The organism is Caulobacter sp. GW821-FHT05F04, assembly GCF_059419665.1.
Genome location: NZ_JBWKSF010000001.1, coordinates 686175 through 798167, shown reverse-complemented (window position 1 = coordinate 798167; position 111993 = coordinate 686175). Strand labels below are relative to the sequence as shown.

Annotated in this window: 104 protein-coding genes, 2 tRNA genes and 2 pseudogenes (2 of these 108 running past the window's edge); 60 read left to right on the top strand and 48 right to left on the bottom strand. The window is 67.9% G+C overall.

The window, feature by feature from the left end; translation table 11 throughout:
* From AC07R7_RS03730 to AC07R7_RS03705, 6 genes are all read left to right on the top strand, one after another.
* A protein-coding gene (locus AC07R7_RS03730; protein WP_492882756.1) for a sensor histidine kinase crosses the window boundary here: on the top strand, positions 1–1046 show its 3' portion. It extends 4 nt beyond the left edge of the window; only the last 1046 of its 1050 coding nucleotides appear in the window; its start codon lies beyond the left edge, outside the window; the stop codon is at positions 1044–1046.
* Between the two features lie 13 nt (positions 1047–1059).
* Entirely contained in the window at positions 1060–1398 is a 339-nt protein-coding gene (locus tag AC07R7_RS03725; RefSeq protein ID WP_492882758.1) for a response regulator, read from the top strand.
* A 75-nt stretch (positions 1399–1473) separates the two neighbouring features.
* Positions 1474–2046, top strand: coding sequence for a hypothetical protein (locus AC07R7_RS03720; RefSeq protein ID WP_494634174.1), 573 nt, complete (start codon positions 1474–1476; stop codon positions 2044–2046).
* A 72-nt stretch (positions 2047–2118) separates the two neighbouring features.
* Positions 2119–2883: a M48 family metallopeptidase gene (locus tag AC07R7_RS03715; RefSeq protein ID WP_494634276.1), complete on the top strand. Its 765-nt coding sequence runs from the start codon at positions 2119–2121 to the stop codon at positions 2881–2883.
* Positions 2884–2980: 97 nt separating this feature from the next.
* The gene (clpB, locus tag AC07R7_RS03710) at positions 2981–5560 is read left to right on the top strand and encodes an ATP-dependent chaperone ClpB (RefSeq protein WP_492882762.1); all 2580 of its coding nucleotides are present in this window, start codon (positions 2981–2983) and stop codon (positions 5558–5560) included.
* 65 nt (positions 5561–5625) lie between these two features.
* The gene (locus AC07R7_RS03705; protein WP_492835682.1) at positions 5626–5958 is read left to right on the top strand and encodes a hypothetical protein; all 333 of its coding nucleotides are present in this window, start codon (positions 5626–5628) and stop codon (positions 5956–5958) included.
* Between the two features lie 127 nt (positions 5959–6085).
* On the opposite strand, the gene AC07R7_RS03700 is transcribed toward AC07R7_RS03705, so the two are convergent.
* Together AC07R7_RS03700 and AC07R7_RS03695 are read right to left on the bottom strand one after the other, a co-directional pair.
* Positions 6086–6604, bottom strand: coding sequence for a type II toxin-antitoxin system PemK/MazF family toxin (locus AC07R7_RS03700; protein WP_125156026.1), 519 nt, complete (start codon positions 6602–6604; stop codon positions 6086–6088).
* 81 nt (positions 6605–6685) lie between these two features.
* Positions 6686–7276 (bottom strand): TetR/AcrR family transcriptional regulator, encoded by a 591-nt coding sequence (locus AC07R7_RS03695; protein ID WP_492882765.1) that lies wholly within the window; start codon positions 7274–7276, stop codon positions 6686–6688.
* 106 nt (positions 7277–7382) lie between these two features.
* Between AC07R7_RS03695 and AC07R7_RS03690 the strand changes: the two genes are divergently transcribed.
* Positions 7383–8351, top strand: a complete 969-nt coding sequence (locus tag AC07R7_RS03690) for an SDR family NAD(P)-dependent oxidoreductase (RefSeq protein ID WP_494634173.1) — start codon at positions 7383–7385, stop codon at positions 8349–8351.
* 47 nt (positions 8352–8398) lie between these two features.
* On the opposite strand, the gene AC07R7_RS03685 is transcribed toward AC07R7_RS03690, so the two are convergent.
* Together AC07R7_RS03685 and bla are read right to left on the bottom strand one after the other, a co-directional pair.
* Positions 8399–8764 (bottom strand): hypothetical protein, encoded by a 366-nt coding sequence (locus tag AC07R7_RS03685; protein WP_492882769.1) that lies wholly within the window; start codon positions 8762–8764, stop codon positions 8399–8401.
* A gap of 291 nt (positions 8765–9055) precedes the next feature.
* The gene (gene bla, locus AC07R7_RS03680) at positions 9056–9946 is read right to left on the bottom strand and encodes a class A beta-lactamase (protein ID WP_494634172.1); all 891 of its coding nucleotides are present in this window, start codon (positions 9944–9946) and stop codon (positions 9056–9058) included.
* Between the two features lie 109 nt (positions 9947–10055).
* Here bla and AC07R7_RS03675 point away from each other — a divergent pair, with 109 nt between their 5' ends.
* Positions 10056–10925: a LysR family transcriptional regulator gene (locus AC07R7_RS03675; protein ID WP_494634171.1), complete on the top strand. Its 870-nt coding sequence runs from the start codon at positions 10056–10058 to the stop codon at positions 10923–10925.
* A gap of 199 nt (positions 10926–11124) precedes the next feature.
* Positions 11125–11694, top strand: a complete 570-nt coding sequence (locus AC07R7_RS03670) for an OmpA family protein (RefSeq protein WP_492835670.1) — start codon at positions 11125–11127, stop codon at positions 11692–11694.
* 108 nt (positions 11695–11802) lie between these two features.
* Here AC07R7_RS03670 and AC07R7_RS03665 read toward each other — a convergent pair whose 3' ends face one another.
* Positions 11803–12603, bottom strand: coding sequence for an SDR family NAD(P)-dependent oxidoreductase (locus AC07R7_RS03665; protein ID WP_494634170.1), 801 nt, complete (start codon positions 12601–12603; stop codon positions 11803–11805).
* 102 nt (positions 12604–12705) lie between these two features.
* Here AC07R7_RS03665 and AC07R7_RS03660 point away from each other — a divergent pair, with 102 nt between their 5' ends.
* Together AC07R7_RS03660 and AC07R7_RS03655 are read left to right on the top strand one after the other, a co-directional pair.
* Positions 12706–13206, top strand: a complete 501-nt coding sequence (locus AC07R7_RS03660) for a winged helix-turn-helix transcriptional regulator (RefSeq protein ID WP_494634169.1) — start codon at positions 12706–12708, stop codon at positions 13204–13206.
* Positions 13207–13277: 71 nt separating this feature from the next.
* The gene (locus tag AC07R7_RS03655) at positions 13278–14657 is read left to right on the top strand and encodes a M20/M25/M40 family metallo-hydrolase (RefSeq protein ID WP_494634168.1); all 1380 of its coding nucleotides are present in this window, start codon (positions 13278–13280) and stop codon (positions 14655–14657) included.
* Here AC07R7_RS03655 and AC07R7_RS03650 read toward each other — a convergent pair.
* On the bottom strand, positions 14654–14923 hold the full coding sequence (locus AC07R7_RS03650) for a GNAT family N-acetyltransferase (RefSeq protein ID WP_295113621.1): 270 nt from the start codon (positions 14921–14923) through the stop codon (positions 14654–14656). The two genes, AC07R7_RS03655 and AC07R7_RS03650, sit on opposite strands and share 4 nt — an antisense overlap.
* A 164-nt stretch (positions 14924–15087) precedes the next feature.
* Positions 15088–16275, bottom strand: a complete 1188-nt coding sequence (locus tag AC07R7_RS03645; protein ID WP_494634167.1) for an acetyl-CoA C-acyltransferase — start codon at positions 16273–16275, stop codon at positions 15088–15090.
* Positions 16276–16509: 234 nt separating this feature from the next.
* Between AC07R7_RS03645 and AC07R7_RS03640 the strand changes: the two genes are divergently transcribed.
* The 3 genes from AC07R7_RS03640 to AC07R7_RS03630 all read left to right on the top strand — a co-directional run bounded on the left by AC07R7_RS03640 (position 16510) and on the right by AC07R7_RS03630 (position 17689).
* Positions 16510–17010, top strand: coding sequence for a winged helix-turn-helix transcriptional regulator (locus AC07R7_RS03640; protein WP_492835658.1), 501 nt, complete (start codon positions 16510–16512; stop codon positions 17008–17010).
* Positions 17007–17222 (top strand): hypothetical protein, encoded by a 216-nt coding sequence (locus tag AC07R7_RS03635; protein ID WP_494634166.1) that lies wholly within the window; start codon positions 17007–17009, stop codon positions 17220–17222. The genes AC07R7_RS03640 and AC07R7_RS03635 overlap by 4 nt, the downstream gene beginning before the upstream one ends.
* Before the next feature lie 155 nt (positions 17223–17377).
* Entirely contained in the window at positions 17378–17689 is a 312-nt protein-coding gene (locus AC07R7_RS03630; RefSeq protein WP_099580748.1) for a hypothetical protein, read from the top strand.
* Positions 17690–17833: 144 nt separating this feature from the next.
* Here AC07R7_RS03630 and mnmA read toward each other — a convergent pair whose 3' ends face one another.
* From mnmA to flgK, 3 genes are all read right to left on the bottom strand, one after another.
* Complete coding sequence (mnmA, locus tag AC07R7_RS03625) at positions 17834–19054, bottom strand: tRNA 2-thiouridine(34) synthase MnmA (RefSeq protein ID WP_494634165.1); 1221 nt, start codon at positions 19052–19054, stop codon at positions 17834–17836.
* 65 nt (positions 19055–19119) lie between these two features.
* Positions 19120–20043, bottom strand: coding sequence for a flagellin (locus tag AC07R7_RS03620; protein WP_492882784.1), 924 nt, complete (start codon positions 20041–20043; stop codon positions 19120–19122).
* 3 nt (positions 20044–20046) lie between these two features.
* A complete protein-coding gene (flgK, locus tag AC07R7_RS03615; protein WP_492882787.1) occupies positions 20047–22167 on the bottom strand; it encodes a flagellar hook-associated protein FlgK in 2121 nt (706 codons plus the stop codon).
* Between the two features lie 509 nt (positions 22168–22676).
* Between flgK and AC07R7_RS03610 the strand changes: the two genes are divergently transcribed.
* The 11 genes from AC07R7_RS03610 (at position 22677) to AC07R7_RS03560 (ending at position 35755) form a co-directional block, all read left to right on the top strand.
* Positions 22677–24482 carry a flagellar hook-length control protein FliK gene (locus tag AC07R7_RS03610; RefSeq protein WP_494634164.1) on the top strand — a complete coding sequence of 602 codons (1806 nt, stop codon included), beginning with the start codon at positions 22677–22679 and terminating at the stop codon, positions 24480–24482.
* Positions 24483–24496: 14 nt separating this feature from the next.
* Complete coding sequence (locus tag AC07R7_RS03605; protein WP_494634163.1) at positions 24497–25249, top strand: flagellar hook assembly protein FlgD; 753 nt, start codon at positions 24497–24499, stop codon at positions 25247–25249.
* A 130-nt stretch (positions 25250–25379) separates the two neighbouring features.
* A complete protein-coding gene (gene flgE, locus AC07R7_RS03600; RefSeq protein WP_492882793.1) occupies positions 25380–27146 on the top strand; it encodes a flagellar hook protein FlgE in 1767 nt (588 codons plus the stop codon).
* 168 nt (positions 27147–27314) lie between these two features.
* The gene (gene sciP, locus AC07R7_RS03595) at positions 27315–27596 is read left to right on the top strand and encodes a CtrA inhibitor SciP (protein WP_047410412.1); all 282 of its coding nucleotides are present in this window, start codon (positions 27315–27317) and stop codon (positions 27594–27596) included.
* Positions 27597–27872: 276 nt separating this feature from the next.
* Positions 27873–29528 carry a flagellar basal-body MS-ring/collar protein FliF gene (gene fliF, locus AC07R7_RS03590; RefSeq protein WP_494634162.1) on the top strand — a complete coding sequence of 552 codons (1656 nt, stop codon included), beginning with the start codon at positions 27873–27875 and terminating at the stop codon, positions 29526–29528.
* Complete coding sequence (gene fliG / locus AC07R7_RS03585) at positions 29528–30550, top strand: flagellar motor switch protein FliG (protein ID WP_492882798.1); 1023 nt, start codon at positions 29528–29530, stop codon at positions 30548–30550. The genes fliF and fliG overlap by 1 nt, the downstream gene beginning before the upstream one ends.
* Positions 30551–30560: 10 nt before the next feature.
* The gene (locus tag AC07R7_RS03580) at positions 30561–31199 is read left to right on the top strand and encodes a FliH/SctL family protein (protein ID WP_492882800.1); all 639 of its coding nucleotides are present in this window, start codon (positions 30561–30563) and stop codon (positions 31197–31199) included.
* 15 nt (positions 31200–31214) lie between these two features.
* The gene (gene fliN / locus AC07R7_RS03575) at positions 31215–31547 is read left to right on the top strand and encodes a flagellar motor switch protein FliN (protein ID WP_492835638.1); all 333 of its coding nucleotides are present in this window, start codon (positions 31215–31217) and stop codon (positions 31545–31547) included.
* Positions 31548–31577: 30 nt separating this feature from the next.
* Positions 31578–32945 (top strand): sigma-54-dependent transcriptional regulator FlbD, encoded by a 1368-nt coding sequence (gene flbD / locus AC07R7_RS03570; RefSeq protein WP_492835636.1) that lies wholly within the window; start codon positions 31578–31580, stop codon positions 32943–32945.
* 277 nt (positions 32946–33222) lie between these two features.
* The gene (gene flhA / locus AC07R7_RS03565) at positions 33223–35328 is read left to right on the top strand and encodes a flagellar biosynthesis protein FlhA (RefSeq protein WP_492882802.1); all 2106 of its coding nucleotides are present in this window, start codon (positions 33223–33225) and stop codon (positions 35326–35328) included.
* A 79-nt stretch (positions 35329–35407) separates the two neighbouring features.
* Entirely contained in the window at positions 35408–35755 is a 348-nt protein-coding gene (locus tag AC07R7_RS03560) for a hypothetical protein (protein WP_492882804.1), read from the top strand.
* Between the two features lie 56 nt (positions 35756–35811).
* Here AC07R7_RS03560 and AC07R7_RS03555 read toward each other — a convergent pair whose 3' ends face one another.
* Complete coding sequence (locus AC07R7_RS03555) at positions 35812–37131, bottom strand: oxygenase MpaB family protein (protein WP_494634161.1); 1320 nt, start codon at positions 37129–37131, stop codon at positions 35812–35814.
* Positions 37132–37243: 112 nt separating this feature from the next.
* Between AC07R7_RS03555 and AC07R7_RS03550 the strand changes: the two genes are divergently transcribed.
* The 3 genes from AC07R7_RS03550 to AC07R7_RS03540 all read left to right on the top strand — a co-directional run bounded on the left by AC07R7_RS03550 (position 37244) and on the right by AC07R7_RS03540 (position 38966).
* On the top strand, positions 37244–37864 hold the full coding sequence (locus AC07R7_RS03550) for a TetR/AcrR family transcriptional regulator (protein WP_492882808.1): 621 nt from the start codon (positions 37244–37246) through the stop codon (positions 37862–37864).
* Between the two features lie 88 nt (positions 37865–37952).
* Positions 37953–38459 (top strand): hypothetical protein, encoded by a 507-nt coding sequence (locus AC07R7_RS03545; protein ID WP_494634160.1) that lies wholly within the window; start codon positions 37953–37955, stop codon positions 38457–38459.
* 102 nt (positions 38460–38561) lie between these two features.
* A complete protein-coding gene (locus AC07R7_RS03540; RefSeq protein ID WP_492835627.1) occupies positions 38562–38966 on the top strand; it encodes a DUF4282 domain-containing protein in 405 nt (134 codons plus the stop codon).
* A gap of 5 nt (positions 38967–38971) precedes the next feature.
* Here the strand turns inward: AC07R7_RS03540 and AC07R7_RS03535 are convergent, their stop codons facing one another.
* From AC07R7_RS03535 to AC07R7_RS03525, 3 genes are all read right to left on the bottom strand, one after another.
* Complete coding sequence (locus AC07R7_RS03535) at positions 38972–39421, bottom strand: MarR family winged helix-turn-helix transcriptional regulator (RefSeq protein WP_492835625.1); 450 nt, start codon at positions 39419–39421, stop codon at positions 38972–38974.
* An 11-nt stretch (positions 39422–39432) separates the two neighbouring features.
* Positions 39433–39849, bottom strand: a complete 417-nt coding sequence (locus tag AC07R7_RS03530; RefSeq protein WP_047410442.1) for an organic hydroperoxide resistance protein — start codon at positions 39847–39849, stop codon at positions 39433–39435.
* 215 nt (positions 39850–40064) lie between these two features.
* Positions 40065–40763 (bottom strand): DnaJ domain-containing protein, encoded by a 699-nt coding sequence (locus AC07R7_RS03525; protein WP_492835622.1) that lies wholly within the window; start codon positions 40761–40763, stop codon positions 40065–40067.
* 118 nt (positions 40764–40881) lie between these two features.
* Between AC07R7_RS03525 and pdxH the strand changes: the two genes are divergently transcribed.
* Complete coding sequence (gene pdxH / locus AC07R7_RS03520; RefSeq protein WP_492835620.1) at positions 40882–41550, top strand: pyridoxamine 5'-phosphate oxidase; 669 nt, start codon at positions 40882–40884, stop codon at positions 41548–41550.
* Between the two features lie 12 nt (positions 41551–41562).
* On the opposite strand, the gene AC07R7_RS03515 is transcribed toward pdxH, so the two are convergent.
* Positions 41563–42183, bottom strand: coding sequence for a TetR/AcrR family transcriptional regulator (locus AC07R7_RS03515; RefSeq protein WP_492882818.1), 621 nt, complete (start codon positions 42181–42183; stop codon positions 41563–41565).
* Between the two features lie 144 nt (positions 42184–42327).
* On the opposite strand from AC07R7_RS03515, the gene AC07R7_RS03510 reads away from it, so the two are divergent.
* Entirely contained in the window at positions 42328–43827 is a 1500-nt protein-coding gene (locus tag AC07R7_RS03510; RefSeq protein ID WP_494634159.1) for a bifunctional aminoglycoside phosphotransferase/ATP-binding protein, read from the top strand.
* Positions 43828–43830: 3 nt separating this feature from the next.
* Here the strand turns inward: AC07R7_RS03510 and AC07R7_RS03505 are convergent, their stop codons facing one another.
* On the bottom strand, positions 43831–45588 hold the full coding sequence (locus AC07R7_RS03505) for an ATP-binding protein (protein ID WP_494634158.1): 1758 nt from the start codon (positions 45586–45588) through the stop codon (positions 43831–43833).
* A gap of 206 nt (positions 45589–45794) precedes the next feature.
* Between AC07R7_RS03505 and AC07R7_RS03500 the strand changes: the two genes are divergently transcribed.
* A complete protein-coding gene (locus AC07R7_RS03500; protein WP_494634157.1) occupies positions 45795–48767 on the top strand; it encodes a long-chain-fatty-acid--CoA ligase in 2973 nt (990 codons plus the stop codon).
* Positions 48768–48778: 11 nt separating this feature from the next.
* On the opposite strand, the gene AC07R7_RS03495 is transcribed toward AC07R7_RS03500, so the two are convergent.
* Positions 48779–49672, bottom strand: a complete 894-nt coding sequence (locus tag AC07R7_RS03495; protein WP_494634156.1) for an MBL fold metallo-hydrolase — start codon at positions 49670–49672, stop codon at positions 48779–48781.
* A 74-nt stretch (positions 49673–49746) separates the two neighbouring features.
* On the opposite strand from AC07R7_RS03495, the gene AC07R7_RS03490 reads away from it, so the two are divergent.
* Positions 49747–49893, top strand: a complete 147-nt coding sequence (locus AC07R7_RS03490) for a hypothetical protein (protein ID WP_492835608.1) — start codon at positions 49747–49749, stop codon at positions 49891–49893.
* Between the two features lie 6 nt (positions 49894–49899).
* Here the strand turns inward: AC07R7_RS03490 and AC07R7_RS03485 are convergent, their stop codons facing one another.
* A complete protein-coding gene (locus AC07R7_RS03485; RefSeq protein WP_494634275.1) occupies positions 49900–50307 on the bottom strand; it encodes a TIGR01244 family sulfur transferase in 408 nt (135 codons plus the stop codon).
* Between the two features lie 651 nt (positions 50308–50958).
* On the opposite strand from AC07R7_RS03485, the gene AC07R7_RS03480 reads away from it, so the two are divergent.
* Positions 50959–53940 carry an outer membrane beta-barrel protein gene (locus AC07R7_RS03480; RefSeq protein WP_494634155.1) on the top strand — a complete coding sequence of 994 codons (2982 nt, stop codon included), beginning with the start codon at positions 50959–50961 and terminating at the stop codon, positions 53938–53940.
* A gap of 358 nt (positions 53941–54298) precedes the next feature.
* Here the strand turns inward: AC07R7_RS03480 and sppA are convergent, their stop codons facing one another.
* Positions 54299–56083, bottom strand: coding sequence for a signal peptide peptidase SppA (sppA, locus tag AC07R7_RS03475; RefSeq protein WP_494634154.1), 1785 nt, complete (start codon positions 56081–56083; stop codon positions 54299–54301).
* Between the two features lie 174 nt (positions 56084–56257).
* Positions 56258–56334 (bottom strand) — tRNA-Pro (locus tag AC07R7_RS03470).
* 165 nt (positions 56335–56499) lie between these two features.
* Here AC07R7_RS03470 and AC07R7_RS03465 point away from each other — a divergent pair.
* A tRNA-Gln gene (locus AC07R7_RS03465) sits at positions 56500–56573 on the top strand.
* Positions 56574–56659: 86 nt separating this feature from the next.
* The gene (locus AC07R7_RS03460) at positions 56660–57166 is read left to right on the top strand and encodes a DUF6538 domain-containing protein (protein ID WP_494634153.1); all 507 of its coding nucleotides are present in this window, start codon (positions 56660–56662) and stop codon (positions 57164–57166) included.
* Here AC07R7_RS03460 and AC07R7_RS03455 read toward each other — a convergent pair.
* The gene (locus AC07R7_RS03455) at positions 57064–57381 is read right to left on the bottom strand and encodes a hypothetical protein (protein WP_494634284.1); all 318 of its coding nucleotides are present in this window, start codon (positions 57379–57381) and stop codon (positions 57064–57066) included. The genes AC07R7_RS03460 and AC07R7_RS03455 overlap by 103 nt on opposite strands.
* Positions 57382–59369: 1988 nt before the next feature.
* On the opposite strand from AC07R7_RS03455, the gene AC07R7_RS03450 reads away from it, so the two are divergent.
* Positions 59370–59798: a Ros/MucR family transcriptional regulator gene (locus AC07R7_RS03450; RefSeq protein WP_125156069.1), complete on the top strand. Its 429-nt coding sequence runs from the start codon at positions 59370–59372 to the stop codon at positions 59796–59798.
* A 75-nt stretch (positions 59799–59873) separates the two neighbouring features.
* On the opposite strand, the gene AC07R7_RS03445 is transcribed toward AC07R7_RS03450, so the two are convergent.
* The 3 genes from AC07R7_RS03445 to AC07R7_RS03435 form a co-directional block, all read right to left on the bottom strand.
* The gene (locus AC07R7_RS03445; RefSeq protein WP_494634152.1) at positions 59874–61661 is read right to left on the bottom strand and encodes an ATP-binding protein; all 1788 of its coding nucleotides are present in this window, start codon (positions 61659–61661) and stop codon (positions 59874–59876) included.
* A gap of 86 nt (positions 61662–61747) precedes the next feature.
* Positions 61748–62302, bottom strand: coding sequence for a GNAT family N-acetyltransferase (locus AC07R7_RS03440; RefSeq protein ID WP_494634151.1), 555 nt, complete (start codon positions 62300–62302; stop codon positions 61748–61750).
* Positions 62299–64485 carry a S9 family peptidase gene (locus tag AC07R7_RS03435; RefSeq protein ID WP_494634150.1) on the bottom strand — a complete coding sequence of 729 codons (2187 nt, stop codon included), beginning with the start codon at positions 64483–64485 and terminating at the stop codon, positions 62299–62301. The genes AC07R7_RS03440 and AC07R7_RS03435 overlap by 4 nt, the downstream gene beginning before the upstream one ends.
* A gap of 132 nt (positions 64486–64617) precedes the next feature.
* Between AC07R7_RS03435 and AC07R7_RS03430 the strand changes: the two genes are divergently transcribed.
* Positions 64618–65466, top strand: a complete 849-nt coding sequence (locus AC07R7_RS03430; protein ID WP_494634149.1) for a trypsin-like serine peptidase — start codon at positions 64618–64620, stop codon at positions 65464–65466.
* A 125-nt stretch (positions 65467–65591) separates the two neighbouring features.
* Positions 65592–65788, top strand: a pseudogene (locus AC07R7_RS03425) (CsbD family protein).
* Between the two features lie 59 nt (positions 65789–65847).
* Here the strand turns inward: AC07R7_RS03425 and AC07R7_RS03420 are convergent.
* The 6 genes from AC07R7_RS03420 to AC07R7_RS03395 form a co-directional block, all read right to left on the bottom strand.
* On the bottom strand, positions 65848–66324 hold the full coding sequence (locus tag AC07R7_RS03420) for an OsmC family protein (RefSeq protein ID WP_494634148.1): 477 nt from the start codon (positions 66322–66324) through the stop codon (positions 65848–65850).
* Positions 66325–66386: 62 nt separating this feature from the next.
* Positions 66387–66836: a MaoC family dehydratase gene (locus tag AC07R7_RS03415; protein WP_125156076.1), complete on the bottom strand. Its 450-nt coding sequence runs from the start codon at positions 66834–66836 to the stop codon at positions 66387–66389.
* A 115-nt stretch (positions 66837–66951) separates the two neighbouring features.
* A complete protein-coding gene (locus AC07R7_RS03410; protein WP_494634274.1) occupies positions 66952–68283 on the bottom strand; it encodes an Nramp family divalent metal transporter in 1332 nt (443 codons plus the stop codon).
* Between the two features lie 50 nt (positions 68284–68333).
* Positions 68334–69350, bottom strand: coding sequence for a nucleotidyltransferase family protein (locus AC07R7_RS03405; protein ID WP_494634147.1), 1017 nt, complete (start codon positions 69348–69350; stop codon positions 68334–68336).
* 50 nt (positions 69351–69400) lie between these two features.
* Positions 69401–70939 (bottom strand): acyl-CoA synthetase, encoded by a 1539-nt coding sequence (locus AC07R7_RS03400; RefSeq protein WP_494634146.1) that lies wholly within the window; start codon positions 70937–70939, stop codon positions 69401–69403.
* Between the two features lie 18 nt (positions 70940–70957).
* Entirely contained in the window at positions 70958–72625 is a 1668-nt protein-coding gene (locus tag AC07R7_RS03395) for a GMC family oxidoreductase (RefSeq protein WP_494634145.1), read from the bottom strand.
* 178 nt (positions 72626–72803) lie between these two features.
* Here AC07R7_RS03395 and AC07R7_RS03390 point away from each other — a divergent pair, with 178 nt between their 5' ends.
* From AC07R7_RS03390 to mopJ, 5 genes are all read left to right on the top strand, one after another.
* Positions 72804–74138: a cytochrome P450 gene (locus AC07R7_RS03390; RefSeq protein WP_494634144.1), complete on the top strand. Its 1335-nt coding sequence runs from the start codon at positions 72804–72806 to the stop codon at positions 74136–74138.
* A gap of 211 nt (positions 74139–74349) precedes the next feature.
* The gene (locus tag AC07R7_RS03385) at positions 74350–75234 is read left to right on the top strand and encodes a crotonase/enoyl-CoA hydratase family protein (RefSeq protein WP_494634143.1); all 885 of its coding nucleotides are present in this window, start codon (positions 74350–74352) and stop codon (positions 75232–75234) included.
* A gap of 70 nt (positions 75235–75304) precedes the next feature.
* A complete protein-coding gene (locus AC07R7_RS03380; protein ID WP_492882847.1) occupies positions 75305–76525 on the top strand; it encodes a DUF2336 domain-containing protein in 1221 nt (406 codons plus the stop codon).
* A 230-nt stretch (positions 76526–76755) separates the two neighbouring features.
* Positions 76756–77175, top strand: coding sequence for a Ros/MucR family transcriptional regulator (locus AC07R7_RS03375; protein ID WP_492882849.1), 420 nt, complete (start codon positions 76756–76758; stop codon positions 77173–77175).
* Positions 77176–77372: 197 nt separating this feature from the next.
* The gene (gene mopJ / locus AC07R7_RS03370) at positions 77373–77867 is read left to right on the top strand and encodes a motility/cell cycle regulatory protein MopJ (protein WP_492836089.1); all 495 of its coding nucleotides are present in this window, start codon (positions 77373–77375) and stop codon (positions 77865–77867) included.
* A gap of 28 nt (positions 77868–77895) precedes the next feature.
* Here mopJ and AC07R7_RS03365 read toward each other — a convergent pair whose 3' ends face one another.
* Genes AC07R7_RS03365 through AC07R7_RS03350 form a run of 4 tightly spaced genes read right to left on the bottom strand, consistent with a single transcriptional unit; the run spans position 77896 to position 80614 of the window.
* A complete protein-coding gene (locus AC07R7_RS03365; RefSeq protein WP_494634142.1) occupies positions 77896–78531 on the bottom strand; it encodes a glutathione S-transferase family protein in 636 nt (211 codons plus the stop codon).
* A gap of 36 nt (positions 78532–78567) precedes the next feature.
* On the bottom strand, positions 78568–79479 hold the full coding sequence (locus tag AC07R7_RS03360; RefSeq protein WP_492882853.1) for a ribokinase: 912 nt from the start codon (positions 79477–79479) through the stop codon (positions 78568–78570).
* Between the two features lie 26 nt (positions 79480–79505).
* A complete protein-coding gene (gene fliP / locus AC07R7_RS03355; protein ID WP_492882855.1) occupies positions 79506–80306 on the bottom strand; it encodes a flagellar type III secretion system pore protein FliP in 801 nt (266 codons plus the stop codon).
* On the bottom strand, positions 80306–80614 hold the full coding sequence (locus tag AC07R7_RS03350) for a FliO/MopB family protein (protein WP_494634273.1): 309 nt from the start codon (positions 80612–80614) through the stop codon (positions 80306–80308). The genes fliP and AC07R7_RS03350 overlap by 1 nt, the downstream gene beginning before the upstream one ends.
* A 111-nt stretch (positions 80615–80725) precedes the next feature.
* Between AC07R7_RS03350 and flgB the strand changes: the two genes are divergently transcribed.
* From flgB to fliE, 3 genes are read left to right on the top strand one after another with little or no spacing between them, the layout of a single operon-like run.
* Positions 80726–81169 (top strand): flagellar basal body rod protein FlgB, encoded by a 444-nt coding sequence (gene flgB / locus AC07R7_RS03345; protein ID WP_492836085.1) that lies wholly within the window; start codon positions 80726–80728, stop codon positions 81167–81169.
* An 11-nt stretch (positions 81170–81180) separates the two neighbouring features.
* Entirely contained in the window at positions 81181–81600 is a 420-nt protein-coding gene (gene flgC, locus AC07R7_RS03340) for a flagellar basal body rod protein FlgC (RefSeq protein WP_099580657.1), read from the top strand.
* Between the two features lie 11 nt (positions 81601–81611).
* Entirely contained in the window at positions 81612–81923 is a 312-nt protein-coding gene (fliE, locus tag AC07R7_RS03335; protein ID WP_492835564.1) for a flagellar hook-basal body complex protein FliE, read from the top strand.
* 138 nt (positions 81924–82061) lie between these two features.
* Here fliE and AC07R7_RS03330 read toward each other — a convergent pair whose 3' ends face one another.
* On the bottom strand, positions 82062–82232 hold the full coding sequence (locus tag AC07R7_RS03330) for a hypothetical protein (protein WP_492835560.1): 171 nt from the start codon (positions 82230–82232) through the stop codon (positions 82062–82064).
* A 153-nt stretch (positions 82233–82385) separates the two neighbouring features.
* Here AC07R7_RS03330 and AC07R7_RS03325 point away from each other — a divergent pair, with 153 nt between their 5' ends.
* Both AC07R7_RS03325 and AC07R7_RS03320 read left to right on the top strand, forming a co-directional pair.
* Entirely contained in the window at positions 82386–83147 is a 762-nt protein-coding gene (locus tag AC07R7_RS03325; RefSeq protein WP_494634141.1) for an ATP-binding cassette domain-containing protein, read from the top strand.
* Positions 83140–84693, top strand: a complete 1554-nt coding sequence (locus tag AC07R7_RS03320) for a glycine betaine ABC transporter substrate-binding protein (RefSeq protein ID WP_494634140.1) — start codon at positions 83140–83142, stop codon at positions 84691–84693. Before AC07R7_RS03325 ends, AC07R7_RS03320 begins: the two co-directional genes overlap by 8 nt.
* Before the next feature lie 31 nt (positions 84694–84724).
* Here the strand turns inward: AC07R7_RS03320 and hutU are convergent, their stop codons facing one another.
* Entirely contained in the window at positions 84725–86389 is a 1665-nt protein-coding gene (gene hutU / locus AC07R7_RS03315; protein ID WP_494634139.1) for a urocanate hydratase, read from the bottom strand.
* Positions 86390–86512: 123 nt separating this feature from the next.
* Complete coding sequence (gene hutG, locus AC07R7_RS03310) at positions 86513–87328, bottom strand: N-formylglutamate deformylase (RefSeq protein ID WP_494634138.1); 816 nt, start codon at positions 87326–87328, stop codon at positions 86513–86515.
* Between hutG and AC07R7_RS03305 the strand changes: the two are divergent.
* Positions 87325–87432, top strand: a pseudogene (locus AC07R7_RS03305) (hypothetical protein); the annotation flags it as partial. The gene hutG and the pseudogene AC07R7_RS03305 sit on opposite strands and share 4 nt — an antisense overlap.
* A gap of 14 nt (positions 87433–87446) precedes the next feature.
* Here the strand turns inward: AC07R7_RS03305 and hutH are convergent.
* Together hutH and hutI are read right to left on the bottom strand one after the other, a co-directional pair.
* Positions 87447–88985, bottom strand: coding sequence for a histidine ammonia-lyase (gene hutH, locus AC07R7_RS03300; RefSeq protein ID WP_494634137.1), 1539 nt, complete (start codon positions 88983–88985; stop codon positions 87447–87449).
* Positions 88970–90175, bottom strand: coding sequence for an imidazolonepropionase (gene hutI, locus AC07R7_RS03295; RefSeq protein WP_494634136.1), 1206 nt, complete (start codon positions 90173–90175; stop codon positions 88970–88972). The genes hutH and hutI overlap by 16 nt, the downstream gene beginning before the upstream one ends.
* Before the next feature lie 84 nt (positions 90176–90259).
* Between hutI and AC07R7_RS03290 the strand changes: the two genes are divergently transcribed.
* From AC07R7_RS03290 to AC07R7_RS03275, 4 genes are all read left to right on the top strand, one after another.
* On the top strand, positions 90260–91636 hold the full coding sequence (locus AC07R7_RS03290) for a formimidoylglutamate deiminase (protein WP_494634135.1): 1377 nt from the start codon (positions 90260–90262) through the stop codon (positions 91634–91636).
* Positions 91633–92340: a histidine utilization transcriptional repressor HutC gene (gene hutC, locus AC07R7_RS03285; RefSeq protein WP_494634134.1), complete on the top strand. Its 708-nt coding sequence runs from the start codon at positions 91633–91635 to the stop codon at positions 92338–92340. The genes AC07R7_RS03290 and hutC overlap by 4 nt, the downstream gene beginning before the upstream one ends.
* Before the next feature lie 42 nt (positions 92341–92382).
* Positions 92383–92922 (top strand): DUF1993 domain-containing protein, encoded by a 540-nt coding sequence (locus AC07R7_RS03280; RefSeq protein WP_494634133.1) that lies wholly within the window; start codon positions 92383–92385, stop codon positions 92920–92922.
* A gap of 117 nt (positions 92923–93039) precedes the next feature.
* Positions 93040–94161, top strand: a complete 1122-nt coding sequence (locus AC07R7_RS03275; RefSeq protein ID WP_494634132.1) for a hypothetical protein — start codon at positions 93040–93042, stop codon at positions 94159–94161.
* 25 nt (positions 94162–94186) lie between these two features.
* Here the strand turns inward: AC07R7_RS03275 and AC07R7_RS03270 are convergent, their stop codons facing one another.
* The 4 genes from AC07R7_RS03270 to AC07R7_RS03255 all read right to left on the bottom strand — a co-directional run bounded on the left by AC07R7_RS03270 (position 94187) and on the right by AC07R7_RS03255 (position 99714).
* Positions 94187–94597, bottom strand: coding sequence for a GFA family protein (locus AC07R7_RS03270; RefSeq protein ID WP_492882879.1), 411 nt, complete (start codon positions 94595–94597; stop codon positions 94187–94189).
* Positions 94594–94881, bottom strand: coding sequence for a hypothetical protein (locus AC07R7_RS03265; RefSeq protein ID WP_494634131.1), 288 nt, complete (start codon positions 94879–94881; stop codon positions 94594–94596). The genes AC07R7_RS03270 and AC07R7_RS03265 overlap by 4 nt, the downstream gene beginning before the upstream one ends.
* A gap of 64 nt (positions 94882–94945) precedes the next feature.
* Positions 94946–96865, bottom strand: coding sequence for a M61 family metallopeptidase (locus AC07R7_RS03260; protein ID WP_494634130.1), 1920 nt, complete (start codon positions 96863–96865; stop codon positions 94946–94948).
* Positions 96866–96924: 59 nt separating this feature from the next.
* Positions 96925–99714 (bottom strand): TonB-dependent receptor plug domain-containing protein, encoded by a 2790-nt coding sequence (locus AC07R7_RS03255; RefSeq protein WP_494634129.1) that lies wholly within the window; start codon positions 99712–99714, stop codon positions 96925–96927.
* 305 nt (positions 99715–100019) lie between these two features.
* On the opposite strand from AC07R7_RS03255, the gene AC07R7_RS03250 reads away from it, so the two are divergent.
* The 6 genes from AC07R7_RS03250 (at position 100020) to AC07R7_RS03225 (ending at position 105055) form a co-directional block, all read left to right on the top strand.
* Complete coding sequence (locus AC07R7_RS03250) at positions 100020–101003, top strand: cyanophycinase (protein ID WP_494634128.1); 984 nt, start codon at positions 100020–100022, stop codon at positions 101001–101003.
* A 30-nt stretch (positions 101004–101033) separates the two neighbouring features.
* Complete coding sequence (locus AC07R7_RS03245; RefSeq protein WP_494634127.1) at positions 101034–102068, top strand: isoaspartyl peptidase/L-asparaginase family protein; 1035 nt, start codon at positions 101034–101036, stop codon at positions 102066–102068.
* A gap of 25 nt (positions 102069–102093) precedes the next feature.
* Positions 102094–102543, top strand: coding sequence for an Lrp/AsnC family transcriptional regulator (locus AC07R7_RS03240; protein ID WP_492882891.1), 450 nt, complete (start codon positions 102094–102096; stop codon positions 102541–102543).
* Between the two features lie 102 nt (positions 102544–102645).
* Positions 102646–102978 (top strand): Lrp/AsnC ligand binding domain-containing protein, encoded by a 333-nt coding sequence (locus AC07R7_RS03235; RefSeq protein WP_494634126.1) that lies wholly within the window; start codon positions 102646–102648, stop codon positions 102976–102978.
* A gap of 65 nt (positions 102979–103043) precedes the next feature.
* On the top strand, positions 103044–104069 hold the full coding sequence (locus AC07R7_RS03230; RefSeq protein ID WP_492882895.1) for an N-acetyltransferase DgcN family protein: 1026 nt from the start codon (positions 103044–103046) through the stop codon (positions 104067–104069).
* Positions 104069–105055, top strand: coding sequence for a dipeptide epimerase (locus AC07R7_RS03225; RefSeq protein WP_494634125.1), 987 nt, complete (start codon positions 104069–104071; stop codon positions 105053–105055). Before AC07R7_RS03230 ends, AC07R7_RS03225 begins: the two co-directional genes overlap by 1 nt.
* On the opposite strand, the gene AC07R7_RS03220 is transcribed toward AC07R7_RS03225, so the two are convergent.
* On the bottom strand, positions 105052–105561 hold the full coding sequence (locus AC07R7_RS03220; protein ID WP_494634124.1) for an Lrp/AsnC family transcriptional regulator: 510 nt from the start codon (positions 105559–105561) through the stop codon (positions 105052–105054). The two genes, AC07R7_RS03225 and AC07R7_RS03220, sit on opposite strands and share 4 nt — an antisense overlap.
* 164 nt (positions 105562–105725) lie before the next feature.
* Here AC07R7_RS03220 and AC07R7_RS03215 point away from each other — a divergent pair, with 164 nt between their 5' ends.
* Positions 105726–107264: an N-acyl-D-amino-acid deacylase family protein gene (locus AC07R7_RS03215; RefSeq protein ID WP_494634123.1), complete on the top strand. Its 1539-nt coding sequence runs from the start codon at positions 105726–105728 to the stop codon at positions 107262–107264.
* On the opposite strand, the gene AC07R7_RS03210 is transcribed toward AC07R7_RS03215, so the two are convergent.
* The 4 genes in view from AC07R7_RS03210 to AC07R7_RS03195 are tightly spaced (at most 12 nt apart) and all read right to left on the bottom strand, a layout consistent with a single transcriptional unit that may run on beyond the window.
* Entirely contained in the window at positions 107261–108277 is a 1017-nt protein-coding gene (locus AC07R7_RS03210; RefSeq protein ID WP_494634122.1) for a 2-oxoadipate dioxygenase/decarboxylase family protein, read from the bottom strand. The genes AC07R7_RS03215 and AC07R7_RS03210 overlap by 4 nt on opposite strands.
* 12 nt (positions 108278–108289) lie before the next feature.
* Positions 108290–109813: an L-piperidine-6-carboxylate dehydrogenase gene (amaB, locus tag AC07R7_RS03205; RefSeq protein WP_494634121.1), complete on the bottom strand. Its 1524-nt coding sequence runs from the start codon at positions 109811–109813 to the stop codon at positions 108290–108292.
* On the bottom strand, positions 109810–111237 hold the full coding sequence (locus AC07R7_RS03200) for an FAD-binding oxidoreductase (RefSeq protein WP_494634120.1): 1428 nt from the start codon (positions 111235–111237) through the stop codon (positions 109810–109812). The genes amaB and AC07R7_RS03200 overlap by 4 nt, the downstream gene beginning before the upstream one ends.
* Position 111238: 1 nt before the next feature.
* Positions 111239–111993 carry the 3' portion of a saccharopine dehydrogenase family protein gene (locus AC07R7_RS03195; RefSeq protein ID WP_494634119.1) on the bottom strand. It continues 346 nt past the right edge of the window, so only the last 755 of its 1101 coding nucleotides appear in the window; the start codon falls outside the window, past its right edge; the stop codon is at positions 111239–111241.

Below are 111993 nucleotides of genomic sequence, written 5' to 3'. Positions count from 1 at the left end.
CGAGTGCGCGTAAGCCTACCTCCGGGGGACAGAAGGCGGCCAAGGCGGCCGCCGTCGACGCGCGCTACAGGGCTATCGTGGACACGGCCGTCGACGCGATCGTCGTCATCGACGAACGCGGAAGGATCGAGGCCTTCAACCCCGCCGCCGAGCGTCTGTTCGGCTATAAGGCCGCCGAGATGGTCGGCCGCAACGTCCACATCCTCATGCCGGAACCCTATCACGGCGAGCATGACGGCTATCTGGCGCGGTATCGTGAAACGGGCGAGCGGCGGATCATCGGCATCGGTCGGGAGGTCAGCGGCCTGCGCAGCGATGGGACGACCTTTCCGCTGGAGCTCTCGATCGCCGAGTGGAACGACGGCGACAAGCGCTTCTTCACGGGCGTCATGCGCGACGTCACCGACCGTCGGCGCGCCGAGGAACTGCAGCGCCTGATGATCAACGAGCTGAACCACCGGGTGAAGAACACCCTGGCCACGGTGCAGTCAGTGGCCGGCCAGACCCTGCGCAACGCCGCGGACCTGGGCGACGCCCGGGACGCCCTGACGACCCGGCTGCTGGCGCTGGCGCGCGGCCACGACATCCTCACCCGGGAGAGCTGGGACGGGGCCGAGCTGGCCGATATCGTCGCCTCGGTGGTCGCCGCTCATGGCGAGACGGAACGTTTTTCCGTGGAGGGGCCTCCCGTCCGGCTGGCGCCCAAGGCGACCCTGGCGTTGTCGATGGCCCTGCACGAACTGATGACCAACGCGGCCAAGTACGGCTCGCTCTCCAACGAAAATGGCCAGGTGCGGTTGGTCTGGCGACGAAGCAAGGCGGACGCGGGCGAGCGGCTGCGCATGACGTGGGAAGAAATTCATGGGCCACCTGTTTCGCCTCCGACGCGCCAGGGCTTCGGCACCCGTCTCATCACCGGCGGCTTGGCCCGCGAGCTCGGGGGCGAGGTCCGCCTCGACTATCCGCCGAACGGCGTCATCTGCGAGATCGACGCCGAGCTCGGCCAGACCGGCCAGTCAAACCGTTTCATCCGCGGGGCGGCCTGATCCTCTAAGGGTCCTGATCGTCGAGGATGAGCTGTTCGTGGCCATGCTGGTCGAGGATCTGCTGACCGACCTGGGCCATAGCATCGTGGGTCCGGTGTCCTCGGCGCGCGAGGCGCTCCTGGCGGCCGAGCGCGAGACGTTCGATTTCGCGCTGCTGGACGTGAACCTGGGCGACGGCGAGACCTCGTTCGAGACCGCCGAGATCCTTCGCGCGCGCGGCGTGCCCTTCGCGTTCGTGACCGGCTACGGCGAGCAGGGCGTGCGCGCGGATCTGCGCGACGCGCCGGTGCTCGCCAAGCCTATCGACCCTCGCCATCTGGCCCGGGTGATCGAGCGGTTGAGCAACAGCTAAAGGCCACGCCAACGCCCGACTTCCGCCACCGACCTCCGCGCTAGTGCCGCGACCGGGGGTTTAGAGGGGGCGGCCGTGCGGCGACGACGGTGGGGCGTTGTGCTGGGCTCGGTGGCGTTCCACGCGCTGCTGCTCGCGCTGTTCGTGCGCGATCTGGCGCGGGCGCCTGTCGCCGCGCCGCCGCCGGCCGTGACCATCTTTCTGGAGCGCGCTCCGACACCGCCCAGGCCCAGGCGCTCGTTGCGAGGCGGACCCAGGACCCCGAGCACGGCGACGAAGACCGACGCGGCGCCAGCCGCGCCGATCGCCGTTCTCGCCACGCCCGCTTCGCCGTCCTCCTCCGAAGGCGCCGTTGCCGCCGAGACCCCGGCGCCCGATCTGCGCGGTCTGGGAGGCTGCCGACTGGCGGCGCTGGATCGCCTTCCCGCCGACGAGAGGGCCCGCTGCCAGGAGCGGCTGGCCCAGGCGATGGACAAGGGGCGGGCGACGCGCCCGAATCTCGACCCGACCGGCCGCTTCGCCCGAGACGCCAGGCCCTATCTGACCCGACCGCCCGAGAACGGCTGCAAGCCGGTCGGGAGCATCAAGCCGGGCCTGATGGGTGCAACCGACGCCACCCTTGGCCTTGGCTGCGCGAAGTCATTCTAAGCTTGAGCGGTTGCGTCCGACGCGACCGCCGGAGATAAGCTTATGTCGAGTTCGAAACGCTTCGCCGGACCCATGATCCTTCGCCGCCTGATCCTGCCGCTCCTGATGGCCGCCGCCTGCGCGGTGTCGGGCTGCGCCTATAACGCCGATCTCGGGCGCGACCAGCTGTTGATCGTCAATGACGACAATCTGGCCGCCGACGGCGAGAAGGCCTGGGCCGACACGCTGCGCACGACCTACATCTCCAAGGAGCCGCGCAAGAACGCGCGCGTCCAGGCCGTGGGTCAGCGGGTGATCGCCGCCGCGGGCCTGGCGGGCCGGCCCTGGGACTACGCGGTGTTCCTGGACGAGGCCCCGAACGCCTTCGTGCTGCCGGGCGGCCATGTCGGGGTGACGGTCGGCCTGCTGTCCATGGCCCAGAACGACGACCAACTGGCCGCCGTGATCGGCCACGAGGCCGGCCACGTCGTCGCCCACCACGCCGCCGAGCGGGTCTCGCAGGAGCGGACCTCCAAGATCCTGCTGGGCATCGCCGGCGCGGCGGCCGGCGGCACCGACTTCGGCAAGCTGCTCAAGGATCACGGCGGCGACGCGGCCAAGTACGGCGTGCTGCTGCCGTTCTCGCGCAAGCAGGAGCTGGAGGCCGATCGCCTGGGCGTCGATTTCATGCAGCGCGCCGGCTATCGGCCGCGCGAGGCGGTGGTCCTGTGGCGCAACATGCAGGCCCAGGACGCGGCTTCGGGCCAGGCCTCGGGCGGCGAATTGAGCTCGACCCACCCCTCTGACGCCGTACGAATTTCGGAACTGGAACGTTATCTCGCCAGCAAGGGGTGGTAGGTCTTGTGTGGCGGATCCGCCACACTTAAATGCCCCATCGGAGCGTGTTGTGCTTAGTCAAGGCGGCGCGCCCCGATCCGCCTAGGAAGGGGACATCATGAATATCGATCTCTACTCGGACCGCGCCAAACAGGCCGTCCAATCCGCCCAGAGCCTGGCCCTCGCGCGAGGCCACCAGCAGTTCGCGCCCGAACACATCCTCAAGGTCCTGCTCGAGGAGAAGGACGGCCTCAGCCGCGCCTTGATCCAGAGCGCCGGCGGCCGCCCCGACCAGCTGGACGGCGGCGTCGAGACCCTGCTGACCAAGATCCCGCGCGTCGACGGCGCCGGCGGCCAGCTCTACATGAAACCCGACACGGCCCGCGTCTTCGCCGAGGCCGAAAAGGGCGCCAAGGCGGCGGGCGACGCGTTCGTCACCACCGAGCGCCTGCTGATCGCCATCGCCAAGGAAGGCGCGGACGCGGCCAAGCTCTTCAAGGAGGCCGGCGTTTCGGCCCAGGCCCTGGAGACCGCCGCCAACGCCATCCGCAAGGGCCGCACCGCCGACAGCGCCAATGCCGAGGAAGGCTATGAGGCGCTCAAGCGCTACGCCCGCGACCTGACCGCCGCCGCCCGCGACGGCAAGCTGGACCCCGTGATCGGCCGCGACGAGGAAATCCGCCGCACCATCCAGGTCCTGTCGCGCCGCACCAAGAACAATCCCGTGCTGATCGGCGAGCCCGGCGTCGGCAAGACCGCCATCGTCGAGGGCTTGGCCCTGCGCATCGTCAATGGCGACGTGCCCGAAAGCCTGAAGGACAAGAAGCTGCTGTCGCTGGACATGGGCAGCCTGATCGCCGGCGCGAAGTATCGCGGCGAGTTCGAGGAGCGCCTGAAGGCCGTGCTGGCCGAGACCACGGCGGCTGAAGGCTCGATCATCCTGTTCATCGACGAGATGCACACGCTTGTCGGCGCGGGCAAGGGCGACGGGGCGATGGACGCCTCCAACCTGCTCAAGCCGGCCCTGGCGCGTGGCGAGCTGCACTGCGTCGGGGCGACCACGCTGGACGAGTACCGCAAGCACGTCGAGAAGGACGCGGCTCTCGCCCGTCGCTTCCAGCCGGTGTTCGTCGGCGAGCCCACGGTCGAGGACACCATCTCGATCCTGCGCGGCCTGAAGGAGAAGTACGAGGTCCACCACGGGGTGCGCATCAGCGACAGCGCCATCGTGGCCGCGGCCATGCTCAGCAACCGCTACATCGCCGACCGCTTCCTGCCGGACAAGGCGATCGACCTGATGGACGAGGCGTCCAGCCGCGTGCGCATGGCGATCGACAGCAAGCCGGAAGAGCTGGACGAGATCGACCGCCGCCTGGTGCAGCTGAAGATCGAGCGCGAGGCGCTGTCAAAGGAAACCGACGCCGCGTCCAAGCACCGCCTGGATAACCTGGAGGTCGAGATCGACGACCTGCAGTTCCGGTCGGACGAGATGACCGCCAAGTGGAAGGCCGAGAAGGACAAGGCCGGGGGCGCCGCGCAAGCGCGTGAAGCCCTCGATCGCCTGCGCGCCGATCTGGCCAACGCCCAGCGCGCCGGCGACTTCGCCCGCGCCGGCCAGATCCAGTACGGCGAGATCCCGGCCCTGGAGCGCCGCCTGGCCGAGGCCGAGCAGGGCGATACGCAAGCCCTGACGCCGGAAGTCGTCGACGCCGAGCAGATCGCCGCCGTCGTCAGCCGCTGGACCGGGGTGCCGGTCGAGAAGATGCTGGAAGGCGAGCGCGAGAAGCTGCTGAAGATGGAGGACGAACTGCGCGGACGCGTGGTCGGTCAGGACGAGGCCCTGGCGGCCGTGTCCGACGCCGTCCGCCGCGCGCGGGCCGGCCTGCACGACCCGACCAAGCCGATCGGTTCGTTCCTGTTCCTGGGCCCGACGGGCGTGGGCAAGACCGAGCTGACCAAGAGCCTGGCCGAGTTCCTGTTCGCCGACGAGCACGCCATCACCCGGATGGACATGTCCGAGTACATGGAAAAGCATTCGGTCAGCCGTCTGATCGGCGCGCCTCCCGGCTATGTCGGCTACGATGAGGGCGGCGCCCTGACCGAGGCCGTCCGCCGGCGTCCGTACCAGGTGGTGCTGTTCGACGAGATCGAGAAGGCCCACCCGGACGTCTTCAACGTGCTGCTGCAGGTGCTGGACGACGGTCGTCTGACCGACGGCCAGGGCCGCACGGTCGACTTCCGCAACACGCTGATCATCATGACCAGCAACCTCGGCGCCGAATTCTTGGCCAACCAGGAAGAAGGCGAAGACGTCGAGGCGGTGCGGCCGATGGTGATGAACATGGTGCGCGGCCACTTCCGCCCCGAGTTCCTCAACCGGATCGACGAGATCATCCTGTTCAAGCGCCTGTCGCGCCACAACATGGGCGACATCGTCACGATCCAGCTGAAGCGGGTCGAGAAGCTGCTGGCCGACCGTCGCATGAGCCTGGCGATCGACGCCGAGGCCCTGAACTGGATCGCCGACAAGGGCTACGACCCGGTCTATGGCGCGCGCCCCTTGAAGCGCGTGATCCAGAAGGAACTGATCGACCCGATCGCCCGCAAGCTGCTGGCCGGCGAGATCGAGGACGGCGGCGTCATCGCCGTCGGGGTCCAGGATGGCCAGCTGTCGTTCGGCAAGGCGACGCTGCAGTAAAAGAGAAGGGCCGCTCCGGAAGGGGCGGCCCTTTTTCTTGAGGCCACATCGGGGTATTCCCCCGCATGGCCAAAACCACCAAGCTCACCGTCGAGTTCGATATCGAGGTCGACGCGGACCCCTATGTCTGGCGTCTGCACCGCCTGCCGCAATGGAACTACGACCCGTCGGAGCGGCACGGCAAGGTGCTGGCCGTCCGTCACAAGGAAGGCCAGCGCGAGGCGCTGATCGAGTTCCCGCCCGGCCCCAAGCCCAAGTTCAGCGCCCCGCCGCTGAAGCCCTCGCAGATTCCCGAGCGCATCGTGGCCAAGGCGATCGCCTCGGCCATCGAGGCCGGCTGGGAACCGCTGTCGCGCGGCAAGCCGGTGGTGATCTATGTGGACGAGGAGGGGGCCTAGGGGAGGTCTTCAAAGCAAAAAGGCCAGTCCGAAGACTGGCCTTTGATTTGGCCCCGTCGCCGGGGCGTGGATCTCTCGATCCGGCGGCCGAAGCCGTGAGAACAACATAGCGACGGACCTTGAATTTTCAAGCGCCATCCACCGCCCGCGGTGGATAGCCATGGTCGAAGAAAGGCTTCAGCGCTTTGAAAACACGACGCGCGATTTCCGCGAGGTCAACAGGACTCAGGCGGTCGGGATCCTTGGTCACGCCCTTGGCGTCTCGCAGCAATTTCAGCCGTTCGGGCGCGACCGTGTAGACGTGATTGCAGACCGCCCAAGCTTCCGGCGCGGAGCTCGGATTAGGGTTGGAGGTCAGCCTATATCCGTGAGGGTTCTCTGGCTGGGGCTGTTTCGTCAGCGGCACGACGACGTGAGCATCATGCTCTTTCTTCCCACCCCGGATCACGACCACGAGATGCTGGTCGTCGAACTCCGGTAGCCAATTGTGCGGACTGAAGGCGCACCAGTAGACTTCACCAACGCGCGTCGAGCGCCGAATTTCTAAGTTTGGCTTCTTCCTTATCGCCGAGACTTGCACGGCTTTGGCCACGGCCTTGGTCATGGCCGGGGTGGCGGCAAGCGGCGGGCGCTTCGGTTTGTCCATCCGGCAACTGTGTGGCCGTAAGCTCTACCGTTCAAGATCAATCTAAGGAAGATTTCCAAGAAAATTTCTCGCTAAAAGAGATTAACGCGCCCGCAGCCCCGCCATCATCACGCTGAGCAGCCGCCGCGCGCCGGCGTCCCAGCCCGGTTGCTCGTAGCCGAGGCTCAGGCCGCTCATCATGCGCAGGATGTCCTCGAAGCCGATGTCCGCGCGGATGTCGCCGGCGGCGAGGGCGGTTTCGGTCAACCGCCGCAGCGCCGGCAGGATGGTCGCCCCCGAGCTGGCGTAGAGCCGCGAGCCCTCGCCCGGATCGGCGCGCAAGGCCGGGGCCACCACGCGCTTGGTGGCCATGTAGTCGATCAGTAGGCTCAGCCAGGCTTCCAGCGCCTCTCCCGCCGGGCGCCGCGCCAGCAGGTCGTCGGCGGCCTTGGCCAACTGGTCCAGCTCTCGGGAATAGACCGCCGCCACCAGGGCCTCGCGGGTGGGGAAGTGGCGGTAGAGCGTGCCGATGCCCACGCCGGCCCGTCGCGCGATGTCCTCCAGCGGCGCCTCGGCCCCGACCTCGCCGAAGGCCGTCTTGGCCGCCGTCAGCAACAGGTCGCGGTTGCGCAGGCTGTCGGCGCGCGGCTTGCGCGGGGCCTTCTCCACGGCGGTTTCGGAATCTTCGGACATCGACCTTGAAAAGCGGAGGTTGCCTCCGAATATGTATCCGGAGCCTTCCTCCATTTAATCCTCCGGATCGGCTCGGACAACAACCCTGCAAGGGATCGAGAGAGTCATGAGCACTTCCTTCGGCGCCAAATCCACCACTGACGACGTCCTGGCCGGCGTCGACCTCAAGGGCAAGCGTGTGCTGGTCACCGGCGTCTCGGCCGGCCTGGGCGTCGAGACCGCCCGCGCCCTGGCCGCCCACGGCGCCGATGTCGTCGGCGCGGCCCGCGACCTCAAGAAGGCCGAGGGCGCGACCGCCGTCGTCCGCGAGGCGGCGGCCAAGAGCGGCGGCTCGCTGCAACTGATCGAACTGGACCTGGCCGATCTCGCCAGCGTCCGCGCCGCCGCCGACGCCCTGGTGGCCGACGGCCGCGCCTTCGACCTGGTCATCGCCAACGCCGGGGTCATGGCCCCGCCGTTCGGCAAGACCGTCGACGGCTTCGAGACCCAGTTCGGCACCAACCACCTGGGCCACTTCGTGTTCGTCAACCGCATCGCTAGCCTGCTGAAGGCCGGGTCGCGCGTGGTGTCCCTGGCCTCGGCGGGGCACCGCTTCTCGGACGTCAATCTCGAGGACCCGAACTTCGAGACCACCGACTACGTGCCGTTCGAGGCCTATGGCCGCTCCAAGACCGCCAACATCCTGTTCGCCGTCGAGTTCGATCGTCGCCACAAGGAACGCGGCGTGCGGGCCGTGGCCGTGCATCCGGGCGGCATCCAGACCGAGCTGGCCCGCCACCTCGACCCGGCCTTCATCCAAGGCTGGATCGAGCAGCTGAACGCCCAGGCCGCGGCCCAGGGCCAGCCGCCCATCGAGTGGAAGACCATTCCGCAGGGCGCGGCCACCAGCGTCTGGGCCGGGGTCGTCGCCCCGGTCGAGACGGTCGGCGGCCTCTATTGCGAAGACTGTCACGTCGCGGAACTGGCCGAGGACGCCTCGCAGATCCGCGCCGGCGTCCGGAGCTACGCCCTCGACCCGGCCCATGCCCAGGCCTTGTGGGCGCTGAGCGAGAAGCTGGTCGGCGAGACGTTCTAGGTTCGCATGGCGGCGCCCGGGGCCTGTGTGTCTCGGGCGCGCTCGCGCTATCGTCGCTTCAGTTTCTTCAGCGCCGCCCGCATCGCCAGGGCCTGGGCGGCGGGCGGCTTGCCCGCGTCGCGCGCTTCCTGGCGCGCGGCCTCGGCGACCAGCGGCGCGGTGGCCGCGTCCAGCCGGTCGAAGGCCTCGTGAATCATGGCCGGCAATTGGCGTGGCTTGGGCTGGGGAACCAGCGCGGCGACCTTGCGGGCCTCGGCGGCCAGCTGGCCGCAGAGTCTGGCCTTGTCGCGGGCCTTGGCGATGACGGCCGGGTCGTCGCTGGCCTCGGCCAGGGCCCAGGCCGCGTCGATGGCGGCCATCAGCTTGGCTTGCAGGTCGGCGCACCAGGCGCTGGGGGCGGGGGACGGGCTCATGGGGAAGAGCATGAGGGCGCCGCGACAGGCGGGGATAAGAAACGGGTGTTTTTGTGTAAGGCGCTGTGAAGACTGGGAAAGTGTGGCGACGGAGCGGGGACAGGAGCGGGCGCAGCGATCCTTTTCTCCTCCCCCTCTTGGGGGAGGGGGACCGCCGAACGGCGGTGGAGGGGGTCTGCGCCGCGCCAATTGGGTCCGCGTTGTCCCCCTCCGTCACGGCGCGTATTCGCGCCGCGCCACCTCCCCCAGCAGGGGAGGAGAGCCGCGGGTCGCCCCGCCCCTGTGGATAACTTACGCCCCAAACCCCGCGCCCACGACCGCCCGCGCCGCGTCGGCCAGCACCGCGCTGCGCACGTCGTCATCCGCCGAGCCCTGGTCGTGGAAGGCCGCGACGAACAGCGGCTTGCGCCCCGGCGGCCAGATCACGGCGATGTCGTTGGTCTGGTCCCGGCCGTTGTTGCCGGTCTTGTCGCCGACCTTCCAGCCGCGCGGCAGGCCCGCCCGCAGGCGCTTGTCGCCGGTGCGGTTGGCCACGACCCAGGCGGTCAGTTGCTTGCGGGAGGCGGTCGACAGGGCGTCGGTGGTCAGCAGGGTCTTCCAGGTCTCGGCGATGGCCGTTGGCGTGGTGGTGTCGCGCGGATCGTCGGGGGCGCCGGTGTTGAGCTCGGGCTCGCGGCGGTCGCAGCGGGTGGTCTGGTCGCCCAACGCCCGCAGGAAGCGGGTCAGGTCGGTGGGGGCGCCCAGGGCGTCGAGCAGCAGATTGGCGGCGGCGTTGTCGCTGAGGGTGATGGTGGCCGCGCAGAGCTCGCCGATGGTCATGCCCCGAGCCAGGTGCTTCTCGACCGCCGGCGAATTGCCCATCAGCACCTCGCGGCCATAGGTCACCCGGCGGTCCAGGCGCTCCCGGCCTTGGTCGACGCGGCGCAGGATGGCCGCCGCCAGCGGCATCTTGAAGGTGCTGCACATGCGGAAGCGTTCGTCGCCGCGCCAGGCGAACCGACGGCCATCCTGGGTGTCCAGCACCGCCACCCCGAGGCGGCCGCCGCTGTGTCGCTCCAATTCGTTAATATGTGAGCTAAGGGCGGAGGGTGGCGGACTGGCGAAGACAGCGGCCTGGGACGGTACGGACGCGAGGACGGGCGCGGCCGCCAGGGCCGTCAGGAACATGCGACGATCGAGCATTGGTGGGTCTCCTTGCCCGCCGAACCTGCCCGGGGCTGGTCTTGGCCGCAAACGACGATACCTTGGCGGAGCCCCTAGCTGAATTTGGGTCTCTGGAGTTCCGGTCCGCATGAGCCGCGCCCAACTGCCGCTGAACGCCCTGCGCGCCTTCGAGGCCTCGGCCCGGCATCTGTCGTTCACCCGGGCGGCGATCGAGCTGTGCGTGACCCAGGCCGCCGTCAGTCACCAGGTGAAGGGACTGGAGGCCCGGCTGGGCGCGGCGCTGTTCCGCCGCCTGCCGCGCGGCCTGGCCCTGACCGACGAGGGCCTGGCCCTGCTGCCCAGCGTGCGGGACTCGTTCGACAAGCTGGGCGACGTGCTGGCCCGCTTCGAGGGCGGCCGGGTGCTGGAGGTCTTGAGCGTCGGGGTGGTGGGCACCTTCGCCGTCGGCTGGTTGCTGCCGCGCCTGCCGAGCTTCCGCGAGGCGCATCCGTTCGTCGACCTGCGGCTGTTCACCAACAACAACCGCACCGACCTGGCGGGCGAAGGGCTGGACTGCGCGGTGCGGTTCGGCGACGGGGCCTGGCACGGCACGGAGGCCGCGCCGCTGTTCGAGGCCCCGATGAGCCCGCTGTGCGCGCCGGCGGTGGCCGAGCGACTTTCCGATCCGACCGACCTGTTCGGCGAGACCCTGCTCCGCAGCTATCGCGCCGCCGACTGGCCGGACTGGTTCGCCGCCGCTGGCTTGTCGCCGCCGCCGATCCGTGGTCCGGTGTTCGACAGCTCCTGGGTGATGGTCGAGGCGGCTCTGCAGGGCGCCGGCGTGGCCCTGGCCCCGCCGATGATGTTCGAGCGTCATCTGCAGGAAGGACGCCTGATCCGGCCCTTCGAGACTCAGGTCAGCGCCGGCCGCTACTGGCTGACCTGGCTGAAGTCCAGGGGGCAGACTCCGGCTCTGCGGGCCTTCCAGGCGTGGCTTTCGAGCTTCCGCGAAAACTAAAAATCTTCGGAACCAATCTTCATCCGCTGCGCTTGCGCGCGGTATAGAAGTCAATGAAAATATCTTGAGTATCAATGGTCTAGCTTGACCCTGAAGCGCCGGAATCGCGCCCATCTTTGGTCAAGTTCTGCTGTCCGATTTGTCACCGCGAGCGTTGCAGGACGTCTCGCGCCCCCATTTTACGGACGAGACCCAAACAATGATAGCTAGCACGAAGACCATGATGGTCGCCGCCGCCCTGGTGATGGGCGGCCTGTCGGTCAGCGGCTGTGCGACCAAGAAATTCGTCAACCAGCAGGTCGGCCAGGTCGAGACGCGGGTCAGCGCTCACGACACCCAGATCGGCGAACTCGACAAGACCTCCAAGGACGCCCTGGATCGCGCCATCGCCGCCGGCAAGCTGGCCGAGGGCAAGTTCCAGTACGCCCTGGTGCTCAGCGACGACTCCGTGAAGTTCCCGGTCAACGCCGCGAACCTCTCGCCGGAAGCCGAACAGCGCCTGTCGGAATTCACCGAGAAGCTGAAGACCGACAACAAGAACGTCTACCTGGAAATCCAGGGTCACACCGACAATTCGGGCTCTAAGGAATACAACGACGAGCTCGGCGAAAAGCGCGCGGAAACCGTGCGCAAGTTCCTCAGCCAGCACGGCGTCGCCCTGAACCGCATGGCGACGATCTCGTATGGTCAGGACGCCCCGGTCGCCCCCAACGAAACGCGTGAGGGCCGGGCCCAGAACCGCCGCGTCGTGGTGATGGTGCTCAGCTAGTTTCCCGCGTTCCGGATGGGCTTTTCAGGTCGGCATCAAACCTGAAAAGCCCGTCAGGGCGGACTCGCCGGCGCGGGAGTGAGCGCCGCGCCGGCGAGCTTTCCGATCTTAGGCCTTGCGGAGGCGAGCCGCCGGCTCGCGACGCGACAGGTTCGGATAGAGCTTGGCCTTGGCGGCGAGGGCGCCCTCCCAGTCGGCGGCGTCCGGCAGCGACGGGATCGTCACCAGCTCGCCCTGGTCGAAGCCGGCCAGCGCCGCGTCGACCATGTCGTCGACGTCCATGATCGTGTTCGGATCCATCGCGTCGATGTCCGAGCCCGAGCGCTCCCAGATCTCGGTGCGCGTGGCGCCGGGCAGCACCGCCTGCAGGCGCACGGCCGAGTTGGCGAACTGCACGCGCAGGCCCTGGGTCAGGTAGGTCACGAAGGCCTTGGTCGCGCCATAGACCGGCATGCCCAGTTCCGGGATCAGCCCGACCACCGAGGCCAGGTTGATGATCGTCCCCTTGTCGCGGGGCACGAAGTTGCGCGCCGCCGCCGCCGCCAGGCGGGTCACGGCGGTGACGTTCAGCTGGATCATCTTCTCGAACGCGTCGGGATCGGTGGCCACGAAGTCGTTGGCGCCGGCGACGCCCGCGTTGTTGATCAGCGCCGTGATGGCCGCGTCGGTGGCCAGGCGCTGCTCGATCTTCAGCAGGTCGTCCTTGTCGGTCAGGTCGGCCTTGATGACCTCGACCTTGACGCCGGTCTGGCCGCGCAGACGCTCGGCCAGGGCGTTCAGGCGGGCCTCGTCGCGGGCGACCAGGATCAGGTCGTAGCCGCGCTTGGCCAGGCGGTCGGCATAGACCGCGCCGATGCCGGTGGAAGCGCCGGTGATCAGGGCCGCGCCCTTGGTGTTGGTGTCGCTCATCGTGTTAGTCCTCAGTGTCTCGCCAAGGCCCTGGTGGTCCGGCTTCCAGCTCTAGCTATGGGGTAACTTGCTTTTCGCAAGTGAGTGGCCAAATCTTTCGTCATGAGCAAATCTGAACGCCCTCCCACCCAATGTCCGGTCGGCCGCACGCTGGAGCGCGTGGGCGATGGCTGGACCCTGCTGATCCTGCGCGACGCGGCCCAGGGCCTGACCCGCTTCGACCAGTTCGAGAAGAGCCTGGGTGTCGCCCCCAACATTCTGACGAAGCGGCTGGCGGGGCTTGTCGAAAACGGACTTCTCGAGAAGCGCGCCTACAATGAGCGGCCGCCGCGCTATGAATATCTGCTGACGGACCTGGGCCGCGACTTCGCGCCGGTGCTGACGGCGATGCTGGCCTTCGGCAACCGCCACTTCGCCGTCGAGGGCGTGGCTGGCCAGCTGATCGACCGCGAGACGGGCCTGGCCGCCGAGCCGATCATGGTCGACCGGATCAGCGGCAAGCCGATCACCAACGAGCATTTCGCCTACGCCCCCGGACCGGCGGCCGGACCCGAGGTGCTGAACCGGGTGGCCTTCATGGCCGAGGGACGCGCCAAGGGGTGAAAAGGGCTTGCGCCGGACGAACTTGGCCGGAAACGTGCGCGCCTCGAAGTCGCGCTGTCCCCGGAGCTCGCATGCGCCTGTCTCTTGCTCTCGCCGCCGCCCTGATGGCCGCCGGGGTCGCCCAAGCCGAAACGCCGGCGCCCTCCACGGACCAGCCCCTGCTGCGCGTGATCGCCGCCGACGTCGACCCCAAGGCGCTGGAGAGCACTATCCGGTCGCTGGTTGGTTTCGGCACCCGCCATACCTTGTCGGACACCAAGTCGGACAAGCGCGGCATCGGCGCGGCCCGCCGCTGGACCAAGGCCCGCTTCGAGGCGATCTCCAAGGACTGCGGCGGCTGCCTGACGATCGAGACGCCCTCGCGGACCTTCACCGGCAAGCGCGCGCCGAATGGCGTCGTGGTGGAGGACGTCCTGGCCATCCAGAAGGGGACCAGCGATCCGAACCGGGTGATCATCATCGCCGGCCACATCGACAGCCGCGTCACCGACGTGATGGACTTCACCAGCGACGCGCCGGGGGCCAATGACGACGGGTCGGGCACGGCGGCGGTGATCGAGGCGGCGCGCGTGCTCAGCAAGCACAGGTTCCCGGCCACCCTGGTGTTCGCGGTGCTGTCGGGCGAGGAGCAGGGCCTCTACGGCGGCAAGGTGCTGGCCGACTACGCGCGCGCTCAGGGCTGGAAGGTCGAGGCCGACCTCAACAACGACATCGTCGGCAACAGTCGCGGCCAGAGCGGGGTGATCGACAACACCCACGTCCGCGTCTTCTCCGAAGGCGCCAAGGCCGTCGAGACGCCGGAGCAGGCCAACGGCCGCCGCTACAACGGCGGCGAGGTCGACAGCCCGTCGCGCAACCTCGCCCGCTTCCTGGATGGCCTGGCCGACCGCTACCTGACCAATTTCGACGTGATGATGGTCTATCGCACCGACCGCTACGGCCGGGGCGGCGACCAGGTTCCGCTGCTGGAGGCCGGCTATCCGGCCGTGCGCGTCACCGAGGCGGTCGAGAACTACGACCGCCAGCACCAGAACCTGCGCACCGAGAACGGCAAGCCCTATGGCGACGTGATCGAGGGCGTGGACTTCAATTATCTGGCCCAGGTCACGCGGCTGAACACCATCGCCATGGCCAGCCTGGCCTCGGCCCCGACGCCGCCGACGGACGTCAAGATCGCCGGCGCGGTCAGCCCCGACACCAAGGTCTCGTGGGCGCCGACGCCGGGCGCGGCCGGGCATCGGGTGTGGGGGCGCGGCACGACCGATCCGACCTGGCGCTTCAGCCGCTGGGTTCCGGACGCGGCGACGACCACGACGTTGAAGGACGTGGTGATCGACGACTTCTTCTTCGGGGTCTCGTCGGTCAGCGCCGACGGCTGGGAGAGCCCGGTCGTGTTCCCAGGGCCGGCGGGCAGCTTCGAGAGCCCGCCGCCGGCGCCCAAGACGCCTTAGGCGATCAGGTCCGGATCGTTCCGCTTCAGCCAGGCGGCGGCGTAGGAGCACAGCGGGGTGATCCGCATGCCTTCCGCGCGCGCCGTCTCGGCGACCTTGGTCATCAGCCGTCCGGCCGCGCCCGTGCCGCGCAGGGCCATGTCGGCCTCGACGTGCGGGATCACCAGCCGGTGTCCGGCGCGCTGATAGTCGGCCACGGCCAGCAGGCCGTCGACCTCCAGCTCGTAGCGGCTGAGTTCGGGGTTATGGCGGAAGGTGTCGGTCATGCAGTTTCCAACGCGAGTGAGGCCGAGGCGTTGCGATCCTCCCCCTGGCGGGGGAGGTGGCGCGAAGCGCCGGTGGGGGAAGATATGGGGACGTTCAACGCGACCTTCCCCCTCCGTCGCCTCTTCGAGCCGACACCTCCCCCGCTAGGGGGAGGATTTAAGCCTCAGACCAGCTCGATCGCCATCGCGGTGGCTTCGCCGCCGCCGATGCACAAGGACGCCAGGCCCTTGGTCTTGCCGCGCGCCTGCAGCGCCGAGATCAGGGTGCACAGGATCCGCGCGCCCGAGGCGCCGATCGGATGGCCCAGGGCGCAGGCGCCGCCGTTGACGTTCAGCTTGTCCGGATCGAAGCCCAGTTCCTGCTGGGCGACCATCGGCACCACGGCGAAGGCCTCGTTGATCTCGAACAGGTCGACGTCCTCGACCGACCAGCCGGCCTTCTTCAGCGCTTTCCGCATGGCCGGGACCGGGGCGGTGGCGAACAGGGACGGCTCGTGGGCGTGGGCGGCGTGGCTGACCACCCGGGCCAGGATCGGCAGGCCCATGGCCTTGGCGACGCTCTGCCGGGTCATGACCAGGGCGGCGGCGCCGTCGCTGATCGAGGAGCTGTTGGCCGCCGTGACGCCGCCGTCGCGGCTGAAGGCCGGGCGCAGGGTCGGGATCTTGGCCGGATCGGCCTTGACCGGCTGCTCGTCGGTGTCGACCACCTCGGTCCCCTTGCGGCTGACGACGGTGACCGGGGTGATCTCGGCTTTGAAGGCCCCGCTCTCGACGGCGGCCTTGGCCTTCATCAGGCCCTTGGTCGCGTAGTCGTCCATGGCCTCGCGGGTGAACTGGTACTGGGCCGCGGTGTCCTCGGCGAAGGCGCCCATCAGCTTGCCGGGGGTGTAGGCGTCCTCCAGCCCATCCAGGTACATGCTGTCCCACAGCTGGTCGTGTCCGATGCGGGCCCCGCCGCGGTGCTTGGACATCAGGTAGGGCGCGCCGGTCATGCTCTCCATGCCGCCGGCCACCACGACATCGACCGAGCCGGCCTTGAGGGCGTCGTGGGCCAGGATCGCGGCCTGCATGCCGCTGCCGCACATCTTGTTGACGGTGGTGGCTTCGACCGAAAGCGGCAGGCCCGCGCCCAGCGCCGCCTGGCGGGCCGGCGCCTGGCCGAGGCCGGCCGGCAGTACACAGCCCATGAAGATCTGCTCGATCTTGTCGCCCGCGACGCCAGCCCGCGCGATGGCGGCCTTGACCGCCGTCGCGCCCAGCTCGGTGGCCTTCACCCCGCCCAGGGCGCCCTGGAAGCCGCCCATCGGCGTTCGGGCGTAGGAGACGATGACGACGGGATCGGACGCGGACATGGTTTAGCTCCCTGAAGACGTATTCGAGGCGAGATAGGCCTTCATCCGCCCGCACAGGGCAAGAGGCTTGCGATGCCGTGATGAGAAGGGGCGAGGCGTCATCAGAGAAAAACTCGAGTGACGCCTCGCCAGGTGGCAACCGAGAGAGTCAATTGCGATAAAAAACCTACTTCGGTTCATCTTCAAACGCAACGCTCTCTTGCTTTCCCTCGCGGAACGTCTCAACCTCACGAAATGGGCCGCACTGCTGACTATACGAACGAACGTTGCTCGGTCGCCGCCACGCTGGAAGTCGTGGGCGATCCGTGGACCCTGCTGATCCTGCGCGACGCCTTCGCCGGGGTGAAACGCTTCGAGCAGTGGCAGGAACGGCTGGGTGTCGCCCGCAACGTCCTGGCCGCTCGCCTGAAGACCCTGGTCGCCCACGGGGTCATGGAAACCCGCCGCTATTCCGAGCGTCCGCCGCGCCACGAATACTGGCTGACCGAGAAGGGCCTAGCCCTGTCGCCGGTGCTGCTGACCATGTCGGAGTGGGGCGACCGCTACGTCTATGGCCGCGACAAGTCGCCGGTGCTGTTCACCCACAAGGGTTGCGGTTGCGCCTTCCACCCGGTCCTGGCCTGCGAGCAATGCGGCGAGGTCGTTCAACGCGGCGACCTGGAGCGCGGCGCGCCGCTCCAACGGGGGCTGACCGTGGGCGAGGCGCTGGAAGCCACCAAGATCGCGGCGGAATGAGCCGCTACAGGTTCCACGTTCACCTTACCAAGCCGGAATACCGCCTGGTCACCGCCGGCGGCGCGCCGTTTCCGGCGGCAGGACGCGAGCAAGACTGGCGTTTCACCCGCGCCCGCGAGCGCGCGGACACCAATCCCGATGTGGCGCGGCTGGTCGACGAGACCGGCTACTGCCTGTTCCGGATCGGCCTGACGTTCGACGCGATCGACTGAGCTCGACCGTCCCCGCGCGCGCCGTACCGGCTTTTCATCCGCCTGCGGTCATTCACCATTTTTGGAAATGATTAACCGCGAACCTTAGCCATTCTTTGGCGTCTGCCTGCGAAAACAGTCCCATCAGATTTGAACGCCGCAAGGGGCAGCTAACCATGAAATTCTCGATCGCGATCGCCGCGGGTATCGCCGGCAGCTTCTTCGTCGCTCAGGCCGCTTCGGCCGCCGGCGGCTTCGAAGACCAAATGGGCCGTTGCCTGCAGCAGTTCGCGAACACCCGCGACGCCGCTCAGGTGATGCTGGAATGCACCGCCGACGCCGGCAAGCTGTCGGACTGCAAGGTCGTCGACAACAGCGCCGCCGGCAAGGGTTTCGACAAGGCCGCCATGTGCATCGCCGAGAAGCTGCCGATGGGCGCCAAGACCGGTTCGGTGAAGGTTCCCTTCCGCTTCCCGGGCGGCGCGTAAGCATCGCTTCGTCAGCTTGACGCAGAAAGCCCCCGTCGGTTCGCCGGCGGGGGCTTTTCGTATTTCGGCCGAGCTGTCCGAACCGGCGGGTCATCGGATGACTATGGTCGCTGGCCATCCTGGATCCAGCGATCGGGACGCCCGTCAGGCCTCCTGGAGGTCCATCGTCCGCGTCGTGCCGGCGATAAAACCGCCGCCCAGCACACGCTCGGGATCGGCCGGATCGTAGAGCACGCAGGCCTGGCCGGGCGCCACGCCTTCCTCGGCGCCGTCGAACAAGACGCAGACCTCGCCGTCGCGGATCGCCAGGCGGCCGGCGACGGGCTCACGGGTCGAGCGGACGCGGGCCAGCACGGGCTGGCCGTCCTGCGCCGCCGCTTCCAGGCTGTCCTGGCCGCCCAGCCAGCTGCCTTCCTTGAGGGTGAGGGCGGCGGTCAGCAGCGCCTCGCGCGGACCGACGATGACCTGGCGCTTGTCGGCGTCGATCTTCACCACGAACAGCGGGTCGCCGACGGCGATGTTCAGGCCCCGGCGCTGACCGATGGTGTAGCGGGTCACGCCTTCGTGGCGGCCCAGCACACGGCCGTCCAGGTGCACGACATCGCCCGCTTCCGCGCCTTGCGGGCGGATGCGGTCGATCACCGTGGTGTACTTGCCCTCGGGCACGAAACAGATGTCCTGGCTGTCGGGCTTGTCGGCGATGGCCAGGCCAAGCCCCGCGGCGACGGCGCGCACGGTGGGCTTGTCCATGCCGCCCAGCGGGAAGCGCAGGAAGTCCAGCTGGTCGCGCGTGGTGGCGAACAGGAAGTAGCTCTGGTCCTTGGCCGGGTCGGCGGCGCGACGCAGCTGCGGACGGTTGCCGCCACCCGCGAACGCGCGCTGGACGTAGTGTCCGGTGGCCATGGCCTCGGCGCCCAGGTCGCGGGCCACGTCCAGCAGGTCGCGGAACTTGACGGTCTGGTTGCAGCGCACGCACGGGATCGGCGTCTCGCCGCGCAGATAGGCGTCGGCGAACTCCTCGATGACCTGTTCGCGGAAGCGGCTTTCGTAGTCCAGCACGTAGTGCGGTATGCCGATGCGCTCGGCGGCCATGCGGGCGTCCAGGATGTCCTGGCCGGCGCAGCAGGCGCCCTTCTTGGTGATCGCCGCGCCGTGGTCGTAGAGCTGCAGGGTGACGCCGACGACGTCATAGCCGGCGCGGGCCAGCAGGGCGGCGGTGACCGTGGAGTCCACGCCGCCGGACATGGCCGCGACGATCCGCGTCCCCTCCGGCAGGCCGACGGCCGCGCGCACCTGTTCGACCGCGCGCGCGATGAGCGAGTCGGCGTCGTTCGTGGCGGCGGGGGTCAGCAAGTCGGCGTCCATCGCCGCCATATAGCGGTTGATGGCCGGTTTTGCGAGGTTGGGGGAGGGCGGCTTGTCGCCGCCCCCTACTTCAGTACGTTCAGCAGCGACGAGGCCTGCAGGCTGGAGAACACCTGGGCCGAGGCCTGGACGGCCAGCTTGGCGGCTTCCAGGCGGGTCACGGCGTCGGCCATGTCGACATCGGTGATGCCGCCGACCATGCCGGTCAGGGTGTCGGCCTGGTTCGACAGGTCGGCGGTCGCGGCCTCGAAGCGCTTCTGGGTCACGCCGTTCTTGCCCTGCAGGTCGACCACGCCCTTCTGGGCGGTGTCGAACGTGGACAGCAGGCCGGTCAGGAACTGGACCTGGGTGTCGTTCAGCTTGCCGCTGAAGTCGCCGTTGGCGTCGACATAGGCCTGAACCTGCTTGAAGGCGTCGAACACGGTCGTACCGATCGCGTCGCCCAGCACGCCGGTCTTGGCGTTGGTCTGCTCGTCGATGCGGTTGGTGGTGATGTACTGGTCGTTGTGGAACAGGTCGGCGGTGGTCGGCGCGGCGGTCAGGTCGGCCATGGTGGTCGCCGAGGTCGTGGCCGTGTCGGTCTTGGCGCCGGAGAACACGTAGAGTCCGTTCGACTTGGTGTTCAGCCCCTGGATCACGTCGCCGAAGCTGGCCTGCATCTGCTGCATCAGGGTGGTGGCGTTGCCGGCGGCCAGGGCGTTGGCGATGGCCTCGCGGGCCTTCTGGGTTCCGTCGGCCACGCGGCCGAGGCCCGTGTCCTGCATCTCCAACCGGTTTCCGACCTGCTTCGACTGGTCGAGCAAGCCGTTGATCCGGTTCTGGGTGCCACGCATGGCGGTCAGGATCTCGGCGTTCTTGGCGTAGCCTTTCAGGTCATTGGCGACCTTCTGGCTCGACACCTGGGCGCCCACGTCATTCTGGCGGATCTGCGCCTTCATGAGGTTAGACGTCATGATGTTGTAGTTCTGAACCGTTGAGACGCGGGTCATGGCTTACCTCAGGATTCCGGTGAGCACGTCGAACATGTCCTTGGTCGCCTGGATCAGGCGGGCCGAGGCATTGAAGGCTTGCTGGTAGGTGGTCAGGTTGATCAGTTCTTCGTCGAGGTTCACGCCCTCTTCCGACTGCCGCTGGCTGTCGACCTCGCTGGACACCGCGTCGGCGGCGTCCTTGCGGTTGGCGGCGGTGGCGGACTTACGGGCGATCGAGCCGCTGAAGTCCGAGGCGTAGCGGTTGACGCTCATATTGACGGCCGAGGCGTCGCCGGCGGCCGAGAAGCCGGCGGCGTTGTCGCCGGACTTGGCCAGGGCCAGGGCTCCGCGTCCGTCGCCAACGGCCAGGGCGGGGTTGCCGCCGACGGCCTGGGTCAGGTCCAGCTGGGCCAGGGGCAGCAGCTTCGGGTTCTCGTTCATCGCCTGACTGACGAAGAATTTCTCGCCCCGGGTGCTGCGTTCGGCCGGGCCCAGGCCGAAGAGCTGGCTGACGGACGGGCCGCCGACGCCGCGTTCAGTGGTGTCGGCCTGGATCGACATCGACACCGGCGTCGTCCCGTTCGAGGTGAAGCCGATCTGGCCCTTGGCGTTCAGCGAGAACTGGCCGTAGAGGCCCACGCCCGAGGCGCGCGAGTTCAGCGCGTCCAGCATGTCCTGCATCGTGCCGCTCGCGGGGGGGAGGGGGGGCGCGACGACGATGTCGCGGATGCGGCCGCCTTCGACGTCGGTCAGGCGGATGGTCATCGAGCCCGAAGTGAAGCCGTGCGGATCGGCCGACGTCAGGCCCGTCTCGTACGGCGAGTAGCCGTTGGTGCGGATGATGTCGTTCAGGCCGAAATAGTGGCTGAAACCCTTGCCGGCCTTGCTCGACGGGCTGGTCGCGTCGTCCTGGACGGCCACGCCCAGGCCGCCGCTTCCGGTCAGGGTCATGGCCCCGCCCGAGAAGCCGGCCGCGCCCATGCCGCCCATGGCGGTGTTCAGCTGGGCCATGAAGTCGGACGGGTTGAAGCTGGGCCCGGCCGCGCCGTCGACGCTCATCGTGCCGGCGTCGAAGTCGATGTCGATCCGGCGCTGGATGACGCCGCTGCTGTCGGTCAGGGCGATCGTGGTCTTGCCGGTGAAGCCGGTCATGGCCGCGGTGTCGTCCAGACCGGTGTTGCGGCCGGTCATGCTGGTCGGGGCGGGCACCGACGAGGCGGCGTTGGCGGCGCGGTTGATCTCCTCGGCCGCGCGCGAAGTGAATTCGCCCAGCTGGTCGGACAGGTTGACCAGCTCGGTGTTGCGCACGTCCAGCAGACCCTTGATCTCGCCGCTGGAGATGTTCAACGGCGTGGGCTGCACCGAGCCGTTGGCCAGTTGCACGGTCAGGTAGCCCGTGGCGGTGGCCGAGGTCTGGTAGGTCATCTTGGCCGCGCCGTCGCCGGCCAGGGGCAGGCCTTCGGTCGAGCGGACATAGACCCCGCCCAGCTGCCGGGGCGTGACCTGGACGTTCATCAGCTTGGACAGTTCGTCGACCAGGCTGCTCTGGACGTTCTCGGCGCCGGTGGCGTCGGCCCCGGCCACCTTGGCGCGGGTGATGTCGGTGTTGAGGCCGTCGATCTGGCTCAGCAGGTCGTTGACGCGGTCGACATCGGCCGAGATGCGGGTGTCGGCGTCCTTGCCCAGCTTGGACAGCGACGAGGTGATACGGCTGGATTCACTGAGGAAGTCGTCCACCCGCGTCAGCGCCTGGGTGCGCAGCAGGGACGAGGACGGATCGTCCTGGGCCGACGAGAAGGCCGAGAAGATGTCGTCCAGGGTCGAGAAGAAGCTGCTGTCGCCGCTGGGATCGCCGAACAGCTGCTGGGCGCGGTTGAGGGTGTCGGCCACCACGGAGGTGCGGCCGCTGTCCGAGGCGGCGTTGAGGCTGGCCGACTGCAGGAAGCGGTCGGTCGCGCGCTTGATGGCGTCGATGCTGACGCCCACCCCCATGCCGTTGGACAGCAGGTTCGACTGGCTGATCGTCTTGCGGACGTAGCCGGTGGTGTTGACGTTGGCGATGTTGTCCGAGGTGACGCGCAGACCCGTCTGCGCGGCCATCATGCCGGACGTCGCCGTGTTCATGATCGCATTCAGCGACATGCGGCAGCTCCCCTAGAAGTGGGCGTCGAGGGCGACACCGCCCCCAAAGCCCACTTCGAACTTGTGTAGATCGAGCCTGCTCATCGAAACCCGACGGAAAGGTCCGGCTTCGACAGGCTCGTGCTGGGCAAACCGCGCAACGCAGGGCGCGTCGTTGCCCGGCCAAACTTGCCGGGTCACGCAGGGAATGGAGTTCCCGATATTTGCCAAGCTATTGAAATTCATTGCGAAAAGTTCCGGCGGTCGGAAGTTCGACGAGGGATCATGCGCAAGGACGGCGCCAACTGGCCCCGCGACCGGGCGACGCGGCAACTCCCGTCCCTTTCGACCGGGCGGGCCCGGCAAAAAGCGCCGCACGGAGAGCGATTTTGCTTCGTAAACAAGCCATTAAGATGAGCTAAAATAAAGGCTTGAGGCCATTTCGGCGAGTTGGCCCGACCGTTGCGTAAGGAGGCCGGACAAAGGCGTGTTCGTCATGGACCGCCGTCTCAACCGAGCAACGACTGCGAATGACCGCGATCGCCGCACCCACCGCCGCTCTTCCCGCCGCGCCGCCTCCGGCCGCGAACGGCAAGTCGCCGGGCGACGGCTTCGACGCCCTGTTGGCCATCGCCGGCAAGAACGATGAGGCTCCCGCGCCCCGCGCCCCGTCGCGTACGGAGTCGAAGAGCGACGCTCGCGATGACGACCGTGACACCAGGGCGGCCGACAAGCCGACCAGGACGGACGGCAAGACCGACACCAAGCGCGCCGACCGCGCCGACAGGGCCGACAGGGCCGATGACGCTCAGGACGCCAAGGCCGCTCAGGACTCCAGGAAGGCCGACGCCGCCGACGCCAAGGCCTCGGACAAGGCCGACGGCGGCAAGGACGGCAAGAGCGACGCCGCGGACAACAAGGCCTCGGACAAGGACGCCGACCAGAAGGATGACGCGGCGAACGCCGCCGACGCCGCGGCCCAGGCCGCCGCCACCCTGATCGCCGCCATGACCGCGCCGGTCCAGGCTCCGGTCTCCGTTGAAGCCGCCGCCGACGCTCAGCCGGCCGCGGACGCGACGGCCGCCGTCGCCAATCAGGCCGTCGATTTCGCCGCCGCCGTGCAAACGGCCCAGACCCAAGCCCAGGTGACCGCGCCGGTCGCCGCCGAAGCCGCTCAGCCCGCCTCGACCCAGCAGCAGACCGCCGCCGTTCAGGCGCCGGTCCAGACGGCCACGCCGGCCGCCGCCGCGCCGGAAGGTCAGGCCGTCGACGCCGCCGCGCTCGAGGCTCTGGCCGCCCTCGCCAGCGACGAAGCGACCCCGGTCTCGACCGACGACCTGACCGCGCCCAAGGCTGTCGACGCCAAGGCCGGCGACGCCAAGACCGCCGACGCGGCCAAGGCCGCCGCCCCCCAGCCGGCCGCCCCGCAAGCGCCCGTGGCCCCGGTCGCCGCGCCGGCCGTCCAGGTCGCCGCGGAGGTGATCGAGGCGCCGGTGGTCGAGGCCGCTCCGGTCGTCGCCGAGACCGTTGCCGCCGCCGAGGCCGCCGAGCCGGAAGCCGCCCAGACCACGACCAAGACCGCCGAGGCTCCCAAGGCCGCGCCGTCGCCGCTGGCCGCCCAGGCCAAGGCCGCCGACGCGGTGGCCGTCGAGACCGCCCAGGCCGTCACCGCCGTCGCCGCGGACAAGGGGGAAACGACCACCGACGCCAAGGGCTCGGACAAGGCCGCCGCGACGATCGCTTCGGTCGAAGCGCCGGCCGCCGCCGCGGCCGCCGCCGCCGTCGACACCAACGCCATGGCCGTCCCGGCTCCGGTCGCCCAGGCTCAGGCCGCCAGGGCCGCCGCGCCGGCCGCGGCACCCGCCCCAGTGCGCGGTTCGCCCGAGACCGTCGCGGCCCTGTCGGCCGAGATCCTCAAGCGCGCGGACAAGGCCACCCGCTTCGACGTGACCCTGACCCCGGATAACCTGGGCAAGGTCGACGTGCGCATCGAGATCGGCCGCGACGGCGCGATGACCGCCTCGATGAGGTTCGACACCGTCCATGCCGCGCAGGAACTGCGCAGCAAGGCGGGCGAGCTGCGCCAGGCCCTGAACGACGCCGGCTTCAGCGTCGCCGACAATGGCCTGTCGTTCGACGTCTCCAGCCAGAACAACGGCCAGAATTCCAACCCCTTCCTCGCTTTCCAGGACTTCGGCGACCAGGGACGGCGCGCCTTCTCGGGCCGCGCCTTCCAGGCCTCGCTGACCGGCGAGGAAGACATCGCCATCGCCCCCGCTGACCTGCTGCCCGGCCTGAAGACGGTCGCCGACAGCGGTCTCGACATCCGCATCTAAGGAAGGACCGAGTCATGGCCTCCGCCGTCTCGTCTCAGAACACCTCTTCGGTCCTCGACAAGATCAACAACTCGCGCACGTCGCTCGCCAACAACGAGCAGACGTTCCTGAAGCTGCTGACCGTCCAGTTGAAGAACCAGGACCCGCTTTCGCCCACCGACACGACCCAGATGACCAGCCAGATCACGCAGATGACGGGCGTCGAGCAGCAACTGGTCACCAACGACCTGCTGGCCGCCCTGGTCGGCATGAACACCGGCACGGGCCTGTCGGAGGGCGTCAACATGATCGGCAAGCAGGTCACCGCGACCACCGACAACTCGACCCTGAAGGACGGCAAGGCGGTCTTCTCTTGGAGCCAGCCGGGCGGTTCGACCTCGCTGACCGTCGAAGTGAAGAACGCCGCCGGCAAGGTGGTCCGCACGCTACACCCCGACGACCAGAAGAGCGGCGACCACACCATCACCTGGGACGGCAAGGACGACAGCGGCGCCCAGCTGGAAAACGGCGGCGTCTACACCATCGCCGTCACCGCCAAGGGCGCCGACGGCAAGGAAATCAAGGCGACGAAAATCAAGGGCCGCACCGAAGGCGTGGTCACGGCGGTCGACAACTCCACAGGCTCGCCGCAGGTCATCATCAACGGCAAGCCGGTCCCCATCGACAACGTCATCGGCGTCACCGCCGTGGCCGCCAACTCCGACACCAAGACGGACGACAAGACGGACGACAAGACGGACACCAAGACGGAAGACAAAGCCGCCTAGGCCTCCCGCCATCCTATCGAACGGGCGTCAGAATGACGCCGACGCGGTCCCCGGAAGACGGTCTTCCCCCGGACCCAAACGCAAACAGCGCTGAACCCTTCGAACCCCATTTAGAAGCAGGAATTCAGTCATGAGCATCAACAGCGCCATGCTCGCCGGCGTCTCCGGCCTGATCGCCAACTCGTCGGCCCTGGCCGCGATCTCGGACAACATCGCCAACGTCAACACCGTCGGCTACAAGCGCTCCAGCGCCAACTTCTCGACCCTGGTGACCTCGGGCTCGAAGAACCAGGCCTACAGCGCCGGCGGCGTGAAGGCTCAGACGCACCAGTACGTCAGCCAACAGGGTCTGACCCAGTCCACCACCTCGAACCTCGACCTGTCGATCTCGGGTTCGGGCTTCTTCGTCACCACCGAGAAGCCGGAAAACCTGACGGCGACCGACACCCGCTCGTTCACCCGCGCCGGTTCGTTCCAGCTGGACAACCTGGGCTACCTGCGCAACGACGCCGGTCTCTACCTGCAGGGCTGGCTAGCCGATCCGGTCAGCGGCATGATCACGCCCGACCCGTCGGACCTGATGCAACTGTCGTCGATCAACGTCGGCAGCGTCGGCGGCACGGCCGAGAAGACCACCCGCGTCGGCATCAACGCCAACCTGCGCTCGGAACAGCCGGTCGCCGCCGCCGTCTCGTACAAGGTCGGCACCGCCGGCTCGCCGTCGAAGCCCAACGTCCAGGACGACAAGCTGGTCAACCACAACTTCGACGTCGTCTACAGCTCGACGGGTTCGGCCAATCCGGCCGCCTCGGGCGACAACGAATACCTGGTCGACATCAAGGAAAACGGCGTGATCGTCGCCAGCGGCAAGGTCGGCTACGACGCGGCGACAGGCGCGCTGAACAGCTCGACCATCGACTACAAGGGCGCGGCCACGCCGGCCGGCAACCTGACGGACACGGCGATTAACGCCGCGGGCGACAAGGTTATCCTGGCCGACCTTGGTCTGATGACCGACGCCGATGTCAAGCTGGGCAAGCTGTACGATCCGTCGACCTGGTCGATGTCGGACTACGCCCTCGACAACACCAAGGGCGTCAAGCCGGACTTCGAGATCCAGGTTCCGCTGTCGGACTCCAAGGGCGGCCAGCGCACGGTCACCCTGTCGCTGCTGAAGGGACCCGGCCCCAACGAGTGGTACGCCGAACTGCGCGCCAAGCCGGGCGACCTGGCCAACAACGCCAACGGCCTGATCAGCACGGGCGTGGTGAAGTTCACCACCGACGGCAAGCTGCAGAGCACGGGCAACCTGTTCGGCGGCACCAACCCGACCTCGATCTCGCTCAAGGCCTCGGGCACCCCGCTGGTGGTCCAGCCGGCCCCGCCGGCCCCGCAACTGCCGCAGCCGCCGATCTGGGCCGACAGCTTGGGCATCGACACCCAGGACGTCCAGATCGACCTGGCCAACGCCGCCGGCGGCCTGACCCAGTACAACAGCCAGTCGGTCGTCCAGTCGGTGAACACCAACGGCACCGCCTTCGGCAACCTGACCAATATCGAAGTGGATGACGACGGCTACGTCTCGGCCATCTTCGACAACGGCGTCACCCGCCGGATCGCCCAGGTCGCCGTCGCCACCTTCTCGAACCCGAACGGCCTGAAGGGCGTGAACGGCAACGCCTATCGCGTCACCAACGAAAGCGGCACCTACAGCCTGAAGGCTCCGGGCCAGGGCGGGGCCGGTGGTCTGGCGCCCTCGACGCTGGAAGCTTCGACAGTCGATCTGTCTACTGAGTTCACGGGGCTGATCACCACGCAACGCGCCTACTCGGCGTCGTCGAAGATCATCACGACCGCCGATCAGATGCTTGAAGAACTTCTGAATATTAAGCGCTGATCATAGGGATTAACGCTCTTTAATTCTTGTGTTTCACATCGAGACACTACGAACTGCTAAGGGAGCCACTCTGTTCAGGCCTTCTTTACTATTGGGATTAAGTCGCTGTTATTAGGCGGCGCCTATAGTGGCCTTCAACAGTGATGGTTGTGGGAAAGGCGTAAAGCCATGTTGCAACAGCAGCGCACGAACAGCCGGGGTGAAAAGTACGTTATCGGTCCGACCGGTGCGCCTCTTACCCTGTCCGATCTGCCGCCGCCGGAGACCCAACGTTGGGTTATCCGTCGTAAAGCCGAGGTCGTGGCCGCCGTCCGCGGGGGCCTGCTCTCGCTCGACGAGGCTTGCGATCGTTATAAGCTGACCAACGAGGAGTTCCTCGCGTGGCAGCAGTCGATCGACCGGCACGGCCTGGCGGGCCTGCGGACCACCCGGATCCAGCAGTACCGTTAAGGGCCGCTCGTTAGGCCATGGGGTGCGATATTATGACCGCCCCTTGCTCTTCCCGAGAACCCCGAGGCCTTGCGCCACAAGGGTTTGAAGACGTTCAGCGGCCGCTCCCGAAAGGGGGCGGCCGCGACGTTTTGGCGCCGTCCCGGCCGCCTTCCCGACCCAGATATAAACGCCTCGTTTACCTTGTACTGGGTAAATCCTGCCTACCGGCGGGCGGTTCTCGTTCGCCTGCCGGTTCCTCCTCGCGGAGGGGCGTGGGATCAAGGGTGAGGCTTCGTGGAAAGCTTTCTGGGTTCGATCAAGCAGTTTGGCGTCGGCCGTCTGGCCGCGATGCTCGGCGTTGGCGCCGGCGTCGTCGCGGTCTTGGTGGCCCTCGTCATGTTCATGGGCAAGGAGCCCAATGAGCTGCTGTATTCGAACCTGGACCTGAAGGAAGCCTCGCAGGTCACCCAGGCGCTGGACCAGGCGGGCATCAAGTACGAGACCAAGGGCGACGGCTCGACGATCATGGTGGCGCGCGACAAGGTCGCCAGCGCCCGCCTGATGGTGGCCGGCAAGGGTCTCGTGAGCTCCGGCTCCATCGGCTACGAAATCTTCGACGGCAACAACGCGCTGGGCCAGACCGACTTCGTCCAGCAGCTGAACCGTCAGCGCGCCCTACAGGGCGAGCTGGAACGCACGATCAAGGCCATGCAGGGCGTCAACAGCGTCCGCGTCCACCTGGTGCTGCCCAAGCGCCAGCTGTTCGAGGAAGACGCCGAGCAACCGTCCGCCGCCGTGACCATCGGCGTCGGCTCGCGCGAGCCGTCTTCGGAAATGGTCCGCGCCATCCAGAACCTGGTCTCGTCGTCGGTCCCGAACATGAAGGCCGAGAAGGTCGCGGTCATCGACCAGCACGGCAAGACCCTGTCGGCGCCCAGCGACGACAGCCTGGCCGGCAAGATGGCCGAGGATCGCCGCACCGAAGCCGAGGCCCGCATCGCCAAGACCGTCAAGGACATGATCGAAGGCGTGCTCGGCCCGGGCAAGGCCCGCGTCAACGTCACCGCCGACCTCGACCTGAACCGCGTCACCACCCAGGAGGAGAAGTTCGACCCGGACGGCCAGGTCGTCCGCTCGGAAAGCACCAACGAACAGGGCAACAGCGAGACCAAGAACGACGACACCTCGGGCGTCACCGCGACCGCGAACGTGCCGGGGCAGGGCGGCGCCAACGGCTTCCAGCAGTTGGGCTCGCGCTCGAACGCCAACGAGAGCGTCACCAACTACGAGATCTCCAAGTCGGTCACCACGACCGTCCGCGAGCCGGGCGCGATCCGCAAGGTCGCCGTGGCCGTGGCCATCGACGGCGTCACCGCCCCTCCGGGCAAGGACGGCAAGCCGGGCGCCTATACCCCGCGCACGGCTCAGGAGATCGCGCAGATCGAAGAGCTGGTGAAGACCGCCGTGGGCTTCGACGCCCAGCGCGGCGATCAGGTGAAGGTCACCAACATCAAGTTCCCGCAGCCCGAAGACCAGGGCCTGGAGAAGCAAGGCCTGCTGGCCGGCTTCGACAAGAACGACATCATGCGCTTCGCAGAACTGGGCATCCTGGGCGTCGTGGCCCTGCTGGTCCTGCTGTTCGCGGTCCGCCCGTTCATCAAGAACCTGTCGACGCCGGCGCCGGGCCCGATGGCCCTGGCCGGTCCCGGCGGCCAGGTGACCCGCTTGGTCACCCTGTCGGACGGCACCCAGCAGCAGGTCGTGGTCGACCAGTCGGGTGAGCCAATCGCCATCGCCGGTCCGGTCTCCGACATCGACTCGCGCATCGATATCGCCAAGATCGAGGGCCAGGTTAAGGCTTCGTCGATCAAGCGGGTGTCAGAGTTCGTCGAAAAGCATCCGGAGGAATCGGTCGCGATCCTCCGTAACTGGCTGCACGAGTCGACCTGATGGCCATGAAAGTCGCCGTCAACGATATCAAGAACCTCTCGGGGCCGGAAAAGGCCGCGATCGTTCTGCTCGCCCTTGGTGAAGATCACACCAAGATCTGGGAAGCCCTGGACGACGAGGAAATCAAGGAAGTCTCCCAGGCCATGGCCGGTCTCGGCACGGTCTCGGCCAGCGTCGTCGAGGATCTGCTGGTCGAGTTCGTCTCGGGCATGAGCGCGACCGGCGCGATCATGGGTTCGTACGAGCAGACCCAGCGCCTGCTGGCCTCCTTCATGCCTCAGGAGAAGGTCGACGCCCTGATGGAAGAGATCCGCGGTCCGGCGGGTCGAACCATGTGGGACAAGCTGGGCAACGTGAACGAGGCGGTGCTCGCCAACTACCTGAAGAACGAATACCCGCAGACCGTCGCGGTGGTGCTGTCGAAGGTGAAGAGCGATCACGCCGCCCGCGTGCTGGCCTGCCTGCCGGAAGACTTCGCCCTGGAATGCGTCACCCGCATGTTGCGGATGGAGCCGGTGCAGCGCGAGATCCTCGACAAGATCGAGATGACCCTGCGCACCGAATTCATGTCGAACCTGGCGCGCACGTCCAAGCGCGACAGCCACGAGATGATGGCCGAGATCTTCAACAACTTCGACCGCCAGACCGAAGCCCGCTTCATCGCGGCCCTGGAAGAGCGAAACCGCGAGGCGGCCGAACGCATCCGGGCCCTGATGTTCGTGTTCGAGGACCTGTCGAAGCTGGACCCGGGCGGCATCCAGACCCTGCTGCGCGGCACGCCGAAGGAACAGCTGGCCCTGGCCCTGAAGGGCGCCTCGGACAAGCTGCGCGACATGTTCTTCTCCAACATGTCGGAGCGCGCCGCCAAGATCATGCGCGAGGACATGGAGAGCATGGGCCCGGTGCGCCTGAAGGACGTCGACGCCGCTCAGGTGGGCATGGTGCAGGTCGCCAAGGATCTGGCCGCCAAGGGCGAGATCATGCTGGCCGGCTCCGGCGGCGACGACGAGCTGATCTACTGAGGCGGATGGCATGACCGACACCCCTCACCGCAGATTTGGCTTCGACACGGTCTTCGACGACCGTGGCGGCGTCGCCTACACCCCGCCGAAGGTGAAGAAGAGCTTCACCCTCGAGGAGGTCGAGGCGGCCAAGGCCCAGGCCTACCAGGAGGGCGAGCGCTCGTCGGTGGCCCGCGCCGAGCAGGAGGCCGCCCATGCCCTGAACGAGGTGGCCCACGCCATCCGCGAGGCGTTCGGGTCGCTGACCCAAGTGGCGCACGAGCACCGTGAAGGCGCGGCCATGCTGGCCCTGGCCTGCGCCCGCAAGATCGCCGACGCGGCCCTGCAACATTTCCCCGAGGCCCCGGTCTCCGCGGCCCTCGAAGCCCTGGCCCGCGAGGTCGAGGCCCAGCCGCGCATCTTCGTCCGGGTGTCGCCCGAGCTGGAGGAGCGCACCCAACAGGCTCTGGAGCAGGTGGCGACCCAGATTGGCTTCCAAGGCCAGATCGTCGCCCGCGCCGACGGCGCCATGGCCCCGGCGGCCTTCACTTTCGACTGGGGGGAGGGCCGCGCGGCCTTCGATCCAGACGGCGCCGCCCAACGCGTCGCCGAAGCGCTGGAAGCGGCCATCGCCGCCGAAGGTCTCCACGCCGAACCCCTGTTCTCCTGAAAAGGCTGATCCAAGATGGCCGAAGACAATCTCCCGCTCGACGAATTCGGAGGCTCGATGCTCGCCTCCGAAATGCCGGTCGAGCTCAGCGACAAGACCGCGTCGGATCTGGCGCCGGTCTTCGACGTGCCGGTCAACATCTCGGCGGTGTTGGGACGCGCGCACATGTCCGTGGCGCAGCTGCTTCAGCTGAGCCAGGGCTCGATCCTGGAGCTGGACCGCAAGGTCGGCGAGGCGATCGACATCTACGTCAACAACCGCCTGGTCGCCCGTGGCGAGGTCGTCGTCGTCGACGAACGCCTGGGCGTGACCATGACGGAAATCATCAAGGACGGCGACCAGGGCTAACGCCCTGCCGTCCGTGAGGGAGAGTAGAAAATGCGGCTTCTGGTCGTCGGAAAACTGAACGGGCAGCTCTCGGTCGCCGTGAAGATGGCGATGAACGCGGGCGCGAAGGTGTCGCACGTCGAAACGACGGAGCAGGCGACCAATGCCCTGAGGGCAGGGCAGGGCGCCGACCTGCTGATGGTCGAGTACTCGCTCGACATCGCCGGCCTGATCGCGGCCAACGAGGCCGAGCGGATGCGGGTGCCGGTGGTGGCCTGCGGCGTCGACGCCGACCCCGCCCGCGCGGCGGCCGCCATCAAGGCCGGGGCCAAGGAATTCATTCCGCTGCCGCCGGACGCCGAGCTGATCGCCGCCGTCCTGGCCGCCGTCACCGACGATGAAAAGCCGATGGTCGTCCGCGACCCGGCCATGGAGTCGGTGATCAAGCTGGCCGACCAGGTCGCCGCGTCCGAAGCCTCGATCCTGATCACCGGCGAAAGCGGTTCGGGTAAGGAGGTCATGGCCCGCTACGTCCACGGCAAGTCGCGCCGGGCCAAGGCCCCGTTCATCTCGGTCAACTGCGCCGCCATCCCCGAGAACCTGCTGGAAAGCGAGCTGTTCGGCCACGAGAAGGGCGCCTTCACCGGCGCCATGGCCCGCCGCATCGGCAAGTTCGAGGAAGCCGACGGCGGCACCCTGCTGCTGGACGAAATCTCGGAAATGGACGTGCGCCTGCAGGCCAAGCTGCTGCGCGCCATCCAGGAACGCGAGATCGACCGCGTCGGCGGCTCCAAGCCGGTCAAGGTCAATATCCGCATCCTGGCCACCAGCAACCGCGACCTCGTCCAGGCCGTGAAGGACGGCATCTTCCGCGAAGACCTGCTCTATCGCCTGAACGTCGTGAACCTGCGCCTGCCGCCGCTGCGCGAGCGCCCGGGCGATGTGATCAGCCTGTGCGAGTTCTTCGTGAAGAAGTACTCGGCCGCCAATGGCGTGCCGGAGAAGCCGATTTCGGCCGAGGCCCGCCGTCGCCTGATCGCCCACCGCTGGCCGGGCAACGTCCGCGAGCTGGAAAACGCCATGCACCGCGCGGTGCTGCTGTCGACCGGTCCGGAGATCGAGGAGTTCGCCATCCGCCTGCCGGACGGTCAGCAACTGGCCCCCGCGCCGGATGTCGCGGTCGCCCGCGGCGCCCAGATGGCCGCCGACGCCGTCTCGCGCGCCTTCGTCGGCTCGACCGTCGCCGAGGTCGAGCAGAAGCTGATCATCGACACGCTGGAGCATTGCTTGGGCAACCGCACGCACGCCGCCAACATCCTGGGCATCTCGATCCGCACGCTGCGCAACAAGCTGAAGGAATACAGCGACGCCGGCGTTCCGGTGCCGCCGCCGCAAGGGGGCGTGGGCGCGGCCGCTTAGTGATTTTCGTTGGCGTCGCGGAGCCGAAAACCCCGTCCTTCGACAAGCTCAGGATGAGGTTTTCTACTGAAGCGGCGCCGACCATCGTCCTCATCCTGAGCTCGTCGAAGGACGAGGACGACGCAAGGAAGAAGACGGCCCTGGGGCCAACATGTCGCGGCGCCGCGACCATCCGTCCGGCGCCGAACATGGCTAATTCTCGTTAAGGAGATGGCGGCGGACCGCAAATCGCTTCAAGCGCTGGTCTAGCTTACCCATCAACGGTTCAAGGTTCAGCATGGCCGACGCCGCCGCCCCGACCGCCCGATCCGTCCCCAGCGCCCGGTCGCTGCTGGATGGCTTTCTGCGCGGCGAAATGGGCCTGGCCCTGGGCGTCGTGGGCATCATCGTCCTGCTGATCCTGCCGGTCCCGCCGATGCTGCTGGACATGCTGCTGGCCATCTCGGTGACCGGATCCGTGCTGATCCTGATGACGGCGATCCTGATCAAGCGGCCGCTGGAATTCACCTCGTTCCCGACCGTCCTGCTGGTCTCGACCCTGTATCGCCTGGGTCTGAACGTCGCCTCGACCCGCCTGATCCTGGGCCACGGCCAGGAAGGCACCGGCGGGGCCGGCGCGGTCATCGAGGCCTTCGGTCACCTGATGATGCAGGGCAACTTCGTCATCGGCGTGATCGTGTTTATCATCCTGGTGGTGGTGAACTTCATGGTCGTCACAAAGGGTTCGGGCCGGATCGCCGAAGTCGCGGCCCGCTTCACCCTGGACTCCATGCCCGGCAAGCAGATGGCGATCGACGCCGACCTGTCGACCGGCCTGATCGACCAGGAAGGCGCCAAGCTGCGCCGCAAGGAACTGGAACAGGAAAGCACGTTCTTCGGGGCCATGGACGGCGCCAGCAAGTTCGTGAAGGGCGATGCGATCGCCGGCCTGATCATCACCGGCATCAATGTCGTCGGCGGCATCATCATCGGCGTCGTGCAGCACAAGCTGCCGATCGGCCAGGCCGCCTCGACCTACACCATCATGACCATCGGCGACGGCCTGGTCAGCCAGATCCCGGCCCTGATCATCTCGATCGCCGCCGGTATGGTCGTTTCGAAGGCCGGCGTCGAAGGCTCGGCCGACAAGGCTCTGACGACCCAGCTGGCCATGAACCCGGCGGGCCTGGGCATGGTCTCCGCCTCGTCCGGCATCATCGCCCTGATCCCGGGCATGCCGATCATCCCGTTCGCGGTGCTGTCGCTGGGCGCGGGAGCCCTGGCTTACAAGCGCATCCAGGACGCCAAGAAGCCCAAGCCCATCGATCCATCCCTGCTCGAGGCCGCCTCCGCGCCCGCCGAGGCGGAAGAGGAGCCGATCAGCGCCTCGCTGGCGATCGACGACGTCAAGATCGAACTGGGCTACGGCCTGCTGACCCTGATCAACGACCTGGACGGTCGCAAGCTGACCGACCAGATCCGCGCCCTGCGCAAGACCCTGGCCGGCGAGTTCGGCTTCGTCATGCCGCCGGTGCGGATCCTCGACAACATGCGCCTGGCCAACCAGGGCTACGCCATCCGCATCAAGGAAATGGAAGCCGGCGCTGGCGAAGTGCGTCTGGGCTCCCTGATGGCCATGGACCCGCGCGGCGGCCAGGTCGAGCTGCCCGGCGAGCACGTGCGCGAGCCCGCCTTCGGCCTGCCGGCCACCTGGATCGCCGACGACCTGCGCGAGGAAGCCACCTTCCGCGGCTACACGGTCGTCGACCCGGCCACGGTGCTGACCACGCACCTGACCGAGATCCTCAAGGAGAACATGGCCGACCTGCTGTCCTACGCCGAGGTGCAGAAGCTCCTGAAGGAGCTGCCCGAGTCGCAGAAGAAGCTGGTCGACGACCTGATACCGGGCACGGCCACCGCCGCCACGGTGCAGCGCGTGCTGCAGTCGCTGCTGCGGGAGCGGGTCTCGATCCGCGACCTGCCGCAGATCCTGGAAGGCATCGGCGAGGCCGCGCCGCACACCGCCTCGGTCACCCTGCTGGTCGAGCAGGTGCGCGCTCGCCTGTCGCGCCAGCTGTGCTGGGCCAACCGCGGCGACGACGGCGCCCTGCCGATCATCACCCTGTCGGCCGACTGGGAGCAGGCCTTCGCCGAGGCCCTGATCGGTCCCGGCGACGACAAGCAGCTGGCCCTGCCGCCCTCACGCCTGCAGGACTTCATCCGCGGCGTCCGCGACGCTTTCGAGCGCGCGGCCCTGGCTGGCGAACACGCCGTGCTGCTGACCAGCCCAGGCGTCCGCCCCTATGTCCGCTCGATCATCGAACGCTTCCGCGGCCAGACCGTGGTGATGAGCCAGAACGAGATCCACCCCCGCGCCCGCCTGAAGACGGTGGGGATGGTCTAGGGATACGGTGACTTTCGGTCATCGCCCCGGGGGGCTTTCGACCCTAGTCGGACGTGTCCAATCGACCTAAGATCGTGCGGTGCTAGCCGACATCCTGCTCCTGTTCCTTCTGCTTTTGGCCATCGCATCGGCGGCGTTGTGGCCGGCTCTGTATGCGACGGCAGCGCGCGAAGTCTTCAGAGCGTGGCCCGAGGCTCGGGACGCCTTTGTCGGCGGCGGCGCCTGGATTCCCTTCTCGCGTAAGTTTGGAAAGGCCTACGCTTTGGGGGCGCTCCTCCTTGCGTTCACTTGGGTCGTGGCAGGCGCGGGACTTGTCCCAAACACGACAGCTGGTGCCTGGCTCCTCTTTGGTCCTGCGATCCTCTTGATGGCCGTCGGCGTCATTCTAGCCATGCTCGTCGTCGTCCGGTGGGTGGTGGACGAATAAAGGCCGACTTCCACCCATCACTGCCTCTCGAAAGGTCGGCTTAGCCGTCCCCGGCTTTAGGACGCTCTCGCCGCCGCGCCGGGCGCCGGTCGGTATTTCTCGGCGTCGCTGGTGAATTCGGCGTGGCCGTATCGCGCCAGCTGGCGCTTGAGCTTGGCGACCAGGCGCGCGTCGGCCAGGTCCGAGACGCCGGGGAGGTTCCGCGCCAGGCGGTAGGCCAGCAGCTGGCTGGTCACCAGCAGCGCCACGACGCCGAACATCATGAAGTCGCGGGGACCGATCTCGACGCCCATGCGCCTCGCGGCCGCGACGTCGCCGTTCATGAAGTTGCGCAGGAAGAACACCTTGGAGAAGCGGCGCTCGACCTTGTCGAACAGGCGGTTCTCGGGGCGCTCGTCCGGCGGCAGGTAGGCGTTCAGCGTGGCCCGGACCAGCTCGCCGCAGGTGGCGTCGTCGAAGCCGGCGCGCAGGGTGCCGCTACGGGCGTTCATGGTGTCGACCACGCCCTGTGGGGTGTCGGCCAGCAGGTCCTCGGGCAGGCCCAGCAGGAAGCAGCGGTAGCGGGCCAGCTCGACCCGGGCGCGCTCCTCGGCGGTGAAGGTCTTCCGGCCCTGGGCGACGATCTTGTAGCTCATCAGGAAGATCGGGATCAGGCCGGCGGGCATCTGGTCGACCTGCGGGATCGGAATGCCATACACGCCGACGTCCCAGCGGTCCGAGCGCTTCAGGGCGTTGAACCGCACCATGGAGTGCATCAGTCGCACCATGGCGGCGGCCTTGAAGCCCGCCCCGTGGCGCTCCAGCGAGCCGGGCAGCAGGGTGGTGGTGAAGAAGGTCGCCGTCTCGTTGACCCGGCGGGCGGCCGTGTCGTTCGACAGGGTCCCGGTCAGGGCCATCGGCAGGGCGGCGTACTTGTTCATGAAGGTGGCGATGAACGCGCCCCGGATCGCGAACGGCCCCAGATTGGCGGCGGCGTTGCGGTCCAGCCGCTGGCCCTCGCGCACCAGGTCCATGTCGACCCAGGCCGGCGTGGCCTCCATGTCGGCGATGAAGGCGGCCAGTTCCGGCGGCGCGTTGGGCACGGCGGTGACGCCCGCGTCGCAGGCGCTGGTCAGCATCTGGATCAGCGGACGGAAGCCATATCTGGGCATCAGCGCGGCATAGGCGTCTGCGACCACGTCGCCCAGCAGGGTGTAGGCCTTGATCAGGGCGACCTTGTCCGGATCGAGTTTACGGAGGCGCGGCGCGACGCTGGTTTTCGGATCGTCGGTGAAGCGCTCCGGCGTGGCGTCGAAATCGACCTCGCCATAGAGCGCGGGCAGGGCGGTCTTCTGGGACGCGACCTTGGCCCGGACCTTTTCGAGGGCGGCGTTCATGGGGACTCCTGGCGTAGCGGAACCGAGACGGATCCAACTGTTCGGCGCTAGGTTAGGCCCACGGGACCCCGACGCTACTCGCCTTGCCCGCATCTCGGAGGCCAAGCCGCAAGTGACTGAAAAGACGAGGCGAACGCCGCGCCAGTCGCGCTCCGAGGCGACGGTGGACGCGATTCTGGAAGCGGCCTTTCAACTTCTCGAGGCCGATGGCGTCGAAGCCCTGACCACCAACCACATCGCCGAGCGGGCCGGGGTCAGCGTCGGCACGCTCTACCAGTACTTCGCCGGCAAGCAGGCGATTCTGGCGGCCCTGGCTCAGCGGCGGGCCGCCGCCGCCCGCGACCGCATCGCCGAGATCGTCATCGCGGGACCTGAACTGGGGGCGGTGCGCCTGATCGTCCGCACCCTGGCCACGGCCTTCGAGGGCTCGCCCGCCACCCGCCGCGCGCTGCTGGACGCCCTGACCCTGGCGGGCGGCGACGACGTGGTCATGCGTCACCACCTGACGTTCTTCGACACGATCGCCGGCAAGACCGCCTTCGGCTTTCCGTTGTCGCCCGAGGCCGGCTTCGTCCTGACCCACGCGGTGGTCGGATTGCTGCGCGCCGCGACCGCCGAGACCGAGCTGGCGCTGGACCCGGCGCGGCTGGAGGACGAGCTGGTGCGGCTGATGGAGGCCTATATCGGGGCCCTGGTCATGGCCCCTCGTGGCGACGGCGGCTCGCCCCGGTAGAACGTGGCGTCGACTCGCCGACGGAACCGTGTCCGCAAGGTCACGTTGTTTCCGGCAAGGGAGGGGCCCCTTTCGACGGAGAGTGACCATGACCAACAAGATCGCCCTGCTCGCCGCCGCCGCGACCCTGACGTTCGCCGGCGCCGCTTTCGCCCAGAGCACGACCACCACCACGACCCCGGCCGCGCCGACCACCGGCGCCATGCCGCCGGCCTCGACCACCATGCCGGCGCCCACTCAGTCCACGACCACGACGACGCCGACCCAGAGCACGACCACCACGACCACGCCGTCGGCTTCGACGACGACTCAGACCACCACCCCGTCCGCTGACACCGCGGGCGCGCCGACCTCGGCCAGCGTCGCCAGCTTCAAGGTCGGCTCGGCCGTGAAGGACGCCGCCGGCGTCTCGGTCGGTCAGATCACCGGCACCAGCACCGGCGCCGACGGCTCGACCAACGTCATCGTCACCAATGGGGGCGTGAAGTTCGCCCTGCCGGCCAACAGCCTGAGCGCGGCCGCCGACGGCAGCGTATCGACCACGGCCACCAAGGCTCAGATCGACGCCACGGTCGCGGGCGCCAAGCCGCAGTAAGCGACCCGTATCCGCACGGATGCGACAGCGAGCCCGCTCGGCATTGCCGAGCGGGCTCGTCACTGATAGCGATGACCATCAAGAGGGGCGGTCATCGCCGACTTGGGGTTCAGTATGCCTCCGGCCAATAAGACTAAGCGTGGGTCTAACTCACTGCTGTGGGACTTGCTCACGTTCGATCGCCTGGTCACCGGGCCGGTGATTCACTTCATCTATTGGGCTGGCCTCGGGGTCGTGGCCCTGTTCGGCTTTTCGGTCGTCGGCGCCGCCGTGGGCCTGGCGCTGAAGGAGCCGGGCGTCGGCTCGCTGTTGCTGGCCTTCCCGGTGCTGGTCGCCGGCCTGCTGGTCGCGGGCGCGCTGGTGCTGCTGTGGCGCGCCTTCTGCGAGTTCTACGTCGCCATCTTCCGGATCAGCGAGGACCTGCGGGCCCTGCGCCAGACCAGCGACGCCGACCATGCCGCCATCCGGGCTCGCCAGGCGGCGCAGCCGCCGCGTTCTCAGGTTTAAGGCCGCTACTTCGCGACGGTCTTCAGCTGATCGCGCAGCGCGCTCATCGTCTCCAGCGGCATGTCGAGCGCGCAGAACAGCTTCTCGGGGATAGAGACGGCCTGGTCGCGCAGGGCGCGGCCCTTATCGGTCAGCGCCACGATGACCCGCCGCTCGTCCTCCGGATCCCGGGTTCGCTGGACGAGACCGCCGGCTTCCAGACGCTTGAGCAGCGGGGTCAGGGTGCTGGAATCCAGGTCCAGGGCGTCGCCCAGGGCCCCGACGGTCCGGGGACTGGCCTCCCACAGCACCAGCAGGGCCAGATACTGCGGATAGGTCAGCCCCAGGGCGTCCAGCATGGGCCGGTAGAGCCGCGTCATCCGGTTGGCCGCGCCGTAGAGGGCGAAGCACAGCTGGTTGTCGAGGCGCAGGACCTCGATCGGAGCATCGGACGGCGCGGACTTCTTCTGGGTCATGACACTACGGCTTAGGCGGCCTTCACGGTGATGGCCACGTCGACATTGCCACGGGTGGCGTTCGAATAGGGGCAGACTTGGTGAGCGGTCGCAACCAGCGCCTCGGCGTCGGCCTGGCTCAGGCCCTGGGTTTCGACCTCCAGGGCGACTTCCAGCTTGAAGCCGACCTCTTGCGTGGCGAGGCCGACCTGGCCGGTCACGGTCGAGCCGGTCAGCGCGATCTTCTGGGTGCGGGCGACGTGGGCCATGGCGCTCTGGAAGCAGGCGGCGTAGCCGGCGGCGAACAGCTGCTCGGGATTGGTGCCGGTCTCCTTGCCGCCCAGGGCCTTGGGCATCGACAGTTGAACGTCCAGCAGGCCGTCTTCGCTGCGGGCGTGGCCGTCACGGCCGCCGACGACGGTGGCGCGGGTGGTGTAGAGGGTGGTCATGGGAGCCTCCTTGGCTTGAAGTGATGTAAGCGATTTAATCGCGCACGATATAATTGCAAGAGCGCTACGGTGAAAAAGATCGCGTGCGACTTAATTCGCCGGTGGAGGGGGGCAGCACCGCGCCACTGAGTCATGACCAGCCCCCTCCGTCTCGTCGCGTATCCGCGCCGATCCACCTCCCCCAAAAGGGGAGGAGAGGCATTTGTCGCTAGGTTCTAAGCCGCCCAGGCCGCCGCGAAGCGCCTGAGCAGCGAGCGCGCCGGGCTCTCGACGCTGGCTTCGGCGGCTTCCAGGCGCAGAAACAGATCCCCGGCCTTGTGCGCCGCGCGGGCGGGAAGGCCCTGGCCGGGCAGGCGGACCAGGCCGCGGGCGGCGGCCTTGGTCGAGATCCAGGCCGGGCGCGGGCCCAGCGGGGTGTCGGCGTCGACGCGGCCGCCTTCGGCCAGCACGCGCGGATCGACCTTGCCGGTCAGCCAGATGTCGTCGCCACGCACCAGGGCGCCGTCCTGAGCCCGCAGGCGGACCTCGAACAGCACGCCCTCGACCCGGACCTTGTCGCCTTCGCGCAGGCCGGCGGGCAGCTTCAGCCTCAGGCGGCGGCCGTCGATGGCCAGCTCCTCGGCGCCGCCGGCGACGGCCGTGGCGATGTCGATCTCGAGAAAGACGCGGTCGGCGATCGGGACGGCTTGCACCGTCGGCGGGAAGTTGTGCTGAACGACCGGCGTGTCCTGCAGCAGGCGATAGGCGGCCAGCACGTCGCGGAACAGGGCCGCATCGCCGGTCGGACGGTCGGGGTGGGCTCGCTTGGCGGCCTCGCGATAGGCCATGCGCAGCTCGCGCTCGTCGGCGGTGGACGCGACACCCAGGAGGGCGCGAGCAGCCGAAAGCGTCAGGGCGGGCGTACGGGTCGTCATGGTTCGACCGTGGCGCCGGATGGTCAACGGCGGGTTAAGTTAAGACTTTAGAGGCCAGGTCCTCACAGGGTTCGCCCTGATGTGGCTCTCGGTCGCGCCAGGCTCTATATCGAAGGGCATGAGCGCTGACCCGACCCTGATCCCCGCCTCGCCCAGCGAGGACGAGTATGTCCGTCAAGTCACCGAGGCGGTCCCGCCGGCCCTGCTGTCGGAGGAGGATCCCTTCGCCCTGTTCGCCGAGTGGCTGGAGGAGGCGGGCAAGAAGGAGCTCAACGACCCCAACGCCATGACCGTCTCGACCGTCGACGCCGACGGCATGCCGGACTCGCGCATGGTGCTGCTGAAGGGCGTCGATCCGCGCGGCTTCGTCTTCTACACCAACACCCAGAGCGCCAAGGGGCGCGAGCTGAACGGCCAGCCCAAGGCGGCCTTGCTGTTTCACTGGAAGTCCTTGCGCCGCCAGGTGCGGATCCGCGGCGTGGTCGAGCCGGTCAGTGACGCCGAGGCCGACGCCTATTTCGCCAGCCGCGCCCGTCCCAGCCAGCTGGGCGCCTGGGCCAGCGACCAGTCGCGTCCGCTGCCCGACCGCCTAGCCCTGGAAAAGCGAGTCGCCGAGATGGGCCTGAAGTTCGGCCTCTCCAAGGTTCCGCGCCCGCCGCACTGGTCGGGCTACCGCATCATCCCCGTCACCATCGAGTTCTGGCGCGACCGGCCGTTCCGCCTGCATGAACGGCTGGTGTTCGACCGCGCGGACGGGGGCTGGACCACGAAGCGGCTGTTTCCCTAGGCTCGCGCCCGGTCACCTTACCCCATAGCGCGCCAGGAACGTCTCGACCGCGTCCTCGGCGATGTCCTTGATCGGACGGCGGGGCAGGACGTCGTCGCCGGCCGTGATGCCCAGGACCAGGGTGACGTGATCGAGCAGGCCCAGCAGTTGGCCGGCGGCCCAGGAGGCCTTCTCGACCCTGATTTCGCCGGTCCTGGTCAGGTCGTTGATCACCGAGATCGCCGCGCCGCCCAGTTCGTCGCGGGCGCTCTGCAGGAAATATTCGGCGACATCCTCGAAGCGGCGGCGCTCGGCCGTGACCATCCGGAACATGGCCCGGGTGTCGGCGCGTGACAGGAAGGTCGCGTAGGCGATGGCCAGGGCGGCCAGGCGCGTACGGGCGTCGCCCTTCACCCGAACGGCTTCGCGCACCGGCGCGCCGACGCTGCTGACCGTCTCCAGCACGATCGCCTTGAACAGGTCGGCCTTGCTGGGGAAATAGGCATAGAGGGTGGCGGTCGAGACCCCGGCGGCGCGGGCGACCACCTCCATGCCGGTGTCGGCGTAGCCTTCCTTCAGGAATAGGGATCGGGCCGAGGCGAGGATTTCCTCGCGCTTGTGTCCAGACCGCTTCAGACCCGCACCGACAAGCATGTGACACTCGCACTCAATGGCTTTCATGCAATCTAACCGCGAAAATCACGACTCGGCAAGGCTTGCGCGAGAGGACGCGGGCGCACGTTTCGGCTATGCAGCCCCGGCGCCGATCTTCGGGCGCGACGAGATGGGACGCTGGGCGTGATCAAGGACGCGGAAGCCGCGCGCGAGCAGGAAGTCGCCGCCTGGTTTGGCGAGCGGGCGGAAAGCACGATCGAGACCTCGTGCGCCCGGGTGTTCCTGATCGACGGTTCGGCCTTCAAGGTGAAGCGCCCGGTCGATTTCGGCTTTCTGGACTACTCGACCCTGGAGCTGCGGCGCTGGGCGCTGGAGCGCGAACTGACCTTCAACCGCGCCGCCGCGCCGGACATCTATCGCGAGGTCCGCCAACTGAACCGCACCGCCGACGGCGGCCTGGAGATCGACGGCGAGGGCGAGATCGTCGAGTACCTGCTGGAGATGCGCCGCTTCGACCAGAACGGCGTGCTGGCCACCCAGCCCTGGGCGATCGACGACGCGCTGGAGGATTCGCTGGGCCGCACCGTGGCCCGTTTCCACGCCGGCGCGTCGCTGCGTCCGCAAGGCGGCGGCGTCTCGGCCCTGGGCTACACGATCCGCTCGAACGCCAACCTGCTGCGCGGCCTGTCCGCGCGCCTGGGCAAGCAAGCGGTCGAGCGTCTGGTGCACGAGACCGACATCGCGCTGGAGCGCCTGGGCCCGCTGCTGGATGGTCGCGCCAAGGACGGCTTCGCCCGTCACTGCCACGGCGACCTGCACCTCGGAAATATCCTGATCGAGAACGGCCAGCCGATCCTGTTCGACTGCATTGAGTTCAACGACACCCTGTCGGACATCGACGTGCAGTACGACCTGGCCTTCCTGCTGATGGACCTGGATTTCCGCCGTCGCCGCGACGCCGCCGGCCGGGTGCTGAACGCCTATCTGGACGAGGCCGCCCGCACGTTCGGCGAGGGGCTGTGGATGGGCCTGGCCGCCCTGCCGCTGATGCTGAGCGTCCGCGCCGCCGTGCGCACCCACGTCTGGGCCTATACCGGCGATGACGAGGCCGCCCGGGCCTATCTGAACACCGCTCTGGAACACCTGGCCCCCAAGCCGGTCAGCCTGGTGGCGGCCGGCGGCCTGTCGGGTTCGGGCAAGTCGACCTTCTCGCGCGTCTGCGCCCCGGGCCTGGGTTCAGCGCCCGGCGCGGTCGTTTTGCGCACCGACGAGATCCGCAAGCGCCTGTGGGGCGCGCCGTCCCTCCAGCGCCTGCCGCGCGAGGCCTATACGCCGGAGATGAGCGCCAAGGTCTACGATCAATTGTTCCATGACGCCGAGCTGTGCCTGAAGGCCGGACGCTCGGTGGTGCTGGACGCGGTGTTCCTGAAACCCGAGGAGCGCGCCCGCGCCGAGGCCCTGGCCACGCGCTGCGACGTCGGCTTCCTGGGCGTCTGGCTGGAGGCCCCGCCCGAGGTGCTGCGCGCGCGCGTGGCGGCCCGGGTCAACGACGCCTCGGACGCCGATGTGGCGGTGCTGGAGAACCAGCTGACCCGCGAGACCGGCGAGATCGCCTGGCGCAAGGTCGATACGGTCAATGCGTTCGAGGACGAGGCCCGGGCGCTGGCGGAGACCATGGGCTAAGGCTCACGCCGCCTGCCGATCTTCGTCCGGCGGCTCCGGGTTCACCGCCCGGATGATCGCGGTGATCAGGTCCATCGGCTTGACCGGCTTGCCCAGATGGTCGTCGAAGCCCATGCCGAGGAACCGCTCGCGATCGCCGGCCATGGCCGAGGCGGTCAGGGCGATGACGGGCAGGGCGGGATCGCCGGCCCGGCCCTGGCGGATCGCCTCCAGCGCGGTGATGCCGTCCATCACCGGCATGTTGATGTCCATCAGCACGCAGTCGTATTGGCTCGAGGCCATGGCCTTCAGCGCCTCCTCGCCATTCTCGACGACGGTGAGGGCCACGCCGGTCGGCTCCAGCATGGTGCGCACGACCAGTTGGTTGACGGCGTTGTCCTCGGCCATCAGCACGCGGATCTGGTCGAGCGTCTCGTCGTCCCTGGTTTCGAGCTCCGGCGCCGGGCTGGCCGCCTCGGATTCCTCGGCGCGGATGCTGAGGACGAAGCAGGCGCCGACCGGGGTTGGGCGCAGTTCCAGGTCGCCGCCTAGCTGGCGGGCCAGGGCGCGTGAGATGGTCAGGCCCAGGCCCGCGCCGCCGTGGCTGCGCGAGATGGTTTCGTCGGCCTGGGTGAAGCTGTCGAACACCCGGTCGGCCGCCGCCGCCGGCACGCCGGGGCCGGTGTCGCTGACCGCGAAGCGCAGCATCCACGCGTCGCCGGCGCGCTCGGCCTCGACGCTGACCCGGACGTGGCCGTGGGTCGTGAACTTGACGGCGTTGGAAACGAGGTTGGTCAGAATCTGTCGGATGCGCAGCGGATCGGCGACGATCCAGGCTGGCGTGCCGGCGCCGAAATCGGCGTACAGCGACAGGTTCTTGAACACCGCCGCGTCGCGCCAGGCGTCGACCACGTCGGCGACCATGGCGCGTGGATCGACCGCCTCGGGAGCCAGCTCGACGCGGCCGGCCTCGATCCGCGACATGTCCAGCACGTCGTTGAGCAGCTGCATCAGGCTGTCGCCCGACTTGAGCATCAGGGCGACCTGTTCCCGCTGGGCCGGGTTCAGGGGCGAGCGCTCCAGGGCATGGGCCATGCCCAAGAGTCCGTTCATCGGCGTGCGTAGCTCGTGGCTGGTGACGGCGATGAAAGTCGACTTGGCGCGAGCGGCCTCCAGGGCGCGCTCGCGTTCCTCGCGCAGGCCCCGGGTCAGCGCGTCCATGCGGCGGGCGGCGGCGCGATTGCGCAGGGCGACGTTGATCGTGACCGCGATCAGCAGCGCCAGCGACCAGCGCATCGACTGGGTGCTCATGTCAGCGCCGGGCATGAAGAAGAACGGGAAGATGATCAGGCTGGTCACGGGGAGCAGTCCGCTGATGATCAGCAGGGCCAGCGGCTGGTGACGGTACTGCTGGGCGAAGATCAGCTGGCCGCACCAGATGGCGACCGCGGCGATCTTCAGCTTGTCGGAGCCCTGCAGCCAGAGCAGGCTGGCCAGCGCGGCCCAGCTGGCGTTGACCGGGATCGCGGCCAGGATGAAGACGGCGCGGTCGCCGCGCGACACCGGACGGCCTCGGCCGAAGTTGCGGGTCGCCAGGGTCGCCAGGCCTTCGGCGAGCAGGAAGCCGGCCAGCCACGTGAAGGCGGTGGCCGCGCCCAGACCCAGGCAAACGGCCCCGGCGGCCAGACAGCCGGAGATGAGACGCGAGACGCCGAGCCGCCGGATGTCGGCGCCCACTTCGTCCAGTCTTTCATCCGCCAGAGTGTCGGCCAGCCAGCCCACGTCGTGTCTCCCGCCCACGAACCGCGTTCGCCTAGGGGGAATTATCCGCCCACGGCAACGAAGAGTCTTTAAACGCGCCCTGCGGCCGATTGGCGCGGCGCGCGAGCGTTGTCTTTTCTCCCGAAGGGCGCGGCGCGTTGCGTGTTGCGCCGCACAACGATAGCCTTGCGTGAACAATGATAAGCGGCCGGGAGCGTAGCGTTCAGATGCAGGGATTGATGCAGCACGGGGCCCTGACCCTGGACAAGATTATCGATCACGCCGCCAAGTGGCACGGCGGGCGTGAAGTGGTCAGCCGTTCGGTCGAGGGGCCGATCGTGCGCACGACCTATCGCGAGATTCGCGACCGCGCCAAGCGGGTGTCGAACGCGCTGCTGGCCCTGGGGATCAAGCCCGGCGACCGCGTTGGCACCCTGGCCTGGAACACCGGCCGCCACATGGAAGCCTGGTATGGCATCATGGGCATCGGGGCGGTCTGCCACACCCTGAACCCGCGCCTGTTCCCCGAGCAGATCGCCTGGATCGCCGATCACGCCGGCGACCGGCTGATCTTCACCGACCTGACCTTCCTGCCGATCATCGCCGCGATCCTGCCGCGGCTGCCGCATGTCGAGCACGTGGTGGTGTTCACCGATCGCGGCCACATGCCGGCCGACTTCCCGCTGGCCGGCGAGGCGCCGCATTTCAAGGGCCTGATCGCCTACGAAGACCTGATGGAGCAGCACGGCGCCGAATGCGCCTGGGGCGGCTTCGACGAGGGTACGGCGGCCGGTCTCTGCTACACCTCGGGCACGACGGGCGACCCCAAGGGGGTGATGTACTCTCACCGTTCGAACTTCCTGCACACCTTCATCACCATGCAGCCTGACGTGATGGGTGTGTCGCAGCGCGACGTGATCCTGCCGGTGGTGCCGATGTTCCACGCCAACGCCTGGGGCGTGGCGTTCTCGGGTCCCGGCGCCGGGGCCAAGATCGTGATGCCGGGCGCCAAGATGGACGGCGCCTCGATCTTCGAGCTCCTGGACACCGAGGGCGTGACCTTCTCGGCCGCCGTGCCGACGGTCTGGCAGATGCTGCTGCAGCACCTGGAGGCCACCGGCGCCAAGCTGCCGGTGCTGAAGAAGGTGGTGATCGGCGGGGCGGCCTGCCCAGAGACCATCATCCGCGCCTTCCAGGAGACTTACGACGTCGAGGTCGTCCACGCCTGGGGCATGACCGAGACCTCGCCGGTCGGGACCCTGTCGGTGATGACCGACGAACTGGAAAAGCTGCCCTACGACCAGCAGATGCCCTACCGCCTGAAGCAGGGCCGGCCGCCGCTGGGCGTGGAGTTGTGCCTGACCGACGACGACGGCAAGATCCTGCCGCACGACGGCAAGGCCTTCGGCCACCTGAAGATCCGCGGCCCGATCATCGCCGCGGAGTACTTCCGGGGCGCCGGCGGCAAGATCCTGGACGAGGACGGCTTCTTCGACACCGGCGACATCGCCACGATCGACGAGCACGGCTTCATGCAGATCACCGATCGCGCCAAGGACGTCGTCAAGTCCGGCGGCGAGTGGATCAGCACGATCGAGATCGAGAACATCGCCGTGGGCCACCCCAAGGCCGCCCTGGCCGCGGTGGTCGGCATGCCGCATTCCAAGTGGGACGAGCGGCCGGTGCTGCTGGTCAAGCTGAAGCCGGGCGAGACGGCGACCAAGGCGGAGTTCATCGACTACCTCCAGGGCAAGATCGCCAAGTGGTGGATGCCGGACGACGTGCTGTTCGTCGACGACATCCCGCTCGGCGCGACCGGCAAGATCGACAAGAAGGTGATCCGCAAGCGCCTGCAGGACGAGGGCTACACGCTGCCGGAGACCCCGGTGCAGCCGTCGCCCGCGCCGTCTCCGCCGCCGCCTGAACCGGAGCCCGCGCTGGCCCCGACCCTGGCCGCCGCCGATGGCGGCCACGCGGCGGTGATCTATGCGCCCGAGCCCGTGGAGGAGGTCGAGGCCGAAGCGGCGCTGCGCGCGCCCGAGCCCGAGCCCGAGCCCGAGCCGGAGCCGGAGGTCGTCGTCGACCCGACGCCGGAGCCGGAAGTCCAGCCGGTCTCGGCGACTGACGCGATCATCGCCGAGGCCGCCGCCATCGCCGCCGCCGCCCCGGTCGAAAAGCCCGCCGAGCCGGCGCCCACGGCCGTCGCCGACATCGTGACGCGGGAGCCCGAGCCGGGCGGGGTCGGGATCGCGCCGGAACCGCCTCTGCGCCTGCGGGATCCGGATCAGGCGGAGGCGCCCAAGCCCGTCCTCGCCGACGCCGGCGAAGCCCTGCCGTTCGCCATGCCGATCACGCCGGGCAAGCGCGGCAAGGGCAAGAAGAAGACCGACAAGGTCGTGACCACGGACAAGGTCTCAGGCAAGTCGCCCCGCTGGGCGTCGCTGTATCTGGACCTGGCCCTGCTGATCGCCCTGGCCCCCGCCATCCTGGCCGCCGGCGGCGCCCTGGGCGTCAAGCTGGGCATGATCCCCCTGCCGCTGGGCTATACGTCCATGACCCTGGACTGGGCGCCGCGCATGGCCTTCATCAGCGTCGCCACCGGTCTGATCGGCCTGGTCATCGCGCTGAGCGCCGGCTTCGCGCGCCTGTGGAAGGGCGCGGTGCTGGCCCTGGTGATCACGGCGGCCACCTTCGGGGCGATGTTCGCGGCCAAGGCGCTGGGCGGCCAGTCGCCGCCGATCCATGACGTGGCCACCGACTGGAAGACGCCGCTGGGCTTCTCCGACGCGGCGATGGCCGCCCGCGGCGGCTCGGCGGAGATCGTCGTCGATGATCCCAGCCTGCCGGTGGGTTCGGCCGCCTATGCCGGTCGCCGCCTGGCCGAGATCAACGCCGAGACCTGCCCGGCGGCCCGACCGCTGGTCAGCGAGCGGGCGCCGGGCGACGTCTACGAGTCGGTCAAGGCCGCCGTCCTGGCCTCCGGCATGACCCTGGTCACCGACGATCCGATGGATGGCCGCCTGGAGGCCACGGGCAGCAGCTTCTGGTACGGCCTGACCGACGACCTGGTGGTGCGGGTGCGTCCGGACGCCAGGGGCTCGCGCCTCGACATGCGCTCGATCGGCCGTGACGCGGGGCCGGACCAAGGCCGCAACTGCGCCCGGATCGGCGCGCTGATGAGCGCGGTGCGTGGGGAGTAGGCCAGTCCGTCTCAGGCGAGCCGATATTCCGAATCCAACCCTGGCTCGCCCGGCGTTGTCACCCGCCCCTCGCGGACCAGCTGGATCATGTGCGCGAAAACCGAGTGGGCCGCCGCCGGGTGCAGCCTGGGGTCCACGGTCGCGTAGAGGCTGGGCACCATCGCCTTGATGGTCGTGAAGCCCGTGCCTAGGGCCTCGAGGATCTGCGCCTCGCGGGCGCGGCGGTGGGCAACATAGGCGTCGATGAACGGTCCGACCGCGCGAACCGGCGCGCCGTGGGTGGGCCACAGGATCTCGAATCCGCGCGATCTCACCTTTTCCAGGCTGGCGAAGTAGTCGCCCATGTCGCCGTCGGGCGGGGTGATCACCGTGGTCGACCAGCCCATGATGTGATCGCCGCTGAACAGGGCGTTCTCTTCCTTCAGGGCGAAGCAGACGTGGTTGGACGTGTGGCCCGGCGTCATGATGGCCTCCAGCGTCCAGCCAGGGCCCGAAAGCAGGTCGCCGTCGGCCAGGGCGACGTCGGGCCTGAACCGGCCGTCGGCGCCTTCCTCGAGTCCCGGGGACGCCGCCTCGCCGTGGTCGGCGGGGGCGGGCAGGCCGTAGACCTTCGCGCCGAACGCCCGGGCCAGAGGATGGGCGAGGGGAGAGTGGTCCAGGTGGTGATGGGTGACCAGCACGTGGGTCACCCGCTCGCCCGCCAGAGCGGCCTTGAGGGCGTCGAAGTGCTCTGCCAGGTCTGGGCCGGGGTCGATCACCGCCACCTCGCCCCGTCCGACGATGTAGACGCCGGTGCCGGTATAGGTGAACGGCCCGGGATTGCGGGCGATCACCCGCCGGATCAGCGGCGAGACCGGGTCGCAGCGGCCGTATTCGAATTCCAGCTCGCGGACGAAGGGGATCATCGGTTCGCTCCTGGGACACGGCGGCGGCGCCGGTCTTGCGCTTTAAGCTTCCAGTAACCCTGGAGGGATCGGCCATGACGGCGGACGCGGCGATTTTTGTCTCAAAACGGCTCCAGCGCGTGGCCTTCGCCATCCTGTGTATCATCATGGCGCAGTTCGTTCTGGCCAGCTGCCACCCCGAACCGACGCCGATGGCGGCCCGCGAGTCGGCCGCTTTCTAGTCAGGCTTAAGCGGGCAACACGCCCGACAGGTCATAGCCCGCTTCACGGCCCTGGTTGACCAGGGTCTCGCGGTCCTCGCCCGCCAGCGCCCGGCCGATCGACCAGGTGACGATCGAGCGCGTGCCGGAGCGGCAGAAGGCCAGCACCGGTCCGCCGGCGCCTTCCACGGCCGCGCGAACGGCGTCCACCTGTTCCTGGGTCGGGCCGCCCCGCACCGGCACGTGCAGATAGTTCATCCCCGCCGCCCGCGCCGCCGCCTCGATCGTCGCGCTCGACGGCTGGCTGGGGTCCTCGCCGTCGGGGCGGTTGTTGATCACCAGGACGAATCCCTGGGCCGCGGCGCGGGCCATGTCGGCCTCGGTCACCTGCGGGCTGACCGAAAGGGAGTCGGTGACGCGTCGAAATTCACTCATCGGTTCTTTGGGGCTCATGTCGCGCGGCGTGCTCCGCCGCGTCGGCATCTTCATGGGCGACGGGCGCCTAGGCAATGGTCAGCGCTGCCGGTCAAGGTGCGCGCCGGGGTGGCATTTGTGAAGAGAATATGTCGCCCTTTGCCTCGCTCTCAAAAGAGATTTGTGCCGAACCGCGTTGTTCCGGGCATGATTTTCTGTCTGTCAATTATGGCCGGTAATTTTCTCGCCGGATTTTCTTCGAAACGACAACGGCTTGAACGGCGTTCCTCGAGGTCAGAATAACCTCGATAAAACAAAAGCCTGACGAAGATTTTGCGCGGTCTTCCGAGCCTTCGGTATCCCGGACGAGCAATGGTCTCCGGAAAAGCGGCGACCCTGTGGCGATTTTGCGACAGAGAGGCGTGATGTGAATTACAATTTTGCAATGACAATTGACCCTCAGCGGCGCGCCCCCCTAACGTCCGTACAACCGGAGAAATGTTTTCCGGGACACCAGTGATCTCGTGGCGCCGTTTGGCGGTTTTTCCGCTCCAGGTCGGACAAAGTTTCTCGAGGGGTTCTGTCCGACTTGCCGCCCGCGCCACGCTCAGAGGGGATTTGAAAAGCATGGAATTCAACAAAGGTAGCGCACGCGCGCGCCTCGCGAAGGGCGTGAGCCGCGCCGCGCTCGGCATTGCGTTGAGCGTTTGCGTCGCCGGGGTCGCCCTGGCGCAAGCGTCGTCGGGCGCCCTGCGCGTCACGGTGACCGGTCCGAACGGCCAGCCCCTCGCGGGCGCCACGGTCCTGGTGAAGTCGCCGGACAGCATCCAGCCGCGCACGGGCGTGACCGACGCCGAAGGTAAGGTTCGCGTCAGCGGTCTCGACCCCTCGACCAACTACACCGTCACGGTGACCTCGGCGGGCTACAACGAGTTCAGCACCGGCAACGTCGCCGTCGTGTCGGGTCAGGACCGTTCGGTCGGCTATGCGCTGGCGGCTCAAGGCAACACGATCGAAGAAGTCGTCATCACCGGCCGTTCGCTGGCCGCGGTCGACGTGACCTCGGCCACCGTCAGCACCACCCTGAACCTGCAGACGGTGGAATCGCTCCCCACCGGCCGTAACTATCAGAGCTACCTGCAGTTGGTTCCGGGCGTGAAGCCCTCGTCGGGCGGCAACCCGTCGTCGCGTTCGGGCGTCAACTATTCGGACGTCGGCGGCGCCATCGGCTCCTCAAGCGACAACGTCTACTACATCGACGGCGTGAACGTGACCGACCCGCTGACGGGTACGTTCGGTTCGAACTTCAACTCGGAAATCATCCAGGAACAGCAGGTCATCGTCGGCGGCGTGCCGGCTGAATACGAAGGCGGTTCGGGCCTGATCTCGCGCGTCGTCACCAAGTCGGGCTCGAACGAGTGGCACGGCTCGGTCAACTACTACCTGCAGAACGACAGCCTGGTCGCCAAGGACAAGCACTCGACCTCGGGCGGCTTCAAGACCTATGACACGGCCTTCACCCTCGGCGGTCCGATCGTCAAGGACAAGCTGTGGGTCTTCGGTTCGTACCAGAAGAAGCACCGTTCGGACGAAGTGCTGAACCCGACCACGGGCACCGTTCGTCGTTCGGTCACCAGAGACGAAAAGTACGCCTTCTTCAAGGCTACCTGGCAGATCACCGACAACGACCGCCTGGTCGGCACGTTCTTCAACGACCCGACCGATATCAGCGGTTCGCGCGTTGCGACGGTCCTGAACAACCGCGACACCGCCCAAAAGCAGGGCGGTGACAACTACAAGATCGACTACACCCACACGTGGAACAACCTGTCGATCAACGCCTACTACTACAACCACAAGGCTGAGCTGACCTCACAGGCGGCCGATCAGACCGTCCGTGACAACGTGACGTTCCGCGGTCCGGGCTCGACCATCGAACAACGCCAGCTGGGCGGCGCCGGTACGAACTCGGAAACGCACCGCAACGCCGAAGAGTACGGCGTGAAGCTCGAGTACTACCTCGACACCGACTTCGGCAGTCACACCTTCAAGAGCGGCTACACGACGTCGAAGCACATCTACAAGAACAACAACACGATCCCGGGCAACGCCCAATATCAATCGATCGCTCTGGCCAACAGCGGCGCCACCTTCGCCGACTACTCGACCAACTCGCAGTGGACGGCGCGTCCGTTCTCGGCCGATGACCGCGTGCGGATCATCTCGGCGGCCAACGCCAGCGCGAACGCCGCGTATTTCCGTGGCCTGCTGGACTCCAATAGCGACGGTACGATCTCGACCACGGAAGTGAACGCCTACACCTTCGGGTCGACGGCGGGTAACCCCTACGGCAACGTGAACGCCTACCGCGCCCTGCGCACGACCGACGCGCCTTACACGATCAAGAGCGAAGGCGAGACGGCCTATCTGCAGGACACCTGGACCTGGAACCAACTGACGGTCGCCGCTGGTGTGCGCGCCGAAAAGTGGAGCCACTTCAGCTCGGGCGGCGACAAGCTGTTCACGTTCGACTGGAAGCTGGCTCCGCGCATCAACGTCGTCTACGACGTGACCGGAAACGGCCGCAGCAAGGTCTACGCGTACTACGGCCGGTACTACGACCCGATCCGTTCGGACATGGCCAACTTCGCCGGCAACCTGAGCGGCCCGGTCACCGAAGAGCAGATCTACCTCGGCAACCAATGGCTGACCTTCCGCACCCGCGGCGGCGCCGTGACGCCGGACTCGGTGTTCGGTCCGAACACCAAGACGCCGTTCACCGATGAGTACATGATCGGTGGCTCGACGACGATTGGTTCCTCGATCAACGTTTCGACCTCGCTGACGCGCCGCGTCACCAAGGACATCTTCGAAGACTACGATCTGGCCGTGTACTCGGATCCGACCTGTACGGTCGCGGTCTGCGGTCCGGATGGCGCGGCTTCGCCGGGCACCCCGTTCTACCTGCCGTACTCGTACTTCGGCTTCTCGTCGAAGCCGAACGCCAACTACGTCCTCGGCACCCTGGCCGGCGGCAAGCGTGAGTACACGGGCTTCGAACTGACGGTCACGAAGTTCAAGACCACCAACTGGTTTGGTCAGATGTCCTACACCCGCAACTGGTCGAAGGGTAACACCAACTCGGACGGCAACGCCGACTTCCAAGGCGACGTGATCGCCGTGGATCCGCGCGCGCCGAACATGTGGGGCCCGCAAGCGGGTAACATCAAGCACCAGTTCAAGGCTTATGGCGCTTACGACCTACCGTTCGGCCTGCAGGTCTCGGGCGTGTTCAACTGGAACAGCGGTGCGCTCTTCACGCCGGCCGCTCCGATCTCGGGCCGTTACTTCGCCCCGACCGATCCGGCGTACTACTACGGCGGCGTCCTGGCGGCTTACCCGCAAGCGGGCAAGGTCGGCAGCGAGAAGAACCCGTCGTACTATACCTTCGACATGCGCTTTAAGTACGAGCATGAAGTTCCGGGTCTGGGCGGCAAGGTCGAGTTCTTCCTCGACGCCTTCAACATCCTGAACAAGCAGTCGGCCAACAGCGTGCAAAAGCTGATCAACGGCGACGGCGTGTACAACTTCAAGGTCGCCAACGGCTGGGTTGAACCCCGCCGCTTCTACCTCGGCGCCCGCTACTCGTTCTAATCGAACCAGTAGTCCGCTCTAAAGTTGGACGCCGGTGCGCAAGCACCGGCGTCTTTCTTTTGGGCCTTGCTGCAAGCCGCTGACTGCAAGGTCAGCGGCTTTGCTGTGTCTGGGGGAGGCGGGGGCTATCGTGGCTCCGCGCTCAGATCTCACGCCATGCCCGCCCCTGTGGTGGGAAGCCCATGTCTGCCGCAAGGGTAGGGCTGTGGCCGGCCAGGCCCGCCTATCCACGGCCTCATGCCGGTTGAACCAGGGGGGCTGTGCGGGACTGACGGCGCTAGGGACGGCGCACAAACAGAAAGCCCCGACGCTGGCGGCGTCGGGGCTCTCGTCGTCTCTGACGGATGCGACGGTCGCCTTACCGGATTGGCGTGTCCGCCAGCACCGAGGCGCCGCCCGGCGCGGCCCGCAGGCGCGCCTTGGCCATTTCGTCCAGGATCGTCTGGGAGCGCGGATCGCCCAGCACCCAGGCGGCGGCCGCCAGGGTCTTGGCCGAGGTCTCGCTGACGCCCAGGAAGCGCTCGAAGGCCTCGAACGGCGACTTGCCGCCATCCATGCGCTTGAGGCGCACATCGTCCTTCAGCTTGGCCAGGGCCTTGGCCTTGTCGACCGCGTCGTAGAAGCCGCCCAGCTCGTCGACCAGGCCCAGTTGCTTGGCCTGCTCGCCGGTCCAGACGCGGCCCTTGGCGATCTCGCGCACGCGCTCGGGCGGCAGGTGACGGCCCTCGGCCACGCGGGCGACGAAGCCGGCATAGATGCGGTCCATCCAGCCGGAGAACTTGGCGCGCTGTTCGGGCGTGAAGCCCTCGCCCGCGCCGAAGGCCTGCGAATAGTCGCCGCCGACATGCAGGGGCTTGGTGTCGACGCCGAAGCGGGCCAGGGCGTCGCCCACGGCGAACTTGCCGCCGTAGACGCCGATCGAGCCGGTCAGGGTCGAGGGCTGGGCGACGATCGAATTGGCCTGGCTGGAGATCCAGTAGCCGCCCGAGGCCGCATAGGTCCCCATGCTGATCACCACCGGCTTGCCGGCCGCCTTGGCGGCCCTCACGGAGGCCAGGATCTGCTCCGAGGCGGTGTCCGAACCCCCTGGCGAGGAAACGCGGAACACGATCGCCTTGACGTCCTTGTCATCGATCGCCGTCTTGAAGGCCTGGGCCACGTTGTCGGAATAGACGTTGCCGTCGCCGCTGAACGGCGAGCCGCCGCCGTCGGAGCCCGTGACGATCGCGCCCTCGGCCCCGATCACGGCGATAGCCGGGCCCGTCTTGACGGTCGGCGGCTTGGAACGGGCGGCGTAGTCGTCGAAGTCGACCAGCTTGGCCCCCTTGCCGGCCTTGTCGAGGGCGAAGGCCTGGATGTCGCTGACCTGGCCGACCTTGTCGATCAGGCCCTTGCCTTGCGCTTCCTGGGCGCTGTACGGGCCCGCCTCGAGGGTCCTGGTCAGGGCGACCGGATCGCGCTTGCGGTCGATCGCCGCGCTGGTCAGGGCCGTGCGATAGACCGAGCCCATCCACGACAGCGTCGATTCCCGGTGGGCCGGCGTGTAGTCGCTGTAGAGGTAGGGATTGACCGCGTTCTTGTACTCGTAGCGCTGCTCATACTCGGCCTTGACGCCGTACTTGTCGAAGAAGCGCTTGAAGAACATCGCCTCCGACGAAACGCCGACCGCCTGGAAGCTCGAGTCGGGCTGCATCCAGAGCTCGCTGGAGGCCGCGCCCAGCATGTAGGTCGAGGTGACCATGCCGGACGGATAGAGCCCCTGGCTGTGGGCGTAGATCGGCTTCTTGCCGGTCTCGCGGAAGTGCTTGAACGCTAGGCGCAACTCGTCGGCCGCGGCCGGGGCCATGCCGCCCTCGGGCAGGCGCACCAGAACGGCCTGGACCTTGTCGTCCTTCTCGGCGCGCCGCAGCGTCTCGATGATCGACATCACCGAACTCCCGCCGCCGCCGAACGCGGCGAAGGGGTTCTGGGGCGCCTGGTCCGACAGGCCGCCCCGCAGGTCCAGCTGCAGCACGGTGTGGGTGGGAACGGGCGCGGGCCGCGCCGCGCCGGCGGCCATCACGATGAGCAGAAAGGGTACGCCGACCACGAACAGCAGAAGACCGACGAAGACGCCGGCGACGGTCAGGAAGAACTGCTTCATCGGAGGTCCTGTGAGCGAAACCGGCGACAAGCTAACCGCTGTTCGGGTTGCGACCAAATGAACAGCGCGCAACGCGCCCAAGTTCCGGCGAGTCGCAAGTCAGGCGTCGCTTTCGCGACGCCTAAACTTATGAATTTTGGGCTGTTTTCCCGCCTCTGGTTGGCGGGGAGGAAATGGTCGGAGTGGCAGGATTTGAACCTGCGACCCCTGCGTCCCGAACGCAGTGCTCTACCAGACTGAGCCACACTCCGACTTGGAGGCCGGCCTTATAGGGGGCGGTTTCGGAGGGCGCAAGCGCCTTTTTCGAGGTTCGTGTGACGGCCCGAAAAAAGTTCTGAAATGGGATGTTGCATCCATCCGAGTCGTGAGCTATTTCCACCGCCTCGCCGAGCCCTGAGGGGGTTCGCCGTTCCTGCTGGGGAATGGTGTAATGGTAACACTGCGGTTTTTGGTACCGTCATTCTAGGTTCGAGTCCTAGTTCCCCAGCCATCTCCCCCTTAACCTGTTGTAGGCGTTGAAACCCTTACAGCATAAGGGTTTCCGGAGCTGTATCTGCTACGGACGCCTGCTACGGAATGCGGTTCATGCAGAACGTCTGCACGCGCGGTAAGGGCCGCACATTCTACGTCAAGAAGGACATCCCTTCCGACGTTCGCCAGGCGTTTGGCGGGAAGGCGCAGGTCTGGCGATCGCTTGGCACCGCTAGTAAAGCCGAAGCTCTCCCCAAAGCGGCCGCCATCTTGGCCGAACTTGACGCACGGATCGCCGCAGCGCGGGCTCCGGTTGCGGTTTCGCCGTCGTCCGGCGTGGAAGTGCCGAAGGTCCCCAACATGTCGCCGGCTAGGCCTGCTGTGCGGCGTGAGCAATTGCTTGATGCCATCGAGGCATGGCGAAACGCGACGATCGATGGGGCGCAGAACGCCTTCTTCAACGGCGTTGCCACACCTTCGAGGATTTCGGCCTGGAGGACATGGCGCATTCAGAACGCCTCTATCGCCTTCAACAGCGCAAATGGTCCGAAATTGAAGAATTTGATCAGCGCTTGGTTGAAGCTCTGGGCGCGCGCGGCATCGCTAGCGTGAGCTTCCGGCGACGCCCAGCCAAGCACGTAGCCGACGCGCTGTGGGGTAGCTGCGGTGCCCTCCATTTGCTCGAGACGCCTGGTAATCATGTCCCGCTGATAATTCGAAACCAGGCCACAGAACTCGTCGAAATTCAGGTTGAAGGTTCGCCCGCACCCCAGCTGATAGCGGCGGCTGCGGTCATACCAGACCACGAGATATTCATCGTATGTCATCACGTTGATACTCCTAAGAAGAAAGGCCCCACCACGCGGGGGCGACGCGCAGCAAGGCCTGGCATTTCTTCTTGAAGGAAAGCGATCAGGAACTTTCTGCCGAAGCGGCAGACTTCGCCCCTGCTGCTTCGCCTATATTTATGACCTGACATTTTTCGGGGACCGCTTGAGCGGAATTTCCGCCGACCAGTAACTTAAGACCATCATAATAAGTGGAAATCCTGTGCGGACTTCCTGACGGCGAAGCAGTAACTTAAGACCATCTATCGAAGATAGATGATGCCTTCAGACACTCCCTCACCACCACGAACTCCACACAAGAAAGCCAGACCGGCGTGGATTACGCCTTCGCTCCGCGCGTTTCACGCGCTCGCTCGGCAATCCACTTGGTCAACGGCTTTCGCCTCTACTCGTTGGATGCCTTCGGCCGTCGCTGTCGCTCCACTCGGTCGCCTTCGGCTCCGTCCTGCGGACAGCCACCGGCCGCGAAAACCGCCGCCATAAGCGCTTACGCCCGCCACGATCCTCAAGAAGCTTATGGCAGGCGATGACGTGACGCCGACAGATGCAAAGGGAGCAATCAACGCCGCCATGGCCGTTTGCGGCTTGAGGGATGGTCACGGGCTTGTGGCCGAACAGCTTCTCAGCCTCCTCACGCGCTGCCTCGCGCTGGTGGAGGCCACGCCCACAGCGTCCGGGCTAAGTCACGTGCGACGTGCGGCGTGTCGCCTTGATGAGCTATTTTACCCGCTGTGAGGCCGAGATCGGTGCAGCGCATCAGCAACGACGAGGCTGCATTCGTCCCAGCATGATGGGGCGTCGAGATCTGCTTCCCTGGTGCATCTTTCCATGACTAGGTGCGAGCCCACACTCGCGATTGGGGGCGACGCCGGGGTGAAAAGCTTTAACCGACAGTTGGAAGAAATCCGTCGTGCTAGCGACGAGCTGGAGCGCGAAAAGCGGGAAATCGCGAGGCAGATAAGGCGTATGGGCCCGAGCGCAGCGAAAGAAGCCTTGATAGCTCGGTGTCTGAATGACCTGCACATGGATCGCTCGGACTTCGGGCCGGTTCCAAAGCAGGCGCGCGCAGATTGGACGCCTCAGCAATGGATCGCGTTGTCGATTGATTTAAAGGCTGAGGCGAGGATTTGGAGCCGCGCTGGACGATTCGATAAGGCTGCGGAATGTGAACGCCAGGCTACTGCAGCCGAGGGGAATTCAAAACGGGTGGCGTCGACTCAGGAGGCCGCTGCCGGTACGGCAAGTGACAGGCGGCGGTAAGGCGGCGGCTTATCCGCTGTGAAGCCTGAGACTGGCCGTGCGAATCAGCAACGACTATCTGCTACGGATGGCTGCCTTTGGCTGATGAGGCGCGCGTCGTATAGATTGTTGTTTTTATTGGTTTAATTGTCTAACTTTATGCGGGTGGGCGATAAATCCTAGTTCCCCAGCCACTTCCTTCCATCAATGTCAGGCTGATCTTCAGCCCTTGGGCGCGTTCCGCTCTTGATCAGCGCGGCGGTCGTTTCCGCGCCCGCGTGGCGGATCTCCGAAGTTCGCGATACCGCAGTCTCGTCGCCGAGGTCCCAAAAGGTCAAGCGCGGCGAGGATACAATCGATTGGCAAGTCCAGCCGCGCAATGATCTTGTCGGCGAAAGCCTATTCCTGGGCGACGAGGGGCAATCGGCGCCGCTGCGAGCGTTGAGCGGGCGCATGTCGCGGTATTGGCCCCTGGGGTGTCAGAACTCATCCAAGTCGAGTTCGCAGTTGCGAGATAGAGGGACTCACGTTGGGGTTTAGCTACCGAATCGATGCCTGATAACAGCGTTGTCATCGTTATAGTTGGCGAAAATTAGCGCTGCTGAGCGCGCTCAACGACAGTCAATTGTTACGGTACTTCACGAATTGGCTGACAAATCGTGGGTAAACTACTTGTCTTTCTCAGGCGACCGTGTAATTGCGGATCAAAGGGGAATGGAGTTGTGATCGTGGAAGATAAAGCGACCTTAATCGAGCTCACCGCCGAGATCGTGGCCAACTATGTGGCCAATAACGTTACGCCGGTTTCGGAACTTCCTGCGTTGATCCGCGCTACGCACGACGCTCTGGCCGGTATTGGCGCGCCGCCGGCGCCCACGGTCGAGGCCGTGACCAAGGCGACTCCGGCTCAGATCCGTAAGAGCATTACGCCGGAAGCTCTGATCAGCTTCGAAGACGGCAAGCCCTACAAGACTCTGAAGCGCCACCTCACGACCCACGGTATGACCGTGGCCGAGTACAAGGCCAAGTGGGGTCTGCCGAACGACTATCCGACCACGGCGCCCGCCTATAGCGAAGCCCGTTCGGCGATGGCCAAGGCCCTTGGCCTGGGCCAGGGCGGCCGCAAGGGCAAGGCTACGCGCTCGCGCAAGGGCTGATCGCTCATCAGCCTTTAGAACGACGAAGGGGACGCCGGCGAGCGTCCCCTTTTTCGTATCCGCCCTTTGGCGGGCTCAGGCGGCGCCGCGTCCCTCGGTCTCATCGACCTCCGTGATCGCCAGCGCCTGGGCCAGGGCCTCGACCAGGCGCGGAACCTCGACGGGTTTAGGCACCATGGCGTCCATGCCGGCGTCGGCATAGAGCGTCCGCTCATGGGTCAGCACGCTGGCGGTCACGGCGATGATCGGGGTGCGAGGCCGGCCTGTCCGGCGCTCGCCCTCACGGATGGCCCTGCTAGCCTCTACCCCATCCATGACCGGCATGTGCACGTCCATCAGGATCGCGTCCCAGCGGTCCCTCTCCCACATCGCCACCGCGTCGCGGCCGTCAACGGCGAAGTGGCCGTCGACGCCCAGATGACTCAGCAGGGTCAGCAGCACGGCGCGATTGGTCTGGTTGTCATCGACGACCAGGATCCGCGGCGCGCTGGCCTTGTCCTCGAGCTCGGGCGCGGCGATGTTCAGGGCCGGAGCGGGCGCGGTCTTGGCCATCGGCAGGACAACAGTGAAGCAGGCGCCGCCCTCGGCCGGGGCCGAGAAGGTGATCGCGCCGCCCATCAGCTCGATCAGGGTCTTGCAGATCGCCAGGCCCAGGCCTGAGCCGCCGGCCTGGCGGGTGCTGGAGCTGTCCAGCTGGGCGAACTTGGTGAACAGCCGTTCGCGCTGGTCCTCGGGGATGCCGACACCGGTGTCGATGACGCGCGCGGTCAGCGTCGTGGCGTCGCCCTCGACGATCACCCGCACCGCGCCGGCCTCGGTGAACTTCACGGCGTTGGAGATCAGGTTCGACAGCACCTGGCGCAGGCGCTCGGCGTCGCCCAGGCGCCAGCCGCCAGCGTCGGGCGCGACCTCCAGGCTGAACGCCAGGTCCTTGTCGCGCGCCAGGCCGCCATAGAGCTGGCGCAGCGTATTGAGTTGGGCGCAGAGGTCGAACGGGGCGGGCCGGATCTCCATCTTGCCGGCCTCGATCTTGGAGATGTCGAGAATGGCGTTGATCACGCCCAGCAGCGACTGGCCCGAGGCGGCGATGGTTTCCAGGCGCTGACGCTGGTCGGGCGAGAGGTCGCCGGTCCCCATGATCTGGGCCATGCCCAGCACGCCGTTCAACGGGGTGCGGATCTCGTGGCTCATGGTGGCCAGGAATTCGGTCTTGGCGCGGTTGGCGGTCTCGGCGGCCAAGGCCAGCGCCTGGGCCTCGGTCTTCAGGCGGCGGTTCTCGATCAGCTCGCGCTGCAGCTCGGCGTTCAGAGTCTCGCTGGCCAGACGCGCTCGTACTTCACGGCGGACGACGCCACGCATCAGGGTCGACATGCCGACCGCCGAGAAGGCGCCGGCCAGGCCGACGAAGATGAATTGGTCGATCATCTCCTTCGAGGCGTGGCGGATCATCCAGGTCAGGCTGGCGATGGCGGCGGCCACGCTGATCAGCGCCACGCGGCGGCTGGGGGCCGAGGTGGCGAAAACCAGGGCCATCAGCACGAAATAGACCAGCTTCTGGGCTTCGAAATGCAGGGTCTGGTAGGCCAGGGTGTTGGCCAGGAACAGGGCGTTCATGCCCAAGCTGACGGCTTCCAGCGACAGGCCCATGATCCTGCCGCGGCTAAGGGCGACCCAACTCCACAAGGCATAGAGCGCGGAGCTTACGGCCAGGCCTTCCAGCACCAGAAGCTCGCCGCCCTTCTCGTAGAAGGGGTGGGATAGGCTGATCAAAGCATAGTAAACGGCCGCCGCGATCAGGTAGCCGCGTACGATTGGCACGTAAGCCCGCATCAGCGCGGTCGTCGTCCGCCGCTTTTCGTCCATCTCAGAAGTTCTCCCGAACCTTCCCAGGCGGGAAAGCTATGGGGGGGACTGGTTAAACTTCGTTCTGGCGTAACAATATTTTACAATTACACGCCGCTGAGGGCCATGCCGGGCGCGTCCGGCGGAGTCTCGCCGCCGCCGTTGAGCGGGCGCTGCATCCACACCAGGTCGACCCAGCGGCCGAACTTGTGGCCCATGTCCGGGAAAACGCCCTTCTTTTCAAAGCCAAGCGCCGCATGCAGGCCGATCGAGGCCGTGTTGCCGCTGTCGCCGATCACCGCGCACATTTGCCGCAGACCCAAGGCTTCGCAACGGAGGATCAACGCCTCCAGCAGCGCCCGACCAACGCCCTTGCCGACCGCCTTGGGCGAGACATAGACGCTGTCCTCGACCGTGTAGCGATAGGCCGCGCGCAGGCGGAACGGGCCGGCGTAGCAGTAGCCGACAACCTCGCCGTCCAGCTCGGCGACGAGATAGGGCAGGCCGCGATCGAGGAAGTTCGCGCGGCGGCGGGTCATCTCGGCCTGGTCCGGCGGAACCTCTTCGAACGTGCCTAGCCCGTTCAGGACGTTCCAGGCGTAGATCTCGGTGATGGCGGGCAGGTCTGCGTCGACGGAAGGGCGGATAACGACGGAACTCATTTCGACCAGCCCTTTTCCACCGCCCAGACGGCGAACGCGTAGTCGAGCGCGATCTCCTTGAGGAAATCGAAGCGTCCCGAGGCCCCGCCGTGGCCGGCGTCCATATTGATCTTCAGCAGAACGGGATTGCTGCTGGTCGTGAAGTCGCGGAGCTTGGCGACCCACTTCTCGGGCTCCCAGTAGGTGACGCGCGGGTCGGAGAGGCCGCCGGTGGCCAGGACGGCCGGATAGGGCTTGGCCGAGACGTTGTCGTACGGCGAGTAGCTGGCGATGTAGTCGTAGGCCTCCTTGTCCTCCAGCGGATTGCCCCACTCGGGCCATTCCGGCGGGGTCAGGGGCAGGGACGTGTCGCTCATGGTATTGACCACGTCGACGAACGGCACGGCGGCGATGATCCCGGCGAACAGGTCCGGGCGCATGTTGGTGATGGCGCCCATCAGCAGGCCGCCGGCCGAGCCGCCATAGGCGACCGTGTTCGAAGGCGCGCCGTAACCGGCCGCGTGCAGGTGCTCGGCGCAGGCGATGAAGTCGGTGAAGGTGTTCTTCTTCTTGAACTTCTTGCCGTCCAGGAACCAGCCCCAGCCCTTTTCCGAGCCGCCGCGCGGGCAGGCCGTGGCCCAGATCCAGCCGCGGTCGACCAGGCTGAGGTTCCGGATCGAGAAGCTGGGCTCCATCGCGATGCCGTAGCTGCCATAGCCGTAGAGCAGCAGCGGGGCCGAGCCGTCCAGCGGGGTTCCCTTCTTCATCAGGATGAACACCGGCACGTCGGTCCCGTCGCTGGCCTTGGCGTTCAGGCGGCGGGTCTCGTACTGGGCCGGGTCGTGGCCGGAGGGGATTTCCTGGGTCTTGCGCAGGGTGCGCTGGCGCGAGGCCATGTCGTAGTCGAACCACTGCCGGGGCGTGGTCATCGAGTTGTAGACGAAGCGCAGGCTCGCGGTGTCGTACTCGTAGCCGCCTTCCAGGCTGAGCGCATAGGCCGCCTCGTCGAAGCAGATGGTGTGCTCGTCACCGTTCACGGCGGTGACCACGACCTGGTTCAGCGCGTCGACCTTCTCCAGCCGCACGAACCAGGCCTTGAAGGCCATGGTCCCGGAGATCAGGCGGCCCGGCTGGTGGGCGATCCAGTCCTTCCAGTTCGCCTTGCCGGTGGCGTTCTCCGGCGCGGTGACCAGCTTCCAGTCGACCGCGCCGTCGGCGTTGGTGCGGATCACCCAGTGGTCGTTCCAGTGCTCGACCTCGTAGCGGACGCCGACCTCGCGCGGGTGGAAGACGACCGGCGTCGCGGTGGGCGTCGCGGCGGGGATCAGCAGGTTCTCGCTGGTCTCCTGGTTGCCGCAGGAGATGACGACATATTTCTCGGAGCTGGTGACGCCGACGCCGATGAAGAACCCTTCGTCGGGCTCGTCATAGATCAGCACGTCGTCCTGGGCCGTTCCCCTGGCCGGGCGACGATAGATCTTGGCCGGCCGGCCGTTGTCGTCCCGGAACGTCCAGTACAGCCACTGGCTGTCGGGCGAGAAACAGAAGTCGCCGGTGGTGCTCTCGACGGGACTTTCCAGGACCTCGCCGGTCGCCAGGTCCTTCACATGGACGCGGTAGACCTCCGAACCCTGCTCGTCGACGGCGAAGGCGTAGAGCTTGTGGTCCGGCGAATGGCTGGCCGCGCCGACCTGGTAGAAGGCCTTGCCCTTCGACTCGGTCTCTTCGTCGAGCAGGATCTCCTCGGCGCCGCCGCCAACTGCCTTGCGAGCGTGGATCGGGTGCTGCGCGCCCTTCTCGAAGCGGGTGTAGTACTCGAACGGGCCATCCTTGGCGGGAACGCTGGCGTCGTCCTCCTTGATGCGGCCCTTCATCTCCTCGAACATCGCCGTCTGCAGCGCCTCGGTCGAGGCGAGCATGGCCTTGGCGTAGGCGTTCTCCTCGGTCAGGTGCGCCTTGACGTCGGCCTTGATCAGGGCCGGGTCGCGCAGAACCTTCTGCCAGTTGTCGTCCTTCATCCAGGCATAGTCGTCGACGCGGGTGCGCCCCAGCTGCTCGATCGTCTTGGGGATCTTGCGCGCGACCGGGGGAACGGGGCGGACTGCGTCTGAGGACATGGCGGATCCGAAAGCTATTCCAGGGAGGACTGTGGGGGATGACGTAAGCGTCGCGGCCGCGCTCGTCATCATCTGTCGCCGGTTCATGGCCAGAATTTTCCCCAACAGGCTCTAACGCGCGACTGCGGCAGAACGACAACTTGCGGCGCGAGAATCCTGTGGTCAAACTCACTCGGTAGTCGGGCGAGTAGTCGAGTTAAGCGTAACCAAGGGGGCGATATGGCCTGGGATCTCTCCGTCGACCTGATCAAGGCGACGGTTCAGATTGAGCAGCCGCTGGGTGACGGTACGCGGACGGTCGGCACCGGCTTTCTGATCTCCGACCCGACCCCGGACGGCAAGCCGCGGACCATCCTGGTCACCGCCGCCCACGTGTTCGACAAGATGCCTTCCGTCTCGGCCAAGATCGGCTACCGCATCGAAGGCGGCGACGGCGTCTGGCGCTTCGATCCCGAGACCCTGAAGATCCGCGACGGCGACCACCCGCTGTGGGTCAAACACCCGACCCGCGACATCGCGGTCATGGTGGTCGAGGCGCCGCCCGAGTTCGTCAAGGCCGCCATCCCGATCAACTACCTGGCCCAGGACGACACCTTCAACAAGTTCAACCTCGGCCCCGGCGACGAGATGATGGCGCTGGGCTTCCCGCGCGGTCTCTCCGCCAATCCGGCCGGCTTCCCGATCCTGCGTTCGGGCCGGGTGGCGTCGTACCCGCTGGCGCCGGCCGCCAACTTCCCGACCTTCCTGATGGACTTCTCGGTGTTCCCCGGCAATTCGGGCGGACCGGTGTTCATGGCCGAGGGCGCGCGCCGTCGGCCGGGCGCCAGCGAAAGCCAGGAAGTCCAGTTCGTGGCCGGCCTCCTGACCCAGCAGGTCGAGCTTTCGGGCGAGCGCCTGGAGATCGGCATCGTCACCCACGCCAAGTTCATCCGCGAGACCCTGGCCCTGCTGGACAAGGTTCCCGGCTCGCCGGTCACCCAGGCGCGGCTGACCAAGCCGGAGCCGGCCATCCTTGGCGCGGTCGCGGCGGTGGCGATCTCGGCCAATGCGATGGGGGCTTCACACTAGCCTTGAGCGTGGCGGGCGCCGAAACCGCTCACACTTTCCGCCGCCGCGCTCTAGCGACTATTTCGGAACGCGATGCGCGCGGGGCCCGTTCTTGTGGGGAGTACAACACCACACAGGAGTAAGCCATGAGCACCAATCGTGTCGAAGGCGCCATCGACAAGGGCGTGGGCGCCGTCAAGGAAGCCGCTGGCAAGGCCACCGGCAACGAACGCCTCGAAGCCGAAGGCATGGCCCAAAAGGCCAAGGGCGACGTGCAGAACAAGGTCGGCCAGGTTCAGGACAAGATCGGCGACGCCATCAAGAAGTGACCACCCGCCTATGACTGACCGAAGCGGCCGCCGGAGCGATCCGGCGGCCGCTTTGCGTTTGGGTCGAGCCCTGTCAGGCGGCCGCTTCCTCGTAGGTCGCGGCATAGGCCACCGGGAAGTTCACCGACCTGGCGATGAAGCAGACCTTGTGAATCTCATGGTGGATGGCGTCGGCCTTGGCGAGATCCGCGCCGCGCTCGACCCGGATATGGGGCTTCAGCGTCGCGCTCAGGAACCGGCCAGCGCCGTCCGGCGTGCTTTCGCCGACGCCGATCGGCTGATCCCGGTAGCCGCGCACCACGATCCCGGCCGCCGAGGCCAGGTGCAGGTACCACAGCATGTGGCAGGCGCTCAGCGAGGACAGCAGCAGGTCTTCGGGATTGTGCAGTGTCGGGTCGCCGCCCAGCAGCGGGTCGTTGGAACAGGGCACCGGCGGCTTGCCGGGCGTGGCGATGGTCCAGGTGCGATCGTAGCCACGATAGGTGCGCGTGCCCTGGCCCCGGTCGCCGGTCCATTCGATCAGGCTGGTATAGTCGTGTTGCTTGGCCATCAGACGCTCCTCGGACCGCTGGACGCTAGCGCGATTCCGGCGGTCCGAGGGTCGTGGGCGACCTACGCTCCGTAGATCACCGAGATCGTCTCGGCCACGCAGGCCGGGCGCTCCTCGCCCTCGATCTCGATGGTGCATTCGTTCTTCATCTGCAGGCCGCCCGACTTGGGCTCGGCCGACAGCAGCTTCTGGCGCATGCGCACGCGCTTGCCGACCCGGACCATGCCGGTGAAGCGGACCTTGTCGCAGCCATAGTTGATGCCGCGGGTGACGCCGGTGACGCGCAGGATGTCCGCGCCCAGCATCGGGATCAGCGACAGGGTCAGGTAGCCGTGGGCGATCGGGCCGCCGATCTCGCGGGTGGCGCGCTCGACATCGACGTGGATCCACTGGTGGTCGCCCGTGGCCTCGGCGAACAGGTTGACGCGCTCCTGGGTGACCTCGACCCAGTCGGACACGCCGATCTCCTGGCCGACCAGGCTGGCGACGTCGGCGTAGGCGACTTCCTTCATGGTGTTTTCTCCCTCGAACAGTTGTTTGGATAGGTCGCATGGGTGGTGATTAAGGGCAAGCGGTAGCCGTTATTCCAACCGATCTCCCCGGCGTTCGCCGGGGAAATCGGTGATTTTAGGAGAAGGTCGAAACCACCAGCCAGACATTCGCCGCCGAGATCACCACGAACAGGAACCACGCCACCGTCTTGGTCAGCCAGCCATTGGCGAAAACGCCCATCAGCGCCTTGTCGTCGGTGAAGCGCAGCAGCGGCCAGATGGCGAACGGCAGCTGGGCGCTCAGCACCACCTGGGTCAGCACCAGCAGCTTGCCGACCGAGTGTTCGCCCAGGGTCAGCACGCCGATCAGGGCCGGGACGATGGCCAGACCCCGGGTGATCAGCCGCCGCTGCCAGCAGGGGATCTTCAGGTCCAGGAACCCCTCCAGGATCACCTGGCCGGCGATGGTGCCGGTGAAGGTCGAACTCTGGCCCGAGGCGAACAGGGCGATGGCGAACAGCACGCCGGCCAGCGCGCCGCCGGTGACCGGGGCCAGCAGCTGATGCGCCTCCTCGATGCCGGCCACTTCGGTCAGGCCCGAGCCGTGAAAGGCCGAGGCCGCCAGGATCAGGATGGCGGCGTTGATGGACAGGGCCAGCAACAGCGACACCACGGTGTCGATGGTCGACAGGCGGATGGCGGCGCGCTTGCCCGGCGCGTCGGCCGGCGCTGCCCGCGTCTGCACGATCGCCGAATGCAGATAGAGGTTATGCGGCATGATCGTCGCGCCCAGGATGCCGATAGCCAGGTAGAGGGCGTTGCCCTGCTTCAGCGCGTCCAGCGAGGGAACGAGACCGCGCGCCACGTCGCCGGCATTGGGCGGGGCCAGGATCAGCTGGACGGCGAAGCAGATCCCGATCGTCGAGATCAGGCCCAGGATGATCGCCTCCAGCTGCCGGAAACCCTTGCCCTTGAGACCCAGCACGATGACCGTGTCCAAGGCGGTCAGCAGCACCCCGCCCCACAGCGGTATGCCCAGCAGCAGCTTGAAGGCCAGGGCCGAACCCAGCACCTCGGCGATGTCGCAGGCGATGATGGCCAGTTCGGCCAGCAGCCACTGGACCTTGACCGTGCGTGGCCCGAACCGCTCGCGCGACATCCGCGCCAGGTCCTTGCCGGTGACCAGGCCCAGCCGCATCGACAGGGTCTGCAGCACGATCGCCGCCAGGCTCGACAGCACCACCACGAACAGCAGCGACGTTCCGTAGCGCGACCCGGCCTCGATGTCGGTCGCCCAGTTGCCGGGGTCCATGTAGCCGACGCTGACCAGCAGGCCCGGGCCGGCGACCCGCAGCATCCGCTTCCAGGCTGGCAGGCCATCGGGCACGGCGACCGCGCCCCGAACCTCCGCCGGACAGAATGGCGCGGTGGCGGTCTTGGGAAGGCGGTCGAGCAGGGCGGCGAGCATGGCCAAGCGTTAGCGTGGATTCGCCGCACGTATAGAACCAAAGGCGCGGCTTAGCGCTCCAACGCCGCGCGTGCGGCCTCGGGCAGCAGGCTGACGGCCTGGTCCAGCAGGGTCCGCCACGTCTCGCCGCGCTCGCGGGCCTCGGCATAGGCGTCACGGAGGGCGAAGGGGTCGTCCTCCGTCAGGATCTCGATCAGCTGCGCGGCCTGCAGCCGGTCCTTGAGGCCCTTCTCCGGATTGACCTTGCGATCACGGCTGACGATCAGCTTGTGCACGGCGTAGCGAGCGGGGGCGGGGACGTTCACCAGCACGCCGGCGCCATGCAGCATCGCCGTCTCGACCGGCTCGCGCAGCAGATAGTCCATGAAGGGGAGGGGCACGGCGTCGCTTCCCAAGGTCGGCAGGAAAGAGGGCTTGTCGCGCGGCGCGCCGCGATTGGTGGTCAGCACGTCGACCCGGTAGCGCTCGCCCAGGGCGTAGCTTGTCGTGCGGGCGGCGTCGAAGGCGTAGCTGACAGGGCGGAAGCGCGGATCCAGGCCGCGCAGAATATCGAGCACGGGGCGCTCCAGCTTGTCGTCGACATGCGTGGCGATCCCGAAGTCCTGGGCGATGTCGAGGTCCAGGGTCGCCAGGCTGGTGACCGGCAGGCGGACGGCCAGATGCGCCGCATAGGTCTGATAGGCGGTGGTGCCGATGACCAGGGCCCGCAGCCGGAACGCGCCGGCCTCGGCCAGGGCGGCGGCGATCTCGCCGCTGGTGCGATCGGGGCGGGGCGCGCCCGAGGCGACGATGGCCGCCACCAGTCGGCGACGATCCTCGACGTCGGCGCGATGTTCACCGTGGCGGGCGATCCGCTCGCGCAGGTCTTCGCTGTCGGGGCCGACATAGACCTGCTTACGGCTGCTCGCGCCGCCAGTCGGCATCTGGACGTACCAGTAGATCCGGCCTTTCACCGTCTTGGAGACGAAGCTCGACCCAGCCGGAAACTCGCCGAGGCGCGCGAGGCGCAGGCGTTCCATCAACTCCGCGTAGCTGGTGCTGGCCGAAAGCGGCAGGCGCTGGATCATGGAGGCAAGTTATACGCAAATCTGAAATCTGCGTATAACTTTCCCGAGACCTAGACGATCCGGCTCTCGCCCTTGCCCCAGTACGCGTCGCGGATCAGGCGCTTGTACAGCTTGCCCGTCGGGTGCCGGGGCAGTTCGGCCATGAAGTCGATCCGCCTGGGCGACTTCACGTGGCTGAGGTTGGCGCGGGCGAAGGCCATCAGTTCGGCGGCGAGAGCCGCCTGATCCTCGGCGTGGTCCATGGGTTGGATGACCGCCACGACCTGCTCGCCCATCTCCTCGCAGGGCGCTCCGACCACGGCGGCGTCGGCGACCTTGGGGTGGGTGATCAGCAGGTTCTCGATCTCCTGCGGATAGATGTTCACCCCGCCCGAGATGATCATGAAGCTCTTGCGGTCGGTCAGGTAGAGGAAGCCCTCCTCGTCCGCCCAGCCGACGTCGCCCAGCGTCGTCCAGCCGTGCTTGTTGTAGCTCTCGGCGGTCTTCTCCGGGGCGTTGTGATAGTTCACCGCCGGGCCGTTGGCGAAGTAGACCGCGCCCTCGGTGCGGGGCGGGACGGGGTCTCCGGCGTCGTCGCAGATGCGCAGCTCGCCCAGCACCGCCTGGCCGACGCTGCCCTTGTGGGTCAGCCAGTTGTCGGAGTTGATCCAGCAGAAGCCGTTGCCCTCGGTGCCGGCGTAGTACTCGTAGATCACCGGACCCCACCAGGCGATCATCTGCTCCTTGACCGGGATCGGGCAGGGGGCGGCCGCGTGGACCGCCGACCTCATCGACGACACGTCGTACTTGCCGCGGACCTCTTCCGGCAGCTTCAGCATCCGCACGAAGTGGGTCGGGACGAACTGGCCGCAATTGACCTTGTGCCGCTCGATCAGGGCCAGGGCGGTCTCGGGATCGAACTTCTCCAGCACGATCACCGTGCCGCCCAGCTTGTGGACGGTCATGCACCAGCGCAGCGGGGCGGCGTGGTAGAGCGGGGCGGGCGAGATGTAGACGCTGTCGCCCGAAAAACCGAACAGGCCCTGGGCCATCATCTGCAAGGCGTTGGGCGCGTCGATGGGGCCGCCGTTCAGCGCCGGCTTCACGCCCTTGGGCCGCCCCGTGGTGCCGGACGAGTAGAGCATGTCCGAGCCGGCGCTCTCGTCGGCGATCGGCGTGGTCGGCTCAGGGGCGCGGGCTTCCTCGAAGTCGGCATAGGCGCCTTGGGCGCCGCCGACCGTGAACAAGGTCAGGTCCGGGACCAGCCGGGCCACCTCGTCGATCAGCGGTCCCATGGCGGTGGAGGTGATGAACACCTTCGCCCCACAGTCCTCGAGGATGTATTCGACCTCGGCCGCGGTCAGCTTGGTCGAGACGCAGACGAAGTACAGCCCCGCCCGCTGCGCCGCCCAGGCGACCTCGAAGAAGCGGGCGTTGTTCTCCATCAGGATGGCGATGACGTCGCCTTGCGACAGGCCCAGCGACCGGAACAGGTGCGCGCCCTGGTTCGAGCGCTGGTCCAACTGGGCGTAGGTCACCACCTCGCCGGAGCCGGCCATGATGTAGGCGGGCTTGTCGCCTTGGGTCTGGGCGTGGAGGTAGGGGTGCATGTCCGGGACCTCTTCGGCTCAGGCGGCGACGGGCGCGCGGGCCGCCTCGCGGATCATGTCGCTGGCCTTTTCGGCGATCATGATCGTGGGAGCGTTGGTGTTGCCGGAGACGAGGCGCGGCATGACCGAGGCGTCGACGACCCGCAGGCCCTCGACCCCGCGCACGCGCAGCTGGGCGTCGACCACGGCCATCACGCCCTGGCCCATCTGGCAGGTGCCGACCGGGTGGTAGATCGTTGAACCGGACAGGCGGGCATAGGCCAGCAGCTGCTCGTCGGTGGTGAACTCGCTCCCGGGATTGATCTCGCTCTCGACATAGGGCGACAGCGCGGCGGCCTGGCCGATCTTGCGCGCCCACTTCAGGCCGGCGACGGCGACTTCCTGGTCCAGCGGATCGGCCAGGTAGTTGGCGAAGATGGTCGGGTAGCCGCTGGGATCGGCCGACTTGATCCGCACGTGCCCGCGGCTCTCGGGGCGCAGCTGGCAGGGGGCGATGGTCAGGCCGGGGGCGTTCTCCAGCTCCATCTTCTGTTCGTTGACCAGCTTGTCCAGGTCCATGGTCGCGGGAAGGATGTGGAACTGGATATCCGGTCCCGCCAGATCCGGACGCGACTTGCAGAACGCGGCGATGTGCGCGGCCGACAGGGTCAGAAGGCCCTTGCGCTGGAAGAGGTAGCGCAACGCCTCGCCGGCCAGCCGGCCGCCCTTGGACTGCTCGTTGACCGAGACCACGCCGGCCTTAAGCCTATAGCGCACGCTCATCACGTAGTGGTCCTGCAGGTTCTCGCCGACGCCGGGCAGGTCGGCGACGACCTTGATCCCGTTGCGGATCAGCAATTCGGCCGGACCGACGCCCGACAGCTGCAGGAGCTGCGGCGAGTTGATCGCCCCGCCGGCCAGGATGACCTCGCCCCGCGCCTTGGCCACGCGCCTGACGCCATTCTGGGTGAACTCGACGCCGACCGCGCGCTTGCCCTCGAACAGCACCTTGCCGGCCAGGGCGTTGGTCTCGACCTGCAGGTTGCGACGGTTCATCGCCGGGTGCAGATAGGCCACCGCCGCCGAGCAGCGCTGGCCGTTCTTGACCGTCAGCTGGTAGTAGGTCGCGCCCTCCTGGGAGACGCCGTTGACGTCGTCGTTGCGCGGGATGCCGGCCTGTTCGCAGGCCTCGATCACCGCGTTCGAGATCGGGTTCTTCTCGGTGACGTCCGAGACGTTCAGTGGTCCGCCCGTGGCGTGCCAGTCGCTTTCGCCGCGTTCCTGGTGCTCGGCGCGGCGGAAGTAGGGGGCGACGTCGTCCCAGCCCCAGCCCTCGCAGCCCAGCTGCCGCCAGCCGTCATAGTCGGCGTGCTGGCCGCGGATATAGAGCAGGCCGTTGATCGAGGACGAGCCGCCCAGCACCTTGCCGCGCGGCCAGACGTGGGTGCGGCCGCCGGTGCCGGGGTCGGGCTCGGTCTGGTAGAGCCAGTTGACCTTGGGATCCTTCAGCGTCGACGAGTAGCCGACCGGGATGTGGATCATCAGGTTCGAGGCGAACTGGGAGAGGTTCTTGGTCGGGCGGTCGTCGCCGCCGGCCTCCAGCAGCACGACCTTGAACTTGCCGTCCTCGGACAGCCTCGCCGCCAGCACGCAGCCGGCCGAGCCCGCGCCCACGACGACGTAGTCGGCCTCGATGATCCCGGTCATCGTCTCTCTCCCTGTCGCCGTCTGCTTGTCTGCGCATGATCGGCGTTCAGTTGGCAGGATGCGCCCAGGATCCGCGATCACGCAAGTTGCCGTCGCGGCGCCGTTGGTTCGACCTGTTTCCGGGCTATCGTCCGCCGAAAGAACGGCGTTCACATGGGCGCCATCCGGGAGGCGTGCGATGGACCTGATCAGCCAGACAGTGGTGGACGGCGTGGCGGGTCCCGGCGCGCCGCCGGCCTATCCGACGCTTGCCGGCGTGGACCTCGCCGACATCTTCCGGTTCTCGAAGGGCCAGCCCTGGGCCGACTTCGCGCGCATGCGGACCGAGGCGCCGGTGATGTGGCATCCGGAGCCGTTCGATGGCCCCGGCTTCTGGGCTCTGACGCGATACGACGACGTCCAGCGGGTCAATGGCGATCCGGAGACCTTCTCGTCCCAGCGCGGCGGCATCCTGATGTCGATGGGCTCGCCCGAGAAGCGCCACGCGCTGCTGTTCCGGGCGTCGATGGACACCATGATCAATCTCGACGCGCCGCATCACCTGCAGCTGCGCCGCGAGCACATGCCCTATTTCACGCCGGCCTATCTGCGCGGCCTCACCGAGCGGGTGCGGGCCGAGGTGACGCGGCTTCTGGACGCGATGGAGCCGCTGCTGGCGAACGGCGCCGAGATCGACATGGTCGAACACTTCTCGTCGCACCTGCCGCTGTTCACCCTGTGCGAGATCCTGGGCGTGCCGCCCGAGGATCGGCCCCGGTTCCTCAAGTGGATGCACTATCTCGAGCGCGCCCAGGACCTGGCCGTCCAGAACGCCGCCGCCCCCGTCGCCCCGACGCTGGAGCTGATGCAGTTCGTCCAGGACTTCAACACCGGTGTCGAGGAGATGTTCGACTACGGCCGCATGATGCTGAAGCGGCGTCGCGAAGACCCGCGGGAAGACCTGATGACCGCCATCGCACGGGCCCAGGTCGACGGCGCCCTGCTGGCCGACGAATATCTGGACGGCTCGTGGCTGTTGATCGTGTTCGCCGGCAACGACACCACCCGCAACACCCTGTCGGGCGCGATGAAGCTGCTGACCGAGTTTCCGGACCAGAAGCGGAAGCTGATCGACGATCCGTCGCTGCTGCCCGGCGCGGCCGACGAGTTCATCCGCATGGTCAGCCCGGTGATCTACATGCGCCGCACGGCCACCCGCGATGTCGAGGTCGACGGCCAACTGATCCGCGAGGGCGAGAAGGTAGTCATGTACTACGGCGCCGCCAACCGCGACCCGGCGATGTTCCCCGAGCCCGACACGCTGGACGTCACGCGGCCCAACGCCAGCAAGCACATCGCCTTCGGCTATGGCCCCCACACCTGCATCGGTAAGCGCGTGGCCCAGATCCAGCTGGAGGAAGCCTACCGTCAGATCCTGACCCGCCTCCCGGATCTGAAGTGGACCGGAAACATCGAGATCGCGCCCAACAATTTCGTGCATGCGATCAGCAAGCTGGGGGTGAAGCGGGGGTAGCTAAAACGTCCGTCTCCCCGGCGAAAGCCGGGGCCCAGATCGAACCCATGAGCGTCTGCCAAGCTGACGCGGCGTATCTCGGATCATCCCCAGCCGCTCAGGCTGAATCTGGGCCCCGGCTTTCGCCGGGGAGATCGGATTTTAGTTAGGGCTTCCTCGTTGCTCTGAGTTCATACGCATGTTTGACTGCCCCCAAAAGCGGAGAGCCTGCATGTCGCAACCCACCTTCGAGACCCTGCTGTACGACGTCGAGGACGGGATCGCGACGATCACCCTGAACCGTCCGGAGCGGATGAACGCCTTCACCGCCCGGATGATGAAGGACCTGCTGGAGGTGCTGGACGTCACCGACGCCGACGACGCCGTGAAGGTGGTGATCATCACCGGCGCGGGCCGGGCGTTCTGCGCCGGGGCCGATCTTGGCGCCGGCGGGGCCACCTTCGATCGCACCTCGCCCCAGGCGCTGGAGCGGGAAGAGGGCAAGGTTGGCGACATCTATCGCGACGGCGGCGGCCGCGTGACCCTGCGGATGTACGACAGCCTGAAACCGATCATCGGCGCGATCAACGGCGCGGCGGTCGGGGTGGGCGTGACCATGCAGCTGCCGATGGACATCCGCCTGGCCTCGACCGAGGCCAAGTTCGGCTTCGTCTTCGCCCGCCGGGGCATCAATCCGGAAGCCGCTTCGAGCTGGTTCCTGCCGCGCCTGGTCGGACTGCAGACGGCGTTGGAGTGGTGCTACACCGGCCGTGTGTTCCCGGCGTCGGAAGCCTTGGAAAAGGGCCTCGTCCGTTCGCTGCACGCGCCCGAGGATCTGCTGCCCGCCGCCCGCGCCCTGGCGCGCGAGATCGCCGACAACACAGCCCCCGTCTCGGTCGCCCTGACCCGGCAGCTGCTGTGGCGCATGGCCGGCGCCTCGCACCCCATGGAGGCTCACAAGGCCGACAGCCGGGCCATCCAGTCGCGCGGCGCCTCTGGCGACGCCAAGGAAGGCGTGACCTCGTTCCTGGAAAAGCGCGCGCCGGTCTATCCCAACAAGGTCTCGACCGACCTGCCGGACATCTGGCCGGAGTGGGAGGAGCCCCAGTTCCGCTAAGCGACTTTCGGTGAGTTTGTCGCGGCTCTCGCTCACGACCCGTTAAGCACGATCTGATCTTGTCGATGCGATGAGCGAGCCCGCGTCCCTGTCGTTTCCCGAGCCGGAGGCCCCGAGGGCCGCGCCGCGCTCGCGCTCGGCGCTGTTGAAGCGGCTGGCCGACGTCGTCTGCCTGCCGACCAGCCGGATCAACGCCTTCGAACGCTCGATGACCGCCGACCTGCTGGTCGAGATGCTGCGCGACGCCAATGTCGGCGAGCGCGAGAGGGTCGCCCGCCGCCTGGCTACGCTCGTCGAGATCCCAGGCGTGCTGGCGCGCCTGCTGATGCGCGACGAGCTGCCGGTGGCCCGCGCCCTGCTGGTCGAGGCCGAGCGGCTGTCGGACGCCGACCTCATCGCCTGCCTCTACCAGTCGACCACCGATCACCGCCGCCTGATCGCCAAGCGGCGCGGGGTCAACGAAGTGGTGGCCGACGCGCTGATCGACATGGGCGAGACCGCCGTCATCGAAACCCTGCTGCGCAACGAACTGGTCAAGTTCAGCCACCAGGGCGTTGAGAACATCGTCGCCATCACGCGCGACGCCCAGTACCTGATCCCGCTGCTGCTGCGCCGGCCCGAGCTGCGGCCCAGCCATGCCTATGTGATGTTCTGGTGGGCCGACGCCGAGGCGCGTCGCACGATCCTCCAGCGCTTCGCGGTGTCGCGCGAGATCCTGCAGGACGCGGTGGGCGACGTCTTCGCCCTGGCCTCGGCCGAGGGGTGGCAGGACCCGCTGTCGCGCAAGGCGCTGCAGTTCATCGAGCGCCGCCAGCGCAACCGCGCCGCCATCGCCAAGAGCCCCTACGGCAGCCTGGACGAGGCGGTGGCGGCCGGCGAGACCGGCATCACCCGCGAGATCGCCGAGGAGATCTCTTATCTTTCGGGCCTGAAGCCGATGACCGGCGCCAAGATCTTCACCGATCCGGGCGGCGAGCCGCTGGCCATCCTTTGCAAGGCCACCGGCCTGCCGCGCGCTTGCGTGCGCCAGTTGTGGCGTGGGCTGCGCCGCCAGGAAGTCGATGACAGCGGCCAGACCGATCAAGCCCTGGAGCGGGTGCTGACCGTCTATGACACCATCGCCGTCGATCGCGCCCAGACGGTGCTGCGCTACTGGAACTGGTCGCTGACCTCGGCCCTGACGCCGGCCCTGCTGAAGGCTATCCGCGAGGGCGACGAAGCCGCCGTGGACGAATACTCGGCGCCGCAGCGCGCGGCGATGCTGGCCCTGTCCCGCGACTTCGGTCGTTAGTTTCGGGATATCTTCGGTATCTCAATATGTTCGCTGGACGTCGTTCAGGAACTCAAAATGCGGGACACAACCTCTAGCCGGTTATGTCCATCTCACGAACACTGGAAGACTACGTGCGATCTCTTTGTAGAGACCGTATTGCCGGGCGTCTGCAATCTTTGTATGCGTCCCTCGACTGATCTTGGAATCAGAGACATCAACAAAAAGATTTGTCGACTGGCGAGGCTATGATGGAAGATCAATCCGACCTGATCGAGATGACCGCGGGCATTGTTTCGGCCTATGTCGGCAACAATGTGGTCGCCACGGCCGACCTTCCCGCGCTGATCCAGCAGGTTCACGGCGCCCTCGCCACCGTCGGTTCGCCGGCGGCCGAGCCCGCCCCCGCTCCGAAGGAGCCCGCGGTCGCCGTCAAGAAGTCGATCACGCCCGACTTCCTGATCTGCCTGGAAGACGGCCGGAAGTTCAAATCGCTGAAGCGCCACCTGCGCACCAAGTACGACATGACGCCGGAAGAGTACCGGGCGAAGTGGAACCTGCCCAAGGATTACCCGATGGTGGCGCCGAACTACGCCGAGGCGCGTTCGAACCTGGCCAAGCAGATGGGCCTGGGCCAGGGCGGTCGCAAACCCGCCCGCAAGACGAAATAGCCGAGTCCGAACAAGAGCTTGGCCTTGGGGCCAAACTGAAGATCATCACGCCCGTCGTCCGAACCCGGACGGCGGGCGTGTTCGTTGGTGATTGACTCTCCGCGGGAATCTTGTCGCGCGACATGTTTTTCGCTTGCCGCCGATTCGTTCCTTAAGCGATAGTGAATCGAAGTGATTCCAACGACTTGTTAAGGACTCTGAAGATGTCCGCGCAACTGAGCGCATCCGCCACGGCGGCCCGCGCTCACCAGGAGATGTTCGCCTACTGGGCGTCCCTCCGTCGGGGGGCGAGGCTCCCCGCGCGCGTCGACCTGCATCCCACGAGCATGAAGCGGCTGCTGCCGACGGTGTCGTTGATCGACGTGGTCAACCAGCCCCGCGACTATCGCCTGCGCCTGGCCGGCACCGGCCTCTATGGCGTCTATGGCCGCGAGATCACCGGCCGGATGATCGGCGACGTCTACAACAAGGACGCCTTCGACTACTGGCGCAAGGAACTGGACAAGGTGGTCGACGAGCGCCGCCCCGGCGTCGGCGTCCACAGCCTGGCCTGGCGCGGCGCCCCGCACATGTCGATCCTGTGGCTGCGCCTGCCGCTGGCCAGCAACGGCAAGGATGTCGACATGATCCTCGGCTACGACGCCGTGGTCGGTTCCCAGTCCGAGGGCTTCTCGGGCATCCGGGCGGCCTGAGGCCCGGGCTTCGACGGAGCCGGGGCGGCTAGCCGAGCCGAACCAGGTGGCGCAAGCCCTCCTCCATCTCCTCGATCACCCGTCCCACATGGGGATCCCGCCCTGAAAGCCGGCTATAGGTCTCGGTGAGCGAACCGGCTTCGACCAGGTCCATCCCGAGGCGTTCGGCCGTCACGCGGATGGCGAAGAGGGCGGGCGCGAGGGCGCAGTCGGCGATCGTGAGGCGATCGCACAGGGCGTATCGCGGCCCTTTCAGCAGCCCATCGAGCATGGCGACGCCGTCCAGCAGGTCCTCGACGGCCCGACGGGCGTTGGCGTCTTCGACGCCAGGCCGGGCGAGAACCACCATCGGCGGCATCAGGTACAGGTCGACGTGCCGCACCAGGAGTCTGGCCATCGCCCGGTCGAAGGCGTCGACCGGCATTAAAGACGGCGCTTCTGGAAACCGTTCCTCCAGATAGTCGAGCAGGACCGCCGACTCCCAGATCGGGCCGCGGTCGTCGAGCAGGACCGGGATGCGACCGGTCGGGCTGAGGTCCCGAAAGCGGCGGCTTTCGCGCCAGTCCGCCGGCGGCGGGACCAGGTCGATCGGCAGGCCCTTGGCGTAGATCGCGATGCGGACTCGGGCCGCGAAGGGCGATACCGGAAGGCTGATCAACTCCATGCGCGGGCTCCTATCAGCTTCGGCAATCAGAGGGTCTCACCCCTCCAAAAACGCCTCGACCTCGCGCCGGGACGGCATCGACGGCGCCGCGCCGGCCTTCTGCACCGACAAAGCCGCGGCGGCGTTGGCCAGCTCGACGGCCTCGCGCAGGTCCATGCCCGAAGCCAGGGCCGCGCACAGGCTGCCGCAGAAGCAGTCGCCGGCCCCGACGGTGTCGACGGCCTTGACCTTCTTGCCCTCGACCAAGAACGCCTCGTCGCGGCGCACGGCGGCGACGCCGGCGGATCCCAGGGTGACGATGATCGTCTGATCCGGGCGGCTCATCAGCTTGCGGGCCGCCACCGACACCTCCTCCAGGCGCATCGGCTCGCGGTCCAGCTTGGCGTAGCTGGCCAGCTCGGTCTGGTTGACGATCAGGATGTCGGTCAGCGGAAACAGGGCCGCGCCCTGCGGCAGGGCCGGCGCGGCGTTCAGCACCCGCAGCGCGCCCTTGGCCGCGCCGAGGCGGAACAGGGCCTCGATGGCCACGGGCGGGGTCTCCAGCTGGCAGAGCAGCACACGCTGGCCCTCGATCGCCGTGGCGGCGACCTGCTGCGCCGTGATCATGGCGTTGGCCCCGGCCGTGACGACGATCATGTTCTCGGCGTTGTTGGCGACCCAGACGTGGGCCTGGCCGGTCGGCACGCCCTCCAGCGCCATGACGTCGGCGACCTGCACGCCATAGCCGGCCAGCTTGGCCTTGAGGCTGAGGCCGCTGTCGTCGCCGCCCACGGCCCCCATCAGCCGCGTGGCCACGCCCATGCGCGCGGCGGCGACCGCCTGGTTGGCGCCCTTGCCGCCCAGGAAGAGTTCCAGGGAGGTGCCCGCCACGGTCTCGCCGGGTCTGGGCAGGTCGTCGACCCGCGCCACGGCGTCCAGATTGATCGAGCCCAGGACAAAAACAGTCATGTCGTACGTCTTCTAGCTAAATGCGCCTAACCGCCGCCGCCCCGTTGGAAGCTCTCCACGAGACTGCCCGCCACGAGTCGCCAGCCGTCCACTAGCACGAAGAAGATCAGTTTGAAGGGCAGGCTTATGGTCGCCGGCGGCAGCATCATCATGCCCATGCTCATCAGCACGCTCGCCACCACCAGGTCGATGACCAGAAACGGGATGAACAGCAGGAAGCCGATCTCGAACGCACGCTTCAGCTCGGAGATCATGAAGGCCGGCGTCACCACCTTCATCGGCAGGTCCTGGACGTTCTTGGTCTGCGGAACCTTGGACAGGCGGACGAACAGGGCCAGGTCCTCGCGGCCGACCTGCTTCAGCATGAACTGCTTCACCGGACCGCTGGCCTGGTCGAAGGCTTCCGGCAGTTCGATCTGGTGGTCCAGCAGCGGCTTGATGCCGGCGTCGTAGGACTTCTCGAAGGTCGGGCCCATGACGATGGCGGTCAGGAACAGGGCCAGGCTGATGATCACCGGGTTGGGCGGGCTCTGCTGAATGCCGATGGCCGTGCGCAGCAGGCCCAGCACCACCACGATCCGCACGAACGAGGTGGTCATGATCACGATCGACGGGGCCAGGGACAGCACCGTCATCAGGCCGACCAGCTGGACGACCCGGTCGGTCAGGCCCGCGCCGGTGCCCAGATTGATATTCACGGCCGACTGGGCCATGGCCGCGGCCGGCATGACGCCGAAGGCGATGGCGGCCAGCACCGAGATGATCGCGGCGCGGCGGAGATCCTCCGGCCGGGCGCCCGTCACGGTCTTGATCAGGTCGCGGATCATCAGGCCACGGGCTCCGAGGCGGGGGCGGGGACTTCGACGGCGGGGCGAGGTTGCGGAATCCAGTCCAGCAGCTTGCCGTCGCCCAGCAGGACCATGCGCTCCTCGCCGTCCAGGCTGACCACCACCAGGCGGCGGGTGGGGTCGAGGGCCAGGCTCTCGACGATCCTCAGGCGGCGGTCTTGCCGGGCGGCGATCACGCGGCCGATGGCGTCCGGGCCGTACTTGCGCATGGCCCAGGCGGCGAGGCCGATCAGGCCCAGGGTGACGGCCAGGGCGGCGAGGGCGCGAATGAACTCGATGATGTCGATCATGGCCGCCCAAAAGCGAGACAACTTGGCGCAGGCGGAACAGGCCCACGACACTGGTGTGCCTGAGGGTTCTTAATGCCGAATTAACCCTGTTTCTTCACCATGATCGTCATGGGTCCGGACGACATTCCTCTTTTCGGCATGCTCAAGAGCCGCCTCGGTTATCTGACCGAGCGCCAGAAGCTTGTCGCCCAGAACGTCGCCAACGCCGACACGCCCGGCTACCGCCCGCGTGATCTCAAGGCCTACAGCTTTCAGGCCTCGCTGATGAACCAGGGGTCGGGCTCGGTCTATCGCGGCGGGCGCGCCGCGCCGACCTCGGGCGTCCAGATGATGGAGACCTCGGCCGCCCACATGGCTCCGTCGAACGCGCCGAGCGCCTGGCGGTCGACGGCGGGCGTCGATTCGGAAGTCACCCTCGACGGCAACGCCGTGTCGCTCGAGGACCAGATGCTCAAGATGACCGACGCGCGGATGAACTACGACGCGGCGATCAGCTTCTACCAGAAGTCCATGAACATGCTGCGCCAGGCCGCGCGCAAGCCGAACGGCTAGGGGACTAAGCGATGCCCGAGATCAAATCCAATTCGCTGGCGACCATGGCCGTGGCCTCCTCGGCCCTTCGCGCCCAGCAGGGGCGCATGCGGGTCATCGCCGAGAACATCGCCAACGCCAACTCCACCGCGCGCACCGCCGGCGGCGATCCCTACCGCCGCCAGGTGCCGGTGTTCAAGCCGACCAAGGTCCAGGGCGCCGAGGGCGTGCAGATGCTGCGCGTCGACCCCGACCAGAGCGAGTTCAAGACCGAGTACGAACCCGGCAACCCGGCCGCCGACGCCAAGGGCTACGTCAAGCTGCCCAACGTCAACACGCTGGTCGAGGCGCTGGACATGAAGGAGGCGCAGCGCGCCTACGAAGCCAACCTCAACGTGATCGAGACCGCGCGGTCGATGGAATCGCGCACCCTCGACATCCTCAAGAAGTAAGGGGCTAGGCCATGATCACCGCGCTCGCCGCCGCCAAGGCCTATGCTTCGCAAAGCGCGATGGGCGTCGGCTCGATCGGGTCGATCGGCGGCTCCGACAAGAAGGGCATGGACTTCGGCGACATGCTGAAGTCGGCCATGGAAGGCGCGGCCAAGACCTCCAAGGTCGCCGAAACCAAGATCGCCGACCAGGTCGCCGGCAAGGCCGAACTGGTCGACGTCGTCACCGCCATCAGCTCGGCCGAGGCCAGCCTGGAGACGGTGATGGCCGTGCGGGATCAGGTGATCTCGGCCTATCAAGAGATCATGCGGATGCCGATCTAAGGCGTCTGCGTCGTAAACTCCGCCTTCCCCTAACCGCCGTGGTTGTTGTGAGCGACAAAAGAAGGGCCGCGTCCGGGGAGGACGCGGCCCAGTTTGTTTCGGGGGAGAAGATGGAAACGCTACGCTTACTGAACAAACTCAGAGGTGCAGGAACGCCTTGGCGACCGTGAACAGGCCGCCCCAGACGATGGCGTTCAACACCGAGGCCAGCAGAACCGCGAAACCCAGCGGCCACTGACGGCCAGACCCCTTGGCGGGCCGGCGGACAGGACGCGGATCGAACGGACGGGCTTGAGACGCAACGGTCATGAGGGGCTCCTTAACCATGACCCCATGGTCGAGATTGACTCGGCCTTCGCGAACCCGGCGACCTGTCGCGCGCCGCCTTGTCGCACCCGGGGCTTTGAGACAACGCTTGAGAGCGGTGAACCGTTGATTCTGCACCCGCCGTCCGGAGCCCGCATGGCCGCCATCGTCCTCGACCAGGTCAGCAAGACGTACAGCGGCCAGACGGTGCTGGCGTCGACCTCGCTGAGCGTCGCCAAGGGCCGTTTCGTCGCGCTGGTCGGCGGCTCGGGCGCGGGCAAGACGACATTGCTGAAGCTGGTGAACGGTCTCTCGACGCCATCGAGCGGCCGGGTGTTGCTGGACGGCGCGGACATCGCCGGCCGGCCGGGGCCGGAACTGCGGCGGGGCATCGGCTATGTCTTCCAGGAGATCGGCCTCTTTCCCCACATGACCGTGGGCCAGAACATCGGCGTCACGCCCGAGCTGCTGGGCTGGCCGGCGGATCGGATCGTCGCGCGGACCGATGAACTCCTCGACCTCGTGGCCCTGCCGCGCGAGATCGCTGGCCGCGCGCCGTCGCAGCTGTCGGGCGGCCAGCGCCAGCGGGTCGGCGTGGCGCGGGCGCTCGCCGCGCGCCCCTCGATCCTGCTGATGGACGAACCGTTCGGGGCGCTGGACCCGGTGACCCGCGCGGCCCTGGCCGACGACGTCCGGGCGCTGCACGCACGGCTGGGGCTGACCACGGTGATGGTCACCCACGACGTCGGCGAAGCCTTGCTGCTGGCCGACGAGGTGGTGGTGATGGCTGGCGGCAAGGTGCTGGCCCAGGCGCCGCCTCGGGCGCTGCTGGCGGGCCATCCCGATCCCGTCGTCGCCGAGCTGATCGCCGCGCCGAGACGGCAGGCCGAACGTCTCGCGGAGCTTGCCCGTGGCTGATCGTCTTTCGTCGGCTCTCGCCGTCCTGCCCGAGCGCCTGGGCTGGCATGTCACGCTCTCGGCCTCGGCCCTGGCCCTTGGCCTGGCCATAGCCTTGCCGCTGGGGATCGCCGCCGCGCGCAGTCCGCGCCTGAAGTGGATCGCGCTGGCGACCGCCGGCCTGGTCCAGACCATCCCCAGCCTGGCCCTGCTGGCGCTGTTCTACCCCGTCCTGCTGCTGCTCTCCGGGCTCGCGGTGAAGGTGCTGGGCCATGGCTTCCCGGCCCTGGGCTTTCTACCGTCGCTGCTGGCCCTGACCCTCTATTCGATGCTGCCGATCCTGCGGAACGCGGCGGCGGGCGTCTCCGGCGTCGACCCGGCCGTGGTCGAGGCCGCGCGCGGCGTCGGCATGACCGACCGCCAGAGGCTGTGGCGTGTCGAGCTGCCCCTGGCCGCGCCGGTGATCATGGCCGGCGTCCGCACCGCCGCGGTCTGGACGATCGGGGCCGCGACGCTCTCGACGCCCGTCGGTCAGACCTCGCTGGGCGACTACATCTTCTCGGGTCTCCAGACCGAGGACTGGGTCGCGGTGCTGGTCGGCTGCGCGGCCTCGGCGGGGCTGGCGTTGGTCGTGGACGGCTTGCTGGGCTTGATCGAAGGCGGCGTGGCGCGGCGTGACGCCAAGCGCCTGTGGGCCGGCGGCGCGGGCCTGGCGATCGGATTGCTGGCGGCGATCGCGCCCCTGGCCGGCGCGGCGCTGTCGCAAGGCCGTCCCGCCTATGTGATCGGCGCCAAGAATTTCTCCGAGCAGTACATCCTGGCCGAGCTGATGGCCGGCAAGCTGGAGGCCCAGGGCGCCAGCGTCCAGCGCCGCGTCAACCTGGGTTCGGCCGTCGCCTACCGCGCCCTCGCCAGCGGTGAGATCGACGCCTATGTCGACTATTCCGGCACGCTCTGGGCCAACGTCCTGAACCGCACGGACAATCCCGGCCGCCAGGCGGTGCTGGACGGCCTGAGGACCGAGTTGAAGGCCCGCGACGGCGTCGTGCTGTTGGCTCCGCTGGGCTTCGAGAACGCCTACGCCCTGGCCATGCGCCGCGACCGCGCCGAGCAGCTGGGCGTGAAGACCCTGGCCGATCTGGCGACCAAGGCCCCCCAGCTGACCATGGGCGGCGACCTGGAGTTCTTCTCGCGGCCGGAATGGGCGGCGGTGGTCAAGGCCTATGGCCTGAGCTTCAAGGCCAAGCGCCAGTTCCAGCCGACCTTCATGTACCGGGCGCTGGAGAGCCGCGAGGCCGACGTGATCTCGGCCTTCTCGTCGGATGGGCGGATCGCGGCCGACGACCTGGTGCTGCTGGGCGATCCGAAGGGCGCTCTGCCGCCCTACGATGCGGTGATCCTGGTCTCGCCGAAGCGGGCGGGGGATCCGCGGCTGCTAGAGGCCTTGGAGCCCCTTGGCGGCAGCATCGACGTCAGGGCGATGCAGGCCGCCAACTATGCGGTGGATCGGGACACCGGCAAGAAGAGTCCCGCCGAGGCGGCCAAACTCTTGTCATCCCGGCCATAGCGAAGCGATGAGCCGGGATGACAAGTTTGGTCTAGAGAATCCCCGGCAGGTCCAGGCCCTTCTCCCGCGCGCAATCGAGGGCGATGTCGTAGCCGGCGTCCGCGTGGCGCATGACGCCCGAGGCCGGGTCGTTCCACAGCACCCGCGCGATCCGCTTGGCCGCCGCCTCGGTGCCATCGGCGACGATGACCATCCCCGCGTGCTGCGAGAAGCCCATGCCGACCCCGCCGCCATGGTGCAGCGACACCCAGGTCGCGCCCGAGGCGGTGTTGAGCAGGGCGTTCAGCAGCGGCCAGTCCGACACCGCGTCCGAGCCGTCCTTCATCGCCTCGGTCTCGCGGTTGGGCGAGGCGACCGAGCCTGAGTCCAGGTGGTCGCGGCCGATGACGATCGGGGCCTTCAGCTCGCCGCTGGCGACCATTTCGTTGAAGGCCTGGCCCAGGCGATGACGATCGCCGAGGCCCACCCAGCAGATGCGCGCCGGCAGACCCTGGAACTTGATCCTCTCGGCGGCCATGTCGAGCCAGTTGTGCAGGTGCGGATTGTCCGGGATCAGTTCCTTGACCTTGGCGTCGGTCCTGGCGATGTCCTGCGGATCGCCCGACAGCGCCGCCCAGCGGAACGGGCCGATCCCCCGGCAGAACAGCGGGCGGATATAGGCCGGCACGAAGCCGGGGAAGTCGAAGGCGTTCTTGACGCCCTCTTCCAGCGCCATCTGGCGGATGTTGTTGCCGTAGTCGACGGTCGGGACGCCGGCGGCCTGGAAGTCCAGCATCGCCCGAACATGGACGGCCATCGAGGCGCGGGCGGCCTTGTCGACGCTGGCCGGATCGCGTTCGCGGGCGTCGTGCCACTGGTCCAGGCTCCAGCCGGCCGGAATGTAGCCATTGACCGGGTCGTGGGCGCTGGTCTGGTCGGTCAGCAGGTCGGGGCGCACGCCGCGCTTGAAGAGCTCCGGCAGGAGTTCGGCGGCGTTGCCCAGCAGGCCGACCGAGATCGGGGTCCTGGTGGCGCGGGACTCTTCGATCCAGGCCAGGGCCTCGTCGACGCTGTCGGTGGACTTGTCGAGATAGCCGGTGCGCAGCCGCATCTCGATCCGCGAGGGCTGTCGCTCGATGGCCAGGCACGAAGCGCCGGCCATCACCGCCGCCAGGGGTTGGGCCCCGCCCATGCCGCCCAGGCCCGCCGTCAGCAGCCACTTGCCCGACAGATCGCCCGCATGGTGCTGGCGGCCCATCTCGACGAAGGTCTCATAGGTGCCCTGCACGATGCCCTGGGCGCCGATATAGATCCACGAGCCAGCGGTCATCTGGCCGTACATGGCCAGGCCCTTCCTATCGAGTTCGTTGAAGTGCTCCCAGGTGGCCCAGCGCGGCACCAGGTTGGAGTTGGCGATCAGCACCCGCGGCGCGTCGGTATGGGTGCGGAAGACGCCGACCGGCTTGCCGGACTGGATCAGCAGGGTTTCGTCGTCCTCGAGCCGGCGCAGGGTCTCGACGATCTTGTCGTAACTCTCCCAGTCTCGGGCGGCGCGGCCGATGCCGCCATAGACCACCAGTTCCTCCGGCCGCTCGGCGACGTCGGGATGCAGGTTGTTCATCAGCATCCGCAGCGGGGCTTCGGTCAGCCAGGACTTGGCGGAAAGTTCGGTCCCCGTGGCGGGGCGGATGACGCGGGTGTTGTCGCGGCGGGTCATTGGTATCCTCGGCGGAACCGTCCTCGTCCTTCGACAGGCTCAGGATGAGGACGAATTCAGGCTCTGAGCGATCATTCGAAACCTCATCCTGAGCCTGTCGAAGGACGAGGTTTCGCCGCGCGATCAGGTCGTGTTCGCGAAATCCAGGCAGGCCGTCAGCACGTCTTCCAGCACCGCGCGCAGCGGCTCGGCGCGGTCGGCGTGGAAGGGCGCGGGCCAGGTGTCGGGCGAGGGCGGTTCGGCCGGATCGTCCATGTAGCCCCGGCAGGCCAGCTCCATCTGGATGGCGTGGACGCCCGCGCCGGGCTGGCCGTAATGGCGCGTGGTCCAGCCGCCCTTGAAGCGGCCGTTGGTGACGCGGGTTCGGCCCGAAGCGTCGCAGGCGGCCTCGACGGCGGCGGTCAGGGCATGGTCGCAGGACGCGCCGCTGTTGGTGCCGAGATTGAACTGCGGCAGCTCGCCGTCGAACAGGCGCGGCACGTGAGAGCGGATCGAATGGGCCTCGTACAGCACCACGGTCGGATGGACCGCGCGCAGGCGGTCGATCTCGGCGCGCAGTGCGGCGTGGTAGGGCTCGAAGTACATCGCCCGGCGTCGCTCGATCTCGGCCACGTCGGGGCCGCCGTCGCGATAGAGCGGCTCACCGTCGAAGGTGGTGGTGGGGCACAGCGCCGTGGTCGCCTGGCCTGGATAGAGCGAGGCGCCCGACGGGTCGCGATTGACGTCGATGACGGTGCGCGAGATCGCCGTCCGCACCATCGTCGCCCCCATCTCCTCGGCGAAGGCGTAGAGCCGATCGACCCACCAGTCGGCGTCCTTGCGGGCTAGCCAGGGGGAGACGAGATGGGCCTCGATGTCCGGCGGGATCTCGGTCCCGGTGTGGGGCAGGGAAACGATCAAGGGGGCGTCGCCGCGAACGATCTGGAGCCAATCTTTCATCGTGTCATCCCGGCCGCAGCGAAGCGGAGAGCCGGGACCCAGGGGCGACAGCAGTGCGCCGACCCCTGGGTCCCGGACAAGCCCTGCGGGCTTTCCGGGATGACAAGAAAAGAGGGCATCAGCTAACCCCCGGCAGCACACCCGCCGCCGCGATCACCGCACCCGAGCGCACCAGGGCGTTCGCCGCTTCCAGGTCCGGGTGGAAGTGCCGGTCGTCGTCCAGGTGGGCGACCTGGCTGCGCGTCAGCGTCCGCACCGCCTCCAGGGTCTTGCTCGACCGCAGCGGGGCGTGGAAGTCGCAGCCCTGCGCCGCCGCCAGCAGCTCGATGCCCAGCACCGCCGTGGCGTTCTCGACCATGCCCATCAGGCGCCGCGCGCCGTGCGCCGCCATCGAGACGTGGTCCTCCTGGTTGGCCGAGGTCGGGATCGAGTCGACGCTGGCCGGATAGGCCTTCTGCTTGTTCTCCGAAACCAGGGCGGCGGCCGTGACCTGCGGGATCATGAAGCCGGAGTTCAGGCCCGGCTTGGGCGTCAGGAAGGCCGGCAGGCCCGACAGCGCCGGGTCGACCAGCATGGCGATGCGGCGCTCGGCGATCGAGCCGATCTCGCAGACGGCCAGGGCGATCATGTCGGCGGCGAAGGCCACCGGCTCGGCGTGGAAATTGCCGCCCGACAGCGCCTCATCAGCTTCCGGGAAGATCAGCGGATTGTCCGAGACGCCGTTGGCCTCGGTCTCCAGCGTCGCCGCCGCCTGGCGCAGGACATCCAGCGCCGCGCCCATCACCTGCGGCTGGCAGCGCAGGCAATAGGGGTCCTGGACGCGCTCGTCCGCCTTCAGGTGCGACGCGCGGATCTCCGAGGTCGCCATCAGGTCGCGCAGCGCGGCGGCGGTCTCGATCTGGCCGGCGTGGCGGCGCAGGGCGTGGATGCGCGGATCGAACGGGGTGTCCGAGCCCTTGGCGGCTTCCGTCGACAGCGCGCCGGTGACCAGGGCCGACTGGAACAGCAGCTCGGCCTCGAACAGGCCCGCCAGGGCGTTGGCGGTCGAGAACTGGGTGCCGTTGAGCAGGGCCAGGCCTTCCTTGGGGCCGAGCGTCAGAGGCGAGAGGCCGGCCTTCTTCAGCGCCTTGGCGGCCGGCTTGCATTCGCCCTCGACGAAGATCTCGCCGACCCCGATCATGGTCGCGGCCATGTGCGCCAGCGGCGCCAGGTCGCCCGAGGCGCCGACCGAGCCCTGGCACGGGATCACCGGCGTCAGGCCCTGGGCCAGCATCTCCTCCAGCATGCGCACGGTCTCGACCCGCACGCCCGAGGCGCCCTGCGCCAGGCTGGCCAGTTTCAGGGCCATCATCAGGCGGATGACCGGGACCGGCGAGGGCTCGCCGACGCCGGCCGCGTGCGACAGGACGATGTTGCGCTGCAGGGTCTCCAGGTCCGCGTCGCCGATGCGGACGCTGGCCAGTTTCCCAAAGCCGGTATTGATGCCGTAGACCGGCTCGCCCTTGGCCAGGATGCGTTCGACCGCCGCCGCGCTCTCCGCGATCACTGGCCAGGCGTTCTCGGCCAGGCGCGCCGAGGCCCCGCGATAGATCGCCTTCCAGTCGGCCAGCGGCACGTCGCCGGGGTTCAGAACAAGCTTGGTCACTGGCCTCTCCACACGCGCGCATGGAGCGGATTGAAGCCCATGCGATAGACAAGTTCGGCGGGACGCTCGATGTCCCAGAGGGCGAGATCACAGGCCTTGCCGGCCTCCAGCGTCCCGCGATCGTGCAGCAGCCCCAGGGCCCGCGCGGCTTCGCGCGTAACGCCAGCCAGGCACTCCTGGACGGTCATCCGGAAGAGGGTGGCGGCCATGTTCATGACCAGCAGCGGCGAGGTGATCGGCGAGGTGCCGGGGTTGCAGTCGGTGGCCAGGGCCATGGGCACGCCCGCTTCCCGAAGAGCCGCGATCGGCGGGACGCGGGTCTCGCGCGTGAAGTAGTAGGCGCCGGGCAGCAGGGTGGCGACCGTGCCCGAGGCCGCCATGGCGGCGACCCCGGGGGCGTCGAGGTGCTCCAGGTGGTCGGCCGACAGCGCCCCGAACGCGGCGGCCAAGGCGGCGCCGTCGAGGTTCGAAAGCTGCTCGGCGTGCAGTTTGACCGGAAGGCCGTGGGCCTTGGCCGCTTCGAAGACGCGGCGGATCTGGCCAGGGGAAAAGCCGATGCCCTCGCAGAAGCCGTCGACCGCGTCGGCCAGGCCCCGGGCGGCGATGGCGGGGATCATCTTCTCGCAGACCAGGGCGACATAGCCGTCCTTGTCGTCGCGATATTCCGGCGGCAGGGCGTGGGCGCCGAGGAAGGTGGTGCTGACCCCGACACGGCGGATGTCGGCCAGGGTCCGGGCGGCGCGCAGGCTCTTGATCTCGTCGTCGAGGGAGAGGCCATAGCCGGACTTGATCTCGACCGTGGTGACGCCCTCGGCGATCAGGGCGTCGAGGCGGGGCAGGGCGGCCTGGACCAGCTCGTCTTCCGAGGCCGCCCGCGTGGCGCGCATGGTCGAGACGATGCCGCCGCCGGCCCGGGCGATCTCTTCGTACGAGGCCCCGGCCAGGCGCAGCTCGAACTCGTGGGCGCGGTCGCCGGCGAAGACCAGGTGGGTATGCGGGTCGATCAGGCCGGGGGTGATCCAGCGCTCTTCGACATCGATGGTTTCGGGCGCTTCGAAGGCCGGCGCGTCGGTGGCGGGACCAGCATAGGCGATGCGACCGTCCAGGCTGGCGACGACGCCGTCCTCGACGATCCCCAGGCCTTCGCGATCCGGGGCCAGGGTCGCGAGACGGGCGTTGATCCACACCCGATCACAGCGCATGAGCCTGCCTCCGCCAACGCGGACCGTCTCTTGCGGGCCGCTTCAATATGTATAGACATATTTGCGAACGATGAGGCTTGTCCAGTGACCGACGCGCACATTTCCGAGTCTTCCACGGTGGTTTGGTGCGAGAGCGCTCTGCTGGCGGACGGCTGGGCGCGGGGCGTGAAGTTCACCCTCACCGACGGCCGCATCGCCCGCATCGACACCGATACGTCGGTGGGTGACGCTCTCCGCCTTGGCCCCGCCCTGCCGGGCCTGGGCAATGTCCACAGCCACGCCTTCCAGCGCGCCATGGCGGGTCTGGCCGAGACGCGCGGCGACACGGGCGACAATTTCTGGACCTGGCGCGAGGTCATGTACCGCTTCCTGGAGCGGCTGGACCCCGACATGGCCCAGGCCATCGCCGCCATGGGTCAGGTCGAGATGCTGGAGGGCGGTTTCACGCGGGTGGGCGAGTTCCACTACCTGCACCACGCGCCCGACGGCGGCTTGTACGACAACCCGGCCGAGATGGCCGCGCGGATGGCGGCGGCGGCCGAGGAGACCGGGATCGGCCTGACCCTGCTGCCGGTGTTCTACGCACACAGCAACTTCGGCGGCCTGCCGCCGACCGACGGCCAGAAGCGCTTCATCCATGACGTCGACGGCTTCGCGCGGCTGGTCGAGGTCTGTCGCGCGATCGTCGCCGACCTGCCCGAGGCGGTGGTCGGCGTCGCCCCGCACAGCCTGCGCGCGGTCACGGCCGAGGAGCTGGACGCCATCGTCCCGCTGGCCGCCGGCGGCCCGATCCACATGCACGTCGCCGAGCAGACCAAGGAGGTCGACGACTGCCTGGCCGCCACCGGCCAGCGTCCCGTCCGTTGGCTGATGAACCACACCGAGGTGGGCAAGCAGTGGTGCCTGATCCACGCCACCCACATCAACGCCACCGAGACCGAGCGCCTGGCCAAGAGCGGCGCCACCGCCGGCCTGTGCCCGGTGACCGAGGCCAATCTCGGCGACGGGATCTTTCCGACGCCGGACTACCTGGCCGCTGGCGGAAGCTTCGGAATCGGGACGGACTCCAACATCGTGATCGACGCCGCCCAGGAGTTGCGAACCTTGGAATACGCCCAGCGCCTGACCCGCCGGGCCCGCAACGTGCTGGCGGGCGGACCGCGCCGTTCCACCGGCGGCGACCTGTGGCGCGCGGCGACCCTGGGCGGGGCTCAAGCCCTGGGCGTCGGACGCGGCGGCCTGCGGCGCGGCGCGGCGGCCGATTTCATCACCCTCGACACAAGCCATCCGAACATCGTCGGCCGTTCCGGCGACACGCTGATCGACAGCCTGGTCTTCGCCGGCGGCGGGATCGACACTGTCTGGCGGCACGGCAAGCAGCTGGTCTCGGGCGGCCGCCACCACGCCCGCGAGCCGATCAGAGCGCGCTACGTTCAGACCCTGAAGGCCCTGCTGGCGTGACGGGACCGCTGCACCAGCGCATCCGCTCGGACATCGAGGCGCGCATCCGCTCCGGCGAATGGGCGCCCGGCCATCGCGCGCCGACCGAGGCCGAGCTGATGGGCCAGTACGGCTGTTCGCGGATGACGGTGAACAAGGCCATGACCGCCCTGGTCGAGGCCGGGCTGATCGTGCGCCGCAAACGCGCCGGCTCGTTCGTGGCCCGACCACGCGTTCACGCGCCGGTGCTGAACATCCCCGACATCCAGTCCGAGATCGTCGCGCGCGGCGAGGCCTACGCCTTCCGCCTGCTGGCCCGGACGGTGCGCGCCGCCGATCGCGACAGCCCCGAGGAGGTCGAGCTGGCGGCCGGCGGCAAACTGCTGGCGCTGGACGGCGTCCACGACGCCGGCGGCCGGCCGTTCGCCCTGGAGCGGCGGCTCGTCGCCCTGAAGGCCGCGCCCGGGATGGAAGCCGCCGACTTCACCCATGTCCCGCCCGGCGCCTGGCTGCTGGAGCACGTCGCCTGGACCGAGGCCGAGAGCCGCATCAGCGCCGTCAACGCCGACGCAGACGACGCCCGCCTGCTGGCCCTGGACGAGGGCGCGGCCTGCCTCGTCGTCGACCGCCGCACCTGGCGCGAGGGCCAGCACGTCACGAGGGTGCGACAGGTGTTCCCAGGCGAGGCGTACGACCTGGTGGCGCGGTTCGGGCCTGGCACCTGACGCCGAGTCCGGCTTACCTCCTCGCCAAACCGGAGGACGCCCATGGACCTGCACGCGATCGCCATCCCGACCTACGCCCAGATGCTGAAAGGCCTGTCGGCCCAGCTGTCCAGGGGCGAGGCCCATGCCGCCGAGCACGGCCTGGCGCCGGAGAGCCTGATCGGGGCGCGGCTGGCGGCGGACATGTTCCCGCTGTCGACCCAGGTGCGGTTCGTCTGCGTGCAGGCCAGCGATCTGTTGCGCTACCTGACGGGTGCGGACTCGTTCGCCCCGGCCGAGGACGCGACCGACTTCGCCGGCCTGCGGGCCCAACTCGCCGACGCCGCGGCGCGGATCGAGGCGACGCCGGCCTCGGCCTTCGACGGCGCGGCCGAAAAGCCGATCGAGCTGAAGATGCCCAACGGCATCGTCTTCGACCTGACCGGCGAGCAGTTCCTGCGCGACTGGGCCCTGGCCCAGTTCTATTTCCACGTCACGACCGCCTACGCGATCCTGCGCAACCAGGGCGTCCCGCTGGGCAAGCCCGACTGGGTGCCGCACATGTTCGCCTATATCCGTCCCGGCACGCTGCCCGGAGGTTGAGTCCTTCTGGCTACCCCCTGTTCGGGGGATGTCGGTCCCGGGCGCCGGAAACGTAGAACGGCGTTCGGGGGCCAGGTGTGACGCGTGGTGCGGCGAGGGTCCCGGAGGGATCCCGTCATGGCCGAGCCGACACTTCGCGACTTCCAGTTCCTGGTCCAGCTGATGGATGCAGGCCTCATCCAGGCCAGCTTCCGGTTTGCCGACCTGCGCGTTCTTCTGAAGAGCATTGGCGTGCTGACGCCCGAAGTCGACACCGCGCTGGCCATCGTCGAGGCCAATCCGGCGCTGATCAATCTCGGCATCCAGACTTTCAAGGAGGCCCTGAGCAAGTATTCGCTGGATACGCCGATCAGCGCGGCTTTCGGCGGGACGGGCGGCGGGACGGGCGGCGGGACGGGCGGCGGGGGAGCGGTCGCCAATCCGATCACCCTGACCATGGATCAGATCCAGAACGCCTACAAAGCCCTGGCCGGCATCTCGGCCAACTCGTCCAAGGCGCTGTCGGAGTATCTGAGCGGCCCGAACGGTGAAAAGGTGATCAACGCCTTCTACAACGAGATGAAGGAGCTGGCGCAGCTGCAGGCGGACGTCGCGGCGTCCAAGATCACCAAGGCGGTCTTCATCGACAAGCTGGTCGGCTATTCGGTCGACACCTCGGCGCTGGCGCTGCAGGCGATGAACTTCTTCACCGGCAAGACGCCCAGCCAGGCGGCGCTGAACGACCTGATCGACAGCGCCACCAACACCACCGACCTGACCGACTACGCCTATGCGATCTACAACACCTCCAACAAATACATCGAGTTCGCGGTCAACCAGGCCATGAGCGGCGCGGGCGCGGCGTCGTTCAAGACCGCCTATGACAGCCTGTCGTTCCGCGACGCGGTGGTGAAGGCCTATGACGCCATCATCGGCAACGCCAAGGCCGCGGCGGCGGGGATCAATGTCAACGCGGCGATCGACTACATCGTCTCGCAGCAGAGCTACTTCACCGCCTACGGCCACGACGCCCTGGGGGCCAAGGCCGCCATGGCCGGCTTCGTCATGTACGCCGGCATGAACGCCGGGGTCGGGGCCTATGCCGAGTCGACCAAGGCCTTCCTGACCGACGCCTATGACGGCAAGGCCAGCTACGGCGGCGCCCTCGTGGCGGCCAAGGCGAGCATCCCGGCCTCGGCCGACGCGGTGGCTCTGGTCGCCCAGCCGGCCGACCACCACGACGCCGGGGCTTTTGTCTAGGGAGCCTTCGTCTAGGAGGCCTCCTCTAGTCGGGCATCGTTTCGAACACCGTCAGGCCGTCCGGCAGGATCACCCAGTCCGGACGGTCGCGGTCGAACAGGGCCATGGACGGCTTGAACAGGGTCGGGTCGTCCAGGCTGCCGGCGTAGATCGTGTGGCTGTCGTGCAGCCCATGCTCGCCGCCGAAGACGAGGCCCCCACAGGTGGGACACGAATTGCGGGTGGCCTCGCCCCCTCGGAAGGCCCGGCTGCGGTACTGCCGCGCCGGGCCTTTTATGGTCAGGGCCGACGCGGGAAATCCCATGAACGGAATGAAGCCCCCGCCCGACGCCTTGCGGCAGTCGGCGCAGCAGCACAGGCCCATGAAGTCCGGCGCGCGATCGGCCTCCCAGCGCAGAGCGCCGCACAGGCAGCCGCCCTTGAAGGACGCCGTCATCGGCGCGACGCGGCTCTGTTCTTGTCGCCCCCGGAAATCGGGTCCGCGAGCGGTTGGCGCCAGCGATGGAACAGCAGGCCGCCCAGCAGGATGGTCAGGCCCAGCAGGAGGGCGCCGCCATCGAGGCCGGCTTCCTGAAAGCGGACGTCGATCGGAACGGGATGAACATGGACCGGGCCGACTTTGAACGACCAAGGCTCGATCCGGACGGCGCGAGCCATCTCGCCGACCCCCGCCCACAGGGCGAAGATCAAGAGGCCATGGCGTTTCCAGATGTCCTGCATCACAACCTCCGGCGTCGAAGCAGAGTTTGGGTCGGCGCTGGGCGAGCGTCAAGAAAGCTTGAAATCAGCGGGCCGAGAGGATCTGCTCCAGCCTGTCTGGCGTCTGTGTCAGACGCTTCAGGCGCGGATACTTCAGGCCTCCGTGATAGGGGACCCGAACGACGCGAACCCGGTCGTCGGCCTTCACGCTGAGAGCGATCGGGGGCGAGCCCGACTTGGCGGCCGCGGCGATCGCGGCTCGCAGCGCCTCCGGGGTGTAGGGCCTGCCGGCGACCTTGACGATCCGGGTCCCGGCGATGACGCCGGCCCGGAAGAGCGGTCCGTCCCAGAGCGTTTCCTTGACCGCGCCGTCCCAGCCGATCTCCGCGCCCAGCGAGAAGGTCAGCAGGCTGGCCTCGGCGGTCTTCTCATAGGCGGTGACATAGGCGGACGGCCGCGTCTCGAAGACCAGGCGCCAACCCGAACGGGCCAGGCCGTCGAGCGGCGCGCGATCGTGGGCGTCGAGGCGGGCGTCGAGGAAGCCCGCCCAGTCGTAGGGCGTCACCGCGTTCAAGGCGTCGACGACATCCTCGACGTCATAGGTCGAAACGTTCATGTCGCCGTCGTCCACGCCGAAGAAGGCGCGGGCGAAATCGTCCAGCGACTTGGCGCCGTTGGTGCGCTCGCGGATCAGGGTGTCGACGTCCAGCCAGAGCAGCTGGCCTTCCTCGTAGTAGTCGAGCGCGCGTAGCCAACTGGTGGAGCCCGTGCCGCCCGCGGAGTTCATGATGTAGGCGTTCGTCGTGTCCCGCAGGTCGCGCCAGCCGCGCCCTGGGGTGGCCTGGGCGTTGGCCGCGATCAGGGCCAGGCGCTGGCGCATCTGCTCGGGCGAATAGAGGCCCGACCGCGTGGCCAGCGTGTCGCCATAGTACTCGGTCAGGCCTTCATAGACCCAGAGCAGGCTGTTGCGCATCGGCGTCGTATAGTCCGGCGTCCAGAGGTCGGCCGGACGGCGGTGCTTGCCGTTCCAGGCGTGCACATACTCGTGGGCCAGGATGTCCCGGCCGCTGAACGCCGTGTCCCAGGCCGTGAAATAGCCCGCCGAGCTGTAGCCGTTCTCGCTGGACCTCTGATGCTCGGCGCCCAGATAGCCGACCGTGGGGTTCAGGCTGAGCAGAAAGTCGTAGTGATCGAAATTGCGCGCGCCGCCGAACAGCTTGTCGGCCTGCTGGACGAGGCGGCGATGGATCGCGACCTGGGCCGGGGTCGCCTTCAGATCCTTGGGCGCATCGGCGAACACGTTGAGCCGGACCGGGCGCGGCGATCCGGGATCGAGGTCGAAGACCGCCTTGTGGCGCCCGGCATAGACGGGCGAGTCCATCAGGGTTTCGAAGCTCGTGATCGCGAACCGCGTGGTCGCGCCGGTTGTCTCCGCGCCATCCAGAGCGGTGGCGAGGCTCCAGCCGGCGGGGACGGTCAGGGTGGGGCGGACGCGAATACGGCCGACCTCGTGACCGGCGGGATAGAGCGCGACGGCGGTCCACTTCAGCAGGACCAGGTTCGGCGTCACCGCGATCCGCACCGGACCGCCGGGCTGGGCCGTGGGCTGTTCCAGGCGGATGGTCAGGGATTGGACGCCGGGCGGGACGTCCATGTGGAAGGCCGTCATCTCGACCGGGTCGCGCCGCCAGGCCAGCCGCCGCCCGTCATCGGCGGTGATCGAAAAGCCGCTCATCAGCACGATCTGGGCGCTGGGCGAATGTTCTCCCGGGATCCACTTGGGCAGGGAGAGCACCAGAGGGCCTGGTGTCACCGGAAGGGTCTCGGTGACGCGGAACACCTTCCGCGTCGTGTCGCTGACATCGACCTTCAGGTCGATGACGCCCGGATAGTCCACCGCGCGCGCCGCGGGGATCGGCGGCGAGGGCGGAGCGGGCCTGGGACCGGCCAGCGCCGGGACGGCCGCCAGGGCCAGGCACGCGGCCAATACGAGCTTGGGCGTCATGCGGTTTCCTCGCGCGAAGTGGCGGAGCGGTCGCGGATGCGACCGCTCCGGGCCTGGCGTCACAGGCCGCTGGCGCCGCCGAACTTGTGGGTCAGCTGCAGGTAGTAGCTGCGTCCCGTCGAGGAGAACCATGAGGTGTCGTAGTACGGATACCCCGAATAGGTCGGGTCGCGGGGCGGGTCCTTGTCCAGCAGGTTGTCGACGGCCAGGCTCAGGCGGGTGCGGTCGTTGATCTCGTACTGCACGGTGGCGTTGACCATGTAGGTCGCCTTGGTCCAGCCGTCCTCGGCGTAGTTGGGCACCCGGTCGAGGCGCTGGCCGTGCAGGCCGACGCTGAGGCCGTCGAGCGTCCAGTTGATCGTCGCGCTGCTCTTGGTGCGCGGGATGTCATAGCCGCTGTCGAAGGCTAGTTGGTTCTCGATGGGATCGCCCGGGTACTGGCGGCTGGTGTGGTTGTGCACCCAGGTGTGGGCGAGGCTGAAGTTGAACGTCCCCAGGCTGCTGGTCGGCAAGCGATAGTGGACGGCGACGTCGACGCCGGTGGTCCGCTCGGTGGCCACGTTGATGGGGTTGATCGTCACGGTGCTGATCGCGCCCGGCTTGATGGCGGCGGTCAGCGGGTTGCGCTTCACGCGCGCCAGGGCGTCGACGCAGGTCGGCGAGGTGGAGCTGACGGCGGTTCCGGCGGACGTCTTGCCGATCCGGCAGTCGGCTTCCTGGCGCAGGACGCTGTCCAGGCTCATGTCCAGCACGGCGTTGTCCAGCTGAACGCGGAAGTAGTCCACCGAGATGTCGAAGTTGCGGACCGGCGACCAGACCGCGCCGTAGTTGAACGACTTGGACGTCTCGGGCTTCAGCTTGGCGTTGCCCAGGCGCACCTTGACCAGGCCTTCGTCGGCGTAGCTGCAGTCGCCGACGTCCTCGTCCGGCTCCTCGGTGCGGCAGCGGTAGTAGTCGGTGCCCGAGGGGTGACTGATGCCCTCCTTGGCGAACACGTAGTGCAGGTCCGGCGCGCGGAAGCCGGTGCCGTAGGCGGCGCGCAGCAGCAGGGTCTTCACCGGCCGCCATTCGACGCCGCCGTTGTAGGTGAACTTGTCGATCGTATTGCCGCCGTACTTGTAGCTGTCGTAGCGGCCGGCGGTGGACAGCTCGAGGCTGCTCAGCAGCGGCGCGCGGAACTCGTAGCCGGCACCCCAGTGGTCGCGCGAGCCCGAGCCGTCGGCGTCGCGCAGATTGTAGTAGTAGTTCACCGTGGCCAGCGGATCGAGGCCCAGCTTGTAGGACTGGTGGCCGTATTCGGCGACCGCCGCGAAGCCGACCGGGCCGGCGGGCAAGTGGAACAGTTCCGCCTGGTTGATCTGGAAGGACACGCCCTGCTGCCGGGCGACCGGCTTGTAGGTCGTGCGGGCGGTGATCGAGTCGAACTCGGCCGTGGTCAGGGGCTTGTAGAGGCGCGCCGGATCGGCGTTGAAGATCGGATAGCCGCTGTCCGCGTCGACGCCCAGTTGGGAGCCCAGGAAAAGAGCGGTGGCCTTGGAGGTCACCACCTTGGGCCAGCTGATCGAGGAACGGTGCTGGCTGAAGTTGTAGAAGGCCTCGTAGTCCCAGCCGCCGCCCAGCGAGCCCTTCACGCCCGGCGTGATGCTGAAGGTCTTAGAGACGTTCTTGATGAAGCCCTTGTTCAGCCCGCCCATCTCCTCGGGCGTGAACTGACGATGCCAGAGATCCAGCGCGCCGATGAACTGGTTGTAGAAGATGCCGTCCTCGCTGCCGTTGGCGTCCTGGTACTCCCAGCTCAGGACGTCCTGGAACTGCCGGGTGCGGCTGTAGCCCGCCGAGATGTCGGCGAAGAACGAGAGGGTGTCGCGGGGGGCGTAGTTGAGCGAGGCGACGACGTTGGCGCTCTTGCGCTCGCTGACGATCGTGCCGTAGCCGATCGAGCTGTAGCTGCCGCAGTAGAAGCCGGGATCGCCGTCGGGACCCCAACCGGGGCGGCTGACATATTCGATCGACCCGTCATTGAGCTTCGAGAGCGCCTTGCAGGTGTTCGCGCCCGGATCGATGTAGACCTCTTCGGTCGGCTCCATCCGCATGAAGTCGCGCCGCGCGATCGCCGTGCGCTTGGTCGGGCTGTCCTTGGTGCTGTCCTGAATGTCGCGGTCATAGGCCCAGACCGGACGCTGATTGACGAACTCGCCGCCGATCACCAGGTCGAAGTTGTCCTTGGAATAGCCGCTCGAGATGTTGACGCGCTGGCTGGCGCCGCCGCCGTGCTCGTATCCGCCGAAGGTCACGTCGACCGTCGTGCCGTCGACCTTCTTCTTCAGATTGAAGTTCACCACGCCCGAGATGGCGTCCGAGCCGTAGACGGCCGAGGCGCTGCCGCTCAGCACCTCGATGCGGTCGATCATGCCCAGCGGGATCGACGAGGTGTCGGTGAAGGCGCTCTTGCCGTTGTAGGGCAGCGGGAAATCGGCGATGCGGCGGCCGTTGACCAGCACCAGCGTATGGTTGGGACCCAGGCCGCGCAGGTCGACCTGCTGGGCGCCGGGCGTCCAGTCCATGCCGCTGGACGATTGCTGGGTCTGGGTTTCGCCGCCGTTCTGGGTCAGGGCGCGCATGACGTCCGGGACGCTGTTGAAGCCCGCGGCCTTGATGTTGTCGCTGGTGATGACCGTGACGGGGGCGGGGCCTTCGGTCGCGACGCGAGGGATGCGCGAGCCGGTGATCACCAGCGTCTCGACGGCGTCGTCGCTGGTGGTCGACGTCGTCTGCGCGGCCGCCTGGCCGACGATCAGAAGGCCGGCCGCGCCAGCCAATGCGCTGGCGCGAAGAAGATGCGTCTTCATGGATATCCCCCTTTTTTGTTGCGCCGACGGTCCTGTCCTGGGTGCTCAGCACCTCGGCGTTGCTCCGAGATTGCATCCATTTGGATCGCGGCTTTCGCAGATTGAAAGCCGGAAATGACAGATTGTCAAAATTTATAGACATATTGCTCGCAACATGCAGCAATTTGGTCATAGCGCCTCGATACTGGGCGCTATGGCGATCCTGGCGCCGAAACGCGCCAAGACGGATCGAGAAAACGCGCCGAGCGGTTAGGCTCGGTCTGAACGGAGGAAGCCGGATGGTTCGATTTGCGTCCGCGATGGCCATGGCCGCGCTGCTCATGGGCGCGAGCGTCGCGCACGCGGCGACGCCGGCGGGGCCTGACGCCGTCGGGCCGGGCTACGAGTACTATATGATCGGCGACGTGAACGCGCCCACGCCGGGAAAGACCGGGCCGCTGCTGGGATTGTTCGGCGGCGGCGACTGGCCGGTCGACGCCTTCCGGACCTTCGTCAAGCAGTCTGGCGGCGGCCACATCGTCGTGTTGCGCGCCCGCGGGGGCCGCGAGTTGCAGGACGAGATCTATAACGACGTCGGCGGCGTGGTCTCGGTCGAGACCCTGGTGATCCGCGACGAAGACGCTGGCGAAGATCCCAAGCTGCTGGCCATTATCGCGCGCGCCGACGGCATTTTCTTCGGCGGCGGCGATCAGAGCAACTATGTGCGCGCCTGGAAGGGCACGGCGCTGAACAAGGCGCTGGACGCTCACGTCAAGGCCGGCAAGCCGATTGGCGGCACCAGCGCGGGGCTGGCGGTGTTGGGCGGCTATGTCTATGGCTGCCTGGACTCGATCAGCCTGACCTCGCCGGACGCGCTGAAGAACCCGACCGGGGCCAGCGTCACGCTGGTGCGCGACTTCCTGCACCTGCCGTATCTCTCCAAGGTCGTCACCGACACCCACTTCGACAAGCGCGATCGCCAGGGGCGTCTGGTCACCTTCGTCGGGCGGCTGATCCAGGAAGAGAACGACACGACGATCACCGGGCTGGGCGTGGACGAGGCCGGCGCCATGCTGGTCGACGGAGACGGGGTCGGTCGTTACTACGGCCCCGGTCACGCTTGGCTGGTGCGTCCCCTGAAGAAACCCGCCACCATCATCGCCGGACAGCCGCTGACCTACGCGTCGTTCCCGATTGTCGGGCTGGGACCCAACAGCACGCTCGACTTCAAGACATTCAAGGTCACCAAGCCGGACTTCACCATCACCGCTCGCGTCGACAAGGGAACGCTTGTCCGCAGTGATCGATAAGATCCGACCGACCGCCAGACCGAGATCAAGATGACGCTTCAGACTCTTCGCCGTTTCGCCTCTTTCGCCCTCTGCGGCCTCGCCCTCTCCACGTCGGCGCTGGCCGCTCCCGCCATGGCGGGCGACAACGCGCCCAAATGGTCGCTGGCCGTGCACGGCGGCGCGGGCGTGCTCGAGCGCGGAGAACTGACGCCCGAGAAGGACAAGGCCTTCCGCGCCGGACTGGACGCCGCGCTCGAGGCGGGCGCCAAGATCCTGAAGGCGGGCGGCTCCAGCCTCGACGCCGTCGAGGCCGCCGTGCGGGTGCTGGAAGACAATCCTCTGTTCAACGCCGGCAAGGGCGCGGTCTTCACCGCCGAAGGGCGCAATGAACTGGACGCGGCGATCATGGACGGCGCCACCTTGAAGGCCGGGGCGGTCGCCGGCGTGACGCGCACGCGCAACCCCGTCAGCCTGGCCCGCGCGGTCATGGAGAAGTCGCCGCACGTCCTGCTGGCCCGCGAGGGCGCGGATCAGTTCTCCAAAGAGAAGGGCCTGGAGCAGGCGCCTCCCGAGTACTTCTATACCGAGGAGCGCTGGAAGCAGCTGCTGGCCTGGCGCAAGGATCACCAGGCCATGTTGGATCCCACCCACCTGTTCGGCACGGTCGGCGCGGTGGCCCTGGACCAGGCCGGCCACGTCGCCGCCGCCACCTCGACCGGCGGCATGACCGGCAAGCGCTGGGGCCGGATCGGCGACAGCCCGATTATCGGCGCGGGGACCTACGCGCGTGACGGGGTCTGCGCGGTGTCGGCCACGGGCTCGGGCGAATATTTCATTCGGGAAAGCGCCGCGCGCCAGGTCTGCGACCGGCTGGCCTGGAAGGGTGAAACCGTCCAGCAGGCCGCGGACGGAACCATGGCCTCGATCACCAAGATCGGCGGCGACGGCGGCCTGATCGCCATGGACGGCCAGGGCCGGGCGGCGTTCGGCATGAACGATCTGGGCATGTATCGTGGGGCGATCTCCGCGGCGGCGCCGACGCCGCGCACGGCGATCTACGCCGACGAGCCTTCGCCGCGCTGACGCGATCGCCAACAGGGGGACGGGCGTGACCAAATCGGATGACAAGGGCCTGAGCGACGTCGACCGGCGCCTTCTGGCCATGCTGCGGGCGGATTCGCGCCAGCCGGTGACCAAGCTGGCGAGCGACCTGGGCCTGTCGCGCGCCAACGTCTACGCCCGCCTCAGCCGCTTGGAGGAGGAGGGGATCATCGGCGGTTACACGGTGCGGCTCGGCGATCCCTACGACCGGCGGCTGATCCGCGCCCAGGTGATGATCAAGGCCCTGCTCAAGCACGCCAAGGCCATCGAGGAGGCTTTGGCCGCCATACCGGAGCTTTCGGCGCTGCATGCGATCAGCGGCGAATACGACCTGATCGCTGTGGTCGAGGCCGAGACCGTGGGCGAACTGAACGCGCTGATCGACCGCATCGGGGAAATCGAGGGAATCGAACGGACGACCTCGTCGATCCTGCTGGCGACGAAGGTCCTGCGCTGACGCGTATCGGCGACGATTTCTCTCGCCGAACCCCGGCAAGTCGTCCGTTTCCTGGGGTCTCGCCAGCATAACCTCTCCACCAAGCCTCAGTGGAGAGAGACCTTGAGCCTCGAGCAGATCCATACCGGACCAGGCTTCCTGGGCGCGGCCGCCGACGCCGGAGACGCCGCCGCCCATCGCGCGCACGTCATGCTGCGGCTGGCGCGGCGCGACATGGACGCGGTGGAGCGACTCTTGGCGGAGGTCGCCGGACTGACCGCCCTGCACCAGATCACCGGCGAGTACGACCTCGTCGCGATCGTCGAGGCCGCCCATGCCGAGGCGCTGGACGACCTGATCGACAGGATCAGCGGGCTGAGCGGCGTTCGCGCGGCCATGGCCTCGCGTCTTCTGCCGGCGCTCCGGTCATCCAGCGCCCGATCGTTCGCCGCGTAACCGGCCGTCGCGCCGCCCTTCATGCGCCTGTGTCACTTCACAACGCGCCAAAACGAGAGCCTGCCGTGGACTTTCCCTATCCGTGCCTGATGTTCCTCGCCGACGTCGATCGCGTCAGCGCCAAGACCGCCCTGGGGGTGGCCTATTGGCGGCCCGACGCCTGCGTCGCCCAGCTTCGGCTGGAAGGCTGCGAGGTGGACCTCGGCCTGCCCGACATGACCCCCGGCGCGGCCAAGGCGGCCGGCGCGCGCTCGTTGCTGATCGGCGTGGCCAACGCCGGCGGCTATATTCCCCCGCACTGGGAAGCCGTGCTGATCGAGGCGCTGGAGGCCGGATTGGACCTGATCTCCGGGCTTCATACCCGCCTGGCCAGCCTGCCGCGCGTTCGGGAGGCGGCCGAGCGGCTGGGGCGGCGCCTGCTGGAAGCGCGCGAGCCCGATCCACGCTTCAATGTGGTCGGCGAAGGCGTCAAACGCGGCGGCCAGCGCTTGCTCACGGTCGGCACGGACTGCGCCGTGGGCAAGATGTACGCGGCCCTGGCCATCGCCAAGGAACTGAAGGCGCGCGGCGTGAGCGCCGATTTCCGCGCCACGGGCCAGACCGGCATCTTCATCGCCGGATCCGGCGCGCCGATCGACGCCATCGTCTCGGACTTCGTGGCCGGCGCGGCCGAGGTCCTCAGCCCGGCGGCGAGCGAGGATCATTGGGATATCGTCGAGGGGCAGGGATCGCTGTTCCACCCGGCCTATGCGGGGGTCTCTCTGGGGCTGCTCCATGGCAGCCAGCCGGACGCCCTGGTGGTCTGCCATGACGCCACGCGCACGGCGATCGACGGTCTGGAGGCCTTCCCCACGCCCAGCCTCGCCGAGGCGATCGAGTTGAACCTGCGGCTCGCCCGGCTGACCAATCCGGCCGTCCGCGTCGCGGGCGTCTGCATCAATACCTCGCGCCTGTCGCCCGAGGCCGCCGCGGCGTATCTGAGCGAAGCGGCCGCAGAGTTGGGCGTTCCCTGCTGCGACCCGGTGCGGACCGGCGTGGCGTTGATCGTCGACGCGCTCCTGGCGGGATCGGTTCGCCGGGGCGCGGCCTGATGCGCCTGACCGCGAGGTCGCGGGTTCACGCGCTGATCGAGCCCTTTGTCATCGCGCGGAAGACCTACACCGAGGCGCTGGTCGTCGAGGTCGAGATCGAGGCGGACGGCGTTATCGGGCGCGGCGAGGCGGCGGGAGTCGACTATCGCGGCGATACGCCCGACCGGATGCTGATCCAGTTGCGGGAGCTGGCGGAAGGATTGGAAGCCGGCGAGCGCCTGGACCGTGACGTCCTGGCCCGGCGCCTGCCGCCCGGGGGCGCCCGCAACGCGGTCGACTGCGCGCTGTGGGATCTGGAGGCCAAGCAATCGGGCGTGTCGGCCGCCGCGCGCGCGGGCCTGGCGCCGCCGCGCGCCATCGAGACCTTCGTCACGCTGGGCATGGACTCGCCCGCGGCCATGGGGGCCAAGGCCGCGCGCTGGGCCGAGCGCTACCCGGAGCTGAAGGTCAAGCTGGGCGACGCCGACGACATGGCGCGGCTGGAGGCGATCCGCGCCGCCGCGCCGCGGGCTCGCCTGATCGCCGACGCCAATCAAGGCTGGACGCTGGCGCAGCTCAACGATCGCGCGCCGCGCATGACGCGCCTGGGCGTGGAACTGCTGGAACAGCCGCTCCCGGTCGGACGTGACGACGAGCTTCTCGACTATCGCGGCGCCGTGCCCCTGTGCGCCGACGAGTCGTTCGACGATCGAGCCGACCTCGACCGCATCGTGGGCCGCTACGCGTTCTGCAATATCAAGCTGGACAAGGCGGGCGGGCTGACCGAGGCGCTGGCCGTCGCGACAGCGGCGCGCGAACGCGGCCTGCGGCTCATGGTCGGCTGCATGGAGGGCACGTCGCTAGGTATCGCCCCGGCGCTGCTGCTGGCCCAGGGCTGCGAGATCGTAGATCTCGATTGCCCGATGCAACTGGTCCGCGACGTCGACGGCGGCTTCGGCTACCGGGATGGCTGGCTGCGCCCAAACGGGCCGGACCTCTGGGGCTAGGTCTCGAGATCCTCGGCCGTCGCCAGCAGCGCCGCCAGGTCAAGGCTGGCTTCGCCCTTCAGCTTCTTGGTGACCGGCAGGGTCACGTAGTCGAACGAGACGTTCAGGGTGTCGAGCATGTGCTCCATGATGGTCTGATAGTGCTCGATGCCGAAGGCGGCCACCGTGATCAGATAGTCCACTCCGCCCAGCACGGCCTGGCAGCCGATGACATTGGGCAGGCCGGCGATCCCGGCCTCGAAGACCTTGGCCTTGGCGTACGAATAGTCGGTCAGTTTGATCTGCACGACGAAGGTCGAGAGCTTGGCCAGGCGGCCCAGATCGACCTCGGCGTGGTAGCCGCGGATGATCTTGGACTTCTCCAGCCTTTTCATGCGCTCCCAGCAGCGCGACGCCGACAGCCCGACCAGCTCGCCCATCGCGGCCTTGGTGACTCGCCCCTGGCGTTGCAGCAGCGCCAGGATCTTGATGTCGATCCGGTCCAGGTCCTTGCGCTGATCGTTCATGAGCCGTCCTTGATGATCGTCGTTCCAGGCTTAGCGCAACGGCGGCGGTAAAGGTAAGCGCCAGCGCCGGGGCCCGGGAGAGCTCCTCGCGTCCCGGGTGGCGGAAACGACGGAAACCTTCGCCGGCGCACGCTAGACTCGCGCAGGCAACAGAGCATGGGCGCATGAGATTTCACCTGTTCGGTTCGGCCCTGGGTCTGGGGATCGCGTGTCTGCTGGCGTCGAGCGCCCTGGCCTCGACGCTGATCGTCCACGCCAAGGTGATCGATGGGTCCGGAAAGCCGGCTCGCGACGCGAGCGTCCGGATCGACAAGGACCGGATCGTCGCCGTCGGCCAACTCAAGCCCGCGCCGGGAGAGGCTGTCGTCGACGCCAAGGGCCTGACCCTGGCGCCCGGCTTCATCGACGCCCACAGCCATCACGATCGGCTGGCGGACAAGACGCCGGACATGGCGATGCTGACCGCCCAGGGCGTCACCACCATCGTGGTCGGGCAGGACGGTGAGTCCGCCCTGCCGCTGAAGACCTATTTGGAGCAACTGGCGCGCTCGCCCCTGGCCGTCAACGTCGCCTCCTACACCGGTCACGGCAGCCTGCGCGCCCGCGCCATGGGCCAGGACTACAAGCGTCCGGCCACCTCGGCCGAGATCGCGCGGATGCGGGACGACCTCGCCGAGGACCTGCGCGCGGGTTCGCTGGGGCTGTCCACGGGACTGGAATACGATCCCGGCATCTACGGAACGCCGGAAGAGGTGGTGGCCCTGGCCAAGACGGCGGCGGCCGGCGGCGGACGCTATATCAGCCATATGCGCAGCGAGGACGTGAAGCTGGACGCGGCGATCGACGAGATCATCGCCATCGGCCGCGAGGCCAAGCTGCCCGTTCAGATCTCGCACCTGAAGATCGGCCTGGTCGACCGCTGGGGCGACGCGCCCGCGATTCTCGCCAAGCTGGACGCCGCCCGCGCCCAGGGCGTGAACATCACCGCCGACGTCTATCCCTACGGCTACTGGCAGAGCAATCTGTCGGTGCTGCTGCCGGAGCGGAACTTCGAGGACCGGGCCGCCGCGCGGTTCGCCCTGACCAAGCTGACCACGCCCGAGGGCCTGCGGATCGCCGTGTTCGCGCCGGATCCCTCCCTTGTCGGCAAGTCGATCGCCCAGATCGCGGCTGAGCGCCACGCGGATCCCATCGAGACCTATCTGGCGCTGACGCGCCAGTCGGAGGCCTATCGCGCCGCCCATCCGGAGGTCGAGCGCGTGGACGCCGTGATCGGCTCGGCCATGGCCGAGCCCGACATCGCCGCCTTCATCGCCTGGAAGCACTCGGTGATCTGCTCCGATGGCATGACGCACGGCCTGCATCCCCGGGGCTTCGGGGCCTTCGCCAAGATCCTGCGCGTCTATGTGCGGGAGAAGCATCTGCTGACCCTGGAGCAGGCCGTGCACAAGATGTCGGCTCAGACCGCCGCCCAGCTCGGCTTGGCCGACCGAGGGACGATCGCGCCGGGTCTTCAGGCCGACCTGGTGCTGTTCGATCCCGCGCGGATCACGGACCATTCGGATCTGGACCACCCCAACGCCGTGGCGACCGGCGTCCGCACGGTCTGGGTCAACGGCGTCGTCGTGCTCGACAAGGGCGTCCCGACCTCGGCGCGACCTGGACAGGTGGTGCGCCGGGCCGGCTGGCGACCGGGCGGCTAAGCCGCCTCCGTCATCTTGAAAATGCCCTGAGCGTTGCCGCTGTCGAACCTCAGGTCCAGCCGTTCGACGCCATCCTTGTCGGCGAAGCGGTCGCGGCTGATGAACTCGTGGAAAGAGCCGGGGACGGTCCGGGCTTCCTCGCCGGCGTCGGTGACGAACGTGCGCGTGACCGGCTGGGCCTTGAAGGCGGTCTGGCGCACGCGGCCCGAGCCCGAGATCTCGACGGCGTCCTTGATCGGACGACCCAAAGCCTTCTGGGCGTCGGACACGGCGTCGACGTCGGGAACGCGGTCGGTGGCGTGGTTGAAGGCCTGGCCCTCGGTGGCGATCCAGGCGGCCTCGGCCGATTCCGCCTTCAGCGCCTCGTAGTGCTCCAGGCGCAGCGGGCCGTGGGTGCGGGCGAAGGCGGCGATCACCTCCGGCAGGGCCGCGCGCGCCTGATCCAGATCACAGACGCCCTCGGCGGCGAAGGCCTCCAGGGCGGTCCTGGCCGCCTTGCCCAGAGCGTCGGCCGAGGAGTCGAACACCGCGTGGGCGATGACCTGGAACGCCGGCGAGAAGCGCTGGACATGCAGTTCGCTGACGAAGAACTGCGGGATCGCCTCGGGCAGGTCGCGGTGGGCGTAGGCCCGGCCGGTCATCTTCAGACGGTCCAGCGGGTAGAGGTCGGCCACCCCATAGCCCAGCGGCTCGAGGATCCGAGCGAAGGCCTGGTGACCGGCCGGCAGGGCCCCGGTCGGGCCGTCTCCGAAGTCGATCGTGCGCAGGGCGCCGTGGTCGAACAGGATCCGATGTCCCTCGGCCCGGCGCTCGGTCACATAGGCCGCGCCCAGGGGCACGCGGTTCATGACGTCGTGAAACAGCACCGCGTTCAGGGCCATGGCGAAGACCGCGCGCGAGACCGGTCCATCGGTCTCCCCGGCCAGGGCGGGGGCGATCTCCAGGACGTCCAGGATCGCGGCGGCCGCCTTCTGGCCCAGGGCCGAGACGACGAGGGAGGAAAGGTGCGACATGGTTCGAGGGCCTCAGACGTCGAAGGTCACGCCCTGCGCCAGGGGCAGGGTGGTTCCGTAGTTGATGGTGTTGGTGGCGCGGCGCATGTAGGCCTTCCAGCTGTCGGAGCCGGCCTCGCGCCCGCCGCCGGTCTCCTTCTCGCCGCCGAACGCGCCGCCGATCTCGGCGCCGGAGGGGCCGATATTGACGTTGGCGATGCCGCAGTCGCTGCCTTCGGTCGACACGAACAGCTCGGCTTCGCGGACATTCAGGGTGAAGATCGACGATGACAGGCCCTGGGCCACGTCGTTCTGGGAGGCGATGGCGTCGGCCAGGTCGGCGTAGCGCATGACGTAGAGGATCGGCGCGAAGGTCTCGTGCTGGACGATGTCGGCCTGGTGGTCGATCTCGACCAGGGCGGGGGCGACGTAGTAGGCGTCCGGCCCGGCGATGTCGACGCGGGCCCCGCCGGTGATCTTGCCGCCGGCCGCGCGAGCCTGCTCCAGGGCGTCCCGCATGGCGTCGAAAGCGGCCTTGTCGACCAGGGGGCCGACCAGCACGCCGCTCGCCCGCGGATCGCCGACGGGAACGGTGGGATAGGCGGCCTTCAGGCGGGGGACGAAGGCGTCATAGACGCTGTCATGCACGAACAGGCGACGCAGCGTGGTGCAGCGCTGGCCCGCCGTGCCCATGGCGGCGAAGGCCACGCCCCGCAGGGTCAGGTCCAGGTCGGCCGACGGCGCGACAATGGCGGCGTTGTTGCCGCCCAGCTCCAGCAGGGCGCGGGCGAAGCGGGCGGCCAGGCGGGGGGCCACCTGTCGGCCCATGGCCGTCGAGCCGGTGGCCGAGACCAGCGGAATCTTGGGATGGTCGACCAGGGCCTCGCCCACCGCGCGGCCGCCGATCAGCAGCGTGGACAGGCCGTCAGGGGCGTCCGAGCCGAACTTGGCGCGGGCCTTCTCGAACAGGGCCTGGACGGCCACGGCCGTCAGCGGGGTCTTTTCCGAAGGCTTCCAGACCACGGCGTCGCCGCAGACGAAGGCCAGGGCCGCGTTCCACGACCAGACCGCGACCGGGAAGTTGAAGGCGCTGATGACGCCGACCACGCCCAGCGGGTGCCAGGTCTCCATCATCCGGTGCGACGGGCGCTCGGTGGCCAGGGTCAGGCCGAACAGCTGACGCGACAGGCCGGTGGCGTAGTCGCAGATGTCGATCATCTCCTGCACCTCGCCCAGGCCCTCGGAGGTGACCTTGCCGGCCTCCAGGGTGACCAGGGCGGCCAGGTCGGCCTTGGCGGCGCGCAGTTCCTCGCCCAGCAGGCGGACCAGCTCGCCCCGACGCGGGCCGGGGATCTTGCGCCAGGCGAGATAGGCCTGGTGGGCCCTCTCGATCGCCAGGGCGGCTTCGTCGGGGGTGTGCTCGCGCAAGCGGGCCAGGACCTCGCCGGTGACCGGCGAACGGGCGGCCAGGGCGCCCCCGTCGAGAACGACGGGATCGACGCCCAGGCGCGTCAGCAGGGCGCGCGCGTCGGCGATAGCGGAGGGCAGGGTGGTCATCGGGAGTCCTGGCAAGAGAGAGGGCGGAAGGGGGCGGGCGCCAGCCGGATGCTGGCCGATCCCCGCCCGAACACGGCCGCTACTGCGGCAGCGTAGTCCTGTATGGCGCGCGGCGTGAAGCGGTCGTAGGCGTCCTGCACGGCGCGGCCCAGGCCATGCTCGCCGCTGAAGCTGGCGGAAAAGCCGTCGACGGCCAGGGTCAGCACCGCCTCGCGCAGGGCCGCGCGGCGGATCGGATCGGCTGGTCCCACCAGGTTGAAGTGGATCCCGCCGTCGGCCACGTGGCCGAAGTCGCACAGCGCGTAGTCGGGAAAGTCGGCGGCCAGCATCGCCGTGGCCTCGGCCCGGAAACGCGCCAGGTCGCGGCGGCGGAAGCTGAGATCGAAGCCGATCACCGCGCCGCTGGCCCGCAGGCCTTCCGAAAGAGAATGGCGCAGAGCCCACATCTTCGGCGGCGGGCCGAACAGGGCGTCGGCCAGCGGGGCGTCGTCGCGTTCCAGCAACGGAACGGCGATCTGCTGGAGCGTCTCGTCCAGGCTGGGCTCGCCGTCGCGGGGCGACCACGAGCGGGTCAGCTCGACCAGCACCGCGTAGTCGGGTATCCCGCCAACGAACGGGTTGGCGAGAGACGCAACGTGAGCGATGGCGCGTTCCATGGCCGCCTTGGACATGCCCTCGAACGCGGTCAGCATCGTCCCGGCCTCGGCCTCGAAGGCGCACAGCAGCGGCAGCACCGCGTCCATATCGCGCGGAATCAGCAGGGCCGCGGCCGTCTGGCGCGGGCGGTGGTGGACCTCGACCGTGACCTTGGTGATCACCCCGAACGCCCCGCAGCCGCCGACGAACAGCTGGCGCAGCGCGATCGCGGCGTTGTCCTTGCGCAAGCCGTGCGACAGCGTCAGCACCGTGCCCGCCGCGTCGGGCAGCACGACTTCCAGACCCAGCACGTGGCGGCGCATGTCGCCATAGCGCAGGAACCGCGCGCCGCCGGTGTTGGTGGCCGCCATGCCGCCCAGGCTGGGATCCGCGCCCAGGTCGATGGGCAGGAACAGCCCGTACGGCTCCAGGGCCGCGTTGAGGGTCGACAGACGCACGCCAGCGCTCACCGTGGCCGTGCGATCGGCGGCGTCGATTGCGAGCGTGGTGGTCAGGCGATCGAGCGACACGACCAGATGTTGGCCGCTGGCGTCCGGCGTCGATCCCTCTGCCAAGCCGGTATTGGCGCCTTGCGGCACGAAGGCCAGGCCCTCGCGCACGCAGTAGCCGATGACGGCCGAGACCTCGGCGGTGGTGGCCGGCCGCACGACCGCCGCCGCCAGGCCCTTGGCGTAACGGGCCGGCGTCTCGTAGGCGGCGGGATCCGACGCCAGGCCGGAGGGACCGACGAGGGCTTCGAGCGCGGCCAGATGGCGAGAACTCAGCACGTCAGGCGGCGAGGTCTTCGGCCTGGCTCGGGGCGTAGCGTCGCCCGAAGCGATTGGCCAGGAAGTCGGCCAGGGCCACGTCCTCCTGGCGGACGAACCCGGCGGACGGCAGCTTGCCTTCGGCCAGCAGGTCCAGCACCGCGCAGATGCCCGCCGCCGTGGTGATCTGGATGGCGCTGCGGGGACGGCCGCCGATCTGGGCGCCGTAGATCTTCTGGGCGTAGGTCTCCTGCATCAGCCGGCCGCCGCGCAGGCCGCTGACGCTGGCGAAGACGATGACCACGTCCTGCAGGGTCGCGGGCAGGGCGTTCTCCAGGATGTCCTTGAGCACGTCGCGCCGCTCGCGCAGGCGCAGGTCGTGCAGCAGCGCCTTCATCAGGGCCGCATGGCCCGGATAGCGTATCGTGCGGTACGATAGATTGCGGACCTTGCCATCCAGGGTCTCGCAAAGGCCGCCCAGCCCGCCCGAGGTGTTGAAGGCTTCGTACAGCACGCCGTCCAGGGCGAACTCCTCGAGGTCCTCCAGCGGCTGGGTCTCGCGGCGCACGCCGCCGACGATGGCCTCGCACGGCTCGCAATACTCGTTGATCAGACCGTCCGTCGACCAGGTCAGATTGTAGTTGAGGGCGTTGGAGGGAAACTTCGGCAGGGCGCCCACGCCCATCCGCACGTCGTGTAGTTCGTCGAACCGCCGGGCCAGATCGTAAGCGGCGATGGTGATGAAGCCCGGCGCCAGGCCGCACTGCGGCGCGAAGG

Excerpts from the sequence above, each read along its gene's own strand:
- AC07R7_RS03715 (WP_494634276.1), top strand. The coding sequence starts at position 2,119 with ATGATCCTTCGCCGCCTGATCCTGCCGCTCCTGATGGCCGCCGCCTGC.
- clpB (WP_492882762.1), top strand. The coding sequence starts at position 2,981 with ATGAATATCGATCTCTACTCGGACCGCGCCAAACAGGCCGTCCAATCC.
- AC07R7_RS03705 (WP_492835682.1), top strand. The coding sequence starts at position 5,626 with ATGGCCAAAACCACCAAGCTCACCGTCGAGTTCGATATCGAGGTCGAC.
- AC07R7_RS03700 (WP_125156026.1), bottom strand. The coding sequence starts at position 6,604 with ATGGACAAACCGAAGCGCCCGCCGCTTGCCGCCACCCCGGCCATGACC.
- AC07R7_RS03695 (WP_492882765.1), bottom strand. The coding sequence starts at position 7,276 with ATGTCCGAAGATTCCGAAACCGCCGTGGAGAAGGCCCCGCGCAAGCCG.
- AC07R7_RS03690 (WP_494634173.1), top strand. The coding sequence starts at position 7,383 with ATGAGCACTTCCTTCGGCGCCAAATCCACCACTGACGACGTCCTGGCC.
- AC07R7_RS03685 (WP_492882769.1), bottom strand. The coding sequence starts at position 8,764 with ATGAGCCCGTCCCCCGCCCCCAGCGCCTGGTGCGCCGACCTGCAAGCC.
- bla (WP_494634172.1), bottom strand. The coding sequence starts at position 9,946 with ATGCTCGATCGTCGCATGTTCCTGACGGCCCTGGCGGCCGCGCCCGTC.
- AC07R7_RS03675 (WP_494634171.1), top strand. The coding sequence starts at position 10,056 with ATGAGCCGCGCCCAACTGCCGCTGAACGCCCTGCGCGCCTTCGAGGCC.
- AC07R7_RS03670 (WP_492835670.1), top strand. The coding sequence starts at position 11,125 with ATGATAGCTAGCACGAAGACCATGATGGTCGCCGCCGCCCTGGTGATG.
- AC07R7_RS03665 (WP_494634170.1), bottom strand. The coding sequence starts at position 12,603 with ATGAGCGACACCAACACCAAGGGCGCGGCCCTGATCACCGGCGCTTCC.
- AC07R7_RS03660 (WP_494634169.1), top strand. The coding sequence starts at position 12,706 with ATGAGCAAATCTGAACGCCCTCCCACCCAATGTCCGGTCGGCCGCACG.
- AC07R7_RS03655 (WP_494634168.1), top strand. The coding sequence starts at position 13,278 with ATGCGCCTGTCTCTTGCTCTCGCCGCCGCCCTGATGGCCGCCGGGGTC.
- AC07R7_RS03650 (WP_295113621.1), bottom strand. The coding sequence starts at position 14,923 with ATGACCGACACCTTCCGCCATAACCCCGAACTCAGCCGCTACGAGCTG.
- AC07R7_RS03645 (WP_494634167.1), bottom strand. The coding sequence starts at position 16,275 with ATGTCCGCGTCCGATCCCGTCGTCATCGTCTCCTACGCCCGAACGCCG.
- AC07R7_RS03640 (WP_492835658.1), top strand. The coding sequence starts at position 16,510 with ATGGGCCGCACTGCTGACTATACGAACGAACGTTGCTCGGTCGCCGCC.
- AC07R7_RS03635 (WP_494634166.1), top strand. The coding sequence starts at position 17,007 with ATGAGCCGCTACAGGTTCCACGTTCACCTTACCAAGCCGGAATACCGC.
- AC07R7_RS03630 (WP_099580748.1), top strand. The coding sequence starts at position 17,378 with ATGAAATTCTCGATCGCGATCGCCGCGGGTATCGCCGGCAGCTTCTTC.
- mnmA (WP_494634165.1), bottom strand. The coding sequence starts at position 19,054 with ATGGACGCCGACTTGCTGACCCCCGCCGCCACGAACGACGCCGACTCG.
- AC07R7_RS03620 (WP_492882784.1), bottom strand. The coding sequence starts at position 20,043 with ATGACCCGCGTCTCAACGGTTCAGAACTACAACATCATGACGTCTAAC.
- flgK (WP_492882787.1), bottom strand. The coding sequence starts at position 22,167 with ATGTCGCTGAATGCGATCATGAACACGGCGACGTCCGGCATGATGGCC.
- AC07R7_RS03610 (WP_494634164.1), top strand. The coding sequence starts at position 22,677 with ATGACCGCGATCGCCGCACCCACCGCCGCTCTTCCCGCCGCGCCGCCT.
- AC07R7_RS03605 (WP_494634163.1), top strand. The coding sequence starts at position 24,497 with ATGGCCTCCGCCGTCTCGTCTCAGAACACCTCTTCGGTCCTCGACAAG.
- flgE (WP_492882793.1), top strand. The coding sequence starts at position 25,380 with ATGAGCATCAACAGCGCCATGCTCGCCGGCGTCTCCGGCCTGATCGCC.
- sciP (WP_047410412.1), top strand. The coding sequence starts at position 27,315 with ATGTTGCAACAGCAGCGCACGAACAGCCGGGGTGAAAAGTACGTTATC.
- fliG (WP_492882798.1), top strand. The coding sequence starts at position 29,528 with ATGGCCATGAAAGTCGCCGTCAACGATATCAAGAACCTCTCGGGGCCG.
- AC07R7_RS03580 (WP_492882800.1), top strand. The coding sequence starts at position 30,561 with ATGACCGACACCCCTCACCGCAGATTTGGCTTCGACACGGTCTTCGAC.
- fliN (WP_492835638.1), top strand. The coding sequence starts at position 31,215 with ATGGCCGAAGACAATCTCCCGCTCGACGAATTCGGAGGCTCGATGCTC.
- flbD (WP_492835636.1), top strand. The coding sequence starts at position 31,578 with ATGCGGCTTCTGGTCGTCGGAAAACTGAACGGGCAGCTCTCGGTCGCC.
- flhA (WP_492882802.1), top strand. The coding sequence starts at position 33,223 with ATGGCCGACGCCGCCGCCCCGACCGCCCGATCCGTCCCCAGCGCCCGG.
- AC07R7_RS03555 (WP_494634161.1), bottom strand. The coding sequence starts at position 37,131 with ATGAACGCCGCCCTCGAAAAGGTCCGGGCCAAGGTCGCGTCCCAGAAG.
- AC07R7_RS03545 (WP_494634160.1), top strand. The coding sequence starts at position 37,953 with ATGACCAACAAGATCGCCCTGCTCGCCGCCGCCGCGACCCTGACGTTC.
- AC07R7_RS03535 (WP_492835625.1), bottom strand. The coding sequence starts at position 39,421 with ATGACCCAGAAGAAGTCCGCGCCGTCCGATGCTCCGATCGAGGTCCTG.
- AC07R7_RS03530 (WP_047410442.1), bottom strand. The coding sequence starts at position 39,849 with ATGACCACCCTCTACACCACCCGCGCCACCGTCGTCGGCGGCCGTGAC.
- AC07R7_RS03525 (WP_492835622.1), bottom strand. The coding sequence starts at position 40,763 with ATGACGACCCGTACGCCCGCCCTGACGCTTTCGGCTGCTCGCGCCCTC.
- pdxH (WP_492835620.1), top strand. The coding sequence starts at position 40,882 with ATGAGCGCTGACCCGACCCTGATCCCCGCCTCGCCCAGCGAGGACGAG.
- AC07R7_RS03515 (WP_492882818.1), bottom strand. The coding sequence starts at position 42,183 with ATGCTTGTCGGTGCGGGTCTGAAGCGGTCTGGACACAAGCGCGAGGAA.
- AC07R7_RS03500 (WP_494634157.1), top strand. The coding sequence starts at position 45,795 with ATGCAGGGATTGATGCAGCACGGGGCCCTGACCCTGGACAAGATTATC.
- AC07R7_RS03495 (WP_494634156.1), bottom strand. The coding sequence starts at position 49,672 with ATGATCCCCTTCGTCCGCGAGCTGGAATTCGAATACGGCCGCTGCGAC.
- AC07R7_RS03490 (WP_492835608.1), top strand. The coding sequence starts at position 49,747 with ATGACGGCGGACGCGGCGATTTTTGTCTCAAAACGGCTCCAGCGCGTG.
- AC07R7_RS03485 (WP_494634275.1), bottom strand. The coding sequence starts at position 50,307 with ATGAGTGAATTTCGACGCGTCACCGACTCCCTTTCGGTCAGCCCGCAG.
- sppA (WP_494634154.1), bottom strand. The coding sequence starts at position 56,083 with ATGAAGCAGTTCTTCCTGACCGTCGCCGGCGTCTTCGTCGGTCTTCTG.
- AC07R7_RS03460 (WP_494634153.1), top strand. The coding sequence starts at position 56,660 with ATGCGGTTCATGCAGAACGTCTGCACGCGCGGTAAGGGCCGCACATTC.
- AC07R7_RS03455 (WP_494634284.1), bottom strand. The coding sequence starts at position 57,381 with ATGACATACGATGAATATCTCGTGGTCTGGTATGACCGCAGCCGCCGC.
- AC07R7_RS03445 (WP_494634152.1), bottom strand. The coding sequence starts at position 61,661 with ATGGACGAAAAGCGGCGGACGACGACCGCGCTGATGCGGGCTTACGTG.
- AC07R7_RS03440 (WP_494634151.1), bottom strand. The coding sequence starts at position 62,302 with ATGAGTTCCGTCGTTATCCGCCCTTCCGTCGACGCAGACCTGCCCGCC.
- AC07R7_RS03435 (WP_494634150.1), bottom strand. The coding sequence starts at position 64,485 with ATGAACCGGCGACAGATGATGACGAGCGCGGCCGCGACGCTTACGTCA.
- AC07R7_RS03430 (WP_494634149.1), top strand. The coding sequence starts at position 64,618 with ATGGCCTGGGATCTCTCCGTCGACCTGATCAAGGCGACGGTTCAGATT.
- AC07R7_RS03420 (WP_494634148.1), bottom strand. The coding sequence starts at position 66,324 with ATGGCCAAGCAACACGACTATACCAGCCTGATCGAATGGACCGGCGAC.
- AC07R7_RS03415 (WP_125156076.1), bottom strand. The coding sequence starts at position 66,836 with ATGAAGGAAGTCGCCTACGCCGACGTCGCCAGCCTGGTCGGCCAGGAG.
- AC07R7_RS03410 (WP_494634274.1), bottom strand. The coding sequence starts at position 68,283 with ATGCTCGCCGCCCTGCTCGACCGCCTTCCCAAGACCGCCACCGCGCCA.
- AC07R7_RS03405 (WP_494634147.1), bottom strand. The coding sequence starts at position 69,350 with ATGATCCAGCGCCTGCCGCTTTCGGCCAGCACCAGCTACGCGGAGTTG.
- AC07R7_RS03400 (WP_494634146.1), bottom strand. The coding sequence starts at position 70,939 with ATGCACCCCTACCTCCACGCCCAGACCCAAGGCGACAAGCCCGCCTAC.
- AC07R7_RS03395 (WP_494634145.1), bottom strand. The coding sequence starts at position 72,625 with ATGACCGGGATCATCGAGGCCGACTACGTCGTCGTGGGCGCGGGCTCG.
- AC07R7_RS03390 (WP_494634144.1), top strand. The coding sequence starts at position 72,804 with ATGGACCTGATCAGCCAGACAGTGGTGGACGGCGTGGCGGGTCCCGGC.
- AC07R7_RS03385 (WP_494634143.1), top strand. The coding sequence starts at position 74,350 with ATGTCGCAACCCACCTTCGAGACCCTGCTGTACGACGTCGAGGACGGG.
- AC07R7_RS03380 (WP_492882847.1), top strand. The coding sequence starts at position 75,305 with ATGAGCGAGCCCGCGTCCCTGTCGTTTCCCGAGCCGGAGGCCCCGAGG.
- AC07R7_RS03375 (WP_492882849.1), top strand. The coding sequence starts at position 76,756 with ATGGAAGATCAATCCGACCTGATCGAGATGACCGCGGGCATTGTTTCG.
- AC07R7_RS03365 (WP_494634142.1), bottom strand. The coding sequence starts at position 78,531 with ATGGAGTTGATCAGCCTTCCGGTATCGCCCTTCGCGGCCCGAGTCCGC.
- AC07R7_RS03360 (WP_492882853.1), bottom strand. The coding sequence starts at position 79,479 with ATGACTGTTTTTGTCCTGGGCTCGATCAATCTGGACGCCGTGGCGCGG.
- fliP (WP_492882855.1), bottom strand. The coding sequence starts at position 80,306 with ATGATCCGCGACCTGATCAAGACCGTGACGGGCGCCCGGCCGGAGGAT.
- flgB (WP_492836085.1), top strand. The coding sequence starts at position 80,726 with ATGGGTCCGGACGACATTCCTCTTTTCGGCATGCTCAAGAGCCGCCTC.
- flgC (WP_099580657.1), top strand. The coding sequence starts at position 81,181 with ATGCCCGAGATCAAATCCAATTCGCTGGCGACCATGGCCGTGGCCTCC.
- fliE (WP_492835564.1), top strand. The coding sequence starts at position 81,612 with ATGATCACCGCGCTCGCCGCCGCCAAGGCCTATGCTTCGCAAAGCGCG.
- AC07R7_RS03330 (WP_492835560.1), bottom strand. The coding sequence starts at position 82,232 with ATGACCGTTGCGTCTCAAGCCCGTCCGTTCGATCCGCGTCCTGTCCGC.
- AC07R7_RS03325 (WP_494634141.1), top strand. The coding sequence starts at position 82,386 with ATGGCCGCCATCGTCCTCGACCAGGTCAGCAAGACGTACAGCGGCCAG.
- hutU (WP_494634139.1), bottom strand. The coding sequence starts at position 86,389 with ATGACCCGCCGCGACAACACCCGCGTCATCCGCCCCGCCACGGGGACC.
- hutG (WP_494634138.1), bottom strand. The coding sequence starts at position 87,328 with ATGAAAGATTGGCTCCAGATCGTTCGCGGCGACGCCCCCTTGATCGTT.
- hutI (WP_494634136.1), bottom strand. The coding sequence starts at position 90,175 with ATGCGCTGTGATCGGGTGTGGATCAACGCCCGTCTCGCGACCCTGGCC.
- AC07R7_RS03280 (WP_494634133.1), top strand. The coding sequence starts at position 92,383 with ATGGACCTGCACGCGATCGCCATCCCGACCTACGCCCAGATGCTGAAA.
- AC07R7_RS03275 (WP_494634132.1), top strand. The coding sequence starts at position 93,040 with ATGGCCGAGCCGACACTTCGCGACTTCCAGTTCCTGGTCCAGCTGATG.
- AC07R7_RS03270 (WP_492882879.1), bottom strand. The coding sequence starts at position 94,597 with ATGACGGCGTCCTTCAAGGGCGGCTGCCTGTGCGGCGCTCTGCGCTGG.
- AC07R7_RS03265 (WP_494634131.1), bottom strand. The coding sequence starts at position 94,881 with ATGCAGGACATCTGGAAACGCCATGGCCTCTTGATCTTCGCCCTGTGG.
- AC07R7_RS03260 (WP_494634130.1), bottom strand. The coding sequence starts at position 96,865 with ATGACGCCCAAGCTCGTATTGGCCGCGTGCCTGGCCCTGGCGGCCGTC.
- AC07R7_RS03255 (WP_494634129.1), bottom strand. The coding sequence starts at position 99,714 with ATGAAGACGCATCTTCTTCGCGCCAGCGCATTGGCTGGCGCGGCCGGC.
- AC07R7_RS03250 (WP_494634128.1), top strand. The coding sequence starts at position 100,020 with ATGGCCGCGCTGCTCATGGGCGCGAGCGTCGCGCACGCGGCGACGCCG.
- AC07R7_RS03245 (WP_494634127.1), top strand. The coding sequence starts at position 101,034 with ATGACGCTTCAGACTCTTCGCCGTTTCGCCTCTTTCGCCCTCTGCGGC.
- AC07R7_RS03225 (WP_494634125.1), top strand. The coding sequence starts at position 104,069 with ATGCGCCTGACCGCGAGGTCGCGGGTTCACGCGCTGATCGAGCCCTTT.
- AC07R7_RS03220 (WP_494634124.1), bottom strand. The coding sequence starts at position 105,561 with ATGAACGATCAGCGCAAGGACCTGGACCGGATCGACATCAAGATCCTG.
- AC07R7_RS03215 (WP_494634123.1), top strand. The coding sequence starts at position 105,726 with ATGAGATTTCACCTGTTCGGTTCGGCCCTGGGTCTGGGGATCGCGTGT.
- AC07R7_RS03210 (WP_494634122.1), bottom strand. The coding sequence starts at position 108,277 with ATGTCGCACCTTTCCTCCCTCGTCGTCTCGGCCCTGGGCCAGAAGGCG.
- amaB (WP_494634121.1), bottom strand. The coding sequence starts at position 109,813 with ATGACCACCCTGCCCTCCGCTATCGCCGACGCGCGCGCCCTGCTGACG.